A 109830-nucleotide genomic window follows, 5' to 3' on the forward strand; every position below is an offset into this window, starting at 1 on the left:
AGGCTGGCCTCCTGGGTCGTGGCCGCCACATCGTTGGGACTGGTCTTGACCGTATAGACGAAGCCGACCCGTAAGCCCTCCGTCGGCGATACCACCAGACCCAGCAAGTTGTTGCTCTCGTACCAGCGTCGCGGGCTGACCCGCTCGTCGTGGGACGGCGTATGGAAGCCATTACTGCTGCTGAATACTAGCCAGGCGTCGGTCGCACCCCCGGGCGCCTGGTGCAGGTCGAGGGCGAAACCGACCTGGGCGTGCAGCGGGATGCGGTCGAGACTGGCCGCGTCGTCATCGTAGTTGCCGCGGGAGAAGTCGCCGTTACGGACGTCGAGGCCCAGCTGCGGATGGAAGCGTCCAGAGGCCTCGCTGACGTCCACGCTGCCCAAGCTAGCATCCTCGCTCTCGATGGAGGGCACGCTGCGTGCGTCGGCGTTGGCGGCACCTGAAGACAACAGCCCGCTGGCGAAGAGGGCGGTGATCAGAAGGGAGCGCATGACGTCGTCCTCGGCAGGGTGCCCGAACCGTGCTGGTCTGGCCGACCCGAGGTTGGGACCGGTAGGCCAGGGCGCGGTTCCCGTGCGCTCAGGCCTGGGCGGCCTCACTGTCGCGCAGCATCTGCAACAGGCGAACACGCCGGCTCTCCAGTTCGTCGATCTGCCGTTCCAGCGTCCGCAGCCGCTCGCGCTGGGCTGCCGAGGTCTCCGGACAGGCCAGGGCGCCCTCGATCAGTCGCATGCAGTCGGGAAAGCCGCGGATCTCTGCCAGGCTGAAGCCGGCGCCGAGCAGCCGCTGCAACTGCCGGACCTGGGTCACGGCGCTGGCCGGAAAGTGGCGATAGCCATTGGCACCGCGGCCCGCCACCAGCAGGCCCTGGGCCTCGTAGTGGCGCAGTGAACGTACGCTGACCCCGGTGGCGGCAGCGAGCTGACCGATGCTGAGGGAAGGCGAGGCTGCAGTCATGACGACGATCCGGCGCTAGGGAGTGCCCGCCACTATCGCATGGCGCAACGCTGCTTGACCCTCACATTGGTGTCAGCCTCGACACTGGCCGTCCCTTTTTATCGGAGACCTGCCATGCGTCCGTTGCGCCTGCTCTTGCCGATCCTGCTGCTGAGTCTGACCAGTCTGGCCGCCCAGGCCCGCGAATGGCGGGTGACCGCTCCCGACGGCGTAGCGCTGGCCGTCCAGGAGCAGGGCGATCCCAAGGGTGTGCCCATCATCTTCATCCACGGCCTGCTGGGCAGCCGGTTGAATTGGCAGGCCCAGCTCGCCAGCCCCGAATTGAGCCGCTTCCGCCTGATCACCTACGACCTGCGCGGCCATGGCCAGTCCGGCAAGCCAGTCGGCGCCGCGCCCTATCGCGAAGGCCGTCGCTGGGCCGACGACCTGTCGGCAGTCATCGCCGCCACCGGTGCCCACCGGCCCGTGCTGGTGGGCTGGTCGCTGGGCGCCACGGTGATCTCCAACTACCTGGCCCGGCATGGCGATGCCGACCTCGCCGGTGTGGTCTACGTGGACGGCGTAATCGAACTGGCCTCGGCGCAGATCGTGCCGCATCCCGAGGTCTATCGGGATCTGGTCTCCCCCGACCTGCGCACCCATCTGGAAGCGATCCGCACCTTCCTCGCCCTCTGCTTCGCCACACCGCCCGCGCCGGAGCTGTTCCAGCAGCTGTACGCCACCGCTGCCATGGCTTCCTGGGACATGCAGAGTGCTGTGCAGCAACAGGATGTCGCCGCCGCCAAGGGACTGGGCCGGATGCGCGTACCGCTCTGGCTGCTCTATGGTGAACAGGACGCCCTGGTGCGACCCGAGGCCTCTATCGCCCGGGCCCAGGCGCTGAATCCGCGCCTCACGGCCACGCGCTATGCTGCTTCCGGCCATGCGCCCTTTCTGGAAGAAGCGCCACGCTTTAATCATGATCTGGCCATCTTTGTCGACCACCTGGAGCGCCCCCAGCCATGACCGCCTTCCCCGGTTTTACCCCGCTCAGCCAGGACACGGCCTCGGCCGCCTTTCGGGGCGTGATCGGCGGCCAGGGCCCGACGGTCCTGCTGCTGCACGGCTATCCCCAGACCCACCTGGCCTGGCGCTACATCGCTCCGGTGCTGGCCCAGCACTATCGGGTCGTGGTGCCCGACCTGCCGGGTTACGGCGCCAGCCGCCAGCTCGACCACCGCTCGCGCTGGACCAAGCGGCGCGTGGCGGCGGCCCTAGTGGAGCTGATGGACGCACTCGGCCTGCCGCGCTTCGCAGTGATCGGTCATGACCGGGGTGGCCGCGTCGGCTATCGCCTGGCCCTGGATCATCCCGCGCGGGTCGAACGCTATGCCTCGCTCACCGTGGTTCCCACGCCGGAAGTCTGGCAGGCCTTCGGCCGCGAGCGCAGCCTGGCGAATTTCCACTGGACCTTTCTCGCCCAGCCGGCGGACCTGCCCGAGCGACTGCTGGCGGCTGCTCCCGAGGCCTTTCTCGATCAGGCCCTGGCGCGCATGGCCGGCGGTCTGGAACAGGTCGAACCCCAGGCCCTGGCGGCCTATCGCCAAGCCTTTCGCGATCCAGAGGTGCGCCGGGCCATCTGCGAGGACTATCGCGCCGGCGCCGATGATGACCTGGCCGACGATCTCGCTGACCAGGCGCGGGGGCATCTTCTGATGTGTCCGTTGCTGGTGCTCTGGCCTGAGCAGCAAGGGGGCGAATCGCCCTTGGCCATCTGGCGCCGCTGGGCGCTCGACGTGCGTGGGTGCGCTGTGCCCGGTGGGCATCTGCAACCGGAGGAGTCACCACAGGAAGTACTGGCCGCGCTACGACCCTTTCTCGAAGGTAAGCGTTGAGCGAATGAGTCTATTCAAAGGCGGCGGTACGGAGCACAAGTAGGTGGCGCCGTCGCAAGGCCTTATCGATTTCCGAAACTGTGGCGAAATTCTGGAAATACCAAAACCGGAGTAAGCCAATGACAGCAGTCAACCAAAAGCAGCCGTTGCCGTAGGGCAGCTAGCGGCCAAAAGCGGGACTGGCCCTCAGAAGGATTATGGAGCTACCTAAGGCCAAATAGCTAATGTAATAACCTGGAGTTCAATTCGATCCTGATTCAATGGCCTATAGCTATTATCGAGTGCTATAACCTCATTCTGGTCAGGCCTCCGGTGTTTGGGGCCTTTCGTGGGCAAGTGATCTGCAGACGACTCTGCACCAAGGACGATGATGGAACCCGTAATCTATACCAGCCGCTTCAACAGCTACCTGAGAAAGCTGAACAGCATCGGTCAGAAAAAAATCGTACAGGCCGTTCGCGCTGCGATGACCGAAGCAGGTACGAACGGTACGATCGAATCCTTACCAAGGACGAAGCATGGAGAGAGCCGGCTGAAGAACGTCGAGAAATTTGATCTACCCGACGCTTACAGGCTCGTCGTTCAGTTGGTTGACGGTGTAAAAAAATCCCGTGCATTCCTTTTTGTAGGCACCCACGACGAGGCAGAGAGATGGCTCGACAGCCATCGAAACTACACTTGGGTGAAGAGCCCTAGCGACGGCACGTTGAATTTTCTCCCGATCACCTACGATGAGCAGCGCCACATCCCGGCCGACAGGCTTGATCTAGACAGCCCTGAAATCGACTTACTTTCACCTCTGCTTCGCTACGTGCCTGAGACCGATTGGTCTAGGCTGCCATGTACAGACGCTCAGAAAGAATTCGCAAAAAAAGTGACTGGCGAGCAGTACGAGCAGGACGCGGCTGGCATCTTGGAAAAGCTTGATGCCCTTGGTGACTACGAATCTGCAAGCCTGCTGTTTGACCTGTTGGTGTTGAGCCACGGCAAAGAGTGGGGAGAGGTCAACCAGCGCATGGGTATCCAGGGGCGCCCGCAGGCAATCGCCGACGAGAACCTTCTGAATGAAATGCAGTCGATCATCAATGCCGAGCATTTCGTCACGTTCGATGATGCGGGCCTTCTAGACGATTTCTTCAGTAAGAAAACCTTCTCTGAGTGGATGCTGTTCCTCCATCCCGAACAGAAGAAAATCGCTCAACGCGAGTACCGCGGCCCGGCACGCCTACGTGGCGTTTCCGGTAGCGGTAAGACCTCGGTACTGGTTCACCGCGCTCGTTTCCTGGCAAAAAAGTACAACCAGCCCGTGCTCCTGGTCACCTTAACTCAGAGCATGAGCAGCCTTCTTCAGAGGCTAGTGGAAGACCTGTGCGGGCATGAGCGTCATCTCATCTATACCAAAACGATGAACTCGCTCGCACGAGACGCAAGCAGTGATTTGCACGGTCGCGCACCATTATCACCCGAAGTGCAGCACCAGCTCCTGAGCACCTGCATCATCAATCTCAAAAACGATCCAAGCTTCGCCAAGACACCGATGGCTTCGATGTCCGATCAAGAGCTTCGTAGCTTCCTCAAGGAGGAGTTCGAGTATGTGCGAGGTCGCCTATGCCCTACCGACTTCAAGGCCTATCTGGACTCGTCCATATTCCATCGCCGTGGCCGCGCAATTCCCCTCAATAAGACCTCGCGTGAATTGATGGTACGAGCTGTTGAGGCATACGTTGCCGGTCTAGAGGGCAACGGCATTATCGACCATGAGCTAATCGTATCCCAAGCGGTTGGATCGTTGATCAATAACGAAGATCAGAAAGTCCAGTTCCGCTGCATTCTTATTGACGAGGTTCAGGATCTGACTGAACTGGACGTTGTATTGCTGAGCAAGCTGACGACACCAGATGGCGCGCGATTAGCAGACGTCGAGAACGGCTTGTTCCTAGCAGGAGACGGTGCTCAAAGCATCTATAAGCGCGGGTTTGCTCTCAAACGCGCTGGCATCGATGTCATTGGACGAAGCGTTAGCCTCAAGAAGAACTACAGAAACACCCACGAAATTCTGACCGCCGCGTTCAATTTAGTGTCGCAATTTGAGTTCTCCGACACTGATGAAGACGAAGTTCAAAAGCCTTCACTGCCCGATTTTGCTAAACGCCACGGAGAGCGTCCACTTCTGCTGCGGTGTGCCACCACCCATGATGAAGTCGAGGCCGTAGCACGTCAGGTGTATGCGCTGCTCGCCATGGGGCAAACCGCAGGGCAGATTTGCGTAATCGCCCCTCAGAAATCCCTTCGCGAGGAAGTTCGAGTTGCACTGGAGGCTAAAGGCATTTCCAACGCAGAGCTGAGGCAAGATGTTCACTACGAAAGCGACAATGTGAAGATCAGTACGATCGAATCTGCCAAAGGCCATGAATTCGCGACCGTCCTCATCATGGGGTTAGTTGAAGGTGTTTTGCCGCAGTCAAACATTCAGTCTCACGAGCTCGCTCGTGAAACCTCAAGGCTTTATGTGGCCATGACCCGTGCTCGAGAGTCGCTCTTCATGACCTATAGCCCAAACGCAAGTTATCCTGCATCTCGATTCATCCAGGCCATCGTTAAAGACTGCAACGAAGCCCGGTATCGCCAAGGTGAGATCCTCCCAGTTGAAGCCTGACCACCTGGCTTTTCGCCTCCATATTCAGGATTAGCAGTCTGAATTGAAATCGCACTGTAGGGACTGCCCGGCAGTGCGATTGTCCTCAGCTTTGTAGTGATTAACATTCCCGGACACAGAATTAGGTTTTTCTTCGGTAACCGCCGGCGGCACGAAACGGAAAGGGGACAAATTTATTTATTGGAATCACTGGCCGCTAGCTGCCCTACCGCAATGGCAGCTTTGGTTCGATAACAGCCCTTCGAGCTTTTCCCTCGCCATTAAAGGCTATCTCTAAATTGTCTACCGAAAATTCCGCAGACATTCGTAGCTATTACTAGCAGAACCTAGAGCCATTGCATTAATTGCCACCAGCAGTCGCAGCTAATTCGAAAATCCGGAGCCGCCGATTAAGGCCTTCGCTGACGAGGAGTCGCCCTTGTTTCGGAAACCAGCACCTTTCGCTGCCTGTGGCCTTGTAACGAATGCTCAGAGTACCGGCGAGAACACCCGCGCGACCCGCATGGCCACCCGCCGCCAGCGACGCAGGGCGTTGTTGTCCTCTGGGGTGAGTTCGCGCGAGCGGCTGAAGTCGTATTCCAGCATCTTGCGCACCTCCCAGGCGAACTGGACGTCCATCACCATCACCATGACCTCGAAATTGAGGCGGAATGAGCGGTTGTCCAGGTTGGCGCTGCCCACCGCGGCTACGTCCTCGTCGATCAGCACCACCTTCTGGTGCAGGAAGCCCGGGCCGTAGCGGAACACCCGGATGCCGGCGTGTACCGCCTCGAAGGCATAGAGGTAGGAGGCCGCATAGACCACCTTGTGATCGGGCCGCGAGGGCAGCAGGATGCGCACGTCGACCCCGCGCAGGGCGGCCAGGCGCAGTGCTGCCGAAACGGCTTCGTCGGGAATGAAGTAGGGCGAGGTGATCCAGACGCGATGGCGCGCCGAGTGGATGGCCTCGACGAAGAACAGCGAACAGGTCTCCTGATCGTCCGCCGGGCCGCTGGGCACCACCTGGCAGAGCACCCCACCGTCCTCGTAGCGCTCCGGCAACAGCAGGCTGGGCAATTGCCGGGTCACCCAGTACCAATCCTGAGCGAAGCACTCCTGCAGGGTGACCAGCGCCGGGCCACGCAACTCCAGGTGGGTGTCGCGCCAGGGCGCCAGCGGCGGCTTGAGTCCCATGTATTCATCGCCGACGTTGAGCCCGCCGGTGAAGCCCACCTCGCCGTCCACCACCACGATCTTGCGGTGGTTGCGGAAGTTGACCTGGAATCTGTTGATCAGCCCGCGTCTGTTGCTGAAGCCCTTCACCTCGCAGCCGGCCTCACGCAGTTTCTCTACGTAGGCGCGCGGTAGGGCGTGGCTGCCGATAGCGTCATACAGCAGGAACACCTTGACCCCGGCGCGGGCGCGGTCGAGCAGGGTGTTCTGCAAGGCCAGGCCCAGGGTGTCGTCATGGATGATGAAGAATTGCACCAGCACGACTTTCTGGGCAGCGCGGATGGCGCCGAGAATGGCGGCGAAGGTCTCCTCGCCGTTGACCAGCAGCCGCACCTGGTTGTTGGCCACGCAGGGCGTGCCGGTAAGGGCGGTCATGGCCTTGAGCTTGCGGTTGGCCGCGCTGCACTGCTGGGCGGCCATGGCCTCGGCGATCCAGGGGCGCCAGTCCAGCTCGGCGGCCTGGCGCGCCATCTCCTCGTCGGCCTGGCGCCGCGCCTTCACGTAGCTGTCGAAGCGCCGCCGGCCGAACACCAGATAGGGAATCAGGCTGAGGAAGGGCATGAACACCAGTGCCATGGCCCAGGCCATGGCACCCTGGGCGGTGCGTACCGTGACGATGGCGTGCACCGCCGCGCTGATGCCGATCAGCTCGATGAGCAGGGCGATGTAGTGGAGGTCGAGGGGTAGTTGCGGCACTCGGGTATCCTTCTCCGGGGCGGATCAGAGAGGTTGGACCGCCTTCAGTACCACGAATTTCGGCGTCGCGGCGATCTGTTCGACACGCTTGAACAGCCGCTTGAGTTTGACGTGATAACCCAGGTGGCGATTACCCACCAGCCAGAGTTCGCCTTGCTCGGTCAGCGCCGCCCGCGCCTGCTGGAACATGCGCCAGGCGAGGAAGTCACCCACCACCTGCTGCTGGTGGAAGGGCGGATTGCACAGGATCAGCTCCAGCGAGCGCGGCGGCTGGTCGGCCAGGCCGTCGGCAGCGCGGAAGGTGGCCGGCCGGTCGGGGAAGGCCGCGGCCCAGTTCTCCCGCGCCGACTGCACCGCCATGTAGGACTCGTCGACCAGGGTGAATTGCGCCTCGGGGTTGGCCAGGGCGCAGGCCAGGGCCAGCACGCCATTGCCACAGCCGAGGTCTGCTACCCGTGCGCTCCCCAGCCCCCGGGGCAGGTGCGGCAGGAAGGCGCGGGTGCCGATGTCCAGGCCTTCGCGGCAGAAGACGTTGGCGTGGTTGATCAGCGTCAGCGCCGGTGACTCCAGGCGATAACGCGAGGGGTAGGGCGAAGCCACTGCTGGACGAGTTTCGGGGGTAGCGAAGAGCAGTCGCGCCTTCTTCACCGCCAGCGACGCCTGCACCGGGCCGATATGGCGTTCCAGCAAATCCCCCGCAGCGCGCGGCAGGTGCTTGAGCATCCCGGCGGCGATCACCCGGGCACCGGGCGCCAGTTGGCCGTGCAGGCGAATCAGTTGTTCTTCCAGCAGGGCCAGGGTCTTGGGCACCCGCACCAGCACCAGGTCGAAGGGACCGCTGGTCGCTTCACTGGCCGGCACGAAGGTCACGGCGTCGGCGGCCAGGCCGTTGCGCGCCAGGTTCGCCTGCAGCGCCAGGGCCGCCAGGTGCGAGTCGCCACTGGAAGTCACCCGGGCGTGGCCGGCCAGGCTGGCCGCCAGGGCGCCGAAGGCGTCGTTGAGCACCAGCACCCGGGCGGCGGGGTCCAGACCGCTTTCGGCGACCTGCTGCAGCAGGTATTCGTCGGCGGCGTCGAAGGCCTGCAGGGGATCGTCGCGGCGGGGCGGCTGACGGTCGAGTTCGAGGGTGGCGAAGGGCGAGACGAGAGAAGGCATGGTATCTGTCGGTGTTTATCGGCGGCCCAGTGCGGGACAATGGCTCTAAGCAATCGGGAAAAAGAGGCCAGTATGACCGCCACCGAAGACAAGTTCACCCGCGAGACGATCACCGCCGTCTGGCCCTGGAGCGACAACCTCTTCAGCCTGAGGACCACCCGTGATCCGCGCTTTCGCTTCCGTGCCGGCCAGTTCGCCCGCCTGGGCGTGCGCAAGGCCGATGGCGACGTGGTCTGGCGCGCCTACTCCATGGTCTCGGCGCCCCACGATGAATTCCTCGAATTCTTCTCCATCGTGGTGCCCGGCGGCGCCTTCACCAGCGAACTGAGCCGTCTGCGCGAGGGCGACGAGCTGCTGGTGGAAAAGCAGCCCTACGGCTATCTCACCCTGGAGCGCTTCGGCGGCGGTCGCGATCTCTGGCTGCTGGCCACCGGCACGGGCCTCGCGCCCTTCCTGTCGATGCTGCAGGAGCCCGACACCTGGGAGCGCTTCGAGCGCATCATGCTGGTCTACAGCGTGCGCGAGGCCCGCGACCTGGCCTACCAGGAGGTCATCCACGGCTACGACCAGGTGGAGCACCTCGAAGGTCTCACCGACCGCCTGGTCTATGTGCCCGTGGTGACCCGCGAAGACCATCCTGGCGCCCTGCGCGGCCGCATCACCGCCCTGATCGAGAACGGCGAGCTGGAACGCGCCGCTGGCGTTGCGCTCTCGCCCGAGCATTCGCGCATCCTCATCTGCGGCAATCCGAAGATGGTCGACGACACCCGCCAGTTGCTCAAGACCCGCGATCTGCAACTGGCGCTGAGCCGCCGGCCGGGACAGGTAGCCGTGGAAAACTACTGGTAGCGGTAGGGCGCGGCGGGCGTCTTTACGATTTCTTCACAATTGGAAAAGGTTAGACCTTTAGTTTTAGGCTGGCCTTGCTCTAGGATCGGAGATTCCAAGGCTACTTTCCGAGTCCCGATGAGCAGTGACAGATCCGAGCCGCCCCCGGCCCCCTGGCCAGGTGCGGCTGACACCCCCTCCCGCTTCATGACCTCCGCGGCCGTTCGGCCTCTTCTGGCGGAGGTGTCCTGCTAATGGAATGGATCGCCGATCCCACTGCCTGGCTGGGCTTGCTCACCTTGATCGTCCTGGAAATCGTCCTGGGCATCGACAACCTGGTCTTCATCGCCATCCTCGCCGACAAGCTGCCGCCCGCGCAGCGCGACAAGGCGCGCGTCATCGGCCTGTCGCTGGCGCTGATCATGCGCCTGGGCCTCCTGGCCAGCATCTCCTGGATGGTCACCCTCACCGAACCGTTGTTCGAGGTATTCGGCAAGGCCTTCTCCGGCCGCGACCTCATCATGCTGTTCGGCGGTATCTTCCTGCTGTTCAAGGCCACCACCGAGCTGCACGAACGCATCGAGGGCCACACCCACAAGACCGGGGGCAGCCGCACCTACGCCGCCTTCTGGCCGGTGGTGGCGCAGATCGTGGTGCTCGACGCCGTGTTCTCGCTGGACGCCGTCATCACCGCGGTGGGCATGGTCGAGCACCTGAGCGTGATGATGATCGCCGTGATCATCTCCATCGGCCTGATGCTGGTGGCGAGCAAGCCGCTGACCGCCTTCGTCAACGCCCACCCCACGGTGATCATGCTGTGCCTGGGCTTCCTGATGATGATCGGCCTGAGCCTGACCGCCGAAGGCCTGGGTTTCCACATTCCCAAGGGCTATCTGTACGCCGCCATCGGCTTCTCGATCCTCATCGAGCTGGCCAACCAGGTGGTGCGCTGGAAACGCAAACGCCAGTTGCACGAGCGGCATGGCATGCGCGAGCGCACCTCCCAGGCCGTGCTGCGGCTCTTGGGCGGGCGCCTGCGTGAAGACGAGGTGGACGAGGACATCGCCGAGCTGATGGATGGCGAGAAGGGCGAAGGCCCGGTGTTCGATCGCCGGGAGCGGTTGATGATCAGCGGCGTGCTGCAACTGGGCGAGCGCCCGGTGCGTGCGGTGATGACCGCCCGTGCCGATGTCGACATCCTCGATGCCGACGCCGCCCCGGAGCGCCTGCGCGAGCAACTGCTGGCCTCGGCCCACTCGCGTCTGCCGCTGGTGGTAAACGGCAACATCGACGAACCCCTGGGCTACGTGCACAAGAAGGAGCTGTTCGCCGACATCCTGCAGGGCCAGACCCCCGACCTGCGCAATCGCGTACGTACCCCCATCCACCTGCCGGCTCAGGCCACGGTGCTCAGCGCCCTGGAACAGTTGCGTGCGGCCTCGACCCACGTGGCCTTCGTGGTCAACGAATTCGGCGGCTTCGAAGGCCTGCTGACCCTCACCGACATCCTCGAGGCCATCGCCGGCGAATTGCCGGACGCCAGCGAGGACAGCCTGCCGGAGCTGGAAAAGGTGGAGAACGGCTATCGCGCCAGCGGCGGCCTGAATCTGCATCCGCTGGCCCAGCGCACCGGCTTCCAGGTGGAGGAAAACGAGGACTATCAGACCCTGGGCGGATTGGTGGTGGACCTGCTGGGACGTCTGCCGACGGTGGGCGACCGCCTGGAATACCAGGGCTGGCAACTGACGGTCGAGTCGGTCAAGGATCGGCGGATCGGCTGGATCCGCCTGGAGCGACCCGCCTCCGAGTGAGGCGGGGTCTACTAGAACTAAGGGGTGATCGGCGGTTCCTGTTTGACTACAGGCGCCTCGGTCACCTTGCTGTTCTGCTCCTTGAGCAGGTCGCGGATTTCGGTCAGCAGTACCTGGTCCTTGGTCGGACCGGACGGTGCGGCTTCCTGATGCAGGCGCAGACGGTTGAGCACCTTGATCGCCATGAAGATGGCGAAGGCGATGATCACGAAGTCGAAGATGGTCTGCAGGAATTTGCCGTAGGACATCACCACCGCCGGCTTGTCGCCCACCGCCGCTCTCAGGGTGATCGCCAGCTGCGAGAAGTCCACGCCGCCCAGCAGCAGACCCAGCGGCGGCGTGATGATGTCGGCCACGAAGGACGACACTATCTTGCCGAAAGCGGCACCCAGGATGATACCGACCGCCAGGTCGACCACGTTGCCCCTCATGGCGAACTTCTTGAACTCGGCGAGAATACTCATGCTGCACTCCTTTGGATGATTTCGAAGAGAAGATAGCCGATTTTGACCGCTTCGCTCGGTTTTGGAGCCTCGCTAACGGTCTTTGGGTTCCCTGGTAGCGGCAAATTCCCTGGAAATCGGCAGCTGGTCGTGGCTGTCGCACTTTGGTGAAGGGCTTGGGTCCACCCTTGTACGACGAGGGCGGTGGCCTTCGCGACTTCAACATTCAGAGCCCAGGAGCCTCAGATGGTTGCCAAACACGACCTGCACAAAGACTTTCCCGAATATGCCGAGCAGCTCGATAGCCGTCCGCAGTCCGATCCGGCGTTCGCCAAGCTACTCGAGGATTACCAGGCGCTCGACCAGCAGATCCTCGACCTGGAAGCGGTGGAAGAGTCCAGCGGCGACGAAGAACTGGGTCGGCTGCGGCGCGAGCGCGTCCTGCTCAAGGACAAGATCGCCCAGCAGCTGAAATACCCCTCCTAGAGACCCAGGCCCGGCGCCTGTCGTCGGGCTTCGCTTATCGCGATTGGCAAGGGCGTTTGGCGTTGCCATGATGGCTCCTTCAGGAGAGGAGCCGATGACAGACGAAGAGGCGATGTACCTACAGTGGCACCTATGGATCACCGAAGCGGCCGTGGAAGAGCAACGCCGCCGAGTGCACCGGGAATTCGCGGAATACAGCCGCCTGCTGGCCTGCCAGCACCGCCTGGAGCAGGAGCTCTGGCAACAGTCGCTACCGAGCTGGCTGCGGAACAGCGATACCGGGGTGTCGATGCTAAAACACTGATTCTAGAAACACTGGCCAAACATTCGGCCTTGAAAAGCTCGTGCTGAACGACGAGTGACGCTTGGTGGTCAATCGGGTACCCCAAACGAGTTTCACGGGGTGAGCGAGGTTACTCCGGCCTACCTGGCCCTCCCAACGAGGATGTCCCCATGAAGCGTACCGCTTTGATCGCCCTGATGATGTTTGCCGCCGCACCCGTATTCGCCAAGGATCTCTGTAGCATCCAGCTGCAGAAGCTGGACGATGCCAGCAAGATGAAAACCAACATGATCGGCCCGGGCAGTTCCCAGGCGCAGCAGATCGCCAACTTCCGCAAGAACGCCATGGAAGCCCACAAGGCCGGTGATGAGAAGACTTGCATCGCCCAGGCCAACCAGGCACTGACCATGCTGCGTCAACCGGGCGAGGGCAACTAGTCTTCAAGCCGGCAGGCCAAAGAGGCGCGCTCCCCAGGATCGCGCCTTTTTACTGTCTATGTATCCAGTCGTGGTATGCTCAGAGCCTTTCCTTCTCGACTGGAGAATTCCGCCATGGCCAAGGCCAAGCGTCTCTACGGCTGCACCGAATGCGGTGCCACCTTTCCCAAATGGGCAGGCCAGTGCGGCGAGTGCGGCGCCTGGAACACCCTGGTGGAAACCATCGTCGAGACCTCCGCCGTGCCCTCCGGGCGGGCCGGTTGGGCCGGTCAGCAGGCGACGATCAAGACCCTGGCCGAAGTCAGTGTCGAGGAAACCCCGCGCTTCACCACCGATTCCACCGAGTTGGACCGCGTGCTCGGTGGTGGCCTGGTGGACGGCTCCGTGGTGCTGATCGGCGGTGACCCTGGCATCGGCAAGTCCACCATCCTCTTGCAGACCCTTTGCCATCTCGCCGCGCGCATGCCGGCGCTCTATGTCACCGGTGAGGAATCCCAGCAGCAGGTGGCCATGCGCGCTCGCCGCCTGGGTCTGCCGGAAGACAAGCTCAAGGTGATGACCGAGACCTGCATCGAGACCATCGTCGCCACTGCGCGCCAGGAAAAGCCGCGAGTCATGGTGATCGACTCCATCCAGACCATCTTCACCGAGCAACTGCAATCCGCCCCTGGCGGCGTGGCCCAGGTGCGCGAGAGCGCGGCCCTGCTGGTGCGCTTCGCCAAGCAGACCGGCACCGCCATCTTCCTGGTCGGCCACGTCACCAAGGAAGGCGCCCTGGCGGGACCGCGGGTGCTCGAGCACATGGTCGATACCGTGCTCTATTTCGAGGGCGAATCCGATGGCCGCCTGCGGATGCTGCGGGCGGTGAAGAACCGTTTCGGCGCGGTCAACGAACTAGGCGTGTTCGGCATGACCGACAAGGGCCTCAAGGAGGTCTCCAACCCCTCGGCGATCTTTCTCAATCGCGCCCAGGAGGCGGTGGCCGGCAGCGTGGTCATGGCCACCTGGGAGGGCTCGCGGCCCATGCTGGTCGAGGTGCAGGCGCTGGTCGACACCAGTCACCTGGCCAACCCACGGCGGGTCACCGTCGGCCTGGATCAGAATCGCCTGGCCATGCTGCTGGCAGTGCTGCATCGCCATGGCAGCATTCCCACCTACGACCAGGACGTCTTCATCAACGTGGTCGGAGGGGTGAAGGTGCTGGAAACGGCGGTCGACCTGGCGCTGATGTCCGCGGTGATCTCCAGCCTGAGGGATCGCGCCCTGCCGCACGACCTGCTGGTGTTCGGCGAGATCGGCCTGTCCGGCGAGATCCGCCCGGTACCCAGTGGCCAGGAGCGCTTGAAGGAGGCCGCCAAACACGGCTTCAAGCGGGCCATCGTGCCCAAGGGCAATGCGCCCAAGGACCCGCCGCCGGGCTTGCAGGTAGTGGCGGTGACCCGCCTGGAGCAGGCGCTGGATGCGCTGTTCGAATAGCGCTGGGCAGCATTTGTAATATTTTTTAAAACTCTCGGCGGGGCAGGGTGGTCTATCAGGCGCTTCCATGACCCTGGATACCCGCCATGTCTCGTTTGCTCGCGCTTTCCGTATTCCTTGCCGGCCTCGCTACCAGTGCCCTGGTCCAGGCCGCCGATCCCAGTGGCTCCGCCCCGGCCAGCCTGGAAGTGGATCAGCTCGAATGGCAGCGCGCCGACGAGGGCAGCGTCTTCAACTGGGACCTGGAAGGCTGGGCCTTCGGCAGGGGCGCCAACCGCCTGGATTTCCGCAGCCAGGGCGAACGCACCAACGGCCATACCGAGCAGGCCGAGGTGCAGGCGCTCTGGGGACATGAACTGACCAAGGGCTGGGGCAGCGTCGCCGGCATCCGCCAGGACTTCAAGCCCGGCTCACCGCAGACCTGGGCTGCGCTGGGCATCCAGGAGCACGACCCCGAGGATCTCGACATCGAGATCACCGCCTTCTTCGGCGAGAACAACCAGACGGCGCTGCGCCTGGAGGCCGAATACGACTGGTCCCTGACCCAGCGGCTGATCCTCCAGCCCCATACCGAACTGAACTTCTATGGCCGTAACGATGAAGCCCGCGGGCAGGGCGCGGGCTTCGCCGAGAGCGAAGCCGGGCTGCGGCTGAGATACCAGGTGACCCCCGAGATCGCGCCCTACGTCGGCGTATCCTGGAACGCGACCCACGGCAACACGGCCGCCATGGCGCGGGAAGAGGGCGAAGACACCCACGACGCCCGCCTGGTGGTGGGTCTGCATCTGGAGTTCTAGTGTCTAGGCACCCTTGGGTTTTGCTGCGCTCAACCCGACTCACGATGACCGTAGGTTGGGTTGAGACGGCTCTATCGTCGAAGCCCAACAGGCAGCGTTGAAACCTGGGCACCGTTGGGCTGCGCTAACGCTCAACCCAACCTACGGGTGCCGGCCCCGGGTGTAGGTTGGGTTGAGAAGGCTCCATCGTCGAAGCCCAACAGGCAGCGTTGAAGCCTGGGCACCGTTGGGCTTCGCTAACGCTCAACCCAACCTACGGGTGCCGGCCCCTGGTGTAGGTTGGGTTGAGACGGCTCCATCGTCGAAGCCCAACAGGCAGCGTTGACGCCTGGGCATCGTTGGGCTTCGCTTTCGCTCAACCCAACCATCCATGTTCTGCTTAGCGCGTCCCCAAAGCCGCCAATTCGCGCTCCAGCAGCGTCTCGTCGCCGAGATTCAACTCCACCAGGCGCCGCAAGTGGCTGATGGAATCCAGATCGATCTGCCGGCAGGCGAAGGCCAGTTGCACCGACGTTTCCCGGACCAGTTCCACCTCCATGGTCACCTGGGTCTCGTCGTTCAGCAGGATCTTCAGGTGATAAGCCGCGCTCGCTTGGGGTTCCCACTCCGCGGGTCGGCTCAGCAGCACGCCCTTGAGCGAGATGTCGTCCACGGATACCGCCCACTGGCGCTCACCCTGGTGCAACTGTGCAGGTGCATCGAAGCTGAAGCGGGTAAAGCGGCGACGCTCGTTGGTGTCGTTCATGCGCTGACTTCCTGAGGTTTCCTGATCACTGTAGACGACCCTGGTCGTCCCGTTATCGACTTCGGGTACGAGGGTAGCGGGCCGCGCCCGGTGGAGCCAGAGCGAGACGGCTCGTCGGTCGTCTGGATGCGAGTAGTGGCTCTATAGTCAGACGTTGCCCGAGTCCTCCGCGCGCCAGCCGTATTGGCGGGCATGGCGAACCAGATCGGCCGGCTTCTGGATATCCAGCTTGCGCCGGATGCTCAGGCGATGGGTTTCCACCGTGCGCACGCTGAGCTGCAGGCGCTGGGCCATGGCCTTGTTGTTGCAGCCCTGGGCCATCAATACCAGCACCTGGCGCTCGCGTGGCGTGAGTTCGTGTTCGCTGGCCCCCCCTTCGCCCAGGCGGGCGGCGATGGAGTCGCTGTAGAAGCGCCCGCCCACAGCCAGCGCCTCGACCGCGGCGATGATCTCTTCGGAGGGAGCATCCTTGAGCACATAGCCGGCCGCCCCGACGCGCAGCGAGGTGCTCACGTACTCGCGATTGTCGTACATGCTCAGGATCAGCACCCGGGCGCGGGGCGCCCGCTCGGCGATCTGGGCGGTCAGCTCCAGGCCGTTCATGTCCTTGAGGCCGATGTCCACCAGCAGGATGTCCGGATCCAGGCGCTCCAGCAGGTCGAGGGCCTCCTCGCCACTGCTGGCTTCGCCCACCACGGCGAAGCGCTCGATGGTGCCGAGCAAGGCCCGGACCCCGGCGCGGACCAGCGCATGGTCATCGACCAGGACGATGCGGATCGGCGTCATGTCGGACTCTCTTCGTCGGCGGGGAGGTCGGAGCGTAGCAGAACCACGTCCAGGGTCGTGCCGCCGGGCCCCGACTGGATGGCGCACCGCCCGCCGAACAATTCCACCCGCTCGCGGATGTTGCGCAGGCCGATGCCGCCACTGAGGTGGTCCACCTGGCTGGTGTCGAAGCCGCGGCCGTCATCGTGCACGGTCAGGCAGATCCAGCGGCCACGGCGTTGCAGATCGATGATGACGTGCCGGGCCGCGGCATGGCGTTCGATATTGGTCAGGGCTTCTTGCACGATGCGGAACAGGGCGACGTCCAGGTCGCCACCGGGCGGGCTGCCCTCCAGGCGCTGCCGGTAGTCCACCGTCAGCCCGCTGCGTTGACGGAATTCCTCGACCAACTGACCAAGGGCCGCGGGCAGGCCGAGGGTATCCAGCAGCGAGGGATGCAGATCGTGGGAGATACGCCGGATTTCACCGATGGCCGCCGCCAGTCGCTGGGTCCCCTCGCGCAGTGTCTCGCCGGCGCTGGCCTTGCCCGCGCCCAGTTCGCGGCTGGCCAATTCGAACTGGAACTTGATGGAGACCAGCAACTGGCTGATGCCGTCGTGCAGCTCCCGCGACAGGCGCGAGCGTTCCTCCTCCTGGGAGGTGATGAGTCTCTGGGTCAACTGCTTGAGCTTGCGGTCGGCCAGGCGATGCTCGCTGACGTTGAGCGTCAGTCCACCGGCGAACACCAGCAGCACCGCCACCAGGGCCACCCCGGCGCTGGCCAGCAGGGTGGTACGAATCCCTGCCGCCACGTCGTAGCGTACCTGGGCCAGGGCGGCGTCCACGTCGTCCAGATAGAGACCGGTACCGAGTATCCAGCCCCAACGCTGCAGCTGGGTCACATAGGCCAGCTTTTCCGCCATCTGGCCGCTGGAGGGCTTTTGCCAGCCATAGCGCTGGAAGCCATCACCCTGGCTGGCACTGCGCAGCAGCGCCTGGATTACCAGCAGGCCATTGCCGTCGGTGAGCCGCCAGAGATCCTGGCCGACCAATTCCGGCTGACGCGGGTGCATGAGGTTGCGCCCGTGCTGGTCGTAGACGAAGAAATAGCCATCGCTGCCGAAATTCAGGCTGGCCAGCAGTGCCAGTACCTTGGCCTTGGTCTCCTCATCGTTGCGCCCGCTGCCATAGAGCGGCTGGATGGCGCTGACGCCCATCTCCACGTAGTTGCGCAGTTCGGCCTTCTTGCTGCTGAGAATGCTGTGTTCGAGCAGGTGCGCCTGCTGTTCGCCGAGGCGCTGGCTCTGCTCCAGCACCACCAGGCAGACCGCCGCCACCGCCAGTAGCAGGGGCAGCAGTCCAAGGGCGACCATCTTGTATTTGAGCTGCATCGGGACTCGCCTGAGTGGCGTCTACGTAGAACTACGTAGTGGGCCTTGGGTAGTTCTGCGAATTTCGCTGTCGCGTCGAGCCGCCGATAGTAATATTGCTCCGCTGTGGGCTCTCAGAGCCTGTTCAAAGGCTGCTGCGCGTCGGCCAACCTGCGTTGAAAACGGCTTCGGAATGCTCATTTACCCTGCGTAAACTCCGCTTCCTCAGCCATTTTCGCCTTGTTTGGCTCTAGCTCGCGAGCCTTTGAACAGGCTCTTACAATAACAAGTATCGCCGTGGCCGCTCTTGCGCGCGCGGCAGGAGAATAAGAATGACCCGAATGGCCAGCCATCTAGCCTGGTTCGCCGTCGCCGTACTGGGCGCCTTCGCGCTGGGTACCGTGGCGCTGAGTCGAGGCGAAGCGATCAACGCCCTCTGGATCGTGGTCGCCGCCGTGGCGATCTACCTCGTCGCCTATCGCTACTACAGCCTGTTCATCGCCACCAAGGTGATGGGGCTCGATGCCAAGCGTGCCACGCCCGCCGTGCTCAACAACGACGGCCTGGACTACGTGCCCACCAACAAGCACATCCTCTTCGGCCACCACTTCGCCGCCATCGCCGGTGCCGGTCCGCTGGTGGGCCCGGTGCTCGCCGCCCAGATGGGCTATCTGCCCGGCACCCTCTGGCTGATCGCCGGGGTGGTCTTCGCCGGCGCGGTGCAGGACTTCATGATCCTGTTCCTCTCCACTCGCCGCAATGGTCGCTCCCTGGGCGACATGGTGCGCGAGGAGATGGGTCGCATCCCCGGCACCATCGCGCTGTTCGGCTGCTTCCTGATCATGATCATCATCCTCGCCGTGCTGGCGCTGATCGTGGTCAAGGCCCTGGCCGAGAGCCCCTGGGGCATGTTCACGGTGATCGCCACCCTGCCGATCGCCATGTTCATGGGTGTCTACATGAGATACATCCGCCCCGGCCGCATCGGCGAGATCTCGCTGATCGGCGTGGTGCTGCTGCTGGCTTCCATCTGGGCCGGTGGCGTGGTCGCCGCCGATCCGGTGTGGGGCCCGGCCTTCACCTTCACCGGCGTGCAGATCACCTGGATGCTGATCGGCTACGGCTTCGTCGCCGCCGTGCTGCCGGTCTGGCTGGTGCTGGCCCCGCGTGACTACCTGTCCACCTTCCTCAAGATCGGCACCATCATCGCCCTGGCCATCGGCATCCTGGTGACCATGCCGATGCTCAAGATGCCGGCCCTGACCCAGTTCGTCGACGGCACCGGTCCGGTGTGGAAGGGCACCCTGTTCCCCTTCCTGTTCATCACCATCGCCTGTGGCGCGGTGTCCGGCTTCCATGCGCTGATCAGCTCGGGCACCACGCCCAAACTGATCGCCAAGGAGACCCATGCCCGCTACATCGGCTATGGCGCCATGCTGATGGAATCCTTCGTCGCCATCATGGCCATGGTCGCCGCCTCGGTGATCGAGCCGGGTGTCTACTTCGCCATGAACAGCCCGGCTGCCGTGGTCGGTGCCGACGTGGTATCGGTGGCCGCCAAGATCAGCACCTGGGGCTTCGTGGTGACGCCCGAGATGCTGCAGGCCACCGCCACCGAGATCGGCGAGCACACCATCCTGGCCCGTGCCGGTGGCGCTCCGACCCTAGCGGTGGGCATCGCCCAGATCATGCACAACGTGCTGCCGGGCGAGAACACCATGGCCTTCTGGTACCACTTCGCCATCCTGTTCGAGGCGCTGTTCATTCTCACCGCGGTGGACGCCGGTACCCGTGCCGGGCGCTTCATGCTGCAGGACCTGCTGGGCAGCTTCGTGCCGGCGCTGAAGCGCACCGACTCCTGGACCGCCAACGTCATCGGCACCGCGGGTTGCGTCGCCCTCTGGGGCTGGTTGCTGTACCAGGGCGTGGTCGATCCGCTGGGTGGCATCAACACCCTCTGGCCGCTGTTCGGCATCTCCAACCAGATGCTCGCCGGTATCGCCCTGATGCTCGGCTCGGTGGTGTTGATCAAGATGAAGCGCCAGCGCTATGTCTGGGTCACCCTAGTACCGGCCGTCTGGCTGCTGATCTGCACCACCACCGCCAGCCTGATCAAGCTGTTCGATGCCAACCCGGCGGTCGGTTTCCTCGCCCTGGCCAAGAAGTACAGCACCGCCCTGGCCCAGGGCCAGGTGATCGCGCCGGCCAAGAACATGGACCAGATGCAGCACATCGTCTTCAACGCCTACACCAATGCCACCCTGTCGGTGCTGTTCCTGGTGGTGGTGATGAGTATCCTGTTCTTTTCCATCAAGGTCGGTCGCGCCGCCCTGGCCAAGCCCGAGCGTAGCGACCGCGAGACCCCCTTCCAGCCGGTGGCGGGTGTCTAAGGAGAATCCTCATGTTCAATGACCTGGGACGCATGGGCAAATATCTCGGGCAGGCCGCCAAGATGCTGGTGGGCATGCCCGATTACGACACCTACGTCGAGCACATGCGCAGCAAGCATCCGGATCAACCGGTGATGAGCTACGAGGCCTTCTTCCGTGAGCGCCAGGAAGCGCGTTACGGTGGCGGCAAATCGGGCGCCATCCGCTGCTGCTGACCCAGGATCGCTTCAAGGCCGGGCTCCATGCCCGGCCTCTTTCTGTCTGGAGTTTTCCATGAACGAACCCATTCCCGTCACGGTCCTGACCGGCTTTCTCGGCGCCGGCAAGACCACCCTGCTCAAGCACATCCTGCAGGCCGAGCACGGCCTCAAGATCGCCGTGATCGAAAACGAATTCAGCGCCCTGGACGTCGACGGCGAACTGCTCGAAGACGCTGGCGCCGTGCAGCTGATGAAGGTAGCCAACGGCTGCGTCTGCTGTACCGGCAGCAAGGACCTGGCCTATGCCCTGACCGTGCTGCTGGAACGCCTGGACAATGGTGAGCTGGATTTCGAGCGCCTGGTGGTGGAGTGCACCGGCCTGGCCGATCCCGGTCCGGTGGCCCAGACCTTCTTTACCGACGACCTCCTGCGCGAACGCTATCTGCTCGACGGGGTGCTCACCCTGGTGGACGCCGTCCACGCCAGCGAGCAACTGAGCGATCCGCTGTTGCAGGCGCAGATCGGGTTCGCCGATCGCCTGCTGCTGACCAAGCTCGACCTGGCCGAGCCGGCCGCCGTCGAGGCGCTGGAGAATCGCCTGCAACGCATCAACCGCCGCGCGCCCATCCGCCATGTCGACCATGGCCGCATCGAGCTGGCCGAGTTGCTGGATATTCGTGGCTTCAACCTGCACGACGAAGACTTGGCGCCACCGACCCTGTTTCGCCCGCTGCGGCCCGTGTCGGAAGCCATCAGCCTCACCGAACGCATCCAGTCCATCGCCATCCGCGAGTCGCGCCCCTATGACCAGGACAAGGTCGGCAAGGTCATGGAGATGCTGCTCGATACCCTCGGCTGCGACCTGCTGCGCTACAAGGGGCTGCTCAATATCGCCGGCGAGGAGCGCCGGCTGTTGTTCCAGGGCGTGCAACAGATCTACGCAGCCGACTGGGAGCGTGACTGGCTGCCGGACGAACAGCGCGAAAGCCGCGTGGTGCTGATCGGCATGGACCTGCCGGAAGAACGCATCCGCGCGGCCTTCGACCGGGCGGTGGCCAAGTAGACGTCAGGGCTCCGGCTGGCCGGTGCGACTGGCCAGTCGCTCCAGGGCGGCCTTGAGCTTGGGATCGCGGATACCCGCGGCCACCTCGCGCAGACTGTCGGCGCCCACCTGGCTCACCTGGCGCACGGGGCGCGTCCGAGTGGCGACGCCCGGGCTCGGCTGCATCTTGAATTGCACACGCATGAGGCCGGCGAATTCGGGCGCCTGTTGCAACAGGCGCAGCAGACGGCGCTGCTGATAGCGCAACCGCGTCGCCCAGTGGGCATCGTTGACCACCAACAGCAGGGTGCCGTCGCGCCAGCTGGCGACCCGGCAATGGGGGCGGGCGGCAGGCTGCAACTGCTCTTCCAGCAATTGCTGCAGGCGCCCCAGACGCTCGGCCTCGCGAAACAGCGCCTTGAGCGGTTTGGCCTGGCGGAGTAGGGCGGCGGGAGCGACAGCGGGAAGCGGACGAAAGGCCATGCGCAGGACTCGCGATGGGCGGAGGGAAGTCGTCGATGGTAACAGATCGCTCTGGCATCCTGGCGGCTGCTGTCCCATCGTTCTTTCCTCATCGGCATTTCCGAGTAGAATGCCCGATTACCATTGCGGGACACCGCGGGTTTCATCACCCGCGCAAAGGCGTCTGGCCAGGCTCTGCAGAGGCCTTGCCGCCCGTTTCGCGCCCCTCATTCCAGCGGAAGAATTCCAGTCGATATGTTTGCGCCTTTGTTGAAGAAATTCTTTGGAAGCAAGAACGAACGAGATGTCAAACGCCTAGGCAAGGTCGTCGTGGCCACCAATGCGTTGGAGTCCCAGATTGCCTCCTTGAGCGACGAGCAACTGCGCGCCAAGACCGAGGAATTCAAGCAACGCGTGGCCAAGGGCGAGTCCCTCGACGCCCTGATGCCCGAGGCCTTCGCCGTGGTCCGCGAGGCCGGCAAGCGGGTCATGGGCATGCGTCACTTCGATGTCCAGCTCATCGGTGGCGCCGCGCTGCACGAGGGCAAGATCGCCGAGATGCGTACCGGTGAGGGCAAGACCCTGGTGGGTACCCTGCCGGTCTACCTCAATGCCCTGTCCGGCAAAGGCGTGCACGTGGTCACGGTGAACGACTACCTGGCCCGCCGCGACGCCAACTGGATGCGGCCGCTGTACGAATTCCTCGGCCTGTCGGTCGGCATCATCCTGCCGTTCCAGCCGCCGGAAGAGAAACGTGCCGCCTACGCTTCGGACATCACCTACGGCACCAACAACGAGTTCGGCTTCGACTACCTGCGCGACAACATGGCCTTCAGCCTGGCCGAGAAGTACCAGCGCGAGCTGAACTTCGCGGTGGTCGACGAAGTGGACTCCATCCTCATCGACGAAGCCCGGACTCCGCTGATCATCTCCGGCCAGGCCGAAGACAGCTCCGAGCTGTACCAGAAGATCAATCAGCTGATCCCGCGCCTCAAGCAGCACATCGAGGAAGAGGAAGGCAATCCCACCCAGGTCGGCCACTACACCATCGATGAAAAGACCCGCCAGGTGGAAATCACCGAGCTGGGTCATCAGTACATCGAGGAAATGCTCACCGATACCGGCCTGCTGGCCGAGGGCGAGAGCCTCTACTCCGCGCACAACCTGGGCCTGCTGACCCACGTGTTCGCCGGTCTGCGCGCCCACACCCTGTTCCATCGCAACGTCGAGTACATCGTCCAACAGGACCAGGTGCTGCTGATCGACGAGCACACCGGCCGGACCATGCCGGGCCGGCGTCTTTCCGAGGGCCTGCACCAGGCCATCGAAGCCAAGGAAGGACTGCCGATCCAACCCGAGAGCCAGACCCTGGCCTCCACCACCTTCCAGAACTACTTCCGCCTCTACAACAAGCTCGGTGGCATGACCGGTACCGCCGACACCGAGGCCTTCGAATTCCGCCAGATCTACAACCTCGACGTGCTGGTGATCCCGACCCACCGGGCCATCGCCCGGAAGGACTTCAACGACCTGGTCTACCTGACCCAGGCCGAGAAGTACCAGGCCATCATCGAGGACGTGAAGCAGTGCCAGGCCCAGGGCCGTCCGGTGCTGGTGGGTACCGCCTCCATCGAGAGCTCCGAGTACGTCGACCAGCTGCTGACCCAGGCCGGCATCGAGCACAAGGTGCTCAACGCCAAGTACCACGAGCGCGAAGCCGAGATCATCGCCCAGGCCGGTCGTCCGGGCGCCGTGACCATCGCCACCAACATGGCCGGTCGCGGGACCGACATCCTGCTCGGCGGCAACTGGGAAGTCGAAGTCGCCGCCCTGGAGAATCCCACCGAGGAGCAGATCGCCGCGATCAAGGCTGCCTGGCAGGAACGCCACAAGCAGGTCATCGACGCCGGCGGCCTGCATGTGATCGCCTCCGAGCGCCATGAATCCCGCCGCATCGACAACCAGCTGCGCGGCCGTGCCGGTCGCCAGGGCGACCCGGGTTCCAGCCGCTTCTACCTGTCGCTGGAAGACAACCTGATGCGCATCTTCGCCTCCGACCGGGTGAAGAACTTCATGAAGGCCCTGGGCATGCAGGGTGGCGAGGCCATCGAGCACCGCATGGTCACCAACGCCATCGAGAAGGCGCAGCGCAAGGTCGAAGGCCGCAACTTCGACATCCGCAAGCAACTGCTGGAATACGACGACGTGGCCAACGAGCAGCGCAAGGTGATCTATCACATGCGCGACACCCTGTTGGCCAATGAAGACGTCGGCGACACCATCCAGGGCTTCCGCGAGGAAACCCTGACCCAGGTGATCAACGAGCACATTCCGCCGCAATCGCTGCCCGAGCAGTGGGACATCCCCGGCCTGGAAGCCGAGATCTACAGCGTCTTCGGCCTGCAACTACCCATTGGCCAGTGGCTGGACGAGGACGACAAGCTCTATGAGGACACCCTGCGGGTGAAGATCCTCCAGCAGCTCGAAGCCGCCTACATGGAGAAGGAAGATCTGGCCGGTCGCGAGGCGCTGCGCAACTTCGAGAAGCAGATGCTGCTGCGCGTGGTCGACGACCTCTGGAAGGACCACCTCACCACCATGGATCACCTGCGCCACGGTATCCATCTGCGCGGCTACGCCCAGAAGAACCCCAAGCAGGAGTACAAGCGCGAGTCCTTCACCCTGTTCCAGGAGCTGCTGGACAGCATCAAGCGCGACACCATCCGCGTGCTCTCCCATGTCCAGGTGCGTCGCGAAGACCCGGCCGAGGAAGAAGAGCGCATGCGTCGCGAAGCCGAGGCCCTGGCGCAGCGCATGCAGTTCCAGCACGCCGAGGCGCCTTCGCTGGTCGACCCCGAGGTGATCGGCGAAGAGCCGGGCGAGGACACCGTGGTGCCCCTGCAGCCCCAGCGCAACGACCAGAAGATCGGTCGCAACGAGCCGTGCCCCTGTGGTTCCGGCAAGAAGTACAAGCAGTGTCACGGTAAGCTCGACTGAGGGTTCAGGACTGCCAGCCGTCGCCTTGGGCGCCGGCGGTAGTCCGCAGCGGGTGGCAGCCCGTCGGCAGCGTCGACGCCAGGCTGTAAACTCCGCCCGCTAGGCTGTCTGCTTCAGGTTCTTCGCGTTGCCTCAGGGACGCGGGAATCTCGGTTTCCACGCCGCGACCGGTCTTTCCGCTCGCGGCGTTTCCTTTTCTTTCACTGGAGTTTTCCCATGGCTGTCGGTCTCGGTCCGCTCTCCACGCTGCACCCGGTTCCCGGTTTCGAACTCGGTATCGCCTCTGCCGGCATCAAGCGCCCCGGGCGCAAGGACGTGGTGGTGATGCGCTGTGCCGAAGGCTCCAGCGTAGCCGGTGTCTTCACCCTCAACGCCTTCTGCGCCGCACCGGTGATCATCGCCCGCCAGCGTTTCGCCGGTCCGGTGCGCTACCTGCTGACCAACACCGGCAACGCCAATGCCGGGACCGGCCAGTCAGGCCTGGCCGCCGCCGAGCGCACCACCAAGACCCTGGCCACCCTGGCCAGCGTCGGTGAGGAGGCGGTGCTGCCGTTCTCCACCGGCGTGATCGGCGAACCGCTGCCGGTGGAGAAGATCGAGGCCGCCTTGCCGGTCGCCCTGGCCGATCTGGCCGAGGATAACTGGGCCGCCGCCGCCACCGGCATCATGACCACCGACACCCTGCCCAAGGGCGCCAGCCGCCAGTTCCAGGTGGACGGCGTGACCGTCACCGTGACCGGCATCAGCAAGGGCGCCGGCATGATCAAGCCGAACATGGCCACCATGTTGGGCTACGTCGCCACCGACGCCAAGGTCTCCCGGGGCCTGCTGCAGGACCTGCTGGCCGATGCCGCCAACCGCTCCTTCAACCGCATCACCATCGATGGCGACACCTCCACCAACGACTGCTGCATGCTGGTGGCCACCGGCCGCGCGGCCATGGCGGAAATCGCCCAGCCCAGTGGCGAAGCCTTCGAGCAACTGCGCGAGGCGGTCTTCGCGGTGTTCGCCGAACTGGCCCAGGCCATCGTGCGCGACGGCGAGGGTGCCACCAAGTTCGTCACCGTGCAGGTCAACGGCGGCGCCAATGCCCAGGAGTGCCTGGACGTCGGCTACGCCGTCGCCCATTCGCCGCTGATCAAGACCGCGCTGTTCGCCTCCGATCCCAACTGGGGCCGTATCCTCGCCGCCGTCGGCCGCGCCGGGGTGCCCAACCTGGACGTCAGCCTGATCGACGTCTTCCTGGGTGGCGTGCAGATCTGCCATCGGGGTGGTCGCGCCGAGTCCTACACCGAAGAGCAGGGCGCACGGGTCATGGCCCAGGCGGAGATCGAGATTCGCATCGAGCTGGGTCGCGGTAGCCACCAAGAGACCATCTGGACCACCGACCTGTCCCACGACTATGTGAAGATCAACGCCGAGTACCGTACCTGACCGGCCGTACCTGACCGGCGCTATGGCGTGCGGCAGCCCCGCACGCCTGCTGTGGCCTTGATGGCTGCATCGTTTCGAGGAATCCCGCATGTCCCAGCTGCAACTCGTGATCGGCAACAAGAACTTCTCCTCCTGGTCGCTGCGTGCCTGGCTGGCCATGGAACTCAGCGGCGCCCCCTATGAAGAGGTGTCGATCCCGCTCTACACCCCCAACAGCCGATCCCTGCTCAAGGCCCAGTCGCCTACCGGCAAGGTGCCGGTGCTCAAGCTGGCCGAGGGGACCATCTGGGATTCGCTGGCCATCGTCGAATACCTGGCCGAAGCCTATCCCGACGCCGGCCTCTGGCCCGCCGAGACCCTGGCCCGCGCCCATGCCCGGGCGCTGTGCGCCGAGATGCACAGTGGCTTTCTCGCCCTGCGCCGCGAGCTGCCCATGGATCTGCGGCGCCGCCAGCGCCTGAAGTCGACCACGGCCGAGGCGGTGGAAGACATCCAGCGCATCCAACGGCTGTGGCGCGAGTGCCGCGAGCGTTATGGTGAGCAGGGCCCCTATCTGTTCGGCACCCCGACCATCGCCGATGCCTTCTATGCTCCGGTGGCGAGCCGCTTCCGCAGCTATGGCGTCGAGTTGTCGGCCGAGGCGGCCGCCTATGTCGAGACCATCTACGCCTGGCCGGCTTTCCAGCGCTGGCTGGCGGAGGCCGAAACGGAGGAACAGGACGCATGAGTCGTCTGCATGTCGTTGCCGCGGTGATCCGCAATCCCCAGGGACAGATCCTCATTGCCCAGCGTCCGGCGCACAAGCACCAGGGCGGGTTGTGGGAATTTCCCGGTGGCAAGGTCGAGGCCGGCGAGGCCCCGGCCGCTGCCCTGGCGCGTGAGCTGGTCGAAGAATTGGGCATCCAGGTGACGGCGGCCCGACCGCTGTTGCAGGTGCGCCATGACTATCCCGACCAGGCGGTGCTGCTGGACGTCTGGCAGGTGGACGCCTTTACCGGCGAAGCCTATGGCGCCGAAGGCCAGCCGCTGGCCTGGGTCGCCCCGCGCGAACTCGCCGGCTACGACTTCCCGGCGGCCAATAGACCCATCGTCCAGGCGGCGCGGCTGCCGGAGCGCTACCTCATCACGCCTGGTGAGTTGACCACCGCGGAATTGCTCAATGGGCTGCATCGGGCGCTGGACAGCGGCATCCGCCTGGTCCAGTTGCGCACGCCGGACAACTTCGATCCGCAGTACCGTGACCTGGCGGGTGACGTCCAGGGCCTCTGCACCGGTCGCGCCCAATTGATGCTCAAGGGGCCGCTGGAATGGCTGGGCGATTTCCCCGCCGCCGGTTGGCACCTGACCGCCGCCCAACTGCGTCTATATGCGCCCAATGGCCGGCCCTTCCCGGAGCAACGCCTGCTGGCCGCTTCCTGCCACGACGCTGAGGAACTGGCCCTGGCCCAGCAGATGGGCGTGGATTTCGTCACCCTGTCGCCGGTGATGCCCACCGCCAGCCATCCGGGCGCTCCGACCCTGGGCTGGGTCAAGGCCCAGCAATTGCTGGCCGACTGCAACCTGCCGGCCTACCTGCTGGGCGGCCTGGGCGACGAGGATCTCACCGGGGCCTGGCAGGCCGGCGCCCAGGGCGTGGCGGCGATCCGCGCGTTCTGGCCCACCTCCGCGTAGGTTGGGTTGAGCGCGAGCGAAGCCCAACGGTGCCTGGCTCGGCTGCGCTCCGTTGGGCTTTGACGATGGAGCCGTCTCAACCCAACCTACGAAAACCACATGAAAACCTACAGCCGCGGATAGTCGATATAGCCCACCGGGCCCTTGCTGTAGAAGGTATCCGGGCGCGGCTCGTTCAGCTCGGTGTCCTGCTCCAGGCGTTGCGGCAGGTCCGGGTTGGCGATGAAGGGCACGCCGAAGGCCACGGCATCGGCCTTGCCTTCCGCCAACCAGGCATTGGCCTTGGCCTTGTCGAACTTCTCGTTGGCGATGTACACGCCGCCGAAGGCCGCCTTGAGCTGCGGGCCCAGGCTGTCGCTGCCGGCCGCTTCGCGGATGCAGATGAAGGCCACCTGGCGCTTGCCCAGTTCGCGAGCGACATGGCCGAAGGTGGCGGCCGGATCGCTGTCACCCATGGTGTGCATGTCGCCACGGGTGGACAGGTGCACGCCGACGCGATCGGCGCCCCAGACCTCGATGCAGGCGTCGGTCACTTCCAGCAGCAGCCGGGCGCGATGCTCGATGGAGCCGCCGTAGGCATCGCTGCGCTGGTTGGTGTCGCTCTGCAGGAACTGGTCGAGCAGATAGCCGTTGGCCCCGTGGACCTCGACGCCGTCGAAGCCGGCGCGCTTGGCGTTCTCGGCGCCACGCCGGTAGGCGGCGACGATCCCCGAAATTTCTTCCGTCTCCAGCGCCCGCGGGGTGACATAGTCACGCTTGGGGCGCAGCAGGCTGACATGGCCCTGGGCAGGGATGGCGCTCGGCGCCACCGGCAGCTCGCCATCGAGATAGCTGGGGTCGGAGATACGACCCACGTGCCAGAGTTGCAGCACGATGCGGCCACCGGCCTTGTGCACGGCGGTGGTTACCCGCTGCCAGCCAGCCACCTGCTCGTCGGACCAGATGCCGGGGGTATCGGGATAACCCACGCCCATGGGGTCGACCGAGGTGGCCTCGGTGATGATCAGGCCGGCGGCAGCGCGTTGCACGTAGTACTCGACCATCAGGTCGCCCGGGACCCGGCCCGGTTCGGCACGACAGCGGGTGAGGGGCGCCATGATGACGCGGTTGGGCAGTTCCAGGGCGCCGATCTTGATCGGGTCGAACAGCTGAGTCATGGCTAGCTCTCTTGGTTAACTGGCGGTCGCCAGGCCGCTCTTGCGGGCCTGGCTGGCGGTCAGCAGGGTGGCGATGAGGGCCAGCAGGGCGAGCCCGCTGGCGGCGAGGGGTACCGCGGTGAGACCCAGCCCGTGGTCGATCACCAGGCCGCCGACCCAGGCGCCGAGGGCGTTGCCCACGTTGAAGGCGCCGATATTGAGGGTCGAGACCAGATTCGGCGCATCCTTGCCGAAGGTGACCACGTTGATCTGCAGGGCCGGCACGGCGGCGAAGGCGGCCGCGGCCCACAGGAAGAGGGTGATCTCGGCCGGCAGGAAGGCGTGGCCGGTCCAGCGCAGGGCGGCGGAGGTCAGCGCCAGGGCGACGAAGATGCCCACCAGGCTGGTGGCCAGCCGCCAATCGGCCAGGCGACCACCGATGAAGTTACCCAGGGTCAGCCCCAGGCCGATCAACAGCAGGGTGCCGGTCACGCCACGCGGCGAGACGCCGGTCACCTCCTGCAGCAGGGGCGCGACATAGGTGAAGAGGGCGAACATGGAGGCGGCGAAGAACACCGTCATCGACAGCGCCAGCCAGAAGCCGAGGCCGCGCAGGGCGAGCAATTCCTGGCGCAGGTCGGCGCGGGTCTGGTTGCGGTCGGCGGGCAGCACGCGCCATAGACCGAACAGGGCCACCACGCCGATGGCCGCCACGGCCCAGAAGGTCGAGCGCCAGCCAGCGGCCTGGCCCAGGGCGGTACCCAGGGGCACGCCCAGCACATTGGCCAGGGTCAGGCCGGTGAACATCAGGGCCACCGCCGAGGCGCGGCGATTCTCCGGCACCAGGCTCGCCGCCACCACGGCGCCGATGCCGAAGAAGGCGCCATGGCAGAGTGCGGTAACGACCCGCGCCAGCATCAGCATGTGGTAGCCGCTGGCCACTGCGCAGAGCAGGTTGCCGACGATGAAGATGCCCATCAAGGCGAGCAGGGCACGTTTACGTGGCCAATGGGCGGTAGCCAGCGCCATGAAGGGCGCACCGATGGCCACGCCCAGGGCATAACCGGTGACCAGCCAACCGGCGCTGGGGATGGATACACCCAGGTCCGCGGCGACGTTGGGCAGCAAGCCCATGATGACGAATTCGGTGGTGCCGATGGCGAAAGCGCTCAGCGCCAGCACGATGAGAGAAGCGGGCATGAAATTTCCTTGCACGGCTAGAGTTCACGGGCGAGACGTTGCAGGAATGCCTGGATGGCCGCCTCGTCGCGTTGGTAGAACACCCATTGACCAACCCGGCGCGTGGTGACCAACCCGGCCCGGGTCAGCACCGCCAGGTGCGCGGAGACGGTGGACTGCGAGAGCTCGGCCCGCGCCTCGATCTGGCCGGCGCAGACGCCCACGCTGGGGTCGTGATGCTGATGGGGGAAGTGCTGCCCCGGATCGCGCAGCCAGCTCAGGATCTGACAGCGCAGCGGATTGGCCAGGGCCTTGAGGATTTCGTCCATCAGAGTCGTATCGTCATATCGGAGTTTTACGAACCTTAGATCGCAAAAAATCGATGTGCAAGCTATCGATATTCGAATCTATCTATCGTTGGGTTAGAGGGTTGCTATCGCGATAAGTGTCCGGTGGCTGGTGTCTCGTTCAGTTGCGATTCAGATCCGCTGGCTAGAATCTCAACAGGCTGCGGCCCTGTCTGCCGCAATGGATCTTCAAGGAGTAAAGACATGGCGCTGTCTACCCGTATCATTCTCGCCAGCCTGGCCGTGGCTACCCTGGCCGGATGCGCATCCCCCAATCCCTACGAGAACCAGGGACAGGCCGGTGGTGGCATGTCCAACACCGCCAAGTACGGTGGCCTCGGAGCCTTGGCCGGTGCCGTCGCCGGTGCCGCCATTGACCACAACCATCGTGGCAAGGGCGCGCTGATTGGCGCCGCCGCGGTAGGTGCGGCGGCAGCGGGATATGGCTACTACGCCGACCGCCAGGAAGCCGAGTTGCGCCAGCAGATGCAGAACACCGGCGTGCAGGTACAGCGCCAGGGTGACGACATCAAGCTGATCATGCCGGGCAACATCACCTTCGCCACCGACTCGGCGAATATCGCCAGCAGCTTCTACAAGCCGCTCAACGATCTGGCCAATTCGTTCAAGCAATTCGACCAGAACAGCATCGAGATCGTCGGCTACACCGACAGTACCGGCAGCCTCGCCCACAACATGGAGCTGTCGCAGCGCCGGGCGCAGAGCGTGGCCAATTACCTGATCGCCCAGGGCGTTCCGGCGGCCCGCCTAAGCACCCGTGGGGCCGGCCCGGAAAATCCCATCGCCAGCAATGCCACCGCGGATGGCCGGGCGCAGAATCGCCGCGTCGAGGTCAATCTGCGCGCCCTGCCTGGAGCGACCGGTACCCCCGCCCAATAACGACCGTTCGTCGCTCGCCATCGGCAGTTTCCGCTGCTTCGTGAACCGCAGCGGAAACTGCTTTTTCATTTTGCGCTCTGATGCACGTCGCAAGGTGCCCTGGCTGCCAACCGGCAGGCGGCAGCTCTGTGCGTGGCTGCTAACCTAGGAAGGTTGGCGTGCTGCTTTTTATAGGGCTCACGACGGGAATGGCAGTCAGCCGCTTTCGATTGCTGCAGGGCGGCAGAGGCCGCGGGGAGAAGAGGCTTGATGGAGTGCCCGTTGCCGCAGATAGAGCAAGGCCCGGTATTGCTGGTCGTGGACGACCGCATGGAAAATCTGTTGGCCATGCAGGCGGTACTGGAGGTTGGTAACTGGCGTGTGATCACCGCCGCCTCGGGCGAGCGGGCCCTGCAATACCTGCTCGATGAAACCGTGGATCTGGTCCTGCTCGACGTGCAGATGCCGATCATGGATGGCTTCGAAGTCGCCCGCATCATGCGCAGCAATCTGCGCACCCGCTTCACACCGATCATCTTCGTTTCCGCCGAAGCCCATTCCTATGAATCCGTCCTGCGCGGCTATGCGACCGGCGCGGTGGACTACCTGCTCAAGCCCGTCGATCCCAATATCCTGAGGCACAAGGTTCGCTCGCTGCTGGATCACGAGCGTAATCGCCGTGAGCTGCTGCAGGCCACCCAGCAACTGGAGCTGGCCAAGTCCTTCAGCGACTCCCTGCTCGACAACGCCGCCGAAGGTATCCTTACGGTCAACGAACAGGGCCGGGTGACCTTCGCCAACGCCGCCATCGCACGCATGCTCAGGTGCAGCGTGAGCGATCTGGTGCATGCCAATTTCCTCGACTTCCTCGAAGGGGGCAGTGGTCTGGACGACTGGCAGACCTCGCCCTTCATGGAGCATTACGACCGCCGCGAAACCTATCGCCTGCACGACGCCCGGTTGCGCACCAGTCGCGGCGACAGCCTGCCGGTGGCGCTCTCCTGCGCGCCCTTGCCGCGCATGCAGCGCGCCATGGTCATCATCGCGCTGGACATGTCGCGCATGCGCGAGCTGCAGGACCAACTGGAATCCCAGGCCGTCACCGACGCCCTGACCGGTCTGCTCAACCGCCGCGGTTTCAACCAGACGCTGGAGGCGGCGCTGGCGCGCACCGGGCGTAACGGCAAGCGCATGGCGGTGCTCTACATCGACCTCGACGGCTTCAAGCGCATCAACGATTCCCTCGGCCATGAGGCGGGGGATCGGGTGCTGTGCATCGTCGCCGAGCAACTCAAGAGCTGCATGAGACCCTATGACATCCTGGCGCGCATGGGCGGCGACGAATTCACCGCGCTGCTCGACTCCCTGGAGCATCCCGAGGATGCCGCCCGGGTCGCCGAAAAGCTGCTGGAACTGCTGGCCACGGTGCATCGCATCGACGGTATGGAAGTCAGCCTGGGCGCCAGCATCGGCATCGCCAGCTATCCCGATTGCGGCCACACGGTGGATGGGCTGCTGAGATCCGCCGACATCGCCATGTACGAGGCCAAGCGCGGTGGTCGTCAGCAATACCGCTTCTTCTCGCCGGAGATGAATGGTCGCGCCCGTTCGCGGCTGATGCTCGAAGAAAGCGTGCGCAACGCCATCGACAACAAGGATTTCGTCCTCGCCTACCAGCCGCAGGTCTATCTGCGCGACGGCCGGCTGCGCGGCTTCGAGGCGCTGCTGCGCTGGGAGCACACGGTGGCCGGCAAGGTCTCGCCCAGTGTGTTCATCCCCCTGCTGGAAGAGACGCGGCTGATCAATCGCATCGGCGACTGGATCTTCCGCGAAGGCGCGATGAAGTTGCAGACGCTGCAGGAGATCTACGGCGACGAGTTGCTGCTGAGCATCAACCTCAGCCCGGTGCAATTCGGCATGCCGCAATTGGCGGAAAGCCTGCGCCAGATCATCGAGACCTACCATCTGCGGCCCGAGCAGATGGAAATCGAGGTCACCGAATCGGCCCTGATGCACGACATCGACTACACCCGCGCGCAGCTGTCGCAATTGCGCGCCCTGGGCGTGCGCATCGCGGTGGACGACTTCGGCACCGGCTATTCCTCGCTGGCCTATCTGCGCCACTTCGAGCTGGATACCCTCAAGATCGACCAGTTGTTCATCGCCAACATGCTGGATTCCTCCCGCGATGCGGCCATCGTCAGCACCATCCTCGAACTGGGCCGCAACCTGGATCTGGAAGTCATCGCCGAGGGGGTGGAAACCCTGGAGCAACGCGACTGGCTGATCGAGCACGGCTGCGAGATCATGCAGGGCTTCCTGGTCTCCCGGCCGCTGAGTGCCGAGGTGACCGGACGCTTCCCGCAGCAGGTGGACTGGGCCGCCCGCCGGCCCGAACCGACCCTGTAAGGGACCACTTGGCGGCAAGGGAGACCGATCCCCGTCGTTTGTCCCGCCGGCCTGGAGGCTAGGACAGGCAGGGCTCCAGACCCTTCGCCGCCGCTCGTTGCGGCCTTCTGGCGACTTGGCGTGGAAAATCACTGAACGAACCCTGGTCCGTGCCTTCTTATTGCAGTGGCCATTGGCACGGAGTAGCAAGCATGCGGGGCGCCGTCTTTCCATGGCGGGAAAACAATACCTTCGAATTGCTGGTGGACGGCGGGCGGTTCTTTCCTGCCATGCTCGACTCCATCGCGGGCGCCCAGCGCCAGGTCGATGTCGAACTCTATCTGGTGGAAGCCGGTAGCTGCTCCGAGCGCCTGCTCGTTGCCCTCACCGAGGCGGCCCGCCGGGGGGTGACCGTCCGCTGCCTGTTCGATGGCTTCGGCACCCTGCGCATGGACGCCGATCTGCGGCGACAGTTGGAGGACGCGGGTGCGGAGATCCGCATCTTCAATCCGGTGCGCTTCGGCCATGGGTTGCATAACCTGCACCGCGATCATCGCAAGATCTTCATCGTCGACGGCCATGAGGCCTTCGTCGGCGGCAGTGGCGCGACCGATGATTTCTGGAATCCAGCCGCCAGCGACTGCAATTGGCACGAGGTGATGGTGCGCATCCAGGGTCCGTTGGTGGAAGACTGGCTGGCGTTGTTCGAGCGGCAATGGGAGGCGGTACGCCGCCGCCGGGCCTGGAAGCCACGGCCCCGGCGTGGCCGGGAGCGACCACCGCCACCGCCGGTGGCCCAGGAAGGGCAGGGGCGGGTCGCCTACGCCGATGCCCGCCAGCACCGCGACATCCTGCAAGCCCTGATTCGTGCCCTGGTGGGCGGTCGCGAGCGCATCTGGTTTGCCACGCCCTATTTCCTGCCGACCTGGCGGGTCCGCTGGGCCCTGCGTCGTGCGGCCCGCCGCGGTGTGGACGTGCGCCTGCTGCTCACCGGTCGCCACACAGACAATCCGCCGGTCCGTTTCGCTGGACAGCGCTATTACCGCAGCCTGCTGCGTGCCGGGGTGCGGATCTACGAGTATCAGCCGCGTTTCATCCACGCCAAGATGGTGCTCGTGGATAACTGGGTGAGTGTCGGCTCGTGCAACTTCGATCACTGGAATCTGAGATTCAATCTGGAGGCCAATGTCGAGGCGGTGGATCGCGGCTTGAGCCAGGCCGTCGCGGCCAGTTTCGTCAAGGACTTCGCCCAGAGCCGGGAGATCACCCTCGACTTCTGGCGCAGTCGTCCCTGGTGGCTGCGCGCCCGCGAATGGCTGTGGGGCTCGCTGGATCGGCTGGTGATCGGTGTACTGGGGCGCGGTTAGCAGCTCCGGCTGTTATGTACGGGTAACATAACCGGCCCGGCGCCATGGGCCGGACCTAGCGTCCAGCGGACGAGGCCAGACGAGTAACGCCTTAGTGCAGACTTTAGATAAACACCGCTTCATCGGTCTGGAGTGGCTCAGGTTCCTGATGGGTTTCTATGTGGTGGTCTACCACACCATCCATTTCTACCCAGAGCGCAAGACCATCCCCCTGCTGGACGAGATCACCAGCATGGGCTTCTTCGCCACCAGTACCTTCTTCGTGCTCTCCGGTTTCCTGCTCGCCCATGTCTATTGCGGGCGCGGCAGCCTGCGCGAGCCGGGCCGCAGCTTTCTGATCAAGAGATTCGCCAACCTTTATCCGATCCATATCTTCGCACTGTTGCTGTCGATGGCCGTGGTGACCTGGATCGGGAGCCTGGGCATTCAGCCGGAGGCGGCCACTGCCAGCGTGCGCTTCGTGGTGTTCGATACCAACGAGGCGCTGGCGCGCACCAATCCCGAGTTGTTCCAGCATTTCATGGGCAACATGGAGCTGGCCTTCAATGCGGTACTGCAACTGTGCATGCTGCAGGCCTGGAATCCCTACTACCTGACCTTCAATGCGCCCCTGTGGTCGATTTCGGCGTTGTTCTTCTTCTATCTGACCTTTCCCAAGCTGGCGCCCCGGCTGATGACCAGCGAAAGACCCTGGCAACTGTTGCTGTTGATCTGGGTGCTCTACCTGATCCCGCCGGTGTTGGTGATCATCCACCAGAACTACGGCATGCCCTTCACTGGCCTGTTGCAGCGGGTACCGCTGCTGCGGCTGCCGGAATTCCTCGCCGGCATCCTGCTCTACGCCCTCTTCCGGCGCCAGCACGAGCGGGGTTGGACGCCGTCCGAGCGGCAGCGGGTGCTATTGGCGAGCTATCTGGTGCTGAGCTTCGCCGTGGGGACGGCGCTGTTCACCCATGGGCCCAAGTTCTGGTACTTCCTCTTCCACAACGGCCTGTTCCTGCCGTCGCAGCTGATCCTGGTGTACCTGGCGGCGCTGGCCCAGGAGCCGGCCAACGCCTTGATCCGCCACTGGTCGCCCCGGCTGGGTGGGGCGTCGCTATCGATGTTCGCCCTGCACGTCCCCCTGTCGGGCATCTACATGACGCTGGAAAAGTTGCTCGGCGGCGATCCCAAGGCCTGCTTGAGCGGCAACTGGCAGACCTGCATTGCCGCCGCCGGCGCCCAGACCAACTCCATCGAGTGGTACTGGCTGTTCCTGTTGCTGGTGGTGGTGCTCTGCGTGCTGTTCCAGGAGCGGCTGGTGGTGCCGACCCGCAAGCGTATCCTCGCCGTGCTGCTGCCGCGCCTGGCGCCGCCGCAGAAGCCCTCCCAGGCTAGCGGCGGAAGCCTGCGGCCATGACGAAGAAGCGGGCGTTCAACGCCGCCAGGGGCTCGCGTAGCTGCGCCAGTTGATCGGCTGCACCGAACACCTCGAAGCGCTCCAGGGTGGCGATGGCCTGGGCCTGTTCGAGCAGATCGCCGACGTTGTCCAGGTGCGCCAGCAGCGCCTGGGCATCGCGATAGCCCTCGCGGCAGCGCGCCGTGGTGCCGTCGTAGCAGAAGCCATAGTAGAGGCAGCCAGGCTCGTTGCGGGTCCGCTGCAGCATGGCCTCTCCCAGGCGCTTGAACGCCTCGAGCTGATCGGGCTGGACGGCGAACACGGGGGCCAGGCTGCAGACGGAATCGCTGGGATGGGTGGGCATGGAAGCCTCCGGAGTCAGGGATGGTCTGCATGCGACCCCGGGCGCCGCGTGGCGCTCCCGCCGGCTGACGGACGTCAGGCGCCGACCTGGGCGATCCAGTCGTTCAGGTTGTAGTAGTTGGTCACCCGCGCCACCTTGCCGTCGCGGATCTCGAAGAAGGCGCCCACCGGCAGCTCGTAGGTCTGGCCCTTGGCCTCGGGCAGACCCTCGTCGGTGACCAGGTATTCACCGTGGATGATGAATTCGGCGGCCGCCCGCTGGCCACTGGGCTCGGCCATCACCACCAGGTCGGTCAGGCGCTCGCGATAGCAGCGATTCATGTGGGTCATGAAGGTGGCGAAGGCGGCCTTGCCTACCTGGCGCTCCCCCTGGTTGATGTCATGGACCACATCCTCGGTGAGCAGCTCCAGGAAGATGTCCATGTCGCCGGCGTTGAAGGCGGCGTAATAGGCATCGATGAGGTCGGTCGTGGTCATGGCAGCTCCTGTCGTTGGCGAAAAGATGCGATTGCCGGCGCATGGTAGGGTGCCTGGACGATCCCGACATAGCCATTCACGTCTCCTGCTTAACCAGAAGAGTCCATGGACATCCAACTCATCCACGGCGCCGCCATCGCCGCCCAGATTCCCGAACTCGCGGAACTGCGCATCGCTGTCTTTCGCGAATACCCCTATCTCTACGACGGTACGCTGGATTACGAGGCGCGCTATCTGCAAACCTATGCCGCCGCCCCGGACAGCCTCTGCGTGCTGGTCCGCGACGGCGGACGGGTGGTGGGGGCGGCTACCGCCCTACCACTGGCGGACGAAACCGTAGAATTCCAGCAGCCCTTCCGCGCGGGCGGTTGGCCGGTGGAGCGGATCTACTATTTCGGTGAATCCCTGTTGCTGCCGGCCTACCGGGGGCAAGGGCTCGGACGGCGTTTCTTCGCCGAGCGCGAGACGCGGGCACGACAACTGGGGCGTTTCGCTTGGTGCGCCTTCTGCGCCGTGCAGCGCCCGGACGACCATCCGCGCCGTCCGCCGGGCTATCGCCCTCTGCACGGCCTCTGGCACAGCCAGGGCTTCGCCGAGCATCCGGAATTGACCACCCACTATCTGTGGCAGGATCTCGACGAGGTCGCCGAATCGCCCAAACCCATGACCTTCTGGCTCAAGGAATTGCCATGATCCGCCTGGCCGCTTGCCAATACGCCATCGAATTGCTGGAGACCTGGGACGCCTATGCCGCGCACCTGACCGAACTCTGCGAGGAGGCCGCCGCCGAGGGCAGCCAGCTCCTGCTGCTGCCCGAATACGCCGGGCTGGTGCTCAGCGGCCAACTGCCGCCCGCCGAGCGCAGCGACCTGCAGGGCTCCATCGCCGGTATCCAGCCGTTGCTGCCCGCCTGGCGCGACCTCTGCGAGGGCCTGGCGCGCCGGCTGCAGCTCTATCTGCAACCCGGTTCGCTGCCCGTGCTCGATGACGATGACCGGTACCGCAACCGGGCTTGGCTATTCGGTCCTGAAGGCTGCCTGGGTTATCAGGACAAGCTGATGATGACCCGCTTCGAGCGGGAGGAATGGAATATCGTGGGCGGCCGCGAAGGCTTGCGCGTCTTCGATACGACCTTGGGGCGCCTCGGCATCCTGATCTGCTACGACAGTGAATTCCCCTTGCTGGCCCGCCATCTGGCCGAGGCCGGTGCTGACCTGATCCTGGTGCCGAGCTGTACCGATACCGTCGCCGGCTTCCACCGGGTGCGGGTGGGGGCCCAGGCGCGGGCGCTGGAAAACCAGCTCGCGGTGCTGCAGGCGCCGACGGTGGGATTGGCACCCTGGTCGCCCGCGCTGGACGAGAACGTCGGCCGGGCCGGGCTCTTCGTCCCGCCGGATCGGGGCATGCCGGCGGACGGGGTGATCGCCCAGAGCGACGCCCTCTGTCCTGAATTCAGCCAGTGGCTCCATGCCGAGGTCGATCTGGACGAGGTGCGGCGGGTGCGGACCCATGGCCAGGTGTTCATCCGCCGTGACTGGCCGGAGCAGTGGCAGGTACTAGAGGCCGGTCACTGAATGAAAAAAGCCCAGCACTGAGGCTGGGCTTTTTTTGGCAATGGCCGGTTAGACCTCTACCGCCAGGCTGTCGGCGATCTTCTTCTGCCAGATTTGCGGGCCGGTGATGTGCACCGACTCGCCGCGGGTGTCCACCGCCACGGTCACCGGCATGTCCTTCACCTCGAACTCGTAGATGGCTTCCATCCCCAGTTCCGGGAAGGCCAGGACCTTGGCGCCCTTGATGGCCTGGGCCACCAGGTAGGCGGCGCCGCCTACGGCCATCAGGTAGACGGCCTTGTGGTCCTTGATCGCCTCGATGGCGATGGGGCCACGCTCGGACTTGCCGATCATGCCCAAGAGACCGGTCTGGTCGAGGATCTGGCGGGTGAACTTGTCCATGCGGGTCGCTGTGGTCGGGCCAGCCGGGCCCACCACCTCGTCGCCCACCGGATCGACCGGGCCGACGTAGTAGATGAAGCGGCCCTTGAGGTCCACCGGCAACGGCTCGCCCTTGTTGAGCATGTCGACCATGCGCTTGTGGGCGGCGTCACGACCGGTGAGCATCTTGCCATTGAGCAGCACGGTCTCGCCCGGCTGCCAGCTCTGCACCTCTTCCGGGGTCAGGGTGTCGAGGTCGACGCGGCGGGCGCTCGGGCCGGCTTCCCAGACGATTTCCGGATAGGCGTCCAGCGGCGGGGCTTCCAGGGCGGCGGGGCCGGAGCCGTCCAGCACGAAGTGGGCGTGGCGGGTGGCAGCGCAGTTGGGGATCATGCACACCGGCAGGGAGGCGGCGTGGGTCGGGTAGTCCTTGATCTTGACGTCCAGCACCGTGGTCAGGCCGCCCAGGCCCTGGGCACCGATACCCAGCTGGTTGACCTTGTCGAAGATCTCCAGGCGCAGCTCTTCCAGACGATTCTGCGGACCGCGGGCCTTCAGCTCATGGATGTCGATCTCGTCCATCAGCGATTCCTTGGCGAGTACCGCGGCCTTCTCGGCGGTACCGCCGATGCCGATGCCCAGCATGCCCGGCGGGCACCAGCCGGCGCCCATGGTCGGCACGGTCTTGAGTACCCAGTCGACGATGGAGTCGGACGGGTTGAGCATGGCCATCTTCGACTTGTTCTCGGAGCCGCCGCCCTTGGCCGCGACATCGATCTCCACGGTGTTGCCCGGGACGATCTGGTAGTGGATCACCGCCGGGGTGTTGTCCTTGGTGTTCTTGCGCGCCCCGGCCGGGTCGGCCAGGATGGAGGCGCGCAGGACGTTTTCCGGCAGGTTGTAGGCGCGGCGTACGCCTTCGTTGATCATCTCGTCCAGGCTCAGGGTGGCGCCGTCCCAGCGTACGTCCATGCCGACCTTGGCAAAGACGGTGACGATGCCAGTGTCCTGGCAGATCGGCCGGTGGCCAGTGGCGCACATCCGCGAGTTGATTAGGATCTGGGCGATGGAGTCGCGCGCGGCGGCGGATTCCTCGCGCAGATAGGCCTCGTGCATGGCCTGGATGAAGTCGACGGGGTGGTAATAGGAAATGAACTGCAGGGCGTCGGCGACGCTCTGGATCAGGTCATCCTGCTTGATCACGGTCATGTACGCGCTCCTCTTGGCGGTTTCTTGCGCCTCGCCCACGGGCGGTGGCGAGACGGGCGCGCAATTCGGGTCGCACGGACCGGGCAACGGAAGCGCCCGATCGGAGGGGTGGCCTGGACACACTGAGAAGGCCCACCCGGCCGGGGCGGCCGACCCGAGAGCGGCGCGGCAGTATAGCCTTTCAGGGGCCAGACGGCACGCCGTGCGGGACGGCTGTGGGCGATCAGCGCCTAGCGGCGTTCCAGGGCCGCCGGGTTGACCAGATCGGTCGGGCGCTCGCCGGTGAGCGCCGCGATCAGGTTATCCACTGCCCGTTCCGCCATGGCATGGCGCGTCTCGTGGGTGGCCGAGCCGATGTGGGGCAGGGTGACCACGTTGGGCAGCTCGAACAGCGGCGAGGCCTCCAGCGGTTCCTGGGTATAGACGTCGAGGCCCGCACCGCGGATCTGGCCGCTGCGCAGCGCCTCGATCAGCGCCGGCTCGTCGACCACCGCGCCGCGCGCCAGGTTGATCAGGATGGCGCTGGACTTCATCAGTCCCAGTTCGCGGGTGCCAATGAGCTTCTCCGTGGCGGCCGAGAGAGGCACCACCAGGCAGACGAAGTCGGCTTCCTGGAGCAATTCGTCCAGCTCGCGGCGTTGGGCACCCATCTGCTCTTCCAGTTCGGGCTTGGGGCTATTGGCGGAGTAGAGGATCGGCATGTCGAAGCCGAAGTGGCCGCGCTTGGCGATGGCGGCGCCGATACGACCGGCACCGACGATGCCCAGGGTACGGCCATGGATATCCGTACCATAGTGCTCTTCGCCGATGCCCTTGCGCCAGAGACCGGCCTTGACGAAGGCATCCAGCTCCGGCACCCGCCGCGCAGTGCTCATCAACAGGGTGAAGCCGAGATCGGCAGTGGTTTCGGTGAGGACATCCGGGGTATTGGTGAGCAGGATGCCGCGCCCGGTCAGGTAGTCCAGGTCGTAACTGTCGTAGCCGACCGAGACGCTGGCGATGGCTTCCAGGGTGGTAGCCATCTCCAGCTCCTTCTCGCCCAGTTTGCGACTGGCGCCGATCAGGCCCTGGGCCTTGGCAGCGGAGGCGGCGAAGAGATCGATGTTGGCACTGAAGGGAATCACCTCGACGGTGAAGTGTTCGCGCAGACGTTCCACCAGGCTTTCGGGCAGGCGGTTGTAGACCACTACGTGCTTCTTGCTCATCGACACCTCGGATTGCGAAAAAAGTTAAGCCAGGCCCGCCGCCGCGAAGCGCGGACGCTCGCCATGCTGGTCGAGCAACACTTCGAGCCCCTCGCGTGTGGGTTCCTGGTTGAATTCCAGACCCAGGGCCTCGCGGTGAATCCCAGTCGCGGCCAGCCAAAGACAATCGATCTGCGCCGCCACCGCACCGGGCACGTCGGTCACCAGGGAGTCACCGACGAACAGCAGTCGGCTGGCGCCCCGTTCGCCCAGTTCCCGTGCCGCGCAGCGATAGGCATAGGGATCGGGTTTGCCATACCAGGTGACCGCGCCGCCCAGTTCGGCGAAGCGATCCGCCAACTTGCCGGCTGCATAGCAGGGTAGACCCCCGGACACCACGTTGCGATCCGGATTGGCGCACAGAAAGGGCTTGTCGAGGGCGCCGGCCAGCGGTGCGAAGCGGGCTTCCAATTCGTCTTCCGGGAAGCTGCCGACCCCCAGGATGATGGCCGCCAGGTCGATGTCGTCGACGAAGCGTTCGCGGATAACCGCGGGCCAGCCGACCTGGCCGGTACCGGGGCCGGACAGATAGATACCGCCCTGGCTGAATGTAGGGTCCTTGAGAAAGGCATCGATGGCCAACTGACCGGAGGTCGTCACGCCAGCGAAGAGGTGGCGTGGTACGCCCAGCTTGACCAGTTCCTCGGCCATGCCCTCGGCATCGCGTGAGGCGTTGCTGAGGAACCACACCGGCTTGCCCTCGGCCGCCCGCCGCTCCAGCCAGGCGCGGGCGCCGGGAAAGGTCTCGTAGCCGTCGATCAGCACGCCCCAGAGGTCGAGGATGAAGCCGTCATAGGTGGCCAGAGCGTCGTCCAGTTGATCGAGGCGGAGCAGGGTAGGAACAGTCATGCAGCGGAATCCGATGGTGAAGAAGGGAAACAGCAAGCCTAACCGGTTTTGCCGAGCGGCTGCCGAAAACGCAGACACCGGCCTAAGCCGGTGTCTGTTTTGTCGCGCTAAGCGAGACTCAGCGGGTGGACGCCTTGCCCGCCTTGGCGACTTCCAGGGCCTGGGTGTCGACGCGGCCGTAGATGTCTTCGAAGCGGACGATGTCGTCCTCGCCCAGGTAGCCACCGGACTGCACCTCGATCAGCTCCAGCGGTACCTTGCCGGGGTTGGCCAGGCGATGCACGGAGGTCATCGGCAGGTAGGTGGACTGGTTCTCGGTCAGCAGGAACACCTTGTCGTCGCAGGTGACCTCGGCGGTACCGGAGACCACGATCCAGTGCTCGGCACGGTGGTGGTGCATCTGCAGCGACAGCTGGGCACCCGGCTTGACGGTGATGCGCTTGACCTGGAAGCGCTGACCCATGTCGATGGAGTCGTAGGAACCCCAGGGGCGGAAGACTTCCTGGTGGGCCTTGACCTCGTTGCGGTTCTGCTTCTCGAGGGCATTGACCAGCTTCTTGACGTCCTGGACCTTGTCCTTGTGGGCGATCATGACGGCGTCCTTGGTTTCCACCACGACCACGTCATCCAGGCCGACCAGGGTCACCAGCTTGCCATTGCCGTGGACCAGGCAGTTGCGGCTGTCATGCAGGACGACGTCGCCCTTGAGCACGTTGCCGTTGCTGTCCTTGGCATGGACGTCCCACAGGGCGGACCAGGAACCGACATCGTTCCAGCCGGCGCTCATGGGCACCACGCAGGCGCGGGTGGTCTTTTCCATGACCGCGTAGTCGATGGAGTTGTCCGGGCAGACGGCGAAGGTGGCGGCATCGATGCTGATGTTGATGCCGTCGATGCTGCTGCGCTCAAGGGCCAGCAGGCAGGTGTCGTAGATGTCGGTATCGTGCTTCTTCAGCTCTTCCAGGAAACGGCTGGCGCGGAACAGGAAGATGCCGCTGTTCCAGCAGTAGTCACCGGAAGCCACGTATTCGGTGGCGGTAACGGCATCGGGCTTCTCGACGAAGCGCTCGACGCGTGCCACGCCCTCGGGCAGACCGTCGGAGGAGCCGGTCTTGATGTAGCCGTAGCCGGTCTCGGGCGCGGTGGCCGGAATACCGAACAGCACCATTTCGCCGCGCTCGGCGGCGGCGGCGGCCTGCTGCAGGGCAGCCTTGAACTGGGCTTCGTCTTCGATCACGTGATCGGCGGGCAGCACCAGCATCAGGTCATCCTTGCCGTCGGCGACCAGTTGCATGGCGGCGATGGCGACGGCCGGCGCGGTGTTGCGGCCGAAGGGCTCCATGATCAGCGCCTGGGGTTTGCACTCCACGGCCTTGAGCTGCTCTTCCACCAGGTAACGGTGCTCGGCGTTGCAGACGATGATCGGGCAATCGATGCTGCCCTCGCAGCCCAGGCGATTGATGGTCTCCTGGAACATGGTCTGTTCGCTGGTCAGGGCCAGGAACTGCTTGGGGTAGAGCTTGCGCGAGAGGGGCCAGAGTCGCGAGCCGCTACCACCGGACAGGATGACGGGAATCATGGGCGTTACTCCTTCAGCGTCTGCTGATTTGTGGCCGCTGTCCCTAGGGTCGGGACGAAGCGTCCGTGCTTCGAAAGGTCAACCGTCCGGAAACCGTGACGGTACAACTTGAACAATGCGGACTGATTGCCAGTGGCCATTACAGCCTCCAGCAAGGACCAGACAAAGACAGAATCAAATAGAAGTGGTTCTCAGCGAAGTTTCCTTTTTCCGGAATAACGACGATTTTGAGAGATCCGACAAGTTTCTTGCCAGGAAAGCCGTCGCCGCGCTGCAACCTTTTTATTGGAGGGAGATGACAGTCTTTCATGGAAGTAGCCCAGGGGTTGTGATCGCCTAGCCACTTCGGACGTACAGGACATAAGGCCTTCTGCCATCCGTCGATTTGCCAATTTAGTCATGAGGGGCGTCGCGGAGGAAGACCAGCTTATCGGCCGTCGAGCGATCATCTGCATAGGCATAGCCTTGGTCGGCAAAGTCCCGCAGGTCGTCCACCTGGGTGATGCGCTGCTTGATCACGTGCCGGGCCATCAGGCCGCGCGCCTTCTTGGCGTAGAAGCTGATGATCTTGTACTCGCCGTTCTTGAGATCGCGGAATTCCACGTCGACCACCCGGGCCTGCAGGTGGGAGCGGCGCACGGCAGTGAAGTATTCGTTCGAGGCCAGGTTGAGCAGGACGTCATCGCCCTGGGCCGCCAGGTCCGCATTGAGCCAGTCGCTGATGCGTTCGCCCCAGAAGGCATAGAGGTCCTTGCCGCGCGGATTGGCGAACTTGGTGCCCATCTCCAGGCGATAGGGTTGCATCAGGTCCAGCGGGCGCAATAGCCCATAGAGTCCCGACAGCATGCGCAGGTGGCGCTGGGCGAAGTCGAAATCGTCAGCCTGGAAATCGTCCGCGGCGAGTCCGGTGTAGACGTCGCCCTTGAAGGCCAGGATGGCCTGCTTGGCATTGGCCGGGGTGAAATCTGGCGTCCAGCTGCCGAAGCGGGCGACGTTGAGCGCGGCGATCTTGTCGGAGACGCCCATCAGCTTGGCGACATCCGCTGGTGTTAGGTGCTTGAGCCCGTCGATCAGCTCGCGGGAGTGATCCAGGTATTGCGGCAGTGTGTGGCGGGTGGTGCTGGGTGGCGTGTCGTAGTCCAGCGTCTTGGCGGGCGAAATCACCATCAGCATCGGGTTGGCTCCTCTTGGCGAGGCGCCATTCTAGAGGCCTGCGCTGCGCTACTCCAGTGCTCGTTGCGCATGGGGTCGATAGGTATTGACCGCGCCACCAGGGCGACGTTGCCCGGGCAACCGACGATCGATACCGGTCTTGGAAAAAAACTCGGCGGCGCTAAAAAAAGCTTTTGTGCCCAAGGCCTTTTGCGTTATTACCGAACTGTCCGTCGCATCTCTCGGGTCCCGTGCCCTCATGTTGGCCGGTCCGTGAACCCGTTGCTGGAGCGACGGCACCTTTCGCTGCGGAGCGTCGTCCTGGCGCTCCGTCGACTGGCTTGCGAGTCAAGCGTTTCTGACGAGGTGAACGAGTATGGATGATCACGGACGCTCCCGCCCCACCCAGCCCACTCTCTATGTGCTCGACACCAACGTACTGATCCACGACCCCAACGCGCTGCTCAATTTCGAGGAGCATCACGTCGCCATTCCCATGACGGTCCTGGAGGAACTCGACAAGCTCAAGACGGGCAAGCACAACGTCGCCGCCGAGTGTCGGCAGGCGATCCGACTGATCGACAGTGTCCTGGCCGAGTCCTCCCCCGAGGACGTCGAGCGGGGCGTACCCATTCCCCGCGGCAAGGGCGAGGCCAAGGGGCGCCTGTCCATCCTCATGGGCCGTCGTGCCGGGCCCATGGCCTGCCTGCCCGACGACATCAACGACAACCGCATCATCAACCAGCTCGTCGAATTGCGGAATCTGCATCCCCAGGAGCGGGTGGTGCTGGTCACCAAGGACATCAACATGCGCCTCAAGGCGCGTGGTTGCGGCATCGCCGCGGAGGACTACCAGACCGATCAGTTGCTCGATGACGTCTCCCTGCTGTCCCAGGGCTATCACAACCTGCCGGGGTCCTTCTGGGACAATGTGAGCAAGGTGGAAAGTCGTCAGGAGCTGGGCCGGGTCTGGCATCGGGTACAGCTATCGGCCGAGTTGCCGCCTTTCAACGTCAACGACTTCGTGCTCGACGAGCAGGGCTTCGTCGGTTGGGTCAAGGCGGTGCGCGATGGCGAGGTGATCCTGCTCGACATGCACCAGGAACCCTTGATGCACCAGGAAGCCTGGGGTCTCAAGCCGCGTGACATCTATCAGGCGCTGGCGCTGTTCGCCCTGCTGGAGCCGGACATCCACCTGGTCAATCTCACCGGCGCCGCCGGTTCGGGCAAGACCATCCTGGCGTTGGCGGCGGCCATCGAGCAGACCATGGTCACCAAGAGATACCGCCGGATCATCGCCACCCGCAGCGTCCAGGGGCTGGACGAGGACATCGGCTTCCTGCCCGGCACCGAGGCCGAGAAGATGGAGCCCTGGCTGGGCGCCATCACCGACAACCTCGAAGCCCTGCACATGGATGACCACAACCCCCACGGCAGCGTGGACTACATCCTGAGCAAGGTGCCGCTGCAGTTCAAATCCCTCAACTACATCCGCGGTCGTAGTTTCCAGCAGAGTCTGATCCTCATCGACGAATGCCAGAACCTCACCCCGCACCAGATGAAGACCATCATCACTCGCGCCGGCAGCGGCTCCAAGGTGATCTGCCTGGGTAATCTGGCGCAGATCGATACCCCCTACCTCTCGGCCACCAGCTCGGGCCTCACTTACCTTTCCGAACGCTTCAAGGGCTTCAACCACGGGGTGCACATCACCCTGCAGGGCGTACCCCGTTCCGTCCTCGCCGAATACGCCGAGGCTCATCTGTAATATCCCTCGGTCCCCGCCCAGCCTCGGGCGGGGATCAAATCCCCTGCGGCGGGTCTACAATGGCAGGTCCTTTCCAGGAGTCATGCCGTGCTGACCCATCTCGATTCCCAAGGCCGTGCCAACATGGTCGATGTCACCGACAAGCAAGTGACCTTCCGTGAAGCCACGGCCGAAGCCCGGGTGCGCCTGCGTCCGGAAACCCTCGCGCTGATCCAGAGCGGTGGCCATCCCAAGGGCGATGTCTTCGCCGTGGCACGCATCGCCGGCATCCAGGCGGCGAAGAAGACCGCCGATCTCATCCCGCTGTGCCATCCGCTGATGCTGACCAGCGTCAAGGTCAACCTGACCGCCGAGGCGCCCGACGCGGTGCGCATCACCACCACCTGCAAACTGTCCGGCCAGACCGGAGTGGAGATGGAGGCCCTGACCGCCGCCAGCGTGGCGGCACTCACGCTCTATGACATGTGCAAGGCGGTCGACCGCGGCATGACCATCGAAGCCGTACGCCTACTGGAAAAGAGCGGCGGCAAGAGCGGTCATTTCCGCGCCGAGGAGCAGCCGGCATGATCCGCGTGCAATTCTTCGCCCGCTATCGCGAGGTGCTGGGCCGCGCCGAAGAAGCTCTGCCTTGGGCGCCGGATCTCGCCACCGTCGGCGACCTGCGCGAACACCTGGTCCAACGCGGCGGTCTTTGGAGCGAAATCCTGGGTGAGCGCGGCCTGATGTGTGCACGCAACGAAGAGCTCTGCGGCCTCGCCGAGCCCTTGCGTGATGGCGACGAGGTCGCTTTCTTTCCCACCGTGACCGGAGGTTGACCATGGCCATCCGTGTTCAGGCGGCAGCCTTCGATCCCGGCCAGGAACTCAATGCCCTGCATGCCGCCAATACCGGCATCGGAGCGGTAGTGGGGTTCGTGGGCTACGTACGCGACTTCAACGACGGGCGCGATGTCGGTGGCCTGTTCCTCGAGCACTTTCCCGGCATGACCGAGAAGGCCCTGGCGCGTATCGCCGAGGAAGCCCGTCAGCGCTGGCCGCTGCTGGGCGTCGACATCCTGCATCGCATCGGTCGCCTGGAGCCGGGCGAGCCCATCGTCTTCGTCGGCACCGCCAGCGCCCATCGCCAGGCCGCCTTCGACGCCTGCAACTTCGTGATGGATTATCTCAAGACCCGTGCCCCCTTCTGGAAGAAGGAAGACACGTCCGAAGGCCCGCGCTGGGTGGAGGGACGGGCCAGCGACCAGGATGCCGCTGGGCGTTGGGCGAAGGGGTGATAGGAAAAGACGCGAGGCGAGGATTATCCTCCAGCCTGGAAACTAATCGCGGCCATGGGCCGCTCCTACAGCGCCTGATGCAACTGTAGGAGCGGCCCATGGCCGCGAAAGGTTCAGCCAGCGGAGCAATAGCTTCGACAGACCTCCAGGGTAGAGGCCGAACGAATATGCCTCAACGCTGCCGAGGCACCGGCTTGAGCAGCTCGGCCGGGGGCATCTCGCAGGCGATCTTGCGGCCCAGCAGGGTTTCGATGGGCGGCAGGGCGAAGGCGTCGTCTTCACCGGCGAAGCTGATAGACGTACCACTGGCCCCGGCGCGGCCGGTACGGCCGATGCGGTGCACGTAGTCGTCCGGGTCTTCCGGCAGGGTGAAGTTGATCACGTGGCTGATGCCGTCGACGTGGATGCCGCGACCGGCCACATCGGTGGCCACCAGCACGCGGATCTTGCCGGCGCGGAAGCCTTCCAAGGTTTTGATGCGCTTGTGCTGGGGCACGTCGCCGGACATCTGGGCGGCGCTGATGCCGTCCTTGGTCAGGCGTTCCTCGATGCGGCGCACCTCGTCGCGACGGTTGGCGAACACCATCACCCGCTCCCAGTTGTTCTGGGCGACCAGGTTGTAGAGCAGCCGGTACTTGTCGCTGGAGGAGACGGCGTAGACGTGCTGCTCGACGGTGTCGCTGGCAACGTTCTCCGGCTCGATCTCGACGATGGCCGGGTTGGTGGTCCATTGCCGCGCCAGGTTCATCACATCCTCGGTGAAGGTGGCGGAGAACAGCAAGGTCTGGCGTTCGCTCTTGGGCGGGGTCTGGCGGATGATCTGCCGTACCTGGGGGATGAAGCCCATGTCCAGCATGCGGTCGGCTTCGTCCAGCACCATGACCTCGACCATGTCCAGGTGGACCTCGCCACGCTGGTTGAAGTCCAGCAGACGACCGGGAGTGGCCACCAGGATGTCGCAGTAGCGGGCTTCGAGCTGCTTGAGCTGCTTGTCGAAGTCCATGCCGCCGACGAAGCTCATGACGTTCAGCCCGGTGTACTTGGCCAGGTCCAGGGCGTCGTTGGCGATCTGCACCACCAGCTCGCGGGTCGGCGCGATGATCAGCGCCCGCGGCTCGCCCATGTAGCGCTCTTTGGGCGGCGGGGTGGTGAGCAACTGGGTGATGGTGGAAATCAGGAAGGCCGCGGTCTTGCCGGTGCCGGTCTGGGCGCGGCCTATGGCATCCTGGCCCTTGAGGGTGAAACCCAGCACCTGCGCCTGGATCGGCGTGCAATAGGGGAAGCCGAGATCATGGATGCCGTGCATCAGGCGCGGATCCAGGTTGAAGTCGTGGAAGCGTGTCTTGCCTTCCTGGGGCTCGACCACGAAGTCTTCCAGCTTCCAGGTATCGACCGGCTTGGGTTTGCGCGGACTGCGCTCACGGCGCGGCTTGGCAGGCTTGTCCGCCTGGGCACGCGGCTCCTGGGTACGGGCTTCGTTCGGCTGTCTGGGCTTGCGGGGCGACCGCTCTACCTGAGGCTCGGGCGTGGCGACGGCGGTAGGCGAGGGGGCTTCGGAGGGAGCGCTGGGGATAACCTGGGGCGCAGAGGGGACGGTCGGCTGAGCGACGTCCTGGTCTTTGCCCAGAAATTTTTTGAGTGCCTTGAGCACGGAGGGTCTCGATCATGGAAAGCGGAATGAGACCGCAGTGTAAAGCAACCGACGTGCCCGGCAACAACTACCTGCCGAACATAGGCGAGATCGGCTCAGCCGCTGATCCGATTTCGCCCGGCGCCCTTGGCCTCGTACAGGGACTTGTCCGCCCGTCCGACCAACTCGTCCAGGCTATCGGCCTTGCGCATCTGTGCCAGCCCGATGGAGACGGTCACGCCCGGCAGCTTGCCGCAGGGTGAATAGAAGTCCTTGATGTCTGCCAAGCTCTGGCGCAGACGCTCCGCGATGGCTATGGCTTCGTCACGGTCGATTTCCGGCAGCAGGATGACGAATTCTTCGCCGCCATAGCGGGCCATGCTGTCCTTGGGACGCAACTGGTCCCTCAGGGTGTTGGCGACCAGGCAAAGGGCATAGTCGCCCGCCAGGTGGCCATGGGTGTCGTTGTAGCGCTTGAAGTGATCGACATCGAGCATCAGCAGGCTCAGGGGCTGCCGATTGAAGGCGCAACGGGTGCTCTCGCGTTCGAACAGTTGCTCGAGACGGCGACGATTGAACAGTCCGGTCAGGGTATCGACGTTGGCATTGCGTTCGGTGTCGACGATCAGTTGGTTACCCCGCCGCATCCGCTCGCACAGGATGCCGAGCAGGTTGTGCATGGCCTTGGCCGAGCGCTCGATCAAATCGAGGACCAGGTCGCGATGCAGGCAGAGGACCTGGGTATCGGCCTCGGCGATGACGTGGGCGCTGGGTCTTTCGCTGTCGAGAAAGCTGATTTCGCCGGAACATTCCCCCGCACCCAATAGATAGATGGGCGGATTTTCCGGAGAGCCCAGATGGACGCGCAGGCGCCCCTCCAGAATCAGGTACATGTACTGATTGATCTGCGCGGGCGAGAGCAGGCACTCGCCGGCCACCAGATTACGGGTGGTCGAGCGGGCGATCAGGGCCTCCAGTAGATGGATTTCCACGCCCTCGAACAGGCGCAGATCTCTCAGGGAGGCAACTGGTACTTCGGCCAACCATAGCGACAATGGGGCAGCCATCAAGAGATCACCCCACGGGCTGAAAGGAAAACTCGGGCCATAGCTGCTCCATGCACATCACGACCTTCAGGCACCCACACTGGACCGGTCGAGGCTCGCAAAGTTCTTGGGTTTTTCCCTTCCATGGGCTCCGTTAGTGGCCAGATGTCGCAAAGTGTCGACCGGTTTCCAAAATCCCTCGATCGCACGGGACTGCCGTTCGTGGCTAGTCGAAACGGTCTTGCAGCCAGGCCTGGATATGCTGGATTTCCAGCGGAATGACCTCATGACGCATGGGATAGTCGTGCCAGACGGCTTCCACGCCGGTGGCGACCAGCATGTCGTAGGCGGCACGCCCAAGGGCCGGTGGTACGACATCGTCTTGACTGCCGTGCAGGCACAGGGCCGGGGTAGCACCGCCCCGGTTGCTGTGGTCGTCGGCGAAGCTGGGCGCATAGGTCGACAGCGCCATTACGCCACCGAGCGTCGCGCAGGGGGTGTTGTAGGCGGTATGCAGCACCACGGCGCCACCTTGGGAAAAGCCCGCCAGCACGATACGTTCGGCGGCAATGCCCAGGGCCTGCTGGTCAGCGATCAGCGCATGCACCGTAGCGGCCGATTCCTCAAGCTGGGCCCGATCGATGGCGCGGGCCGGATTCATCGCCAGGATGTCGTACCAGGACGGCATGGCCCAGCCGCCATTGATGGTGACCGGACGGGTAGGGGCCTGGGGCAAGACGAAGCGGGTGCGTTTCAGCGTCCGTTGCAGCAGTTCGGCGACGGGCTCGAAGTCGTGGCGCGAGGCGCCCAGTCCATGCAGCCAGATGACGCAGCTATCGGCGGTACCGCTGGTAGATTCCAGCACAAGGGGCGTGTTTTCCATGGCGTTGCTCCAATTTGGTGCTTTGTGAAATGGGCGTGGTAACAGATGGTGCGCGTATGGCGTGTCGCATTTTCGTAACTTTTTCGAGCGATTTTTTGCTGAGAGTGCACAACCGGCTCGGTTTGCAGGGAGAGCGCCCTTGTCGCCTTCAGTGGTCCGCAAATTGCCTGAACTAGCTTGCGACCAGGTAGTGCACTAACAGGTAACACTGACTCACTGCTCCGTCACGCCCTCTGGCCAGCGCCCATCCAACCTTGGATGCGGGGTATCCAGGATCGGCGGGCAGGTCGCACGGCAATCAGGCGAGAGACATCGTGCTGCCGTGGGCTGGAACGTAATTCATAAATAATTTGGAGCTTATCGATGAAGATGGTGAAGTCTACCCTGGCAATTCTGACCACCGCCGCTGCTCTGGGCCTGTCCGGCATGGCTCACGCGGGCGCTACTCTGGATGCGGTGAAGAAGAAAGGTTTCGTGCAATGCGGCGTCAGCGATGGTCTGCCGGGCTTCTCCTTCACCGACTCCAAGGGTGAATACAAGGGTATCGACGTCGACGTCTGCCGCGCCGTCGCTGCAGCGGTGTTCGGCGACGCCAGCAAGGTTCGCTTCACGCCCCTGACCGCCAAGGAGCGCTTCACCGCGCTGCAATCCGGCGAAATCGATGTGCTGTCGCGCAACACCACCTGGACCAGCTCCCGTGATGGCGGCATGGGCCTGATGTTCACCGGCGTCACCTACTACGACGGCCAAGGCTTCCTGGTGAACAAGAAGCTGGGCGTGACCAGTGCCAAGCAACTGGACGGCGCCACCGTGTGCATCCAGGCCGGTACCACTACCGAGCTCAACCTGGCCGACTACTTCCGTTCCAACGGCATGAAGTTCACCCCCATCACCTACAGCACCTCCGACGAGAGCGCCAAGTCCATGGAAGCCGGCCGTTGCGACGTGCTGACCTCCGACCAGTCGCAGCTCTATGCTCAGCGCATCAAGCTGGCCAAGCCCGACGACTACGTGGTACTGCCCGAAGTCATTTCCAAGGAACCCCTGGCTCCGGCCGTGCGCCGCGGCGACGACGACTGGTTCACCATCGTCAAGTGGTCCCTGTTCGCCATGGTCAGCGCCGAAGAGCTGGGCCTGACGTCGGCCAACGTCGAAGCCCAGGCCAAGGACTCCAAGAACCCTGACGTCCGTCGTCTGCTGGGTACCGATGGCGAGTTCGGCAAGGACCTGAAGCTGCCGAACGAGTGGGCGCTCAACATCGTCAAGCAGGTCGGCAACTACGGCGAAGTCTTCGAACGTAACGTCGGCATGGGCTCCGATCTGAAGATCAAGCGTGGTCTGAACGCCCTGTGGAACGCAGGCGGCCTGCAGTACTCCCCGCCGGTCCGTTGATTTCGGCGCTGTCGTCGCCGACACCTTTCGGATGTGTAGATTCTCGCCCTGCAGCGCTCGCCGCGCTGCGGGGCGAGGGTTTAATGAGGCTTAGAGATGCAAAACGTTAGTAAAACCTCGCCACCGGTCCGCGGTTCGCTGCTCACCGACCCGCAGGCGCGCTCCTGGCTGTTCCAGATCGTCGCCGTGGTCGCCGTGGTGGCCTTCGGCTGGTTCCTGTTCAACAACACCCAGACCAACCTGGCCCACCGGGGGATCACCTCTGGCTTCGGCTTCCTCAACAATTCCGCGGGCTTTGGCATCCCCCAGCACCTGATCCCCTATACCGAGGGTGACACCTACGGTCGGGTATTCCTGGTCGGCCTGCTCAATACCCTGCTGGTCTCGGTGATCGGTATCGTCCTGGCGACCATCATCGGCTTCGCGGTGGGCGTGGCACGGCTGTCGAACAACTGGCTGCTGCGCAAGGTCGCCACGGTCTACATCGAGATCTTCCGCAACATTCCACCCCTGCTGTTGATCTTCTTCGTCTACTTCGCCGTGCTGGCGCCCCTGCCGGGACCGCGCCAGAGCCTGAGCCTGGGCGAAGCCTTCTTCGTCAACAATCGCGGCCTGTACATGCCAGCGCCCATTGCCGACGTCGGCTTCGTGCCGGGGCTGATCGCCTTGCTGATCGCCATCGTCGCCAGCGTTATCGTGGTGCGCTGGGCTCGCAAGCGGCGGCACGCCACCGGTGAACGCTTCCCGGTGCTGTGGACGGTACTGGCGCTGCTGATCGCTCTGCCGCTGCTGGCCGCTCTGGCATTCGGCAAGCCGCTGCACTGGGAGTTGCCGGAACTGCAGGGCTTCAACCTGCGCGGTGGCTGGGTGATCATCCCGGAACTGGTATCCCTCGCCGTGGCCCTGTCGGTCTACACCGCGGCCTTCATCGGCGAAACGGTGCGCGGCGGTATCCAGGCGGTCAGCCATGGCCAGACCGAGGCGGCCAGTTCCCTGGGTCTGCGCCCAGGCCTGACCCTGCGGCTGGTGATCATTCCCCAGGCCATGCGGGTGATCATTCCGCCGCTGACCAACCAGTACCTGAACCTGATGAAGAACTCCTCGCTCGGCGCTGCGGTGGGTTATCCGGAGATGGTGGCGCTGTTCGCCGGTACCACCTTGAACCAGACCGGCCAGGCCATCGAGACCATGGCCATCACCATGAGCGTCTACCTGGCCATCAGCATCAGCATCAGCCTGTTGATGAACTGGTACAACAAGCGCATCGCGCTGATCGAGCGTTAAGGAGCGCGTATGAGTAACCAGACCCATACCTTCAAACCGGACCTGCCGCCGCCGCCTTCCAGCGTCGGCGTCTGGGCCTGGATCCGCGGCAACCTGTTTTCCAGCGTCGGCAATACCATTCTGACGCTGGTCGGCCTCTACATCGTCTGGCTGATCGTACCGCCGGTGGTGAACTGGGCTTTCCTGCATGCCACCTGGAGTGGCACGACCCGGGCCGACTGCGCGCCGGGCGGTGCCTGCTGGGTGTTCATCAAGGAACGCTTCGGCCAGTTCATGTATGGCTTCTATCCGGATGACCAGCGCTGGCGGGTCGATCTGACCGTGGTGCTGGCCGTGGTGGGCGCCATTCCGCTGTTCCTCGACAGCTTCAAGCACAAGGCCCGCTACGGGCTCACCCTGCTGGTGGTCTATCCGCTGGTGGCCTTCTGGCTGCTGTACGGCGGCCTGGGCCTGCGGGTGGTGCCCACCAGCGAGTGGGGTGGCCTGATGCTGACGGTGGTCATCGCCGCGGTCGGTATCGTCGGCGCCTTGCCGCTGGGCATCCTGCTGGCCCTGGGGCGGCGCTCCAAGCTGCCGGCGATCAAGGTCATCTGCGTGACCATGATCGAATTCTGGCGCGGCATCCCGCTGATCACGGTGCTGTTCCTGTCCTCGGTGATGCTGCCGCTGTTCCTGCCCGATGGCATGAACCTCGACAAGCTGCTGCGCGCCATCGTCATGGTCATCATCTTCGAAGCGGCCTACATCGCCGAGGTGGTCCGTGGCGGTATGCAGGCCATTCCCAAGGGCCAGTACGAAGCCGCCGCCGCCATGGGGCTGGGCTACTGGCGCACCATGGGCCTGGTGATCCTGCCCCAGGCGCTGAAGCTGGTCATCCCCGGCATCGTCAACACCTTCATCGCGCTGTTCAAGGATTCGAGCCTGGTGATCATCATCGGCCTGTTCGACCTGCTCAACAGCATCAAGCGCGCCACGTCCGACCCGGCCTGGCTGGGTATGTCCACGGAAGGCTACGTGTTCGCCGCGCTGGTCTACTGGATTTTCTGTTTCGCCATGTCCAGCTACTCCGCCCGTCTGGAGCGCAAGCTGAACACCGGCCACAAGCGTTAGGAGTCATCAGATGAACGTAAGCAACAAGCAGCCGGTCGACAGCAGCAAGGTCATGATCCAGCTCAAGGACGTGAACAAGTGGTACGGCCAGTTCCACGTGCTCAAGGACATCAACCTGACCGTGACCCAGGGCGAGCGCATCGTGCTGTGCGGGCCGTCCGGCTCGGGCAAGTCCACCACCATCCGCTGCATCAACCGCCTGGAAGAACACCAGAAGGGGCAGATCATCGTCGACGGCACCGAGCTGACCAACGATCTCAAGCAGATCGAGACCATTCGCAGCGAAGTCGGCATGGTGTTCCAGCACTTCAACCTCTTCCCGCACCTCACCGTGCTGCAGAACTGCACCCTGGCACCCATGTGGGTACGCAAGATGCCGAAGAAGCAGGCCGAAGAGATCGCCATGCACTATCTGCAGCGGGTGCGCATTCCCGAGCAGGCCAACAAGTTTCCGGGGCAACTCTCCGGCGGCCAGCAGCAGCGCGTGGCCATCGCCCGGGCGCTGTGCATGCAGCCGCGCATCATGCTGTTCGATGAGCCGACCTCGGCGCTCGACCCGGAAATGGTGAAGGAGGTGCTGGATACCATGATCGGCCTGGCCCAGGACGGCATGACCATGCTCTGCGTGACCCACGAGATGGGCTTCGCCCGCACCGTGGCCAACCGGGTGATCTTCATGGACAAGGGCGAGATCGTCGAACAGGCCGCCCCGGACCAGTTCTTCGACAATCCGCAGAACGAGCGGACGCGGCTATTCCTCGGCCAGATCCTGCACTAAGCGCAGCCGGGGCGGAGACCTGTCCGCCCCGGTCGACCTGCGAACCCAATCACGGGCGTTCGGCGGGAAGGCGGGCAAAGGACGTCGAGGCGCGGTATCCTCGATATTTGGCGCCCGGTTTGCCGGGGTCGGCGGCTAAGGCTCGCCTTGCCGCTCACAGGTTTCGCTGTCGATTTCGCCTCTCGTATTCAGAACACGAGGTGCAACGAATAGTCGAAGCCGTCATCATAGAGAGACGCCCGTGAACTCCATTTCCCATCCGCTCATGCTGACAAAAGCCAAGGCCTGGGGCGCCCATGCGGTGACCTCCAGCGGTGTGATCCTCGCGCTCCTGGCGCTGCTCGCCCTGGTCGACGGCCAGCCCAAGGGCTGTCTGATGTGGCTCGGCATCGCCCTGCTCGTCGATGGCCTCGACGGCACCCTGGCGCGCAAGTTCGAGGTCAAGCGGGTACTGCCGCACTTCGACGGCTCCGCGCTGGACCTGGTGGTCGACTACCTGACCTACGTGTTCATCCCGGCGATCTTCATCTATCGCTTCGTGCCCTTGCCGCCGCATTTCGAGCTGGTGGCGGTGGGCATCATCCTATTGTCGTCACTGTTCTGTTTCTGCAACGTGAACATGAAGAGCGCCGACAACTACTTCGTCGGCTTCCCCGCCGCCTGGAACGTGGTAGCCCTGTACTTCTACGTGCTGGATCTGGCGCCCTGGTTCAGCATGGCCGTGGTTCTGGTGCTGGCGGCCCTGACCCTGACCCGGGTCAAGTTCCTGCATCCGTTCCGCGTGCGTCAGCTGATGGCGGTGAACATCACCGTCACCTCCATCTGGCTGCTCAGCAGCGCCCTGATGGTGTTCATGCATCCCGACAAGCCGCTGTGGTTGATGGTGCTCTGGTTCGCCAGCGGCATCTACTTCGTCGGCGTGTGCGTCTGGCGCACCGCCCGGGAGTGGTTCGCCTGACGGTGAGCGACAGTCTTCCGCCGCCCCCGCGCGCCTGGTACGTCTACCTGGTGCGCGCCGAGAACCAGGCGCTCTATTGCGGGATCAGCGATGATCCCGCACGACGTTTCGCTCAGCACCGCAGTGGTCGCGGCGCCCGCTTCTTCGCTTCCAGCCCGGCCCAGGCGCTGGTCTATGTGGAGGCCTGTGCTGACAAGTCAGCCGCTCTGCGACGGGAAATCCAGATCAAGAAACTACCCAAACGAGCCAAGGAAGCGCTGGTGCTGGCCAGCTCCTGCCCGCTGTCCGCGGCTGCCTCAGGAGTGCTGTCATGTCCGAGTTGATTCTGCACCACTATTGGCAATCGCCCTTCGCCGAGAAGGCGCGCCTGTTGTTGGGCTTCAAGGGGCTTGCCTGGCGTTCGGTAATCATCCCGCGCATGTTGCCCAAGCCTGAGCTGACCGCCCTTACCGGTGGCTATCGCAAGACGCCGGTACTGCAGGTGGGTGCCGACGTCTATTGCGACACCGCTCTGATCGCCCGCCGTTTGGATGCGGAAAAAGCGGTGCCGGCGCTGTTTCCGCAAGGGCAGGAAGCGGTCGTTGCCGCCTTCGCCGGTTGGGCCGATTCGGTGGTGTTCCAGCACGCGGTGGCGCTGATTTTCCAGCCGGAGATCATGGGGCCGCGCCTGGCGACGCTGCCGCCGGAGCAAGCCCAGGCTTTCATGGATGATCGCAAGGCGCTGTTCAGTGGCGGTAGCCTGAGCCGACTAACACCCGAACAGGCTCGCCAGCAGCTGCCGACCCTGCTGACGCGCTTGGAGACCCAACTGCAGCGTAGCGGAGGCGATTATCTGTTTGGCGCGCCGTCGGTAGCCGATATCGCCCTGGCGCATAACTTCTGGTTCCTCAAGAGCACGCCGCAACTGGCACCGCTGATCGACGAGCGACCGGAAATCGCCGCCTGGTATGCCCGGGTACTGGGCTTCGGCCATGGCACCTACGAAGAATTGAGTGCGGAGCAGGCGCTGGAGATCGCCCGGGAGGCCGAACCGGTAGCCTTGCCGCGCGAGCGTGCCTTACCTGTCGAGGGCATTGCCTGGGGCGCTCCGGTGACCGTGGCCGCAACCGACTATGGCGTCGACCCGGTTGCGGGCGAGCTGGTCTATGCCGACAGCGAATCCCTGGTGGTGAAGCGCAGCGACGAGCGACTGGGAGCGATCCAGGTGCATTTCCCGCGGCTGAATTTCCGCGTCAGTGCCGCAAGCTAGCTCCAGTGGTAGAGCAACGGCGCCCCAGGGCGCCGTTTTGCATTCTGGAGCAAGGCGGGCCGATCAGTCGGGACGGCGCATGCGAAACAGCGCGGACTCGGTGATCTCGAAGTAGTCGGCCGGTCCGCCACCGCGGACGATGGGGCGGGCGGCGGCGGTCTGGTAGATGCCGTCCTTGAGCAGACGCTTGTCGATATGGGCGGCCACCACCTCGCCCAGCACCAGCCATTGGTCCAGTTCGTCACCCGCGGCGGTCTTGAGGCGTACGACTTGGCTCAGCTTGCATTCGAAGGCCACCTGGGCGCGGGCGACCCTCGGCACCTTGACGATGCGGGAGGCGGCTGGTTCCAGACCGGCCAGGGCGAATTCGTCCACTTCCGGCGCCACCATGGCGCTGCTGGCGTTCATTTCCTCGGCCAGTTCGCGGGTGGCCAGGTTCCAGACGAATTCGCCGGTACGCTCGATGTTGGCCACGCTGTCCTTGTAGCCCTGGCTGGAAAAGCCGATCAGTGGCGGCTTGTAGTTGAAGGCATTGAAAAAGCTGTAGGGCGCCAGGTTGAGGATGCCGGCTTCGCTGTGGGAGGAGATCCAGCCGATGGGGCGCGGCGCGACGATGGCGTTGAAGGGATCGTGGGGCAGGCCGTGGCCCTGGCTGGGTTCGTAGTAGTGGTAGTCGATGGTCATCGCAATTCCTTCAGGAGGTGAGTTCCAGGATCTCGGCCTGGACCTGGCCGGCGTCGAGGGTCAGGCGGCCGACGCTGATCGGCAGGCGAAAGCGCCGCGGACCGGCGCTGCCGGGATTGACGAAGAGTACGCCATCGCGCTCTTCGATCAGCGGCTTGTGTGAATGCCCGCTGATCACCACGCGTACCGGGGCGTCCACGGCTGCCAGGTCCAGCTCCGGCAGGATGTGCAGCATATGGATGCCGACCTCGGCCAGGGTCAGGGTGACACGCTCGGGAATGTCGTCGGCCCAGGGCAGGTCGTCGTTGTTGCCGCGCACCACGGCCAGCGGTGCTAGCTCACGCAGGGCAGCGAGGATCTCGGGTTTGCCGATGTCGCCGGCATGCAGGATGAAATCACTGCCGGCCAGGGCGGCCACGGCCTCGGGTCTGAGCAGGCCATGGGTATCGGCGATCAGGCCGACGCGGTAGGGATGGGCCATGGCAACTCCTCAGTTGGCCTGGACGATGTCCAGCGCCTCGTCGCGCCCCAGGGGCTGGCGCAGGCGTTGGGCCAGGATGGCAGTGGCGCGCTCGCGTTGGCAGGCTACCACGCCCACCACCTGATCCTGCGCCAATAGCAGGGCGACGAAGGTCTGGTCGCCCAGGCTGCCGTCGAGGTGCATGGCGTCCCAGTGGCGCGGATGCCCCAGGTATTCGTATCTCTTGCCGTGGTGCAGCGTCCAGAAGAAGGGTACGTCGGCATAGGCTTCCGCGTAGCCAAATAGGTTACGGGCAGCCAGGCGACCGTGTTGCTGGGCCAGACGCCAGTGCTCGATCCGGGTCGGCTGGCCAGCGAAGGGAAAGGTAGCGAGATCGCCCACGGCATAGAGGCCCTCGGCGGCCCGGAGTTGGGCATCCACCGGGACGCTGCCGTCCTCGGCCAGCGGCAGATTGGCCAGGAAGCCGGTCTCCGGGGCGATACCGGTGCCGATCAGGACCAGGTCGGCGGGTAATAGTGTGCCGTCCTTGAGTCTGACCCCGCGGACATGATCTTCACCTTCGAACGCTATTACCTCGTTGGGCGCGTGGAATGTCACGCCATTGGCCTCATGCAGGGTCTTGAAGTGCTGCCCCAGGGTCTCGCCCATCTGCTTGACGAAGGGCAGGGAGGTAGGGGAGACCACCTCCACCGCCAGCCCCTGTTTACGCAACGCCGACGCGGCTTCCAGGCCGATGAAGCTGGCGCCGACGATCACCGCCCGGCCTGCGTCGGGCAGGTCCGCAAGAATGGCGGCGGCATCGGCGCGGGTCCGCAGCAGGTGCACGCCCTTGAGCTCGGCGCCAGGCACGGCGAGGGGCTTGGGCTCACCGCCGGTGGCCAGTACGCAGCCGTCGTAGTTCAGGATTTGGCCATTGGCCAATTCCAGCTGCTGCCTGTCGGCATCCAGCCGAACCACCTCGGCGTGCAGGCGCTCGATGCGCTGTTGGCGGAAGAAGTCCGCGTCACGCAGTGCCGGTGCTTCCTCGGGGGCCTTGTCGCCCTGGAGGACGAATTTGGAGAGGGCGGTGCGATCATAGGGTTCGCCTGGTTCGCGACCGATCAGCAGGATGCGCCCGCCGAACCCGAATTCGCGCAAAGCGGCCGCCGCTGCCGTACCCGCGGCACCCGCACCTAGGAGGACGAACAGGCGCTCGTCGCGCTGGGTGTCAGGAGTTTGCCCCGGCAGAGGTGCGGTGCCGACCAGCACCTCACCGTCGCGAACCTCGACGGGATAGCGCTGTAGGGCGTCCAGCGCCGGAGGTTCGCAGAGGCTGCCGTCCGCCACGGCAAAGCTCGCCTTGTGCCAGGGGCAGACCAGCCGGCCCTGGCAGACGGCGCCATCCTTCAGCGGGGCGCCGGCATGGGGGCACTTGGCCTGGAAGGCACGCACCTCATCGCCGACGCGCAGTAGCAGGATTTCGGTATCTCCGATCTCGACGGCGGTACCGCGGTCTTCACGCAGGTCGGCGAGGCGCGCGATCGGGTGCAGGGTGGTCATGGTGGTCTCCCGGCGCTCTCTGGGGCGCTCTCTCAGGCTTAGGAGATTCGAGAGAGCGCAGCGGCGCCGGGTTCCGCTCAGGTGGCGGGCGGCAGGGGATGGCGGTGCGGGATGTCCGGGGCGTCCAGCGGATCGGCATGGACCAGTACCTCGGCGCGGGGATACTCGGCGCGGATGGCGGCTTCGGCTCTGTCGCACAGGACATGGGCGCGGGACAGGCTGATCTCGCCCGGCAACTCAAGGTGCAGTTGCACGAACCAGTGGTTGCCGGAGATACGGGTGCGCAGGTCGTGGGCGCCTTCGACGCCGGGGACCTGGCAGGCCAGCTGCAGCATGTGCTCGCTGATGTCGGTGGGCAATTCCTGGTCCATCAGCACGCCGAAGGAATCGCGGGCGATGCCGTAGGCGCTCCAGAGGATGTACAGGGCGATGGCCAGGCCGAACAGCGGGTCCAGCCAGTACCAGCCGAAGCCGGTCAGTGCCAGGGCGATGAGGATGCCCAGGTTGAGCAGCAGGTCGGAGCGGTAGTGCAGGGCATCGGCGCGGACCACGGTGGAGTCGGTCTGGCGGATGACGTGCTGCTGGTAGGCCACCAGCAGGCCGGTCAGGACCAGCGAGAAGAGGGTAACGGCGATGCCCAGGGCCTGGGCACCTAGGGGCTCGGGCTGTTGCAGGCGACCGACCGCCTGCCAGGCGATGAGCACGGCGCTCACGCCAATGAACACCGCCTGGGCGATGCCGGCGAGGGACTCGGCCTTGCCGTGGCCGTAGCGATGGTCATCGTCCGCCGGCTTGAGGGCATAGCGCACCGCCAGCAGGTTGAACACCGAGGCGAGCCCATCCAGCAGCGAATCGGTCAGGCCGGCGAGCAGGCTGACCGAGCCACTGAACCACCAGGCCACGGCCTTGGCCAGGATCAGCGTCGTCGCCACCACCACCGACGCGGTGGTGGCACGACGCAGAAGCCGTTCGGTGCGGTGCGGGTCGCTCATCAGCCGCGCGGCGCGAGGCCCAGGCTGGCGAGTTGCTCGCTGCTGCCGCTGCGTTGCAGCAGGCGCGGATCGTCCAGCGGCAGGGTGCGGCCGGTGGCCTGCTGGATGATGGCCTTCAGGCGCATGCGGTCGACGCTGCCGTCGGGATTCACCGCCTTGTTCAGCTCGGCCGGATCGACTTCGGCGCGCTTGTTGTCGGGCAGGTAGATGGCGCCGCTGGCGAAGTCCACGCCAAAGGCGATCAGGCCCGGAATGATGTAGAACAGCAGGCCGATGGCATCCAAGGCGACGATGCCCGGATCGATACGACCGCTGCCGGTGATCTGGCCACGCCGGTCGGGATAGAACAGGGTGCCGCAGGCGGTCAGCTGGGTGAACAGGGCGGCGGCGAGGACGCCACACACCGCACGGGTACGCATCGACATAGACAACCTCCTGTTGGATGAGGCCGCCACTATAGCGGCCGGAATCATGGCGGGCGAGACGCTTTATACTGCCCGCCCCGTTGAGACCACCGGCCGCACCAAATGACGCCCTTGCCCATCGATGTTGTCCTGCCCGATCTGCGCCAGGCCCTCGCCACCCGCGATGACTGCGTGCTGGAGGCGCCGCCCGGCGCGGGCAAGACCACCCGGGTGCCGCTGGCGCTGCTCGGCGAACCCTGGCTGGCCGGCCAGCGCATCTTGCTGCTCGAGCCCCGGCGGCTGGCGGCCCGCGCCGCCGCCGAGCGCCTGGCCGCGGAGCTGGGCGAAAGCGTCGGCGAGACCGTGGGCTATCGCATCCGGCTGGAAAGTAGGGTAGGGCCCCGAACCCGCATCGAGGTGGTCACCGAGGGCATCCTGACCCGGCGCTTGCAGGACGATCCGGCGCTGGACGGCGTCGGCCTGGTGATCTTTGACGAATTCCACGAGCGCAGCCTGGATGCCGACCTGGCCCTGGCGCTGACCCTGAGCGGTCGCGAACTGCTGCGCGACACGCCGCTCAAGGTGCTGGTGATGTCCGCCACCCTAGAGGGCGAACGCCTGGCGGCCTTGCTCGGCGGCGCCCCAGTGGTGCGCAGCGAGGGACGGATGTTTCCGGTCACCACCCGCTGGGGCCGGCCGCTTGGCCAGGACGAACGCTTGGAAGCGCGGGTGGCCGCCACGGTGCTCCAGGCGCTGGACGAAGAGACCGGCAGCCTGCTGGTGTTCCTGCCCGGCCAGGCGGAGATCCGCCGTACCGCTGAGCGCCTGGCCGACCAGCTCCCCGCCGGGGTGCTGCTCTGCCCACTGCATGGCGAGCTGGAACTGGCCGCCCAACGCGCCGCCATCGAGCCGGCACCGGCCGGCAGTCGCAAGGTGGTGCTGGCCACCAACATCGCTGAGACCAGCCTGACCATCGAAGGCGTACGGGTGGTGGTGGACGCGGGGCTGGTACGGGTGCCGGCCTTCGATCCCGGCAGCGGCATGACCCGGCTGACCACCCGACGCATCTCCCGCGCCTCTGCTACCCAGCGCCAGGGTCGTGCCGGGCGGCTGGAGCCGGGCGTCTGCTATCGACTCTGGTCGGAAGAGCTGCACCAGCAATTGCCGGCCTACGACAGCGCCGAGATCCTCCAGGCCGATCTGGCCGGGCTGGCGCTGCAACTGGCGCGCTGGGGCATGACCGCCGCGGAACTGGCCTGGCTCGATCCGCCGCCCGCGGCCGCCCTGGCCCAGGCGCGGGACCTGTTGGTCCGCCTGGGCGCCCTGGACGAGCACGGCACGCTCACCGCCCACGGCCAGGCTATGAGTGGCCTGCCGGCGCATCCACGCTTGGCGCACCTGCTTCTGCGTGGGCAGAGTTGGGGCCTGGCCGAGCGCGCCGGCGAGATCGCGGCGCTGCTGGGCGAACGCGACCTGGCGCCGGGGCAGGGTGCCGATCTGCACACCCGTTTGCTGCTCCTGGCCGGCGAAGGGCGCGGTCCGCGCGGTGGTGTGGCGCGCATCCGCCAACTGGTCCGCCAGTACCGCGGCCTGTTGAGAGGCAAGGCCACGGAGCCGGTGGCCGATCCCGAGCACCCGCGCTGGACCGGGGCGCTGCTGGCCTGTGCCTATCCGGATCGCATCGCTCAGCAGCGCAAGGCCGTTGGCCAGGACTATCGCCTGGCCAACGGGCGGGCCGCCAGTTTCGCCGAGCCGGATGCGCTGATGAAGTCCCCTTGGCTGGTGGTGGCCGACCTGGGCAGTCGCCAGGGGCAGCGCGAAGAGCGCATCTATCTGGCCGCCGAACTGGAGCCGGCACTGTTCGACGGTCCGCTGGCCGAGCAGGTCGCCAGTCACGACGAACTGGACTGGGACGAGCGCGAAGGCGTGCTGCGTGCCGAGCGCCAGCGGCGGGTCGGCCAACTGGTGCTGAGTCGCGAGCCGCTGAAGCAACTGGACGCCGCCGCCCGCAGCCGCGCCTTGCTCGGCCTGGTGCGGCGCAAGGGCCTGGAGCTGCTGCCCTGGACCCCCGAGTTGCGCCAGTGGCAGGCGCGGGTCGGTTTGCTGCGCGAACTGGACCTGCTGCAGGGCGGGGCGAGCGATTGGCCGGACGTCAGCGATGCCGCCCTGCTCGACAGCCTGGAAGACTGGCTGCTGCCTTACCTGGATCGCGTCACGCGCCTGGCCCATTTCGCCAACCTGGACCTGGCCGTCATGCTCCAGGGGTTGCTGCCCTGGCCGCTGCCGCGCCAGCTGGACGAACTAGCGCCACGCAGCCTGGCGGTGCCCTCGGGTTCCAGCATCCGCCTGGACTACAGCGAGCAGCCCCCGGTGCTGGCGGTGCGGTTGCAGGAACTGTTCGGTCTGGCCGACACCCCACGTATCGCCGGTGGCCGCCTGGCGGTCAAGCTGCACCTGCTCTCGCCGGCGCGGCGTCCGGTGCAGGTCACCCAGGACCTGGCCAGCTTCTGGGCGAATACCTACGTCGAGGTGAAGAAGGACCTCAAGGGCCGCTATCCCAAGCACTACTGGCCGGACGACCCCTTGATCGCCGAACCGACCGCGCGGGCCAAGCCGCGTGGTCAGTGAGCCAGTGCCAAACAAGCGCAGCGCTAGTCAGTCTTCCAGGCCTTCTGCAGGTTGGACCAGAAGGCGCCGTTGTCCTTGAAGGGCACGCTCGCCTTGCCGAAGTCGTAGCTGTTCAGGGTGTTCTTGGCGGGGACCGGCATCCGGCTCCAACTGATCAGCGGCTGGCTGCGCCCGGTGTCGTTGGTCCAGTCGAGGGAATGGTCGGCGAAGCCATCGTAGGTCGCGTGGTAGGTGACCTTGGGATGCACCCCGTTGGCCAAGTAGCCGTCCCGGCCACGCCACAATGGCGGGTTGTAGTTGACCCGATATTTGCCATGGGTCGAATAGTCGATCTTCAGGATGGGCGAGCCGACCTTGCACTGACTGGTCCAGACCACGATGTTTTCCCAGTCATGGCGATGACCGCCGGCGGCGCCCAGATAGTTCGGCGGTTGATCCTTGGGAAAGTAATAGGAATACATGATCGCGCAGTGATCATAGTATTCGGCCATGCGCGAATAGACCTGGCCATTGGTGCCGCGACAATGACCATCCGGGGCGCCCGAGGGATGCAATCCACCGCTGACGTTGCCGGCCGAATCCACGGCCGGATAGTTATTGCAGGAGTCCGGGCCGTCGGAAATCATCGGCTGGTAATAGAACTCCACATCGGTGGCGTTGGCGGGGATAGGCTGCACCTGGTCATGGGCGATGACCGCCGCGAAGGCCGGGGTCGCCATGGACAAGGCGGAGGCGGCCATGCATAGCGAGATCTTACGGCTCATAAAGATCCTCTCCATGAAATAGTAAAATTTATGTTCGTTTGAATCCTCGTCGAGATGAAACCGGGTAAGGCCCGGTTCGGCCCTAACTCTAGGCGCGGTTCTTGTTGGTTATATTTAATAAGGATGATGTTTGGGTGGCAGGTGTGGCCTGGACAGTATCTCCATCGCAGCGTTTGGCCCCGGCGGGGCTCGCCTGGGCGAAGCCGCGCGACGCCTCACCTAGGGACGCGAGCCGAGTCGAGGGCTTTCGGGGCCCGGCATCGATGTTGAGAGGATTAGGCAAGACCCCCAGACGATCCGGCAGCGGGGACAAGGCGCACCCGCGTTAGCCTGGCCGCTCCCTTGCAATGACAGGAGCAGGTCATGAACGATCACCAGACCCTTTTCATCACTGGCGTGAGCAGCGGCTTCGGCCAGGCCTTGGCGCGCGAAGCCCTGGCGGCTGGTCATCGCGTCATCGGCACGGTGCGCCGGGAAGCCGATCGGCAGGCGTTCGCCGCCTTGTCGCCCAATGCCCATGGCGTCCTGCTGGATGTCACGGACTCCGCTCGCCTGGCGACGGTGGTGGCCGAGGTGCAGGCCGAACATGGCCCGGTGGATGTGCTGGTGAACAACGCCGGCTACGGCCATGAGGGCATTCTCGAAGAGTCGCCGCTGGAGGAGCTGCGCCAGCAATTCGAGGTCAACGTCTTCGCGGCGGTGGCCATGATCAAGGCCTTTTTGCCGGCGTTCCGCCAGCGCCGCCGTGGTCATATCATCAATATCACTTCCATGGGCGGCACCATCACCCTGCCGGGCATCTCCTACTATTGCGGCAGCAAGTTCGCCCTCGAAGGCATCTCCGCGGCGCTGGGCCAGGAACTGGAACCTTTCGGGGTGCAGGTCACCGCCGTGGCGCCGGGTTCCTTCCGCACCGACTGGGCAGGCCGTTCGATGCGCCGCACCCCGCGCAGCATTCCCGACTACGATGAGAGCTTCGCGCCGATCCGCGCGGCGCGCGAGGCCAAGAGTGGCAAGCAGCTGGGCGATCCACGCAAGGCGGCCCAGGCACTGTTGCAACTCATCGCCATGCCGGCACCGCCCCGGCAGCTGTTGCTGGGTAGCGATGCCTTGCAACTGGTACGCGAGCGACTGGCCGCGGCCACGCGGGAGATCGAGCGCTGGGAGACCCTGACGCGTTCCACCGATGGCTGAAGAGGAGCCCCTATGAGCCCGAGCGATCCCCTGACCCGGCGTCACGTGGCGTTGTTGCGGGCGTTGGCGCCGCAGGAAGGCTACAATCTCAGTGCCCTGGAAGACGTGCGCTTTTTGCGCTCGGATCGGCCGCTCCGCGGGGTTCCGGTGCTCTACGATCCCGGCATCGTCATCGTTTGCCAGGGCGGCAAGCGCGGCTATTTCGGGGAGCGTATCTATCGCTACGACGCCCAGCACTACCTGGTGGTCTCGGTGCCCGTGCCCTTCACCATGGAGACCGATGCCAGTCCGGAGGAGCCGCTCTTGGCCATCTACCTGCGGCTGGATTTTCGCTTGCTCGGCGAGCTGGTCCTGCAACTCGATAGCGAACTGGGGCCGGCGGTCGAGCCGCCCCGCGGACTCTATGCCTCGCCGCTCGACGAGCCGCTACGGGTCTCGACGCTGCGCTTCCTGGAGGTGCTGAGCGCACCCACGGACGCCCGGCTACTGGGGCCGGCGCTGCTACGCGAGCTCTATTATCGAATCCTCACGGGGGCCCAGGGTGGTTCCTTGCGCGCCGCCCTGGATCGCCAGGGACATTTCGGCCGCATCGCCCGGTCCTTGCGCACCCTGCATGCCCGCTATGCCGAGCGCCTGGACGTGGCGGCGTTGGCGCAGGAGGCGCGCATGAGTCAGCCCAGCTTTCACCGGCATTTCCGCGAGGTGACGGGCACCACGCCGATGCAGTACCTGAAGTCGACCCGCCTGCACCAGGCGCGGCTGCTGATGCTGCGCGACGCCTTGCCGGTGGCGAATGCGGCCTTCGCGGTGGGCTACGAAAGCGCTTCGCAATTCAGCCGCGAATTCAAGCGGCTGTTCGGTCGCACACCCCTGGCGGAGATCGACTGGATGAAGGCCACCTATGCGCTGCCGGCACCGCCTGCCTCGGCGTTCTACATCTCCTCGCATTGACGCTGTCCGTCTGAAAGGCCGAGTGCGCCAGCCCCATCCGGAACCAAGCGGCGTCAGCCCCGGGTCTGAATTCAGACTGGGCAAGCCTGCCCCCACCGGAGCGACCACCATGGCCGACAAGACCCTGCACGACCTTTCCAAAGCGATGCGCGACCTGGATTTCTGCATGCTGACCACCGGCAGCGGGCGCTTGACCAGCCGCCCGATGAGCAACAACGGCGACGTCGAATACGACGGCGATTCCTGGTTCTATGCCTACGAGGATTCGGCCAAGATCCGTGACATCGAGCAGGACCCTGCGGTGGGTCTGACCTTCACCGAGGGCAAGAGCCTGCTCGGCAAGCCGGGCCTCTTCGTCGCCATCGAGGGGCGCGCCGAGTTGATCCGCGATAAGGCGCAATTCGAGGCGCACTGGACCAAGAGCCTGCAGCTCTGGTTTCCCCAGGGCACCGATACGCCCGGCATGATCCTCATCAAGGTGCGGGCCGAGCGTATCCGTTACTGGGATGGGGAGGAGCAGGGCGAGCTGCTTCCTTAGAAGCAGGTCGAGAAGGTCTCCACCACCCGCAGCTCTTCATTCACCAGGCAGCCCTGGCGCCACTTGTCGAAGGTGAGACAGGGATGCGAGGTGCCCAGGGCGACGATATCGCCGATGGCCAGCTCGGTGCCCGGCGCCACGACCATGAAGGCGTGCTGGTCCATGATGGCGGTGACGGTGCAGCCGCTCATGTCGATGGCTCCGTTGCCCGCCTGGCCTGGCTGATAGCGGCGCAGCGGCAGCGGCAGGCCGGCATCATGGGCGATGTCGCGCTTGCCCAGGGCGAGGATGGCGAAACCGGGTTCGGGCATGGATTGCACATGAGCCCAGACTTCCAGCGCCGGTTGCAGGCCCTCGTTCAGACCGGTGCGGGCCAGCACGCCACGCTGGGCATCGCGATAGATCCCGTGGTCATGGACCACATAGCTGCCGGGCCGCATGACGGCGAGAAAGCGCTTGCGCACGTCCAACTGGTCGAAGGCGGCGGCGATCAGGTCGTACCAGGCCGAACCCGAGGCGGTGACGATGGGGCGCTCCAGAGCGAAGGCGCCCTGGCCGCGCAGTTCTTCGGCCAGGCGTACCAGGGAATCGGCGAAGGCACGAATATCCGTCGCGGCTTCGGCGCCATGGATGACTCCCTCATAGCCCTCGATACCGGTCAGGCGCAGGGCGGGCTGGGCGGCGATGGCCTTGGCCAGTTCCCGTACCTCGGATTCGCTGCGGCAACCGCAACGACCACCGGGCACGCCGTATTCGATCATCACCTGCAGCGCCAGGCCGCGTTCGCCGAAGAAGGCGCCCAGGGCGGTGACCTGGGCAGGGTGGTCCACCAGGCAATGGAAGTCGAAATCCGGGTCGGCCCTGAGCAACTCGGCGATCAGCGCCATGTTCGGTGCGCCCACCAGCTGGTTGGCCATCAGCACCCGGCGCACGCCCTGGGCCTGGGCGGCGCGGGTCTGCACCGCGGTGGCCAGGGTCATGCCCCAGGCACCCGCGGCCAGCTGGCGCTGGAACAGCGCCGGGGCCATGCTGGTCTTGCCATGGGGCGCGAGTTCGGCGCCGCGGTCGCTGGCGAAGGCCTGCATCCAGGCGATGTTGTGGTCGAGCGCAGCCTGGTGGATGACCAGGGCGGGCAGGGGCACGTCGCTGAGCAGGCTGGCGCCAGGCGTAGTGGCGCCTTTCTCGGGAGCTTTGAGGATGGTCATGGATTCTCCTGGCCGCCCAGGCGCTGGGACAGGCGGCGGGCGCTGTCGACCAGCACCTGGCGGTACTCGGCATGGTGGGCCTGGGCGTCGGCGCGGGGCGCCACGATGCACAGGGTGGCGATGCTCAGGCCGCTGGCGTCCTGCACCGGGGCGGCGAAGCAGTGGGTGTAGGTGTCGGCGATGCTGTCGAAGGAAAAGAAGCCTTCGGCGCAGGCGCTGCGGATCTCGGCGATAAAGGTCGCCGGGGGCAGGCGGCTGCCGTCGGGCAGGATGAAGTCGTCCGGATCGATCAGGGCGAGGATCTCGGCATCGCTCAGATGACCGAGCAGCAGTCGCCCGGACGCGGTCCAGGGAATGGGCGCGTCTTCGCCGACATTGGACGAGATGCGAAAGGCGCGGGCGCCTTCCTTCATCAGCGAGACGGTGTACTTGCGACCATTGAGCTGGCACAGCTGGGCGGTCTCGCGGGTCTGGGCGACGATGTCGTCCAGCAGCAGCCCGGCCTCGCGGGCCAGATCGAAGTGGCGCAGGTGCGCCTGGCCGAGAAAGTACAGCTCGCGGCCCAGGTAGACCTGGCCGTCGCGGCCCACGGCATCGAGCATGTGCCGCTCCAGCAGCAGGCCGACCAGGTCGTAGACGGTGGACTTGGGAATGCCCAGGCCCGCGGCGATCTCGTTGGGGCGCAGCGGCCGACCCACCCGCTTGAGGTGATCGAGGATGTCGAAGGCGCGGTCCAGGCCGCGGGCTCGTTGGCGGGTAGGTTCGGTCATCTGGGCGGTTTGTCTCAGGCCTTGGGTTTGTAGGCGATGCAGTCGATCTCGACCTTGCAGTCCACCATCATGGAGGATTGCACGCAGGCGCGCGCTGGGGCATTGCCGGCGAAGTACTCGGCGAACACCTTGTTGAAGCTCCAGAAATCACGCGGATCGTCCAGCCAGACGCCGGCACGCACCACATGCTCCAGACCGTAGCCGGCTTCGTGCAGGATGGCGATCAGATTCTGCATGGTCTTGTGGGTCTGGGCGACGATGCCGCCGTCGATGATCTCGCCATTCTCCATGGCCACCTGGCCGGAGACGTGCAGCCAGCCATCGGCTTCCACCGCTCGGGCGAAGGGCAGGATTTGGCCGCCTGCGCCGCGTTCGCCGGCGCCGTATCGGGTGATGCTCATAAGGGTGCTCCTGTAGCGGGGGAAGGATTCAGAAGGAGGTCCGGCCGAGAAATTCGGCGAGACGGGTGGAACGGGGGCGCTCGAAGAGTTCGCGGGGCGGGCCCTGCTCCTCGATGCGGCCCTGGCTCATGAAGACGATGCGATCGGACACCTCGTAGGCGAATCTCATCTCGTGGGTCACCAGCAGCATGGTCATGCCGTCCTGGGCCAGGTCCTTGATCACCGCCAGCACCTCGCCGACCAGCTCCGGGTCCAGCGCCGAGGTGGGTTCGTCGAACAGCATCAGGCTGGGATTCATGGCGATGGCGCGGGCGATGGCCACCCGCTGCTGCTGACCGCCGGAGAGTTGGCCGGGATGATGGTCGCGTCTTTCGATCAGGCCGACCCGGCGCAGCCACTGTTCACCCAGGGCGATGGCTTCGTCCTTGCCCATCTTCTTGACCTTGCGCAGGCCGAGGGTGACGTTTTCCAGGGCGGTGAGGTGGGGAAACAGATTGAACTGCTGGAAGGCCATGCCGGTGAGCGAGCGCTGGCGGGCGATCTCGCGCTCCGGTAGGCGCTGGCGGCGACCGCCTTCCTCGCGGTAGCCGATGGCCTCGCCGGCCAGCTGGATGCTGCCGCCCTGGAAGTCTTCCAGCAGGTTGACGCAGCGCAGCAGGGTGGTCTTGCCCGAGCCGCTGGAGCCGATCAGGGTGACCACGTCACCGCGGTCCAGGGACAGGTCGATGCCCTTGAGCACCTCGGTGGCGCCGAAACTCTTGTGCAGGCCGTTGATGCTCAACAGCGGGGCGTTGGCGTCGGTCATGGCAGGGTCACCCGTTTTTCCAGATAGCGGCCGAGCCGCTCGATGGCGAAGTTGATGAGAAAGAACAGCAGCCCGGCGAACAGATAGAACTGCAGGGTCATGAAGGTGCGGGCGATGACCTGCTGGCTGCTCAGCAGCAACTCGGCCACGCCGATCACCGAGAGCAGGGTGGAGGCCTTGACGATCTCGGTGGAGGCATTGACCCAGGTCGGCAGGATCTGGCGCAGCGCCTGGGGCAGCAGCACCTCCTTGAGACTCTGGGCGAAGGTCAGGCCGATGGCCTTGGCCGCCTCGTGCTGGCCGCGGGGGATGGCCTGCAGGGCGCCGCGGACGATCTCCGCCACGTGGGAGCCGCAGAACAGCAGCAGCGCCGCGGTGCCGGCCTGGAAGGGCGTGGGCCGCAGACCCAGCGCCGGCGCCATGTAGTAGCAGGCCAGCACCAGCACGAACACCGGGGTGCCGCGGATCAGGTCGGCATAGAGGCGAAAGGGCAGGCGCAGCGGCCAGCGGCCATAGGTCAGCGCCAGGCCGCCGAGGGTGCCGAGCAGGGTGCCGCCGAGCACCGCCAGTACCGAGCAGGCCAGGGTGGTGGCGAACCCGGCGGCCAGGGTCTGGCGTGCGTTCCACAATTCCAGGAACCAGGAGGGGGCTTCGTACACGATCGGGCTCCTAGCGGGTCAGGCTCAGGCGTCGCTCCAGCTGGCGCAGCAGCAGGGCGATGACGTAGCAGGTGAGGATGTAGAGGGCGCTGGTCACCAGCCAGGTCTCGATGACCCGGTAGCTTTCCAGGTTGATCTTGCGCGCCTGGTAGGTCAGCTCCGGCACGGCGATGGCCGCCGCCAGGGAGGTGTCCTTGAACAGCGAGATGAAGCTGTTGGAAAGCGACGGCAGCACGTTGCGCAGCATCACCGGAATGATGACGTAGGCCTTGATCTGCCACTCGCGCAGGCCGATTGCCAGGCCCGCCTCGCGCTGGCCCTTGGGAATGGCCATGAGCCCGCCGCGAAACACCTCGGCCAGGTAGGCCCCGGCATAGAGCGCCAGGGTGATGAGAAAGGAGCTGAGCTTGTCCAGGCGGATGCCGACGCTGGGCAGGGCGAAGTACAGCAGCAGGATCAGCACCAGGATCGGGGTGTTGCGCACCAGGGTGACATAGCCCCCCGCCAGCCAGCGCAGCGCCCGCACTGGCGAGAGCAGGGCGAAGGCGGTGGCCAGGCCGATCAGGCAGCCGATGGCGATGCCCACCAGCGCCAGCTGCAAGCCGAGGGCGAGCCCGGCCAGCAAATGGTCCAGGTTCTGCCACACGGGGGCGAAGTTGAGGGTGTAGTTCATGCTCGACGTCTACCTAGAGGGCGCGGACGAGCCGCGCCGGGGCCAGGATCACTTGAACTCGACGGGGAAGCCGATCGCCGGGGAGGGCAGCTCGACGCCGAACCACTTCTTGAAGGACGCCTGATAGGTGGGGAATTCCACACCGGTCATGGCCTCGTGCAGGGCGGTATTGACGAAGTTCAGCCAGTCCTGGTCGCCGCGCTTGACCGCGCAGGCGTAGGTCTGGGGGCTCCAGGCATAGTCGGGCGAGCGGTAGCGGCCGGGATTCTGGGTCATCAGGTACTTGACCGAGGACTGGTCGGTGGCCACGGCGTCGGCGCGGCCGGTGCCCAGGGCTTGGTAGAGCAGGTCGACGCTGTCGTACTGGTCGACCTTGGCCTGGGGCAGCGCCTGGTGCACCAGTTCCTCGGCATAGACATTCTGCAGCACGGCCACGGTCAGGTCGCCCTTGGCCGCCTTGAGATCCTCGAGCTGCTGGTAGCGGCTGTTGGCCGGCAACAGCAGGGCCACGCCTTCGCGGTAGTAGGGCAGGGTGAAGGCCACCTGCTGGGCGCGGCTGGCGGTCACGGTGATGAACTGGCAGCTGATGTCGACCTTGTCGGTGAGCAGGTTGGGGATGCGCGCATCCGAGCCCTGGACGACGAACTCGACCTTTTCCGGATCGTTGAACAGACCCTTGGCGATGACCTTGGAGATATCAATATCGAAGCCCTGCAACTTGCCGTCGGCGCCCTGGAAGTGCCAGGGGGCGTTGGTGCTGCCGGTGCCCACCACCAGATGGCCGCGCTTGAGCACGTCGTCCAGCTTGGCGGCCTGGGCGCCAGCCATCGCCACCAGACCAGCCAGTAGCGCCAGTGCCTTCCACCCCTTCGTCTTGCTCATCATCTCGTTGCTCCTTTTTCCGTTATAGCGGAATTATGTTCGTAACAACGGAATAGGTTGCAGTGACTGTGCCATCTCTTCGCATGGCGTTGCAAATCAAGGGCTTGGCTTGGGCGTGCAGGCGCAGGGGCGGCCATCGCTCAGGGGGATGGCACCGAGAGGTGGCGGAAGGTAACGAAGGTGCACCAGGCCGAGGCGTTACCGGGGCGCGAGTTCAGGCGGCGGGAAAAGGCTAAGGTCGCGGCCGAGCATCCGTGGGAGGTGCCCAACTGTGGATAGGAAGGGAGTCTTCGGGTAGGCCGTCCAGAATCAGGGTGCCGCGAGTAGACAGGCCATGCAGGGGAGCACCTTCGGGGCGTGGAGCGAGCAACTGATCCAAACGCTCAACTTCTTCTATTACGTTTCGGCCACCTCCGGCCTGGCGCTGGATTCCGACTACGCCAGCCTGTTTCTCATCGACATCACCTCCGTGCGCCTGCCACGGGAGCTGAACTTCATCGGTCAGTTGCGCGGGCTGGCGTTCGGGCTGAATGCGACCGATAGCCTGGACCCAGCCAGCCAGCCAGCCAGCCAGCCAGCCGGCCTGAACCTGACGCGCAGCGTCGTGCGCGAGGAGTGCCAGGCCGCCGAGGAGCTGGAGAAGGGGCTCGGACTGCTGGCGCGACAGGCCGAGACCGATCAGGTGGCCATCGCCATCACCGAGATGACCGCCAGCGTGGCGGACGTCGCCAGCAACACCGAGGACATCAACCGCAACACCACGGGCATCCGCTCCAGTACCGTGCAGGTGCTGAGTAGGATCGAGTCCGACGCCAGCACTGCCGAGCGCCTGGCCGGCCTGTCGCAGAATCTGCGTAGCGTGGTCTCACGCTTCCGCCTCAGCGCCTGATCGCGCCGCTCATCGGCCGGTCCCGAGCGGCGCTTTACAGGCTTGGCTTCTGTGCATAACTGTATATATAGACAGTTATTTGCAGGAGCACCTTGTCATGCCCGTTACCGTCCTGGGTCCGCTGGCGTCCTCGGCGACCCAGTTGCCGCTCTATGAGTTTCGTCTGCCGTGCGGCTTCCCTTCGCCGGCCCAGGATCATCTGGAACGCCAGGTCTCGCTGGACGAATTGGTCGACCTGCGCGCGCCCCACACCTATGTCATCCAGGTCAGCGGCGACAGCATGACCGGTGTGGGCATCTTTCCCGGTGACCTGGTCATCGTCGACCGGGCGCGTCCGGCGCGGGTAGGGGACATCGTGGTAGCGGTGCGCGACCGCGAGCCCACCCTCAAGCGCCTGGGTCGGCGCGGCGCGCATTTCGTCTTGCTGGCGGAGAATCCGGCCTATGCGCCCCTGATCATCGGCGAGCGCGACGACTTCGAGGTCTGGGGCGTGGCGACCCATGGCCTGCGGCGCTTCGGCCATGGCTGAGTCGATGCTGGCGCTGATCGACTGCAACGCCTTCTATTGCAGCTGCGAACGGGTCTTCCGCCCCGATCTCGCCGAACGGGCGGTGGTGGTGCTCTCCAACAACGACGGTTGCGTGATCGCCCGTTCGCCCGAGGCCAAGTGCCTGGGCATCGCCATGGCCGCGCCCTGGTTCCAGGTGCGGGAATTGGCGCAACAGGGCCAGGTGACGGCCTTCAGCTCCAACTATGCCCTCTATGGCGACCTCAGCGACCGGGTGATGCGCACCCTGGCCACCCTGGTGCCACGGCTGGAGCGCTACAGCATCGACGAGGTGTTCGCCGATCTGAGCGGCTTGCGCGAACCGCTGGACGCCCTCGCTCATCGTTTGCAGGCGCGGGTGCAGAAGTGGACGGGCATCCCGGTCAGCGTCGGCATCGCCGGGACCAAGACCCTGGCCAAGCTGGCCAATGCCGCGGCCAAGCGCTGGCCCGAGCGGACCGGCGGGGTGCTCGATCTGCGCGAGCCGGCGGTGCGGGACTGGGTGCTCAAGCATTCGCCCATCGAAGACGTCTGGGGGGTTGGCCGGCGCCTGGCGGCGCGACTGCGGGTGGATGGCGTGACCACGGCCTGGGAGCTGGCGCAGCAGGATGCCTGGTCGCTCCGCCAGCGCTACAGCGTGGTGCTGGAAAAGACCGCCCGGGAGCTGCGCGGCCTGGCTTGCCTGAGTCTGGAAGAGACGGAAGCGCCGCGCCAGACGATCTGCAGCAGCCGCATGTTCGGCCGGCGGCAATACCAGTTCGGTGCCCTGGCCGAGGCGGTGGCCAGCTACACCGCCCGCGCCGCGGAAAAGCTGCGCGCCCAGGGGTCGCTGTGCCGGGCGCTGAGGGTCAGCATCCAGACCGGCATGCACGGCGCCGACGAGGGGCGTTACGCCAACGCCGCCTTGCTCAATCTGCCCGCGCCCAGCGATGACACCCGGGTGCTCAACGATTACGCCCAGTCCGGCTTGCGCGAGATCTTTCGCGATGGCTTCGGCTATGCCAAGGCGGAAGTCCTGCTGCTCGATCTCTGCCCGCGCCAGGCGCTGGCGGCGGATCTCTTCACCGCCATCCCGGACCCCGCCGCGACCCGGCTGATGGCGACCCTGGACGCCATCAACGGCAAGTTCGGCCGCGAGACCCTGAGACCCGCGCGCATCCCTCGCGACCCCGCCTGGCAGATGCGCCGCGATCTGCTCAGCCCGCGCTATACCACCCGGCTGGACGAACTCTGGACGGTGCGGTGAGCCTTATCTGTCGGGTGGTCAGGCCGCCCGCCGCCGCTGCCAGGCATAGCCCACGCCCAGCAGCAGGAACCACAGCGGACTGGCCAGTAGCGCCTGGCGGGTGTCCTCCTGCAGGGTCAGCAGCACCAGCACCGCGGCAAAGAAGGCCAGCACGGCGTAGCACACCCAGCGCCCACCGGGCAGGCGGAAGGTCGAGGCGGCATGGCGCTCCGGACGGTTACGGCGGTAGGCCAGCCAAGCCAGCAGGATCAGTGACCAGACGAACATGAACAGCACCGCTGCCAGGGTGGTGACCAGGGTGAAGGCGGTGACCAGGTTGGGGATCAGATAGATCAGCAGCGTACCCAGCAGCAGGCACAGGCAGGACAGCAGCAGTCCGCGCGCCGGCACCGCTGCCCGCGACAGGCGGGTGAGGCCGCGCGGCGCATGGCCTTCGCGGGCCAGGCCATAAAGCATCCGGCTGGTCGAGAAGATGCCGCTGTTGGCCGAGGAGGTGGCCGAGGTCAGCACCACGAAATTGATCAGGCTGGCCGCCATGGGTACGCCGGCCAGCACGAAGAGTTCGACGAAGGGACTCTTGTCCGGCACCACCTGGCGCCAAGGCGTGACCGCCATGATCACCACCAGCGCCAGTACGTAGAACACCAGGATGCGCAGCGGAATGGAGTTGATGGCACGCGGCAGGTTGCGCTGTGGATCGGCGGTTTCGGCGGCGGTGGTACCGACCAGCTCGATACCGACGAAGGCGAACACCGCGATCTGGAAGCCGGCGAAGAAACCGCCCAGGCCCATGGGAAAGAAGCCGCCGTCGTTCCACAGATTGGCCAGGCTCGCGACGTTGCCGGAGGGCGATTGGAAACCCCAGAGCATCAGGCCGAAGCCGGTGACGATCAGGGCGCAGATGGCGACGATCTTGATCAGCGCGAACCAGAATTCCAGTTCGCCGAACAGGCGTACCGTCACCAGGTTGAGCCCCAGCAGGAGCAGCACGCAGAGCAGCGCCGGTATCCAGGGCGCCAGGCCCGGCAGCCAGAACTGGGCATAGGCGGCGATGGCGATGACATCGGCGATGGCGGTGACGATCCAGCAGAACCAGTAGGTCCAGCCGCAGAAGAAACCGGCCCAGGGTCCGAGCAGGTCGCTGCAGAAATCGATGAAGGACTTGTATTCCAGATTCGACAGCAGCAGCTCGCCCAGGGCGCGCATGACGAAGAACAGCGCGCTGCCGATGATCAGGTAGACCAGCAGGATCGAGGGCCCGGCCAGGGCGATGGTCTTGCCCGAGCCCATGAACAGACCGGTGCCGATGGCGCCGCCGATGGCGATCAGTTGCAGGTGACGGTTGGACAGGCTGCGTTGCAGCCCCTCGGGCGGAGTGGGTGACGCGGACATGACGAGCGGATACCTGGCAGAAACAGCGGGCGCCCACGGTAAGAGATGTACGCTCGGGGTGCCAGCCGTTTTGCCCGGACAGCATGCCGCAGGCCCGGCCGCCCCTCGTGAGCGAGTCGGCACCGTCGGTCGCGTGCAGGTCTGGTGGGTGGCCCCGTGCCTGTCTATCATGGGTGTCCGGTCCATTGCTGAGGATCCGGGCAGCCATGCGGTCCAGCAGCGCCTCTGCCAGTGAGTCCTCCCTTGTCCTACTTCGAAACCTTCGCCTGGGAAATCACCCCGCTGGGCGCTCGCGACACCTGGTCTGCGGCGCTGGCAACCACCTACGAGTTGCTGATGGCGTCGCCCTTCGCCATGTGCGCCACCTGGGGGCCCGAGCAAACGCTGATCTACAACGCCGCCTATGCACCCTTTCTCGGCGCACGGCATCCCCAGGCGCTGGGCCAGCCGATCCACGAAGTCTGGGCCGAACTGTGGGACGAGATCGCCCCCCTCATCGAGCGGGCCCGCGCCGGCGAAGCGCTGCAGTTCGTCGACAAGCACTTCGTCATGACCCGCCATGGCTATGCGGAAGACACCTACTGGAGCTTTTCCTACAGCCCCCTGCGTGACGGCACTAACGCCGTCGGCATGCTCAACATCTCCACCGAGACCACCGCCAGTGTCCTCGCCCATCGCCAGCGCGACGTGGCGGAGGCCGCCTTGCGGCGGCACAACCTCAGCCTCGAACAGGAACTTTCCGCACGCATCGACGAACGCGACAGCGCCCGCGCCGCCGAGAGCAGCGTGCTAGCGGCTGCCGAGCGGGTGCAACTGGCCCTGGCCGCGGGTGCCATCATCGGCACCTGGTACTGGGATTTGCCCACCGACAGATTCACCGTCGACGACGCCTTCGCCGTCAATTTCGGCCTCGATCCGGCGCTCGGGCGCGATGGCCTGAGCCTGGCGCAGGTGGTGGCCACCGTCCATCCGGACGACCAGACGGGGCTGGCCGCCGCCATCGCCGAGGTGATCGGCCGCGGCGGGCGCTATGCCCACCAGTACCGCGTGCGCCGTCGCGACGGCCGCTACTACTGGCTGGAAGCCAACGGCCACGTCGAGCTGGCGCCGGATGGCACCCCGTTGCGCTTTCCCGGCGTGCTGCTGGACGTGGATGCCCGGCGTGCCCTGACCGACGAGCGCGACCGCGCCCTGGCCGATCTGCGCGAACTCACCGCGACCCTGGAACAGCGCGTGGTGGAGCGCACCGAGGAACTCCGGCGTTCGGAAGAGGCGTTGCGCCAGGCGCAGAAAATGGAGGCCGTGGGCCAGCTCACCGGTGGCCTGGCCCACGATTTCAACAACCTGCTGGCGGGGATCGCCGGCAGTCTCGACCTCATGAGCCTGCGCATCGGCCAGGGGCGTTTCACCGAACTGGAGAAATACCTGCTGGCCGCCCAGGGCAGTGCCAAGCGGGCGGCGGCCCTGACCCATCGGCTGCTGGCCTTCGCCCGCCGCCAGACCCTGGCGCCGGAGCCTACCGACGTCAACCAACTGGTGGGCGGCATGCTCGATCTGGTGCAGCGCACCGCGGGGCCGGCCATCCAGGTGCAGTTCATCAGCCTGCCGGATAACCAGCCGCTGCTGGTGGACCAGTCCCAGCTGGAGAATGCGCTGCTCAATCTGTGCATCAACGCGCGTGATGCCATGCCCACGGGCGGTCGCATCCTGATCGAGGCCAGCTATCACCAGGTGGATACCCAGAACGTACCCAGGTACGAATTGGCGCCGGGCCGCTACCTGCACCTGAAGGTGACCGACACCGGCAGTGGCATGACCCCGGAGGTGGCTGCCAAGGCCTGCGAGCCCTTCTTCACCACCAAGCCGATGGGGCAGGGCACGGGGCTGGGACTGTCGATGATCTACGGCTTCGCCCGCCAGTCTGGCGGCCAGCTGCGGTTGCGCTCGGTCCCCGGCGAAGGCACCACGGTCTGCCTCTACCTGCCGATCCGCCTGGCGGAAGGGTTGCAGCCGGTGCCCGTGCCGGGGGGCGTCATCGGCGCCCTGGAGGGCACTAACGCCACCATCCTCGTGGTCGACGACGAACCCACGGTACGCATGCTGGTGACCGACCTGCTGCGCGAACTGGGCTACGTCATCATCGAGGCCGCCGACGGCGCCGCTGGCCTGGAAGTGCTGCAGTCCGATGCCCGCATCGACCTGCTGGTCACCGACGTCGGCCTACCCGGCGGCATGAACGGCCGCCAACTCGCCGATGCCGCCCGCGTCCACCGCCCGGCGCTCAAGGTGCTCTTCATTACCGGCTTCGCCGAAACCTCGCTGCTCAGCGACGACCACCTGGAGACCGGCATGGCCGTGCTGACCAAGCCCTTCGCGGTGGAGGCGCTGGCAACGCGGGTGAAGGGGTTGGTGGAGGGGTAGGACGAGTCTGGCCGCGGATCGGCACGCTAGCCACAGGCAGTCGACCGTGAGGCCAGCCCCGCGCCGCCAGGTGATTCGGCGGCTGCACCGAGCATCACTCGCCGATCTGCTCAACGAAGCGGCGCAGAATGCCGGTTGCCTCAGGCGTGGGGCCAAGCTCCAGACAGAGGCGCTCCAAGTCAAAGCCTTCTTCGATGAACAGCGTTCGCCGCCGCAGCAGGCAGGCTTTCATCAGGGCGGGAGTGAACTCGGGGTGAAATTGCACGGACAGGGCCGTGGGACTGTAGCGGATTATCTGGTGGGGATCGTGGTCGGTACCACCGAGTACCGTCGCGCCGGCGGGAGGAAGCAGCACGCTCTGCTCATGCGTCAGATAGGCGGGGAAACGGGACGCCGCTCGTGCAAGCAGCGGATCCTCGGCAGCATCAGCATTCAAGCAAACCAGACGCTGCCCGATTTCGCGGCCATCCGGATGGTAGTCCACCACGCCACCCAGGGCATCCGCCATCAATTGATGGCCGTAGCAGATACCCAGCAGAGGTAGTTCCAGCGCCATCGCCAGCCTGATCCAGGCGCCGATCCGTTCGCTCCAGGGCTCACGCTCGGTCACCATGCTCCAGGAGCCCGTGATCACCGCAGCTGCTATAGACGAAGGTAACGGCGGCGGCTGCTCCTCGACGTTGTAGACCGCGACCGGTCGCTGCAACTCGCCCAGGGCGGCCAGGATCCAGTCGGACTGCTCCTGATGGACCTGCCGGATATCGGCAGGTGGTTTACCCATCTGGAAGATGGCAAGAGGTTTGGGTGGCATGAGGCTCAGAACCCTGGATTCAACTGCTGAAAGCGACGGTCAGCTTGGCACGCTCGTCCACCGCCAGTGAAAAGACATCAGGCCGAGCATAATGCCCCACCACATCGAAGTCATAACGCGCACGAATCAACTCGCTGGTATCGATTTGCGCCACCAGCAGGCCTTCCTGATCCCTTAGCGGACCGGCCAGCACCTCGCCCAGTGGGCCCACGATGAGGCTGTTGCCGCGAATCAGCGGGCGGTCTGCCTCCCAATGGGGCACCTCGATACCCAGGGCCTGGGGCGAGGGCTGGACCTGACAGGCGCTCACCAGAAACATCCGACCTTCATGGGCGATATGGCGCATGGACGCCTGCCAGACATCGCGCTCATCGACCGTGGGCGCACACCACACCTCGACGCCCTTGGCATACATGGCCGTGCGCAACAGCGGCATGTGATTTTCCCAGCAGATTGCCGCGCCCAGCTTGCCGACCGGAGAGTCGACCACTGGCAGGGTCGAGCCGTCACCCTGCCCCCAGATCAGGCGTTCGCTACCGGTAGGCATCAGTTTGCGATGCTTGGCCGTCAGGCCTGCGTCGGGAGAAAAGAACAGGGCAGTGCAGAAAAGACTGCTGCCCGCGCGTTCTATTACACCTATCACCAGATGAGCGCCGGTGCGTTGAGCGAGTTCGGCGAGGGCGTCGGTTTCCGGACCGGGCACGTCGATGGCGTTGGCATGATAGCGCTCATAGGTCTCACGCCCTTCGGGGAGGCGATAACCCAGGTAGGTCCCGAAGTTCTCGCCTTTTGGATAGCCTCCCAGAATCGCCTCGGGCATCACCACCAACTGGGCGTTCGCCGCCTTGATCTCCGCTTCGTAGGCCAGAATCGCGGCGAGAGTCTGGGCTTTGCCTTCGGGGCGGGAACCGATTTGTAGGGCTGCGACGATGGACAGGGTCATGGAAGGTATCTCTTCGGCAAGGACTTGTGAGGCCGATGCTCGCAGCGCTAGTGTTATCAATCAAATAGCCTGGATTCCATCTGATATGAGCAGGATTGATGTCGTAGAGCTGGATCTCAATCTGTTCAAGGTATTCGAGGCGCTGTATGAGGAGGGCGGTGCAGGACGGGCTGCCCTTCGGCTAGGGGTCACCCAGTCGGCAATCAGCGCCTCTCTGGCACGCCTGCGCAGAGTCTATGGGGATCACCTGTTCGAGCGAACCGGGCGTGGACTACGACCAACTGCCAAGAGTCAGGAGCTGCGACCGGTGATCGCCGCTGCCCTCGAAAAATGTCGCCAGAGCCTGCAGCTGATCAGTGATCAGCATGCCACCTTCAGTGGGCGAACTCTGACCCTCGGTTTGTCGGACGACTATGAGATCGCTCTGGGCCGATCGCTCATCGACATCGCCAGGACGCAGGCACCCGGCCTGCGGCTCATCTTCAAACAGACGAACAGCCTGCTCTCCGGTGACGCCCTGCTGGGCCGACAGATCGACGTGGCTCTGACCGCCGGAACCGGTACCTCCAGAATTTTGGGCAGGAAGGTGTTGGCGTCAGGCGGCTACTCCTGTTTGACGGCGCGGATGGACGCTGGCCAGACCCTACCCCTGACCTTGGAGGATTACCTGCAGCGCCGGCATCTGCTGGTCTCCTCCAGCGGTTTTGTCGGTGTCGTCGACGAGGCTCTGGCTGAGCTGGGCGCATCGCGCGTGGTAGAAGCCGCCACCACACATTTTGCGGCCTTGCCTCATCTATTGTCGGGCAGCGACTGCATCGCGACGCTACCGACCCACGCCGCTCTGGCACTGGCCCGCGTTGCCCCGGTCCACTGCCAGCCTTGTCCCCTGGTGCTGCCTCGCTACTCCGTCGAGCTCGGCTGGCGTATGGACGGCGCCCGAGATCCGGTCATCCAGAGGATGCTCGCCTTGATCGAACAGGTCGTGGCGAAGGGCCAAGAGTCGGGACTGGTATCGTACGGAACCTGAACGGCCTGAGAGGGTGTTGACAGAAGGGCTGGCAGTCAACGCTGAGGCCATCTCGCAAGAGAGACGGCAAGGTGGCGGTCTGAAGCGCCGCCTTGGTCTTTCGGCCGCTGCGATGGGGGCGCATGAGAGCTGGATTGCGCAGGACGAGCAAGAATTCGCCCCAGGCACTATCGTCACCTACGCGAGCCCAACATCAATCAGGCGATTTACGGCCTACCTGATTGGCTCGCGGCCATGCAGTCTGTAGTGGTCAAGTTTTGGCTGATCGCCTGCGGACCCGTGAAACTCAATTCGTGATCGAACCCTACGTACGCTTTAAGGGGCAGGTCGGCGAGCAGGCCACCATGTTCCTCTTCGACCCGTGCGGCAACGCACTGGAGTTTAAGGCGTTCAAGGACATGAGTCTGCTGTTCGCCAAGTGAAACTTAACGCTTATTTTCCTGATAGGTCAGTTGAAGGCTGAATCGGATATGCTGCTGAGTGGACGTATTGCAATGGGCTTACCAGCAGCCAGTTTACAGCGCTGGTTTGCGGAGCAATGTTTGCTGACTTGAACTGGGCTTGATCCTTCTCGCGCTCACTGTAGCGCTGTGTTGAAACCCTCAGTTAAACACTGCCACTCACCTGTGGCGCTCTGCGCCATGCAGGCTTTCCTTCTCTCCCGCCCGCCCTCTACTCGCCTGTTTTACCTCGCGCTCTAGCCCATTGCTGTTCCGCTGCTATGTGGCTGTCACACCATGGCGGCTCGTGCCTCCGCAGTCCTGCCAAGGGACACATCTCGGTCTTTACAACTAAGTCCCTCCATCACCAATTGGCTTGGGCGAATGCCGTGTGATTGGCTGCTAAACCATGAGTCGAGGGGCGTGGCAGGTCAATTAATATGAAAAAAAGAGATGTAAAGGTATAAATAAATATCGCTAAAACTCCATTTTTATTGCCATTACCATCGGCTCAAACAAGAGTGACTGGATGGGCAAGTTCAAGTACCACCCTAATCCCGAGCGGTCGTTGGTATCGTGAGTCTTAGCGGCATCATGGTTCACAGCGTCCTCGGAAAATCTTGTGATTTCTCTGCCAAAAATGGCTTTGTTACTGAAGCTGCCCCTACAACAGCACACAAGAGAAAGAGCATGACTCATCAATCGAGCATTGCTAGTCGCCATACCGAGGCCAGTATCGCCAATCGGCTGGATCGGCTTCCCGTAGGTCGTTTTCATTACCGGCTTATCTTCATGATCGGTGCCGGTCTGTTTCTGGATTCGTTCGAACTCGCCCTGGCAGGCAGTGTTCTAGGCGCGCTGCTGGCGGAGCAGTGGAGCACGTCGCAGCTCAATGCATGGTTCATCTCGGCTACTTTCATGGGATTCATCGTCGGAGCATGGGCTTCAGGTGTGCTTGGTGATCGAATTGGCCGTCGATACTGCTATCAGATCAACCTGGCCATCTTTGGTCTGGCCTCCATCGCTGCAGTTTTCGCCCCCAACATGTATGTGCTGATTGCCCTGCGCTTCATCATGGGGATCGGTCTGGGTGGTGAGTTGGTGCTGGGCTTTGCCACGTTGAGCGAATTCGTGCCGCCTCACAAACGAGGCCGTTTGGTCGCCTTCCTCTCGTTCATCGCCCAGTCGGCGCTGTTCGTTGCTGGTGTATGCGCCCTGTGGGTGATTCCGAACCTGGGTTGGCGTTGGATGTTTGGCATTGCCGGTGTGGCTGCCATCATCATTTGGGCGATGCGTAAGAGCATGCCAGAGTCGCCTCGCTGGCTGGCGTCCAAAGGTCGCTACGAGGAGGCAGATGCCATCGTTTCGGCTGCAGAAAAGGCAATGAATGTCGAACCCCCGGTCGAGCAAGTACAGCCGCAGAAAACCGAGACGCCGCCATTGCAGGCCACCATTGGTGATCTATTCCAGAAAGGCCAGCGTTCCAAGATGGTTGTCGGCATCGCCATCATGATCACCATTCAGGTCTGTCTGTACGGCCTGGTCAGTTGGTTGCCCTCGTTCTTTGTTCAGCAGGGGCTGGGAATCGTGAAGTCGCTGCAGTGGAACATGATCATGAGCTTCGGTGGCCCGGTTGGTGGTTTGATCGCGCTAGCACTGGTCGACCGTGTAGGGCGCAAACCCTTGCTAGTCTGCGCAGCGTTGTGTGCGGCCTTGCTCGCCGGTATCTACGTCACCCTAGCCGAGGAGACTGCGCTGATCGCGGTTGGCTTCTTGCTGATCAGTTCGATCTACACCATTGTCGTGGTTGGTCAGGCTATCTATGTCTCTGAGCTGTTCCCGACCCGGTTGCGCATGCGTGGCACCGGTACCTGCAGCGCCATCGCACGTCTGTTCGCAACCATGATTCCCTTTGCCATTCCGGCGCTGTTCGCGTTGGGCGGGATCAAGCTGGTCATCGGCATCGTCGGTGTAGTGCTGCTGGTGTTCTCCCTGATCATTCTGTTCCTCGGTCAAGAAACCCGAAAGCAGTCGCTCGAAACCATCAGCAACTAAATCTCCATAAGAACGAGCGCAAGCCAATGGCTTGCGCCTTGGACAGGCTCGGCCTGGACAAAACCTATTGACTCTCTGCCTAGATCAATAAAAGACGTTCGGGGATCGCATCTATGCACAAGTTCAACTCATACAGAGCGGTTGCAACGCTCTCCGCATTGACCGCTGCGGCACTGGGCACGCCTTCCTGGGCCTTTGCTGATTTCCTCGCTGACAGCAAGGCCAGTCTCGAAGCTCGCAATCTGTATTTCAACCGCGACTTTCGCCAGCCGGGCGGCAGCTCCGCCAGTGGGCAAAGCAAGGCCGAAGAATGGGGCCAGGGGTTCATCCTGCGCAGCGAGTCCGGCTATACCGAAGGCTCCATCGGTGTCGGCGTCGATGCCATCGGCATGTTTGGCATGAAACTGGACTCCAGCCATGACCGTGCAGGAACTGCGCTGTTTCCCACTGGCAGCGATGGCAACTCTCAGGACAATTATTCCAAGCTGGGCGTAACGGCCAAGGCCAAGGCGTCCAACACAACGCTGAAAGTCGGCGCGCTGATCTTCCGCAATCAGATGCTGTTGTCGCCTGACGGTCGCTTGCTGCCGCAGATGTTTCGCGGTGCGATGATCGAGTCCAATGAAATTCAGGGTTTGAGTCTGCAGGCGGCACGAATCAAGGACGCCATGCCGGCGCAGTCCGGGCATTGGGACAAGATGAGCGCCAACCGAATTGGCGGTCAGGGCGATGCCTACAGCTTTTATGGCGGCGACTACGCGCTCGACAAACAGAGCACTCTCGGCTTGCACTATGGTGAGCTTGAGGATGTATTTCAGCAGGTCGTAGTCAATGCCAGCAGAACCTTTATGCTGGGCGACGCCAGCTCGTTGAAGGCCGATGTGCGTTATGCGCAGAGTCAGGAAGACGGCAACTTCCGTGATATCGACAACAAGGCATTCGGGGCGATGCTGACTTATCGTCTGGGCGCGCAGGCATTTGGGTTGGGCTACCAGAAGATGCGTGGCGACGATCCTTATCCATACGTGGCCAATAGCGATCCTTATCTGGTCAACTTCATTCAGATCAGTGACTTCGCCAACGTCAATGAGCGCTCCTGGCAGGCCCGTTATGATCTGGACTTCGCCACTCTTGGCGTTCCAGGGCTGAGTTTCATGACCCGCTACGTGAGCGGTGATCAGGTACAGCTGGCCGCTGGCGGTACAGGCAAGGAGTGGGAGCGTAACACCGACATCACCTACGCCTTCCAGAGTGGCCCACTGAAGAACCTTTCGCTGCGCTGGAGGAATGCCACCGTGCGTTCGTCTTTCGGCAACGATCTGGATGAGAATCGCCTGATCGTTCAGTACATGATTCCGCTGCTCTGACAGTACCGGCTCCAGGCCTAACGCAGGGCTGGAGCTTCGGCGGCTTGCGGGCGGCGCTTAGAACAGCCCTGCTGTTCATCGAACCATACCGCCTGGCAGCATCCATTCAAGGTAACAAGGTGTTCGACCAGGCTCTTTCTGGCGGGCAACGAGAAGAAACATGAATACTCCGCAGTTTCATCGCATGGGCACTCGGGCGATTCTCGTCGAGTCACAACAGCCGCAGGCCGACGTACGAACCCAGCAGGTCTATTGGGCCTTCGATCAGCTAGCTGCAGGTCTGTTTGGCCTGGTCGAATCGGTACCCGGCATGAACAACCTGCTGTTGATCTTTGAGGCCATGGAATACCGTGAAAACGCATTGGCAGATTTGCACCACTATTGGGGCCTGAGCATTGAGCAGAGCAGCGCCCGCGATGCTCGGCAGGTCACTGTCGGCGTCCTATATGGCGGCGCGCACGGGAAGGATCTGCCGACCCTCGCCGAACGCGCGCAGTTGTCAGTCGATGAGTTTGTTATGCGTCACGCCGCTGCCGAGTACACGGTGTTCTGCCTGGGGGCTCACCCAGGCTTTGCATATTTGGGCGGCTTGCATGAATCCCTGTATGCGCCTCGACAGAGCGCTCCACGGCCTCAAGTCTCGGCTGGCAGCGTCGCAATCGGTGGCAGTCAGACTGGGGTCATTGCTGCCAACATGCCCAGCGGCTGGAACCTGATCGGCGCAACGGACACGGTATTTTTCGACCACCGCAACGAACCGCCTGCGTTGCTTGCACCAGGTGACAGGGTTTGCTTCGAAGTACGAGGGATCGAAGCATGATCGAAATCATCAAATGCATGCCGGGCTGTACCGTGCAGGATGCCGGACGTTTTGGCTACCGCCGTCTCGGGGTTGGCAGTGCAGGGGCGATGGATGGGCTGGCACTGGCCGCCGGCAATATTCTGTTGGGTAACGACGCGCACGCTGCCGCGCTTGAGATCATCTTCTTCCCCCTGGAAATCCGCTTTCAGGAGGATTGCACATTTTCCGTTACCGGTGCCGGTCAGGCTGTGCTCGATGGCCAGGCGCTTCCAAGCTGGTGGAAAGGCACAGCCAGAGGTGGGCAGCTCCTGCGCCTGGAAAGCGCCGGCGGTGGTGGCATCGGCTACCTGTGTCTGGCAGGTGGTATAGCGGTCGAGAGCGTACTCAAATCTGCCAGTACCGACCTCAAGGGGGTGTTCGGTGGTCTGCAAGGACGCATGCTGAAAGTGGGCGATGTACTCGCCGTGCATCCTCGGACTGTTTCTGTCTATGCCGGCGATTTTGGTGCTGTGCCCTACGAGAGTGGGCAAGGTGCCTTGCGGGTGTTGCCTGGTTTCGAGTTCGCCGCGTTGCCTGAGGCGATGCAGGAACAGATGTTCAGCAGCAACTGGCAGATATCGCGACAAAGCAACCGCATAGGCTTTCAACTGGAAGGGCCACGAATGAAATTCGACGTGCCGGTCGAGCTGCTTTCCTACGGGGTTCTGCCGGGGCTCATCCAGCTTCCACCCAGCGGTCAGCCGGTAGTCATGCTTGCCGATGCCCAGACCTGTGGTGGCTATCCACGACTTGGCACGCTGATCGACAGCGATCTGCGGTGGCTCGCGCAGTCGGCGCCGGGCTCAAGTATCCAGTTACGAATATGCACCCTGGAAGAGGCCGCTGAAGCCGAGGCCAGTGAGCGCCAATACTTGGCCCGCCTGAGCCGCATGCGTGAGGTCGTCTGCCCATGAACTTCAGTGAAATACGCGAGATCTGCCAGTGCTTTGCCAAGAGTCAACTGAGTGAGATCGAGTACCGCGATAGCCATTCGAGCCTGCGCCTGCTACAGGACGCAGCGGCCAAGCCGGTAGCGAGCTCACCGGTTTCCGTGACGCCAGTTATGGCTTTGCCGACAGTGTCGACGGCGATGCTGATCAAGAGTCCGCAAGTGGGCCATTTCCTGGTCGCTCACCCGAGCAAGGCTACGGCCTGTGCCGGGGCTGGCAGCTTGGTGCGTAAGGGCGACATCGTTGCCTTTCTTCAAGTTGGGCCGCTACTTTTTCCGGTCAGATCGGATGTCGACGGCACCATCGATAGCATTCTCGTAGAGCCCCAGACGCTCGTTGAATACGCGACGCCTCTGTTTAGCCTTTCACCAGTTCGGAGTCTTTAAATGAAAACCATCGATCTTAACTCCGACATGGGCGAAAGCTTCGGCCCATACACCATGGGTGACGACGCTGCTCTGCTGGAGATCGTAACCTCGGCCAACGTCGCCTGCGGTTTTCATGCCGGTGATCCCCTGGTTATGCGCGACACCGTCACCAAGGCAATCAGCGAGCAGGTGGATATCGGCGCGCATCCGGGTTTCATGGACTTATGGGGGTTCGGGCGTCGGCAGATTCCTGGCCAGCGCCCCGAGGACGTCGAGCAGATCATCGCCTACCAGATCGGCGCGCTACAGGCCGTGGCCAGGATGCACGGCGCACGGGTCACCCACTTCAAGGCCCATGGTGCATTGGGCAACATGGCGGCGGTCGATGAGGATCTTTCCATGGCCATCGTCAATGCCGTAAAGGGCGTCGCGCCCGAACTGATCTTCGTGATTCCCCCCTACAGTCTGACCGAGCGAGTCGCTGAGCGGGCAGGACTCAAGGTAGCCAGGGAGATCTTCGCCGACCGCGCTTACGATGACAGCGGCTACCTTCTTTCCCGAAAGCTGCCTGGTGCGGTGATCCATGATCCAGATATCGCAGCGCAGCGGGTTGTGGATATGGTTGAGAGCAACACTATCACCACGGTCAGCGGCAAGAAGCTACCTGTGCTAATCGACAGCATCTGCGTGCATGGCGATTCTGCCGAGTCGGTTGCGATGGCTGCTAGGGTCAAGGCTGAGCTGCAAAGCAACGGCTGGCAGTTAGAGCCCCTGAGCCGCCGTCAGGCATTCGCCTAAGGGCGCCATAAGGCCCGTTAATCAGTGGCGGTTTAGTTGCTGGTCGTACTGCATGTCTTTCTCGCCAAGCCCGGTCTTTCCGGGCTTTTTCGTTATTGATCGCTTCTACGCCAGTAGTGCGAGCGGGCCATTCGTCCCTATTAGGTGGCTTGCCGCAAGGCGCTGATGAGGCACTGGATAGACAATTGAAGCATCGCTAAAAGTGTTCTTTTAACTTAATTAAATATCGCTAAAAAAGATTTATATCTCTTCCTATGATTGCGGCAAGTCCCACAATAAAACTGACCCCATAGGTATCCAAATGAGCTTGCCAGGCCAACGTATTTTCCCCGCAGCGCAACCGGCATCAAACGACGTGATCCAGGCACTGCAGAGCGTCGTGACTCCCCACCTTAGCGACAACATGGCTCGCCACATCGGCATCAAGGGCCTGAAGCGCTACAACACCACCGGAAAGCTGGTCGGTACGGCACTGACAGTTAAGACTCGTCCAGGTGACAACCTGTTCATCTATAAGGCGCTGCCCCTGATTCAGCCTGGCCATGTGCTGGTGATCGACGCTCAGGGCGACACCAACAACGCAGTGATTGGCGAGCTGATCAAGCTGTATGCGCAAAGTCGTGGCTGTGTAGGTTTCATCGTCGACGGTGCTATTCGTGACGTTGCCAGTTTTACGGATGTGCCTTGCTACGCGCGTGATGTGATCCATTGCGGCCCTTACAAATCGGGCCCTGGCGAAATCAACGTGCCGGTCAGCATTGGCGGTCAGATCATTGAGCCTGGTGACATCATCGTTGCCGATGAAGACGGCGTGGTGAGTTTTCCCCAGGCTCATGCCGAGGAGTTGTTGCGCCTTGCTACACGCCATGCCGCCATCGAAGAGGACGTCAAGGCGGAAATCGCCAGTGGCGCCAAATCTCAAAGCTGGCTCGACAAGTATCTCTAACGCCCCGATAGCTGACTTTCAGCGGACAGGAAATCTCATGCTTCTCTCGCATCGCCTGAATCAGATCAAACCTTCGCCAAGCATTGCCGCCAATGCCTTGGTGACCGAGCTGCGCAAACAGGGCCGGGATATCGTCAACTTCACCATCGGCGAACCCGACCTAGATACTCCAGCGCATATCGTCGAGGCGGCGATCGTTGCCCTGCGTGCCGGTGATACTCATTACACTGCCGCTGCTGGGACGCTGGAAGTGCGTCAGGCCGTTGCCGAGAAGCTTCAGCGTGACAATCACCTCGATTACGGCCTTGATGAAATCGTGGTAGGTGTTGGTGGCAAGCACATCATCTATCATGCGTTCGCCGCCACGCTCAATGCCGGTGACGAAGTCATCGTGCACGCCCCGTACTGGGTGTCCTACCCAGACATCGCCGTGCTCAACGAAGGCGTGCCAGTACTCATCGAGGGTAATGAAGCCAACGGCTTCAAACTGAGTCCAGAAGATCTGGCCAAGGCGATTACCGATCGCACCAAGTGGGTAGTGCTCAATTCGCCGAATAACCCCAGTGGCGCGGTCTACAGTGAGGAAGAACTGCTCGGTTTGGCCGAGGTTCTGCGCCAGAACCCTCACGTGCTGGTTCTCTCTGACGAGATCTACGAGCACTTCGTTTTCGGTAAGAAGCGCCACCTGTCGCTGCTCAACGTTGCCCCTGATCTCAGGGCTCAGACTCTGGTGCTCAATGGTGCGTCCAAAGGCTATGCGATGACCGGTTGGCGCATTGGCTTCGCGGCTGGCCCCAAGACGCTGATCGCGGGTATCACCAAGCTGCTGTCGCAGACGACCACCTGCCCGGCCTCGGTAAGCCAAGCCGCTGCAGTCGCGGCTTTCGCGGGCGATCAGATGCCCGTAATGAAGATGCGCGACATCTATGATACGCGCCGCCAAGTGATGCTCGGCTGGTTGAGTGAGATTACTGAACTGACCTGCGTTGCGCCGGATGGCGCGTTCTATGTTTTCCCCAACGTCTCGGGGCTGCTTGGCAAGCGCACTCCGGATGGCCAGAAGATCGCTTCGGACAATGATGTGGTGACGTACCTGCTCAATGAGGGCGGTGTCGCTACCGTCAGTGGCAGTGCCTACGGCATGTCGCCGTACATTCGCCTGTCGTTCGCCACTAGTTCGGACACGATCAACGAGGGTATGCGCCGTCTCAAGCAGGCCATTGAGCAGTTGCGCTGATCAAACCAGTGTAATGCTCCCCTGATTGCTATGAGCTGCCGGGCTAATTGGCCCGCAGCTCACGCAATGTCTTTCGCAACCTCCTTTCTCTACCGGCCTCAGGCCGGTTTTTTATGCGCCGAAACCACGCCAACCTGCAGGCAGGCATCTCAAAGGCTTGTCGGCCTTGTGTGAGAGGATTAGCGTGCTTGGAATCTTCGCTTTTCTTCATTTAAGGCTGTGCAAATGATCACTTTCAAGCAACTCGAAGCGCTCCATTGGATCGTCGAGCTGGGCAGCTTCGAGGCTGCCTCGATCAAACTGAACATGTCGCAATCGGCGATTTCTAAGCGTGTTCATGAAATGGAAGAAGCCTTTGACATCCAGATCTTCGACCGTACCAAGCGTAGTGCCCGTCTGACCGAGAAGGGCGCGGAGCTCCTAGAGTATTCGGCTGACCTGTTGCGCCAACGAGATTTCCTCCTTGAGCGGATCAGCTCTCAACATGTGCTGGTGCGCCGCTTTCGTCTGGGGGTGACTGAGTTGACGGCGCTTACATGGCTACCGGCACTAGCCGAGAGCATCCGTGAGGCGTATCCGCGTCTGGTTCTGGAGCCGTCGGTGGAGTTGAGTACCGAGCTGTTCAAGAAGCTGGAGGCGGATCAGCTTGATCTGATTATCGTGCCTGACATCTTCGAAGATGCGCGCTTCGTTTCCACTCCGTTGAAAAGTGTAGAGAACGCCTGGATGTGCGCCCCCCATCTGCATCAGGGCGACACCGTGGTGCCACTTGCCGACCTTTCTGAGTTCACTGTGCTCACTCAAGGGGGCAGCTCGGGAACTGGTCTGATCTATGAACGCTGGTTTGCTCAGCACAGCGTCTCGATCACGCGCACGTTGATCAGTAATTCGCTGGTTGCCCAGCTTGGCTTCACCCTGTCAGGGTTAGGCGTGAGTTACCTGCCTAAGGCCTGTATGGCTCCCTTGTTAAATCAGAATCAACTTAGGGTCATCGAAACTAGGCCGCGACTTCCTCATGTTCGTTACGCGGCGGTGTATCGCAACGACCGCGTTCTTGGTTTAACGATCGAGATCGCCAAGCTGGCCACTGAGTGCTGCGATTTCAATCGCATGCTGTTGCAAGGTTGATCGGGGAGCCGCGATGTAGGCAGCCTGAATTGGTGCCTTAACTCATGAATAAAACTATTGATTTAGATGCTAAAAATATCGCTAAAAATACTGTTCAGGGCTTCTAGAATGGCTCCACTACCACGCCTCGCAAAGGCGTCAGCCATCTAATCAATGCACAAGAGGCCCGTGCGGTGGATATTCGCAAAGTCAAAAAACTGATCGAGCTGCTGGAAGAGTCGAGCATCGACGAATTGGAAATCCGTGAAGGTGAAGAGTCCGTGCGTCTGCGTCGCAGAGGCGTAAAACTGCAGCCGCTACCGGCCCCTATCGATCACTCTCTACCTGCTACCGCCCGCGACATCGTCGCCGCGTCGCTGCCAGTGGAGGCGCCAGTCAATGCGCCAGTTGGCAACCTGGTACTTTCACCAATGGTCGGCACCTTCTACCGTTCCTCATCGCCTTCTGCAGCGTCGTTCGTCGCAGAGGGGCAAAGCGTCAAGAAAGGCGACATCCTTTGCATCGTTGAAGCGATGAAGATGATGAACCACATTGAGGCCGAAGCCAGTGGAGTGATCAGCAAGGTACTGGTCGCCGACGGCGAGCCCGTCGAGCACGGTCAGCCGTTGTTTGCACTGGCTTGAGTAGGGAGTCGCCGACATGTTGAAAAAAGTCCTTATCGCCAACCGTGGCGAAATCGCCCTGCGCATCCTGCGGGCCTGTAAAGAGCTGGGCATCAAGACCGTCGCCGTGCACTCCACTGCCGACCGTGAACTGATGCACCTGGCCCTAGCCGACGAATCCGTGTGCATCGGCCCGGCGCCGGGCAACCTGTCGTACCTGAACATCCCGGCGATCATCAGTGCCGCGGAAGTCACCGGTGCCACCGCCATCCACCCTGGCTACGGCTTCCTCGCGGAAAACGCCGACTTCGCCGAGCAGGTGGAAAACTCCGGGTTCGCCTTTATCGGCCCGAAAGCCGACACCATCCGCCTGATGGGCGACAAGGTGTCGGCCAAGGACGCCATGATCAAGGCCGGCGTACCGGTGGTTCCAGGCTCCGAAGGCCCGCTGCCGGGAGATGAAGCACAAGCCCTGCGCATCGCCCGTGCAGTTGGCTACCCGGTGATCATCAAGGCCGCTGGCGGCGGCGGTGGTCGCGGCATGCGCGTGGTGTGGAAGGAAGAAGACCTGATCAAGTCGGCCAAGCTGACCCGCACCGAAGCCGGTGCCGCGTTCGGCAACCCGATGGTCTATCTGGAGAAATTCCTCGGCAACCCGCGTCACGTGGAAGTCCAGGTACTGTCCGACGGCCAGGGCAACGCCATCCACCTGTACGACCGCGACTGCTCGCTGCAGCGCCGTCACCAGAAGGTGCTGGAAGAAGCCCCGGCTCCGCTGATCGACGAGAAGGCCCGCGCCGAAGTGCTGCAGCGCTGCGTCGATGCCTGCATCGAGATCGGCTACCGTGGCGCCGGCACTTTCGAGTTCCTCTATGAAGACGGTCGTTTCTACTTCATCGAGATGAACACCCGCGTGCAGGTCGAGCACCCGGTCACCGAAATGGTCACCGGCGTGGACATCGTCAAGGAGATGCTGAGCATCGCCGCTGGCAACAAGCTGTCGTACAAGCAGTCCGACATCAAGCTCATGGGCCATGCCCTGGAGTGCCGCATCAACGCCGAAGACCCGGATAACTTCATGCCGTGCCCCGGCAAGGTGAAGCACTTCCACGCCCCGGGCGGCTTCGGTGTGCGGGTCGACTCGCACCTGTACAGCGGCTACTCGGTACCGCCGAACTATGACTCGCTGATCGGCAAGCTGATCACCTACGGCGTGACCCGCGATGAGGCCATGGCCCGGATGTGCAACGCCCTGGACGAGATCGTCGTCGACGGCATCAAGACCAACGTGCCGCTGCACCGCGATCTGGTGCGTGACAAGGGCTTCTGCGCGGGCGGCATCAATATCCATTACCTGGAAAAGAAACTGGGTATTGATAAGCACTGAATCGCCTGGAAGTGCGAAAGTAGCGCTGAAAGGTTTTTCTGATCGCCAAGTTGCATGTAACTAATTGCGTTTGTGTGTGCACTGGCTTGAACACGACGCTCTCGAAGCAGGCATATCGTGCTTCCTCAAGCACGATTGCCACCTCCATACCAGCGCTGACCAGCGACAGAATGGCGTGGGTCTGACCCAAGAATTGAACGTAGCGTGGTTTCAATCCAGTGATACAGGGAGGTAAATAGCAGCCACTCGGGGATACCGAGGCGTGGGAGGCTGCTAGATACCAAGGTTGTGTGCGTTTAGCGCACGCTGGCCCGTACCTTTACTCGGAAGCTGTTTTCATAGCCATCTTGTGCGTGAACCTTCTCTGCGAGAGTTGGTAGCGAGCTACGAGCGATGACGATGATGCCGTCCCGGTCTCCAATGATGGCATCGCCTGGGTAGCAGACTACGTTGCCACAAGCGACAGGAATTCCGACCTGGCCAGGGCCCCACTTCGATGGGCCAGCAGGGTTCACTGCACGGGCATAAACCGGAAGCCCCATGATGTTCAGCTCTTCAACATCACGAACTGCACCGTCAATGACCACTGCTGCAACCTGCTTGGCTTGTAGAGCGTCTGGCGGAGAGGTGCAGAGCCGAGGGGGCGAGTTAACCACCGGTTGATTTATGGAAAAGTCCTGCCGGACGGATCGAGAAGCGTGTGGAAAGCACGAACCAACCGACGCCGGAGCCGCGCTATCGCTTGGGTTCAATACCTGTGATTTCGATCCCAGTGGTGGTTGAGCCGTTCAGTCCACGCCCCTGTCCATGACCCTCTGATGTCGAAATACGGCTTGCACGCTGGTGAGATCTGGGGCGATTCATACTCTGCAGTCGGGACAACCTGATGAGCCTAAATGACTTATCGATTGCCCACGGAAGGAAAGACTGCATTGCCGAGTGCCCTACGAGCCCAACGGTTGGTGCACCAAAAATCTGGAGCTTTGCGGACTGGCATTAAAGGTTATGAAGTAGGGATGGCAGGTCTTGAAGCGAGGGAGATAAATCTTCTGGAGAGCCCGGATTTACTGGGCTTAAGTGGCGCGGGTAGAGGGAATCGAACCCTCAACTAAAGCTTGGGAAGCTTTCGTTTTACCATTAAGCTATACCCGCAATTCCGGTCTCAGCGGTGCATTAAACGAGGTTGTCCAATAAGAACCCTCGTCATGAGCTTGGGAAACTCTGCCGCCTGCTATCTCAATCCATCTCTCCAGATTCCAGCCTGGCTCCAAACCCTTGTAGAATGCGGTGTTCATGCAAGGTTGCGGGTCCGGGGTCGTCTCAGCGGGTCTCACCTTGTTTCAGGCCAACTGTCACCGGGAACTGTCACCAGATGCTCACCGAACGGCAGATCCGCGCGCTCAAGCCGCGGGAGAAGGACTATGTCACCTCCGATGGACGCGGCGCGCGGGGGGAGGGGGTGTTGGTGCTCAAGGTGCGGCCCAGTGGCACCAAGGAGTTCTATTTCCAGCGCCATGTGGCTGGGGCGAAGAAGCTGACCAAACTGGGCAACTGGCCGGCGTTGTCCCTGACCCAGGCGCGGGACAGGTGCCGGGCCGAGGCCGAGGTGGTGGTGAGCGCCGGCACCTTCCAGGAATTGCTGTCGGCCTATGTGGCCAAGCTGGAGGGGGAGGGCGCGGCTTCGGCGGCTAACGTGGCCTGGTCGTTTCGCCATTATGTCAGCGAGCCCTTTCCGGAGTTGGTGCGGCGGCCGGCGGCGTTGGTGGGGCCGGCGCAGATCCGCGACATCCTCAGCCGCATGATCGACCAGGGCGTGACCACCTATTGCAACCGGCTGAGATCCCAGTTGCATGCGGCCTTCCAGGTGGGCCTGGAGCAGGAGTACAACCCGCGCAGCTATCTGCAGGTGAAGGTGCGCTTCGGCCTGCAGAGCAATCCGGTGGCGAGCATTCCGGTGCAGGAGGATTGGGAGCAGCCGGGCGACCGGGCCCTGTCGAAGGCGGAGTTGCGCACCCTGTGGCAGCTGTTGCCGGAGCAACTGTCCCTGACCACCGCCGAGCTGATCCGCTTTCTGATCGCCGCCGGCGGGCAGCGGCCGGAGCAGTTACTGGCGTCGGAGCGGGCGCTGTACCAAGACGACCACCTGGTGATCCGCAGCACCAAGGGCCGGGTGCAGGGCGAGCGGCAATTGCATGTGGTGCCCTTCAATGCGCCGATGCGCCAGGTGTTGCAGACCATGGCGGAGATCGATGCCAACGGCGCCTATCCGTTCCAGGGCCGCGTGCCGGGGCAGCCGCTGAATGTGCAGTCGTTGTCGCGGGCGGTGACCAACCTCTATCGCCGCCATGCCGCGGAGTTCACCGCGCCCTTCACCCTGCGCGACCTGCGGCGGACCTGCAAGACGCTGATGGCCAGCGCGGGCCTCAGCAAGGAATTGCGCGATCGCATCCAGGGCCATGCCTTCAACGATGTCTCTTCCAAGCACTATGACCGCTACGATTATTTCGCCGAGAAGCGCGCCGGCCTGGAGACCTGGGCGGACTGGCTAGAGAAACACATCATCCACTGAACGCGCGCTTCAGGCCGCACCGTCGGCGCTCCAGCGCATGGGGTCGACCTGCCAGGCGGCGATCGCCGATTCGCGCCAGCCGACGCGGCCGGCGCTGAGGTTCACCGGGCTGGGGAACTGCTTGGCCTTGATCGCCCGCCAAAGGGTGGCGCGCGACAGGGAGGTGACCCGCAGCACCTCGTCCTCGCGCAGGAATCTATCCAGTTGGGCCATGGTGCTCTATCTCCTCGGGTGGCCGGTACGGCCGGCGGCGGTCGGGGTACGCGACGGCTGCCGCGGGGTGCGTGGGATGGCGTGCTTCATGCCGGACTCCGGCTGGCCGGGCGGCCATGCTCGGCGGGGCTGTAGTGGGGATTGGCGAACACCCAGCAGCGCACCTTGTCCGGGCGGTCTTCCAGCGGATTGCGCTGCCGCTGCAGGGCGCGGATGCGGCTGGTGACCACCTTGTTGTCGATGAATCTGAACTGGCGGCTGTCCTTGAGCAGTTCGCGCAGGGTGCCGAGGTCGGCCAGGCGCTGGCGGTGCTCGGCGGCGCGCTCGACGAATTCGTTGAGGTTGATGGCGATCTCCCAGCCGTGGAGGCTGTGGTTGACCACCGGATCGCCGCTGAGCGACTGCAGGTAGTCGTAGACCTGCCAGAACTCGACGACCGCCGGGTGATCGGCGCTGATGGCGGCCTGGCGCTCCAGGGCGATGCGCACCAGGGCGCGCTGGGTCTCGGCCAGCATGCCCGGCGGCAGCTCCACCACCAGGCCCAGGCCGTCGAGCAGGGCCAGCAGCATGGCGTGGTTCTTGACGATACGTTCGATGCGCAGATGGCCGACCAGCTCGTTCTGGCAGCTGCGGCAGCGGTGGTCGTTGGCCGCGAGCGGGGCGCCGCAGCAGAAGCAGTTGTCGCCCAGGCGGCGCAGCTTGGTCTCGTAGCGGGGAAAGGCCTCGTGGAACAGTGCCAGGACCTCGGCTTCCCGGCGGGTGGCCAGCAGCAGGAAGTGGCTGAGGGCGGCGCCATCCATGCGGCTCAGGCTGTCGGCGGCGGCGCGGCTGGCGTCGGTCAGTACCGGGCGGGTGAAGTGCAGCTTGACGATCCGCGTGAGGATGGCCTCGGAGGCGCTCACCGGGGCGTTCTGGCTGATGGCGATGGTGCCGCGGAAGGGCGGTTCGTAGGTCTCGTTGCCGGCGGTCTTCATGCCGCGGGTACGCAGGGTGCCGCCGCCGAAGAAGTCCTTCAGCTCGTCCCAGTCGAAGCTCTTGGCATGGGCCTTCTCCGGGTCGTTGCGGTCGCCCTCGATGAGCACGATGGGCATGCCGGCGACCTGGCCCATGGCCCGGCTACGGCCGGCGGTGGAGGACTTGGACGGATCGAAGCCCTCGTAGCCGGCACGGCCGAACAGTTTCCAGAGGAAGGTCAGCAGGGTGGTCTTGCCGGCGCCGGCCTCGCCGGTGGCTTCCAGGAAGGGGAAGGACTGGTAGCGGGCGCGCAGCTGCTCGGCGAACAGCGAGCCGAACCAGAAGGTGAGGGCGGTCAGGCCATTGCTGCCGAAGCAGGTCCACAGCAGCGGCAGCCAGTCGTGGCGGTAGTCGCCGGCGGCCGGATTGGGCTTGAGGCCGATGGTCTTCTGCAGGGTCTTGAGGCGCAGCCGGCCGAAGTCAAAGTAGTCCTCGTCGTTGACCCGGTGCAGCTGGCCATCGCGCACCGCCAGGTCGCCGAAGACGTAGCAGCCGTGCTCGCGGCTGTAGCCGACGTAGTCGATGGTCTCCACGGTCTTCAGGCCGAACAGCTGGTCCTTCATGATCTTGTCCAGCTGGGTACCGCTGCCGGTGAAGACGGCGCCGGCGGCCATGCCCAGCAGGCGCTTCTTGAATTCGCTGGCGGCGGCGACCTGGGCGCCGGTGAAGGTGTTCTTCACCGCCGGGCCGTCGTGGGGGAAGTCGACGCGGAAGTAGTACCAGGATTCGTCGGTGATCTCGTTGCGCTGGAAGTAGAGGGCCTGGGGCGCGCAGTTGGCGATCTCCACCACGTTGCCGGCCAGGCGCATGGCCTTGTCGCGCTGCTGCTGGCTGGTCAGCTGGCGATCCTCGTCGCGCTCGGACTCCTCGATGTGGGTGAGGGCCTTGTTGTACTTGTCCAGGTCGAGCTTGAACCAGTAGAGGCGATTGTCGAAGGTGAAGTGGAATTCGTGGCGCTCGCGCCATTCGTAGAGCAGCACGGCCTTTTCGCTGGCGGTCTCGGCCAGCAGCAGGGCGCCGTGATGGCGGGCTTCGGCCAGGTCGCGTTCACGCTGTTCGGCCCGCGTTGCCACCTCGGGCTCGAAGGCCCAGCGCTGGTGCAGGTCGTTCCAGTCGACCTTGCGCCCCGGCTGGGGGATCTGCGCGGCGGTGCAGGGGTAGCCCAGCGCCCGGGCCTGGCGTACCCAGCGACGGGTATAGCGCTGGGCACCGGGTTCGTTGTCCAGCGCCCAGACCAGCCGAGGCAGGCGACCGCCGCGTAGCCGCGCCAGCTCCTGCAGCGATTCTTCCGGATAGGCGTTGCTGCTCATGGCCGAGACCGCGGCGAGGTCGTGGTGGCGCAGGGCGATGGCGTCGAAGATGCCCTCGACGATCCACAATTCCTCGACCTGTAAGAGGTCCAGGTCCGGTGGACACCACCAGACGCCCTTGTAGCTGGCGCCGGGCTGGAAGCGGGCCTTCTGCTTGCCGAAGCGCGCCGGCCGGTCGATCAGCCGTTCCCAGTAGCCGCCCTTGGCCAACGGGAAGCGCACCGTGGCCGAGCCGATGCCCTGGGCGCGGTCCCAGTAGGTTTCCTGGCTGTACCAGCCCTTGATCAGGCCCAGGTCGAAGCCGCGGGCGAATTGCAGGTAGCCGTCGGCGCTGGCGGCTGGGGCCGCCGCGCTCGGCTTGAAACGCTCCGACCAGTCGTCGAAGAGGTCGGCGAACAGCTCCTTGACGTGCCAGCTCTGACCGCACTTGGCCTCGCGGCCGCATTTCACCACCCAGGGGGCGTCGTAGTCGGTGAACAGTTCGCGCTGGTGGCAGGCCGGGCATTCGCCCTTGCGCAGGTAGTGGGTACCGGGGCTGAGCTTGAGGCCGAGTTCGCGTTCGAGGCGCGGCAGCAGGTCGGCGCGCAGTTGCGGATCCATGGGGTAGCGGGTCAAGGGTTCACCTGTGCATCCGCGGTGAGCTCCCGTACCAGGCGCAGGGCACCCTGGGGCTGACGCTCGGCGTCGTGGGCGAGGATCTGGAAGCTGCGGGCGATTTCGCGCAACTGGGCGCAGCTGTAGGCCTGCTGCACCTGCAAGAGCGGCAGGTTGAAGACGATCCGCGGTGGCTGCTGGGGCTCGCGGGACAGGGTGACATCGAGGCACAGCTTCACGGGCGCTGCTCCAGAGTGCGTAATTCGGCGCGCAGGGCGCGGGCGGTATCGGCCACGGCGGCCAGCGCCGGGTGGTCCTGGTGGATGCGCCAGCGGCGCAGGGGACCTGCCGGGACCGTGCGATAGCGGTCGTCCCACCAGTGCTCCTGCAGACCGGCGCGATACTGGGCGGCCAGCCAGCGCAGATAGGCGCGGGCTTGCGCGGGGGTGAGCTGGAGCGGGATGCAGAGCTCGGCAGGCATGGTCTTTCCCCTCTTCAGGGCGCAACTCGCCCCTACCCACGCAAGGCGGGCATGGCGCGGCGTCAAGGTGGGTGGTTTAGCGGCGGGAAGGGCGCGCGGGCGCTTCGATCAGGGCGGCAGAGATGTCCGCCACCGGGATGCGATAGCGCTGGCCGTACGGGTCGACCAGTACCAGGTGGTCGGCGCTGCTGGCGGCCAGGTCGAGCCAGGGGCCCTGCGCTTGGGTGTCGCGCCGGCGACGGAAGCCGGCCGGGACCAGGTCGTGGTGGGTCATGGCGTGGGCTCCTCGAGCGGGTCCAGCAGGTCCTTCTGGTTGCTGGTCATGCGGCTGGCCTGGGTGGCGGCGCGCTTGATCTTCGAGGGCGCCAGCGGCAACACCAGGCGCGGTGTTGCCAGTCCCGAGGGGCTGAGCTGGTAGTCGATGGTCTGGGTACCGCCGAAGGTGGCACCACAGGCCAGGTTCTTGCACTGGTACCAGAGCGAGCGGAAGCAGGGGGTCTCGCCCTTGCTGCAACGGATCACCAAGGGACCGTTGCAGGCGGGGCAGACCAGGCGGAATTCACTCATGATGGGCGGGCCTCCGGAAGGCAGGGCTGACGGGGTGGTTCAGGGCGACGCTCACGTTTGGGGAGCACCGGTGGCCGTGGCTGGCGCCGGCTTGATGCCAAGCAGCACGGCGCTGCGGTGGGCCTCGCCGCGCAGGCATTTCTTCTGGCCGTTGAGCACCGCATAGACGGTGCTGGGGTTGAGTTGATGGCGCAGAGCGAACTCCTTTACGGAAATACCCTGGAGTTCCAGGCGCGTTCGGGCCTCTTTGCAGGCTTGCTCGGTGGCATAGGTGTCGGCCATAGTTAACATTCGTGTGATTTGAAGTGATTGAGGTGAACGATATTCAACAAATGTTGAATAGTCAATCGCCGAGGGAGACTTTTGTTGAAAATTGGCGACCGGTTGCGTTTGGAGCGTCTGCGGCTGGGCATGAACCAGGCCGATTTCGCGGCCCTGGCGGGAGTGACCAAGACCAGCCAGTTCAATTACGAGAAGGGCGACCGCAGCCCCGATGCCAACTACCTGGCGGCGCTGCGTCCGCACGGCGTGGACATTCACTTCGTGGTGACCGGCGAGGCACTGCCGGTCACCGAGTCGGCACTGTCCAGCCTGGAGGCGGAGCTGCTCGGCTATTTCCGCGGGATGTCGGACGCCAGCCGGGATGCGGTGCGGCGCATGGCCTTCGCCATGGCGGTGGCCGACGGCGCCCTGGATGCGGGGCAGTGAGCTACAGGGCCTAGATCGGGGGTTCCGCACGCCTGGCAAGCTTTTGCGCAACTACGACGAGAAGCACTTGGCGATCCGTATCACAAAAATGTACTGTATTGGCATACAGTATTTTTGGAGGCGGTGACCGATGGATCAGGCGCGTTTGACACCCCTATGGCACGAGCGACAACCGGTGCTGCTCCCCACTCGTTTCGAGTTAGAGCTGGTACAGGCCTTTCGTCAGCTGTCCTGCAGCGATCAAATGACCCTCTGTCGCCTGGCGCACAGCCTGCTGCAGGTACAGGGACCGTTGCCGCCCCGGGCCGACCAGCCGGCCGTCGCCCCACGCTTTTTGCCCCGCCCGCACTGAGTCCGCCCCGGACTCGCCAGGCCATCCCTAAGGGGGATCGGCCTCTAGCCAACGGCTCCAGTGGGTCCGAATCCCGCTGCCACGCCTGACCTCAGGTCGACTTCTTGGCTGACCCCTGGCGCTCCTCAATCTTCTTGGCTTCGCGCTCCACGGCCTTGAGCGCCGCTTCCTTGCTGGAATAGAGAAAGCGCAGATGGTAGGGATTGCCCTGGTCGCCCCGGGTGAGGCTGACCTGCTTGCCGGTCGCGGGGTCCCGGTAATAGGCCAGCACACCGCTGTATTTGGGCGGTACCTCGGTGACCAGGTCCGCGACCAGATCCCCCGGCTGCATGGCCTGCAAGCCGCTGAGCTCGGTGACGAAGCCGCCATCTACGTTGAGGGTGTGCTTAATATCGCCGCCGTACCAGATGATGTCGTCGATCTCCGGCTTGATGCCCGTCAGGGTGTAGCTGAGTTCCGGGATGAGGTCGGCGCAGCCGAGGGCCAGATGGTAGGAGAGGGTGGCGGCGCCGCGCTGCAGGCTCTGCCATTCCGTCTCGGCCGCCTGGTGCGCCTGGGTCTTGTTGGCGTAGGTGTGGCGCAGGTCGCGCGGGTTCTTGCCATCGCCGACCACCTCTTCCAGGCGCTTGCCCTGGTCCACGTCGTAGTAATAGGCGCGTACACCATCGTTGGGAACGGTGAGCAGGTACTGGTGCTGATCGCCGTCCTGGCGGCTGAGGATGATATGGGGCAGGTCCTTGCCGCTGGCCGTCTTGCCCTGGCCCTTGAGCATGAACAGCAGGCGCCCGGCCTTGACCGTGGCGACGGCATCATATTCTTCACCGAGGCGGGTCAGCAGGTTGGCGTCGGATTCCCGCGCCTGGTCCAGCTGGAGAATCGGTTTCGCCTCCAGGTTGGCGTCCACGGCGGCGGTAAGGCCCTGGCGAGCGGCCAGGATGCGTAGCACCTCGCCCAGGGTGGTGTTGCTGTAGCTCTGGTCGCGCTGGGTCTTGAAACTCTTGCTCAGGTCGGCGCTGCGGGCGCGCAGCTTGAGCAGATCCGGCGCGCCGTTGTGGTTGATCTCGGCGATCAGATAGGTGCCCTTGTCGACCAGGCCGGTGTTGCTCCAGCCCAGTTCCAGCCGCAGGGTTCCCCCGAGCGGCGGCAGGGGTAGGCGGCCATCGTGGTCGGACAGGGTCAGGGTCAACTCGTCCACCTCCAGGCCGCGCTTGTCGGTCAGCTCCAGGCTGACCAGGCGCGGCGCCAGGCGATCGCTGATGTCCTTGCCATCGAGCCGCAGGCGATAGATCGGTTGGGGATAGTCACCGTGGTTGGGCCCGCGCAGGGAGGTGCGGCGCAGTTGGCCGGTGGTAGGGTCCAGGACTTCGCTGATCATAGGAGCTTCCGCAGCAGGCCATTGGTGGCGGCCAGCGCGGTCCCGAGGAATTCGGCGGCCTGGTTGTCATCGATGCGCTTGAGGGTGAGGGTGAAGCCAATGCGCCGCGGGGTGCCGTCGGAGAAGAAGATCGTCTTGGTCTCGTTGAGGCTTTCGATCACCCAGAGACCGTAGATGCGGCCGGAGCCCTCGATCAACGGCCAGGCGCTGCCGGTACTGGCCATGAGGCGCAGCACATCGAGGCTGGTGGGCGAGCCGGCCAGCTCGGGGGCGAGCCAGCCGGGCAGGGTGATGGAGTCTTCGCCCTTGCCGACGAACTGGCGGGCCGGCTGGGCGCCGACGCGCTTGGTCACGGCGTGGCTGTAGGCTGTACTACGGTTGAGCTCGCTGTAGGCCAGGGTGTGCAGGCTGAAAACGAAGGTGCCGAGGGCCATCATCATGGTGGTCAATTCCAATCTCGGAGGCTGCTGCGGTTACGCGCGGCCTGGTCGGCCTTCTCGCGGGCGATCTCGTTGCGCACCAGGGTGGCGATCTCCTGGGGATTCGCGTTGGCCGGGGCGTTTATGGTGATGTTGAAGAGATCGTTGCCGGCCGGTGCCGTGGCAGCGGGGCTGGTCAGGGGTGGACTGCTGTCGATGGTCAGGGGCGCGCCGATCCCGGGTAGCGGGGCGGTGGCCGTGGTCGTGGTCAGGATGTTGCTGCCGGCGAGACGTTGCGCGCTGGCCAGTTGTGGCAGGGTCGTGTCGACGCCGCTGACCAGTTTCGCCGGGGCAAGACTGGTCAGCGGTGGTCGCTCGCTGATGGGCAGCGGTGCGGCGATCCCGGGCAACGAGGCCGCGGCCGTACCCATGGCCACCGCCGCGGTGAAGCCCTTGCCAGTCTTGAGCTTTGTCAAAAGAGTATTGTTATCCGCCCCGCCACTGGCCCGATCGGCGAGTAGGCTAATAGGGGAGGTTTTGGTGTCCGCTTGTGGACCTACGGCGTTCTTGAGCTTCTCCCAGCCACTAGAGGCGGATTTCTTCAGTTCGCCCCAGATCCCGACGACTTTGTCCCAGTTGGTATAGACCAGGGCGCCGACTCCGGCCACAGCAGCGGCCCCGGCTACCACCGGACCCAGTGGCAGTGCGAGGAGAAAACGCAGCCCAGTGGCTACAATCGATAGGGCGCCGCTACCTATGCTACCCAGAGCTTCCAGGCTGCCAGTAAGCAGGGGAAGCGCTCGAACGCCCAGATTGCTCAGTCCTTGCAAGCCCGTGCTGACCACGCCGAGCGCGCCGCTGCCCAGGCTGCTCAAGGCGCCGAGCGTCCCGGATAGGGCCGCACCGGCCATGCCGAGCACGCCCCTGACCATCAGGAAGGGCGTAATGATACCGACCAGGCCCGTGGCCAGCGCTCCAAAGGTAGCGGACAACAGGCTCGCGCCCGTTGCGAGAGTGATCAGGAAGCCGCCTGCAGTGGGGTTGTCCTGTAGCCACCCGTTAACCTTCTCCAGGACCTGGGCGACGATTTCCAGTGCCTTGACGTAAGTGGGCAGGATGGTATCGCCCATTTGCCGGTACAGATCGGCCTTGCGTGCTTGCAGGTTGAGCTCTGCCCCTTCGGGGGATTGCTGTGCCTGGGTAAATAGGCCATCGATACCCGCGGTTCCCCGCGTCTTGGCAGCGCTCTTGTCGAGTTGATCGTGCTGTTGGTAGAGCTGGGTGAACAGTTCGGCACCGGCCTGATCGGGCAGTATGCTGCGGATGGCGTCGAGGGTCTGGCGATCACCGGTGATGCCCTTGGCCTTGAGCGCGGGCAGCAAGACCTGTTGCAGCCAGGCGGCCTGGTCCTGGGCGAACAGGTCGCTGCCTTTGAGCGCGCCAGCGTCTAGGGTGGCGTGGGTGCCATTGGTCTTGACCCGACCCGGATCGACCAGGCCCAGGCTCTGCAGCTTGCTCGCCGCCGCCGCGGTGGTAGTGCCTTGGTAAAGGTTGCGATAGCTGGCCGATAGGCCATCGCCCACCTTTTCGCCACCCAGTTGTTGCACCAGCGGCTCAAGGCGGTTGAAGAAGGCGTCGGCGTTCAGGCCGCGTGCGGCTTGCCCGCCTTTATCCAGCACCTTGAGCCATTCCGGCGCGGCGACCCGACCCTGGGTGTTGGCCAGAATCTTCTGTATGGCGTCAGCCTGCTCATTGAAGCCGGCCTCGTCCTTCAGGCCACCGCGGGCGGCGATGACCGGCAGCATGGCGGTGAATTGGGCGGATTTCGCTGCCCCTTCGTCCTTGCCATAAAGAGCCTGGTTGGCGACCTGGAGTTTGGCCATGGTGGGCGCTGCCAGTTTGGCTTGGCTGATGTCGCCGAAGGCGGCCAGGGCTTGACGCACGGCGCGCAGGTTATCAGTGGTGCTGGCGCCATAGACCTGCATAGTCTTGGCTTGCGCGACGGTCTCATTGGGAACTTGGTCGCCGAGGTTGAGGACCGCGATGCGGTTGGCTTCCTGGTTGAAGCGTTTGGCTTCTTCCAAAGCGGGAGTCAGCAGGCCGAGACTCTGCTCAAGGGTATTGGAGCCCATCTCGCGCAAGGCGGACAGTCGCTCCACGCGTTTGTCGAAATCCTCGCGGCGTTTCTCAGCGGCTGTCTGAGTAGTCGCCTGGGAAGTTCCCAGGCGCTGTTCGATGCGCTTGATGGAGGCCAGGATCTCTCTCAAGTCGGATGGCATGTTGCGGAGCTGAAGGTCATTCGCCATCGGGAGCGGCTCTCATACGGGCGCGTTCGCGCCAGTCCATCAATTCGGCCAGGCCCATGGCATCGAGCTGGTCCAGTGGCCAGTGGAAGGTGATGGCGAGATCCGCCATCGCATCCTCTACGTGGCGGGGAAGAGCGCCGCCTTGTCGGACTTCTTCAGCAAAAAACCGACGATCTTCCCGCCCAGGTCGACCAGGTCGGCCGGGTCCAGGGCGCGCACCTCGGCTTCGCTCAGGCTGGGCTGGCTGATGCGCGGGACGATGCGGACGATGGCGTCGACGTTGAGGTTGAGCAGTTCGGAGAGCGACACGCCGCGCAGTTCGCCGGCAGTGGGCTTGCGCAGGGTGAGCTCTTCGATACGGGTCTCGCCGCGCTGTACGGGCTGGTCGAGGACCACGATGTTGTCTTGGGTGGTAGCGGTCATGGGGGAATTCCTTGCAGGCTGGATCGGGCCCGCCGCAGCGGGCCCGGGAAGGGTCAGATGCCGAGGGCGGCGCGTTGCTGGGCCAGACGATCCTTGCCGTCGACCTTCTCGACGAAGGCCAGCAGATCGATCTCGATGACGGTGACGCCATCCACCGTCAGCTTGTAGTAGCTGCAGGTGGTGGTGATCTTGTGCTCGGTGGTGCCGCCGGCACTGGCTTCGCCCATCTCGATGGATTCGTGGCGACCACGCACGACGATCTCCACGGCGGTGACGTCGCCGCTGTCGTCCCGCTGGTAGGCACCGGCGAAGCGCAGCGGTACGGCGTCGGCACCGACCGCGCCGAATTGCTTGAGCGCCGTCAGGTCCAGACCGCCGAGGGTCCATGCCAGCTGGATACCCTCTTCGCTGAGGCCCATGTCGGCCTTGACCGGGCCGCTCATGCCGGCGCCGCGGAAGGCTTCCATCTTGCGTGCCAGCTTGGGCAGGGTGCAGGACTTGGCAACGCCCAGGTAGCTGTTGCCGTCGTTGAACAGGTTGAGGTTCTTGAGGGTGCGGGGCAGGGCCATGGGATGCTCTCCAGAGGCACGCCCAGGGGGCGCGCCGGATCAGGTTCAGGCGTTGACGCGGGCGGCGAAGTCGACCAGGAAGCGGTCGGTGATGCGCTGGCGCAGGGTGAGGTCTTCCAGCGGCGGCACTGGGGTGTAGTCGTAGTCGAGGAACAGCTTGCCGGCCTTGAGCGACTCCTTCTCGTTGCCGTCGGCGTCGTACCAGCACTCGCCGCCCAGCAGGTAGCCCTGGCGGGTCAGCTCGCGGAACTTGGCGTTGATGCCTTCGACGATGTCGCGCACCAGGCTCGGGTGCATGGGCCGGTCGTTGGCCCAGAAATGCGCCTCGGCCATGGTGTCGGCCAGCACCTGGGCGGTACGGGTGTAGTTCTCGAAGGCGAACAGCGGATCGGCGCTGGTGGTGCGCGAGCCCCAGAAGCGGTAGCCGTCGTGGTTGATCAGGGTGGTGACCTGCTTGCCGTTCAGGTAGTCGCTGTCGGTGGCGGTGTTCTGCAGATCCCAGAACACGTCCTTGCTGATGCCGGTGACGCCGTCGACGGCCACGTTGGACAGGGTCTTGTGCCAGCCGACGCTCTGGTCCAGTTGGGCGCGCAGGCCCAGGGCACGGGCGGTGGCGTTGGCGGTGACGGTGGTGTTGGTGGTGGTGGACCAGGCCAGGAAGTCGGGCCAGTGCAGCATCAGCTCGCGGGCACCGAACTTGCCGCGGTAGGTGACCGCGTCTTCCTTGGTGGCGCAGCCGTTGCAGCTGGCGTAGACGAAGCCGCGCAGCTGCTTGGCGATGGCGACCAGGGCAGTGGTCACTTCCAGGGTGTCCAGGCCGGGCACGCCGAGGATGCGCGGGGTGACACCGAGCTGGGCCTTGGCGGCCAGCAGGGCCTTCATGCCAGTGTACTTGCCGTTGGCCGCACCGCCGATGATGTTGCTGG

At 64.2% G+C, this 109830-nt stretch carries 108 protein-coding genes, 1 tRNA gene and 5 pseudogenes (2 of these 114 cut by a window edge); 60 read left to right on the forward strand and 54 right to left on the reverse strand.

The genetic code is table 11. The annotated features are described in order from the left end of the window. Positions 1 to 491: the 5' portion of a hypothetical protein gene (locus CCZ28_RS20255; RefSeq protein ID WP_240795185.1), read on the reverse strand. 391 nt of this gene lie to the left of the window's left edge; the window shows 491 of its 882 coding nt (coding positions 1-491); the start codon lies at positions 489 to 491; its stop codon lies beyond the left edge, outside the window. An 88-nt stretch (positions 492 to 579) separates the two neighbouring features. Beyond that, positions 580 to 957: a MerR family transcriptional regulator gene (locus CCZ28_RS20260; protein WP_140220590.1), complete on the reverse strand. Its 378-nt coding sequence runs from the start codon at positions 955 to 957 to the stop codon at positions 580 to 582. A gap of 114 nt (positions 958 to 1071) precedes the next feature. Between CCZ28_RS20260 and CCZ28_RS20265 the strand changes: the two genes are divergently transcribed. The 3 genes from CCZ28_RS20265 (at position 1072) to CCZ28_RS20275 (ending at position 5487) form a co-directional block, all read left to right on the forward strand. After that, positions 1072 to 1962, forward strand: a complete 891-nt coding sequence (locus tag CCZ28_RS20265; protein ID WP_140220591.1) for an alpha/beta fold hydrolase — start codon at positions 1072 to 1074, stop codon at positions 1960 to 1962. Then, positions 1959 to 2831 carry an alpha/beta fold hydrolase gene (locus CCZ28_RS20270; protein WP_140220592.1) on the forward strand — a complete coding sequence of 291 codons (873 nt, stop codon included), beginning with the start codon at positions 1959 to 1961 and terminating at the stop codon, positions 2829 to 2831. The genes CCZ28_RS20265 and CCZ28_RS20270 overlap by 4 nt, the downstream gene beginning before the upstream one ends. A gap of 370 nt (positions 2832 to 3201) precedes the next feature. Continuing rightward, a complete protein-coding gene (locus CCZ28_RS20275) occupies positions 3202 to 5487 on the forward strand; it encodes a 3'-5' exonuclease (protein WP_140220593.1) in 2286 nt (761 codons plus the stop codon). Between the two features lie 468 nt (positions 5488 to 5955). Here the strand turns inward: CCZ28_RS20275 and cls are convergent, their stop codons facing one another. Together cls and CCZ28_RS20285 are read right to left on the reverse strand one after the other, a co-directional pair. After that, on the reverse strand, positions 5956 to 7395 hold the full coding sequence (cls, locus tag CCZ28_RS20280; protein ID WP_140220594.1) for a cardiolipin synthase: 1440 nt from the start codon (positions 7393 to 7395) through the stop codon (positions 5956 to 5958). A 24-nt stretch (positions 7396 to 7419) separates the two neighbouring features. Beyond that, a complete protein-coding gene (locus CCZ28_RS20285) occupies positions 7420 to 8550 on the reverse strand; it encodes a methyltransferase (protein ID WP_140220595.1) in 1131 nt (376 codons plus the stop codon). Positions 8551 to 8622: 72 nt separating this feature from the next. Here CCZ28_RS20285 and CCZ28_RS20290 point away from each other — a divergent pair, with 72 nt between their 5' ends. Both CCZ28_RS20290 and CCZ28_RS20295 read left to right on the forward strand, forming a co-directional pair. Then, on the forward strand, positions 8623 to 9399 hold the full coding sequence (locus CCZ28_RS20290; protein ID WP_140220596.1) for a ferredoxin--NADP reductase: 777 nt from the start codon (positions 8623 to 8625) through the stop codon (positions 9397 to 9399). Positions 9400 to 9632: 233 nt separating this feature from the next. Next, a complete protein-coding gene (locus CCZ28_RS20295) occupies positions 9633 to 11189 on the forward strand; it encodes a TerC family protein (protein ID WP_058768143.1) in 1557 nt (518 codons plus the stop codon). Positions 11190 to 11206: 17 nt separating this feature from the next. Here the strand turns inward: CCZ28_RS20295 and mscL are convergent, their stop codons facing one another. Continuing rightward, positions 11207 to 11653, reverse strand: a complete 447-nt coding sequence (mscL, locus tag CCZ28_RS20300) for a large-conductance mechanosensitive channel protein MscL (protein WP_140220597.1) — start codon at positions 11651 to 11653, stop codon at positions 11207 to 11209. 225 nt (positions 11654 to 11878) lie between these two features. On the opposite strand from mscL, the gene CCZ28_RS20305 reads away from it, so the two are divergent. The 5 genes from CCZ28_RS20305 to CCZ28_RS20325 all read left to right on the forward strand — a co-directional run bounded on the left by CCZ28_RS20305 (position 11879) and on the right by CCZ28_RS20325 (position 15111). Continuing rightward, on the forward strand, positions 11879 to 12118 hold the full coding sequence (locus CCZ28_RS20305; RefSeq protein ID WP_140220598.1) for a YdcH family protein: 240 nt from the start codon (positions 11879 to 11881) through the stop codon (positions 12116 to 12118). Positions 12119 to 12212: 94 nt separating this feature from the next. Then, positions 12213 to 12422, forward strand: coding sequence for a hypothetical protein (locus CCZ28_RS20310; RefSeq protein WP_140220599.1), 210 nt, complete (start codon positions 12213 to 12215; stop codon positions 12420 to 12422). Between the two features lie 149 nt (positions 12423 to 12571). Beyond that, on the forward strand, positions 12572 to 12838 hold the full coding sequence (locus CCZ28_RS20315; RefSeq protein ID WP_140220600.1) for a hypothetical protein: 267 nt from the start codon (positions 12572 to 12574) through the stop codon (positions 12836 to 12838). A gap of 114 nt (positions 12839 to 12952) precedes the next feature. Then, positions 12953 to 14314, forward strand: a complete 1362-nt coding sequence (radA, locus tag CCZ28_RS20320) for a DNA repair protein RadA (RefSeq protein WP_140220601.1) — start codon at positions 12953 to 12955, stop codon at positions 14312 to 14314. Positions 14315 to 14400: 86 nt separating this feature from the next. After that, positions 14401 to 15111, forward strand: coding sequence for a copper resistance protein B (locus CCZ28_RS20325; RefSeq protein ID WP_140220602.1), 711 nt, complete (start codon positions 14401 to 14403; stop codon positions 15109 to 15111). A gap of 379 nt (positions 15112 to 15490) precedes the next feature. Here CCZ28_RS20325 and CCZ28_RS20330 read toward each other — a convergent pair whose 3' ends face one another. The 3 genes from CCZ28_RS20330 to CCZ28_RS20340 all read right to left on the reverse strand — a co-directional run bounded on the left by CCZ28_RS20330 (position 15491) and on the right by CCZ28_RS20340 (position 18012). Next, entirely contained in the window at positions 15491 to 15856 is a 366-nt protein-coding gene (locus tag CCZ28_RS20330) for a PilZ domain-containing protein (RefSeq protein WP_140220603.1), read from the reverse strand. A 147-nt stretch (positions 15857 to 16003) separates the two neighbouring features. Continuing rightward, the gene (locus tag CCZ28_RS20335; RefSeq protein ID WP_140220604.1) at positions 16004 to 16642 is read right to left on the reverse strand and encodes a response regulator; all 639 of its coding nucleotides are present in this window, start codon (positions 16640 to 16642) and stop codon (positions 16004 to 16006) included. After that, entirely contained in the window at positions 16639 to 18012 is a 1374-nt protein-coding gene (locus tag CCZ28_RS20340) for a cache domain-containing protein (protein WP_140220605.1), read from the reverse strand. Before CCZ28_RS20340 ends, CCZ28_RS20335 begins: the two co-directional genes overlap by 4 nt. Positions 18013 to 18323: 311 nt before the next feature. On the opposite strand from CCZ28_RS20340, the gene CCZ28_RS20345 reads away from it, so the two are divergent. The 3 genes from CCZ28_RS20345 to yjiA are packed head-to-tail and all read left to right on the forward strand — an operon-like array spanning position 18324 to position 21644. Further along, complete coding sequence (locus CCZ28_RS20345; RefSeq protein WP_140220606.1) at positions 18324 to 20381, forward strand: carbon starvation CstA family protein; 2058 nt, start codon at positions 18324 to 18326, stop codon at positions 20379 to 20381. An 11-nt stretch (positions 20382 to 20392) separates the two neighbouring features. Continuing rightward, positions 20393 to 20596 (forward strand): YbdD/YjiX family protein, encoded by a 204-nt coding sequence (locus CCZ28_RS20350; protein WP_058760219.1) that lies wholly within the window; start codon positions 20393 to 20395, stop codon positions 20594 to 20596. 58 nt (positions 20597 to 20654) lie between these two features. Then, the gene (gene yjiA, locus CCZ28_RS20355) at positions 20655 to 21644 is read left to right on the forward strand and encodes a GTPase (RefSeq protein ID WP_140220607.1); all 990 of its coding nucleotides are present in this window, start codon (positions 20655 to 20657) and stop codon (positions 21642 to 21644) included. A gap of 3 nt (positions 21645 to 21647) precedes the next feature. On the opposite strand, the gene CCZ28_RS20360 is transcribed toward yjiA, so the two are convergent. After that, positions 21648 to 22106 carry a DciA family protein gene (locus CCZ28_RS20360; RefSeq protein ID WP_140220608.1) on the reverse strand — a complete coding sequence of 153 codons (459 nt, stop codon included), beginning with the start codon at positions 22104 to 22106 and terminating at the stop codon, positions 21648 to 21650. Between the two features lie 234 nt (positions 22107 to 22340). Between CCZ28_RS20360 and secA the strand changes: the two genes are divergently transcribed. From secA to CCZ28_RS20380, 4 genes are all read left to right on the forward strand, one after another. Further along, complete coding sequence (gene secA, locus CCZ28_RS20365; RefSeq protein ID WP_058778800.1) at positions 22341 to 25082, forward strand: preprotein translocase subunit SecA; 2742 nt, start codon at positions 22341 to 22343, stop codon at positions 25080 to 25082. Between the two features lie 216 nt (positions 25083 to 25298). Continuing rightward, positions 25299 to 26516: a bifunctional glutamate N-acetyltransferase/amino-acid acetyltransferase ArgJ gene (argJ, locus tag CCZ28_RS20370; protein WP_140220609.1), complete on the forward strand. Its 1218-nt coding sequence runs from the start codon at positions 25299 to 25301 to the stop codon at positions 26514 to 26516. 88 nt (positions 26517 to 26604) lie between these two features. Beyond that, positions 26605 to 27243, forward strand: coding sequence for a glutathione S-transferase family protein (locus CCZ28_RS20375; protein WP_140220610.1), 639 nt, complete (start codon positions 26605 to 26607; stop codon positions 27241 to 27243). After that, the gene (locus CCZ28_RS20380) at positions 27240 to 28187 is read left to right on the forward strand and encodes a Nudix family hydrolase (protein ID WP_140220611.1); all 948 of its coding nucleotides are present in this window, start codon (positions 27240 to 27242) and stop codon (positions 28185 to 28187) included. Before CCZ28_RS20375 ends, CCZ28_RS20380 begins: the two co-directional genes overlap by 4 nt. Before the next feature lie 107 nt (positions 28188 to 28294). On the opposite strand, the gene CCZ28_RS20385 is transcribed toward CCZ28_RS20380, so the two are convergent. Genes CCZ28_RS20385 through CCZ28_RS20395 form a run of 3 tightly spaced genes read right to left on the reverse strand, consistent with a single transcriptional unit; the run spans position 28295 to position 30831 of the window. Continuing rightward, positions 28295 to 29344: an alkene reductase gene (locus CCZ28_RS20385; protein WP_140220612.1), complete on the reverse strand. Its 1050-nt coding sequence runs from the start codon at positions 29342 to 29344 to the stop codon at positions 28295 to 28297. A gap of 15 nt (positions 29345 to 29359) precedes the next feature. Further along, positions 29360 to 30523: an MFS transporter gene (locus tag CCZ28_RS20390; protein WP_140220613.1), complete on the reverse strand. Its 1164-nt coding sequence runs from the start codon at positions 30521 to 30523 to the stop codon at positions 29360 to 29362. A 17-nt stretch (positions 30524 to 30540) separates the two neighbouring features. After that, positions 30541 to 30831, reverse strand: a complete 291-nt coding sequence (locus tag CCZ28_RS20395; RefSeq protein ID WP_140220614.1) for an ArsR/SmtB family transcription factor — start codon at positions 30829 to 30831, stop codon at positions 30541 to 30543. Between the two features lie 199 nt (positions 30832 to 31030). On the opposite strand from CCZ28_RS20395, the pseudogene CCZ28_RS20400 reads away from it, so the two are divergent. The 4 genes and pseudogenes from CCZ28_RS20400 (at position 31031) to CCZ28_RS20415 (ending at position 36882) form a co-directional block, all read left to right on the forward strand. Next, a pseudogene (locus CCZ28_RS20400) lies at positions 31031 to 31749 on the forward strand (OmpA family protein). Positions 31750 to 31998: 249 nt separating this feature from the next. Continuing rightward, positions 31999 to 34137, forward strand: a complete 2139-nt coding sequence (locus CCZ28_RS20405; RefSeq protein WP_193756358.1) for a putative bifunctional diguanylate cyclase/phosphodiesterase — start codon at positions 31999 to 32001, stop codon at positions 34135 to 34137. Positions 34138 to 34328: 191 nt separating this feature from the next. Beyond that, positions 34329 to 35483, forward strand: coding sequence for a phospholipase D-like domain-containing protein (locus CCZ28_RS20410; RefSeq protein ID WP_140220616.1), 1155 nt, complete (start codon positions 34329 to 34331; stop codon positions 35481 to 35483). A 94-nt stretch (positions 35484 to 35577) separates the two neighbouring features. Continuing rightward, positions 35578 to 36882: an acyltransferase family protein gene (locus tag CCZ28_RS20415; RefSeq protein WP_140220617.1), complete on the forward strand. Its 1305-nt coding sequence runs from the start codon at positions 35578 to 35580 to the stop codon at positions 36880 to 36882. Here the strand turns inward: CCZ28_RS20415 and CCZ28_RS20420 are convergent. Together CCZ28_RS20420 and CCZ28_RS20425 are read right to left on the reverse strand one after the other, a co-directional pair. After that, positions 36857 to 37225 (reverse strand): putative quinol monooxygenase, encoded by a 369-nt coding sequence (locus tag CCZ28_RS20420; protein WP_140220618.1) that lies wholly within the window; start codon positions 37223 to 37225, stop codon positions 36857 to 36859. The genes CCZ28_RS20415 and CCZ28_RS20420 overlap by 26 nt on opposite strands. Positions 37226 to 37299: 74 nt before the next feature. Continuing rightward, the gene (locus CCZ28_RS20425) at positions 37300 to 37701 is read right to left on the reverse strand and encodes a ketosteroid isomerase-related protein (protein ID WP_140220619.1); all 402 of its coding nucleotides are present in this window, start codon (positions 37699 to 37701) and stop codon (positions 37300 to 37302) included. 105 nt (positions 37702 to 37806) lie between these two features. Between CCZ28_RS20425 and CCZ28_RS20430 the strand changes: the two genes are divergently transcribed. Both CCZ28_RS20430 and CCZ28_RS20435 read left to right on the forward strand, forming a co-directional pair. Next, positions 37807 to 38394 (forward strand): GNAT family N-acetyltransferase, encoded by a 588-nt coding sequence (locus CCZ28_RS20430; protein ID WP_140220620.1) that lies wholly within the window; start codon positions 37807 to 37809, stop codon positions 38392 to 38394. Beyond that, positions 38391 to 39275 carry a carbon-nitrogen hydrolase family protein gene (locus tag CCZ28_RS20435; RefSeq protein WP_140220621.1) on the forward strand — a complete coding sequence of 295 codons (885 nt, stop codon included), beginning with the start codon at positions 38391 to 38393 and terminating at the stop codon, positions 39273 to 39275. Before CCZ28_RS20430 ends, CCZ28_RS20435 begins: the two co-directional genes overlap by 4 nt. 48 nt (positions 39276 to 39323) lie before the next feature. Here the strand turns inward: CCZ28_RS20435 and CCZ28_RS20440 are convergent, their stop codons facing one another. The 5 genes from CCZ28_RS20440 to yaaA form a co-directional block, all read right to left on the reverse strand. Continuing rightward, positions 39324 to 40844 carry a fumarate hydratase gene (locus tag CCZ28_RS20440; RefSeq protein WP_140220622.1) on the reverse strand — a complete coding sequence of 507 codons (1521 nt, stop codon included), beginning with the start codon at positions 40842 to 40844 and terminating at the stop codon, positions 39324 to 39326. 230 nt (positions 40845 to 41074) lie between these two features. Beyond that, entirely contained in the window at positions 41075 to 42049 is a 975-nt protein-coding gene (locus tag CCZ28_RS20445; RefSeq protein WP_140220623.1) for a 2-hydroxyacid dehydrogenase, read from the reverse strand. Positions 42050 to 42073: 24 nt separating this feature from the next. Then, positions 42074 to 42937, reverse strand: coding sequence for a TIGR01459 family HAD-type hydrolase (locus CCZ28_RS20450; protein ID WP_140220624.1), 864 nt, complete (start codon positions 42935 to 42937; stop codon positions 42074 to 42076). Positions 42938 to 43055: 118 nt separating this feature from the next. Then, positions 43056 to 44516 carry a mannose-1-phosphate guanylyltransferase/mannose-6-phosphate isomerase gene (locus tag CCZ28_RS20455; protein ID WP_140220625.1) on the reverse strand — a complete coding sequence of 487 codons (1461 nt, stop codon included), beginning with the start codon at positions 44514 to 44516 and terminating at the stop codon, positions 43056 to 43058. 393 nt (positions 44517 to 44909) lie between these two features. After that, complete coding sequence (gene yaaA / locus CCZ28_RS20460; protein ID WP_140220626.1) at positions 44910 to 45689, reverse strand: peroxide stress protein YaaA; 780 nt, start codon at positions 45687 to 45689, stop codon at positions 44910 to 44912. A 355-nt stretch (positions 45690 to 46044) separates the two neighbouring features. Here yaaA and CCZ28_RS20465 point away from each other — a divergent pair, with 355 nt between their 5' ends. The 4 genes from CCZ28_RS20465 to moaE all read left to right on the forward strand — a co-directional run bounded on the left by CCZ28_RS20465 (position 46045) and on the right by moaE (position 48709). Beyond that, positions 46045 to 47436, forward strand: a complete 1392-nt coding sequence (locus CCZ28_RS20465) for a PhoH family protein (protein WP_058760242.1) — start codon at positions 46045 to 46047, stop codon at positions 47434 to 47436. A gap of 87 nt (positions 47437 to 47523) precedes the next feature. Next, positions 47524 to 48003 carry a cyclic pyranopterin monophosphate synthase MoaC gene (gene moaC / locus CCZ28_RS20470; protein ID WP_140220627.1) on the forward strand — a complete coding sequence of 160 codons (480 nt, stop codon included), beginning with the start codon at positions 47524 to 47526 and terminating at the stop codon, positions 48001 to 48003. Then, the gene (locus tag CCZ28_RS20475) at positions 48000 to 48251 is read left to right on the forward strand and encodes a MoaD/ThiS family protein (protein ID WP_140220628.1); all 252 of its coding nucleotides are present in this window, start codon (positions 48000 to 48002) and stop codon (positions 48249 to 48251) included. The genes moaC and CCZ28_RS20475 overlap by 4 nt, the downstream gene beginning before the upstream one ends. A 2-nt stretch (positions 48252 to 48253) precedes the next feature. Next, the gene (moaE, locus tag CCZ28_RS20480; protein ID WP_140220629.1) at positions 48254 to 48709 is read left to right on the forward strand and encodes a molybdopterin synthase catalytic subunit MoaE; all 456 of its coding nucleotides are present in this window, start codon (positions 48254 to 48256) and stop codon (positions 48707 to 48709) included. Positions 48710 to 48881: 172 nt separating this feature from the next. On the opposite strand, the gene rhlB is transcribed toward moaE, so the two are convergent. The 3 genes from rhlB to CCZ28_RS20495 all read right to left on the reverse strand — a co-directional run bounded on the left by rhlB (position 48882) and on the right by CCZ28_RS20495 (position 52268). After that, positions 48882 to 50360 carry an ATP-dependent RNA helicase RhlB gene (gene rhlB / locus CCZ28_RS20485; RefSeq protein WP_140220630.1) on the reverse strand — a complete coding sequence of 493 codons (1479 nt, stop codon included), beginning with the start codon at positions 50358 to 50360 and terminating at the stop codon, positions 48882 to 48884. 95 nt (positions 50361 to 50455) lie between these two features. Further along, the gene (locus tag CCZ28_RS20490; protein WP_140220631.1) at positions 50456 to 51406 is read right to left on the reverse strand and encodes a GGDEF domain-containing protein; all 951 of its coding nucleotides are present in this window, start codon (positions 51404 to 51406) and stop codon (positions 50456 to 50458) included. 205 nt (positions 51407 to 51611) lie between these two features. Further along, a complete protein-coding gene (locus CCZ28_RS20495; protein ID WP_205894605.1) occupies positions 51612 to 52268 on the reverse strand; it encodes an alpha/beta hydrolase in 657 nt (218 codons plus the stop codon). 363 nt (positions 52269 to 52631) lie between these two features. Between CCZ28_RS20495 and CCZ28_RS20500 the strand changes: the two genes are divergently transcribed. The 7 genes from CCZ28_RS20500 (at position 52632) to CCZ28_RS20530 (ending at position 59039) form a co-directional block, all read left to right on the forward strand. Continuing rightward, positions 52632 to 53660 (forward strand): amino acid ABC transporter substrate-binding protein, encoded by a 1029-nt coding sequence (locus tag CCZ28_RS20500; protein ID WP_140220632.1) that lies wholly within the window; start codon positions 52632 to 52634, stop codon positions 53658 to 53660. A 96-nt stretch (positions 53661 to 53756) separates the two neighbouring features. Beyond that, positions 53757 to 54944 carry an amino acid ABC transporter permease gene (locus CCZ28_RS20505; RefSeq protein ID WP_140220633.1) on the forward strand — a complete coding sequence of 396 codons (1188 nt, stop codon included), beginning with the start codon at positions 53757 to 53759 and terminating at the stop codon, positions 54942 to 54944. Positions 54945 to 54953: 9 nt separating this feature from the next. Continuing rightward, the gene (locus tag CCZ28_RS20510; RefSeq protein WP_140220634.1) at positions 54954 to 56054 is read left to right on the forward strand and encodes an amino acid ABC transporter permease; all 1101 of its coding nucleotides are present in this window, start codon (positions 54954 to 54956) and stop codon (positions 56052 to 56054) included. 10 nt (positions 56055 to 56064) lie between these two features. Further along, entirely contained in the window at positions 56065 to 56832 is a 768-nt protein-coding gene (locus CCZ28_RS20515) for an amino acid ABC transporter ATP-binding protein (protein WP_058763313.1), read from the forward strand. Positions 56833 to 57097: 265 nt separating this feature from the next. Next, positions 57098 to 57790, forward strand: coding sequence for a phosphatidylcholine synthase (gene pcsA, locus CCZ28_RS20520; RefSeq protein ID WP_140221404.1), 693 nt, complete (start codon positions 57098 to 57100; stop codon positions 57788 to 57790). Beyond that, a complete protein-coding gene (locus tag CCZ28_RS20525; protein ID WP_437179237.1) occupies positions 57787 to 58113 on the forward strand; it encodes a GIY-YIG nuclease family protein in 327 nt (108 codons plus the stop codon). The genes pcsA and CCZ28_RS20525 overlap by 4 nt, the downstream gene beginning before the upstream one ends. Further along, positions 58101 to 59039: a glutathione S-transferase family protein gene (locus tag CCZ28_RS20530; protein WP_140220635.1), complete on the forward strand. Its 939-nt coding sequence runs from the start codon at positions 58101 to 58103 to the stop codon at positions 59037 to 59039. Before CCZ28_RS20525 ends, CCZ28_RS20530 begins: the two co-directional genes overlap by 13 nt. Positions 59040 to 59102: 63 nt before the next feature. Here the strand turns inward: CCZ28_RS20530 and CCZ28_RS20535 are convergent, their stop codons facing one another. The 5 genes from CCZ28_RS20535 to CCZ28_RS20555 all read right to left on the reverse strand — a co-directional run bounded on the left by CCZ28_RS20535 (position 59103) and on the right by CCZ28_RS20555 (position 63160). Continuing rightward, positions 59103 to 59723, reverse strand: a complete 621-nt coding sequence (locus CCZ28_RS20535; RefSeq protein WP_058768183.1) for a flavin reductase family protein — start codon at positions 59721 to 59723, stop codon at positions 59103 to 59105. A 10-nt stretch (positions 59724 to 59733) separates the two neighbouring features. Further along, positions 59734 to 60204 carry a metallophosphoesterase family protein gene (locus tag CCZ28_RS20540; RefSeq protein WP_140220636.1) on the reverse strand — a complete coding sequence of 157 codons (471 nt, stop codon included), beginning with the start codon at positions 60202 to 60204 and terminating at the stop codon, positions 59734 to 59736. A gap of 9 nt (positions 60205 to 60213) precedes the next feature. Then, on the reverse strand, positions 60214 to 61743 hold the full coding sequence (locus CCZ28_RS20545; RefSeq protein WP_140220637.1) for an apoptosis inducing factor family protein: 1530 nt from the start codon (positions 61741 to 61743) through the stop codon (positions 60214 to 60216). A gap of 77 nt (positions 61744 to 61820) precedes the next feature. Beyond that, positions 61821 to 62735 (reverse strand): cation diffusion facilitator family transporter, encoded by a 915-nt coding sequence (locus tag CCZ28_RS20550; RefSeq protein ID WP_140220638.1) that lies wholly within the window; start codon positions 62733 to 62735, stop codon positions 61821 to 61823. Next, a complete protein-coding gene (locus tag CCZ28_RS20555; RefSeq protein WP_058768187.1) occupies positions 62735 to 63160 on the reverse strand; it encodes a hypothetical protein in 426 nt (141 codons plus the stop codon). Before CCZ28_RS20555 ends, CCZ28_RS20550 begins: the two co-directional genes overlap by 1 nt. A gap of 102 nt (positions 63161 to 63262) precedes the next feature. Here CCZ28_RS20555 and hrpB point away from each other — a divergent pair, with 102 nt between their 5' ends. Next, positions 63263 to 65767 carry an ATP-dependent helicase HrpB gene (gene hrpB, locus CCZ28_RS20560; protein WP_140220639.1) on the forward strand — a complete coding sequence of 835 codons (2505 nt, stop codon included), beginning with the start codon at positions 63263 to 63265 and terminating at the stop codon, positions 65765 to 65767. Between the two features lie 23 nt (positions 65768 to 65790). Here the strand turns inward: hrpB and CCZ28_RS20565 are convergent, their stop codons facing one another. Further along, a complete protein-coding gene (locus CCZ28_RS20565) occupies positions 65791 to 66531 on the reverse strand; it encodes an NPP1 family protein (RefSeq protein ID WP_167509265.1) in 741 nt (246 codons plus the stop codon). A gap of 363 nt (positions 66532 to 66894) precedes the next feature. On the opposite strand from CCZ28_RS20565, the gene CCZ28_RS20570 reads away from it, so the two are divergent. From CCZ28_RS20570 to CCZ28_RS20580, 3 genes are all read left to right on the forward strand, one after another. Beyond that, positions 66895 to 67725 (forward strand): oxidoreductase, encoded by an 831-nt coding sequence (locus CCZ28_RS20570; protein ID WP_140220641.1) that lies wholly within the window; start codon positions 66895 to 66897, stop codon positions 67723 to 67725. A gap of 12 nt (positions 67726 to 67737) precedes the next feature. After that, a complete protein-coding gene (locus CCZ28_RS20575; RefSeq protein ID WP_140220642.1) occupies positions 67738 to 68676 on the forward strand; it encodes an AraC family transcriptional regulator in 939 nt (312 codons plus the stop codon). A 109-nt stretch (positions 68677 to 68785) separates the two neighbouring features. Further along, positions 68786 to 69214 (forward strand): pyridoxamine 5'-phosphate oxidase family protein, encoded by a 429-nt coding sequence (locus CCZ28_RS20580; protein WP_140220643.1) that lies wholly within the window; start codon positions 68786 to 68788, stop codon positions 69212 to 69214. Here the strand turns inward: CCZ28_RS20580 and CCZ28_RS20585 are convergent. From CCZ28_RS20585 to CCZ28_RS20615, 7 genes are read right to left on the reverse strand one after another with little or no spacing between them, the layout of a single operon-like run. After that, positions 69211 to 70419 carry an amino acid deaminase gene (locus CCZ28_RS20585; protein ID WP_140220644.1) on the reverse strand — a complete coding sequence of 403 codons (1209 nt, stop codon included), beginning with the start codon at positions 70417 to 70419 and terminating at the stop codon, positions 69211 to 69213. The two genes, CCZ28_RS20580 and CCZ28_RS20585, sit on opposite strands and share 4 nt — an antisense overlap. After that, on the reverse strand, positions 70416 to 71189 hold the full coding sequence (locus CCZ28_RS20590; protein ID WP_044342118.1) for an IclR family transcriptional regulator: 774 nt from the start codon (positions 71187 to 71189) through the stop codon (positions 70416 to 70418). The genes CCZ28_RS20585 and CCZ28_RS20590 overlap by 4 nt, the downstream gene beginning before the upstream one ends. 14 nt (positions 71190 to 71203) lie before the next feature. Beyond that, positions 71204 to 71590 carry a RidA family protein gene (locus tag CCZ28_RS20595; protein WP_140220645.1) on the reverse strand — a complete coding sequence of 129 codons (387 nt, stop codon included), beginning with the start codon at positions 71588 to 71590 and terminating at the stop codon, positions 71204 to 71206. A gap of 28 nt (positions 71591 to 71618) precedes the next feature. Further along, positions 71619 to 72395, reverse strand: a complete 777-nt coding sequence (locus CCZ28_RS20600) for an amino acid ABC transporter ATP-binding protein (RefSeq protein ID WP_007161901.1) — start codon at positions 72393 to 72395, stop codon at positions 71619 to 71621. Continuing rightward, entirely contained in the window at positions 72392 to 73054 is a 663-nt protein-coding gene (locus tag CCZ28_RS20605) for an amino acid ABC transporter permease (protein ID WP_140220646.1), read from the reverse strand. Before CCZ28_RS20605 ends, CCZ28_RS20600 begins: the two co-directional genes overlap by 4 nt. Before the next feature lie 10 nt (positions 73055 to 73064). Continuing rightward, positions 73065 to 73727, reverse strand: coding sequence for an amino acid ABC transporter permease (locus CCZ28_RS20610; RefSeq protein ID WP_027598510.1), 663 nt, complete (start codon positions 73725 to 73727; stop codon positions 73065 to 73067). A 48-nt stretch (positions 73728 to 73775) separates the two neighbouring features. Then, positions 73776 to 74555, reverse strand: coding sequence for a transporter substrate-binding domain-containing protein (locus tag CCZ28_RS20615; RefSeq protein ID WP_240795311.1), 780 nt, complete (start codon positions 74553 to 74555; stop codon positions 73776 to 73778). 388 nt (positions 74556 to 74943) lie between these two features. On the opposite strand from CCZ28_RS20615, the gene CCZ28_RS20620 reads away from it, so the two are divergent. From CCZ28_RS20620 to CCZ28_RS20630, 3 genes are all read left to right on the forward strand, one after another. After that, positions 74944 to 75498 carry a methyl-accepting chemotaxis protein gene (locus CCZ28_RS20620; RefSeq protein ID WP_140220648.1) on the forward strand — a complete coding sequence of 185 codons (555 nt, stop codon included), beginning with the start codon at positions 74944 to 74946 and terminating at the stop codon, positions 75496 to 75498. Positions 75499 to 75595: 97 nt separating this feature from the next. Then, entirely contained in the window at positions 75596 to 76027 is a 432-nt protein-coding gene (locus CCZ28_RS20625; protein ID WP_140220649.1) for a LexA family protein, read from the forward strand. After that, a complete protein-coding gene (locus CCZ28_RS20630; RefSeq protein WP_140220650.1) occupies positions 76020 to 77291 on the forward strand; it encodes a Y-family DNA polymerase in 1272 nt (423 codons plus the stop codon). Before CCZ28_RS20625 ends, CCZ28_RS20630 begins: the two co-directional genes overlap by 8 nt. Positions 77292 to 77309: 18 nt before the next feature. On the opposite strand, the gene cycA is transcribed toward CCZ28_RS20630, so the two are convergent. Continuing rightward, the gene (gene cycA, locus CCZ28_RS20635; RefSeq protein WP_140220651.1) at positions 77310 to 78683 is read right to left on the reverse strand and encodes a D-serine/D-alanine/glycine transporter; all 1374 of its coding nucleotides are present in this window, start codon (positions 78681 to 78683) and stop codon (positions 77310 to 77312) included. A gap of 354 nt (positions 78684 to 79037) precedes the next feature. Here cycA and CCZ28_RS24775 point away from each other — a divergent pair. Continuing rightward, positions 79038 to 79334, forward strand: a pseudogene (locus CCZ28_RS24775) (PAS domain-containing protein); the annotation flags it as partial. A 72-nt stretch (positions 79335 to 79406) separates the two neighbouring features. Continuing rightward, positions 79407 to 81104: pseudogene (locus CCZ28_RS20640) on the forward strand (ATP-binding protein); the annotation flags it as partial. Positions 81105 to 81198: 94 nt separating this feature from the next. On the opposite strand, the gene CCZ28_RS20645 reads toward CCZ28_RS20640, so the two are convergent. Beyond that, a complete protein-coding gene (locus tag CCZ28_RS20645) occupies positions 81199 to 81915 on the reverse strand; it encodes a glutamine amidotransferase (RefSeq protein ID WP_140220653.1) in 717 nt (238 codons plus the stop codon). A gap of 19 nt (positions 81916 to 81934) precedes the next feature. Continuing rightward, positions 81935 to 82858 (reverse strand): carbon-nitrogen hydrolase family protein, encoded by a 924-nt coding sequence (locus CCZ28_RS20650; RefSeq protein ID WP_140220654.1) that lies wholly within the window; start codon positions 82856 to 82858, stop codon positions 81935 to 81937. A gap of 85 nt (positions 82859 to 82943) precedes the next feature. Here CCZ28_RS20650 and CCZ28_RS20655 point away from each other — a divergent pair, with 85 nt between their 5' ends. The 14 genes and pseudogenes from CCZ28_RS20655 (at position 82944) to accC (ending at position 96004) form a co-directional block, all read left to right on the forward strand. After that, positions 82944 to 83885, forward strand: coding sequence for a LysR family transcriptional regulator (locus tag CCZ28_RS20655; protein WP_140220655.1), 942 nt, complete (start codon positions 82944 to 82946; stop codon positions 83883 to 83885). Positions 83886 to 84024: 139 nt separating this feature from the next. Continuing rightward, positions 84025 to 84137: pseudogene (locus tag CCZ28_RS24780) on the forward strand (phage portal protein); the annotation flags it as partial. Positions 84138 to 84142: 5 nt separating this feature from the next. After that, positions 84143 to 84307 (forward strand): annotated as a pseudogene (locus CCZ28_RS20665) (glyoxalase superfamily); the annotation flags it as partial. Positions 84308 to 85015: 708 nt separating this feature from the next. Next, positions 85016 to 86380 (forward strand): MFS transporter, encoded by a 1365-nt coding sequence (locus tag CCZ28_RS20670; protein WP_167509266.1) that lies wholly within the window; start codon positions 85016 to 85018, stop codon positions 86378 to 86380. Between the two features lie 113 nt (positions 86381 to 86493). Next, positions 86494 to 87747 (forward strand): OprD family porin, encoded by a 1254-nt coding sequence (locus CCZ28_RS20675; protein WP_140220658.1) that lies wholly within the window; start codon positions 86494 to 86496, stop codon positions 87745 to 87747. Positions 87748 to 87907: 160 nt separating this feature from the next. After that, on the forward strand, positions 87908 to 88567 hold the full coding sequence (gene pxpB / locus CCZ28_RS20680) for a 5-oxoprolinase subunit PxpB (protein WP_140220659.1): 660 nt from the start codon (positions 87908 to 87910) through the stop codon (positions 88565 to 88567). Next, complete coding sequence (locus CCZ28_RS20685; RefSeq protein ID WP_140220660.1) at positions 88564 to 89502, forward strand: biotin-dependent carboxyltransferase family protein; 939 nt, start codon at positions 88564 to 88566, stop codon at positions 89500 to 89502. The genes pxpB and CCZ28_RS20685 overlap by 4 nt, the downstream gene beginning before the upstream one ends. Then, on the forward strand, positions 89499 to 89924 hold the full coding sequence (locus CCZ28_RS20690) for an acetyl-CoA carboxylase biotin carboxyl carrier protein (protein ID WP_140220661.1): 426 nt from the start codon (positions 89499 to 89501) through the stop codon (positions 89922 to 89924). Before CCZ28_RS20685 ends, CCZ28_RS20690 begins: the two co-directional genes overlap by 4 nt. Further along, the gene (locus CCZ28_RS20695; protein ID WP_140220662.1) at positions 89925 to 90704 is read left to right on the forward strand and encodes a LamB/YcsF family protein; all 780 of its coding nucleotides are present in this window, start codon (positions 89925 to 89927) and stop codon (positions 90702 to 90704) included. A gap of 301 nt (positions 90705 to 91005) precedes the next feature. Further along, complete coding sequence (locus CCZ28_RS20700) at positions 91006 to 91650, forward strand: RraA family protein (protein ID WP_140220663.1); 645 nt, start codon at positions 91006 to 91008, stop codon at positions 91648 to 91650. A gap of 37 nt (positions 91651 to 91687) precedes the next feature. Continuing rightward, positions 91688 to 92887 (forward strand): pyridoxal phosphate-dependent aminotransferase, encoded by a 1200-nt coding sequence (locus tag CCZ28_RS20705; RefSeq protein WP_140220664.1) that lies wholly within the window; start codon positions 91688 to 91690, stop codon positions 92885 to 92887. 225 nt (positions 92888 to 93112) lie between these two features. After that, positions 93113 to 94015, forward strand: coding sequence for a LysR family transcriptional regulator (locus CCZ28_RS20710; RefSeq protein ID WP_140220665.1), 903 nt, complete (start codon positions 93113 to 93115; stop codon positions 94013 to 94015). Positions 94016 to 94188: 173 nt separating this feature from the next. After that, positions 94189 to 94638 carry an acetyl-CoA carboxylase biotin carboxyl carrier protein gene (gene accB / locus CCZ28_RS20715; RefSeq protein WP_140220666.1) on the forward strand — a complete coding sequence of 150 codons (450 nt, stop codon included), beginning with the start codon at positions 94189 to 94191 and terminating at the stop codon, positions 94636 to 94638. Positions 94639 to 94654: 16 nt separating this feature from the next. Continuing rightward, entirely contained in the window at positions 94655 to 96004 is a 1350-nt protein-coding gene (accC, locus tag CCZ28_RS20720; RefSeq protein WP_140220667.1) for an acetyl-CoA carboxylase biotin carboxylase subunit, read from the forward strand. Positions 96005 to 96300: 296 nt separating this feature from the next. On the opposite strand, the gene CCZ28_RS20725 is transcribed toward accC, so the two are convergent. Together CCZ28_RS20725 and CCZ28_RS20730 are read right to left on the reverse strand one after the other, a co-directional pair. Further along, positions 96301 to 96660, reverse strand: a complete 360-nt coding sequence (locus tag CCZ28_RS20725) for a hypothetical protein (protein ID WP_346764009.1) — start codon at positions 96658 to 96660, stop codon at positions 96301 to 96303. Positions 96661 to 97082: 422 nt separating this feature from the next. Next, positions 97083 to 97156, reverse strand: a tRNA-Gly gene (locus tag CCZ28_RS20730). Between the two features lie 220 nt (positions 97157 to 97376). Here CCZ28_RS20730 and CCZ28_RS20735 point away from each other — a divergent pair. Beyond that, entirely contained in the window at positions 97377 to 98573 is a 1197-nt protein-coding gene (locus tag CCZ28_RS20735) for a tyrosine-type recombinase/integrase (RefSeq protein ID WP_140220668.1), read from the forward strand. 9 nt (positions 98574 to 98582) lie between these two features. Here the strand turns inward: CCZ28_RS20735 and CCZ28_RS20740 are convergent, their stop codons facing one another. The 7 genes from CCZ28_RS20740 to CCZ28_RS20770 all read right to left on the reverse strand — a co-directional run bounded on the left by CCZ28_RS20740 (position 98583) and on the right by CCZ28_RS20770 (position 103034). After that, a complete protein-coding gene (locus CCZ28_RS20740; protein WP_058763383.1) occupies positions 98583 to 98786 on the reverse strand; it encodes a helix-turn-helix transcriptional regulator in 204 nt (67 codons plus the stop codon). An 86-nt stretch (positions 98787 to 98872) separates the two neighbouring features. Next, positions 98873 to 101710, reverse strand: coding sequence for a toprim domain-containing protein (locus CCZ28_RS20745; RefSeq protein ID WP_140221405.1), 2838 nt, complete (start codon positions 101708 to 101710; stop codon positions 98873 to 98875). Between the two features lie 11 nt (positions 101711 to 101721). After that, a complete protein-coding gene (locus CCZ28_RS20750) occupies positions 101722 to 101943 on the reverse strand; it encodes a hypothetical protein (RefSeq protein ID WP_058773308.1) in 222 nt (73 codons plus the stop codon). Next, positions 101940 to 102185, reverse strand: coding sequence for a hypothetical protein (locus CCZ28_RS20755; protein ID WP_058763386.1), 246 nt, complete (start codon positions 102183 to 102185; stop codon positions 101940 to 101942). Before CCZ28_RS20755 ends, CCZ28_RS20750 begins: the two co-directional genes overlap by 4 nt. A 76-nt stretch (positions 102186 to 102261) precedes the next feature. Next, on the reverse strand, positions 102262 to 102459 hold the full coding sequence (locus CCZ28_RS20760; protein WP_140220669.1) for a hypothetical protein: 198 nt from the start codon (positions 102457 to 102459) through the stop codon (positions 102262 to 102264). After that, positions 102456 to 102752, reverse strand: a complete 297-nt coding sequence (locus CCZ28_RS20765) for an ogr/Delta-like zinc finger family protein (protein WP_140220670.1) — start codon at positions 102750 to 102752, stop codon at positions 102456 to 102458. Before CCZ28_RS20765 ends, CCZ28_RS20760 begins: the two co-directional genes overlap by 4 nt. 51 nt (positions 102753 to 102803) lie before the next feature. Then, the gene (locus CCZ28_RS20770) at positions 102804 to 103034 is read right to left on the reverse strand and encodes a DNA-binding protein (RefSeq protein WP_140220671.1); all 231 of its coding nucleotides are present in this window, start codon (positions 103032 to 103034) and stop codon (positions 102804 to 102806) included. A gap of 84 nt (positions 103035 to 103118) precedes the next feature. On the opposite strand from CCZ28_RS20770, the gene CCZ28_RS20775 reads away from it, so the two are divergent. Both CCZ28_RS20775 and CCZ28_RS20780 read left to right on the forward strand, forming a co-directional pair. After that, positions 103119 to 103460: a helix-turn-helix domain-containing protein gene (locus CCZ28_RS20775; protein WP_058768220.1), complete on the forward strand. Its 342-nt coding sequence runs from the start codon at positions 103119 to 103121 to the stop codon at positions 103458 to 103460. 130 nt (positions 103461 to 103590) lie between these two features. Beyond that, positions 103591 to 103812, forward strand: coding sequence for a hypothetical protein (locus CCZ28_RS20780; protein WP_140220672.1), 222 nt, complete (start codon positions 103591 to 103593; stop codon positions 103810 to 103812). 91 nt (positions 103813 to 103903) lie between these two features. Here CCZ28_RS20780 and CCZ28_RS20785 read toward each other — a convergent pair whose 3' ends face one another. The 7 genes in view from CCZ28_RS20785 to CCZ28_RS20815 are tightly spaced (at most 53 nt apart) and all read right to left on the reverse strand, a layout consistent with a single transcriptional unit that may run on beyond the window. Beyond that, positions 103904 to 105187, reverse strand: coding sequence for a contractile injection system protein, VgrG/Pvc8 family (locus CCZ28_RS20785; protein ID WP_140220673.1), 1284 nt, complete (start codon positions 105185 to 105187; stop codon positions 103904 to 103906). Continuing rightward, positions 105184 to 105627 (reverse strand): phage tail protein, encoded by a 444-nt coding sequence (locus tag CCZ28_RS20790; RefSeq protein WP_140220674.1) that lies wholly within the window; start codon positions 105625 to 105627, stop codon positions 105184 to 105186. Before CCZ28_RS20790 ends, CCZ28_RS20785 begins: the two co-directional genes overlap by 4 nt. 5 nt (positions 105628 to 105632) lie before the next feature. Beyond that, the gene (locus tag CCZ28_RS20795) at positions 105633 to 107912 is read right to left on the reverse strand and encodes a hypothetical protein (protein ID WP_140220675.1); all 2280 of its coding nucleotides are present in this window, start codon (positions 107910 to 107912) and stop codon (positions 105633 to 105635) included. Beyond that, entirely contained in the window at positions 107902 to 108021 is a 120-nt protein-coding gene (locus tag CCZ28_RS20800) for a GpE family phage tail protein (RefSeq protein WP_081320027.1), read from the reverse strand. The genes CCZ28_RS20795 and CCZ28_RS20800 overlap by 11 nt, the downstream gene beginning before the upstream one ends. Positions 108022 to 108029: 8 nt before the next feature. Further along, positions 108030 to 108335: a phage tail assembly protein gene (locus tag CCZ28_RS20805; RefSeq protein ID WP_140220676.1), complete on the reverse strand. Its 306-nt coding sequence runs from the start codon at positions 108333 to 108335 to the stop codon at positions 108030 to 108032. Positions 108336 to 108388: 53 nt separating this feature from the next. Then, the gene (locus CCZ28_RS20810) at positions 108389 to 108904 is read right to left on the reverse strand and encodes a phage major tail tube protein (RefSeq protein WP_140220677.1); all 516 of its coding nucleotides are present in this window, start codon (positions 108902 to 108904) and stop codon (positions 108389 to 108391) included. A gap of 45 nt (positions 108905 to 108949) precedes the next feature. Continuing rightward, a protein-coding gene (locus CCZ28_RS20815) for a phage tail sheath protein (protein ID WP_058768226.1) crosses the window boundary here: on the reverse strand, positions 108950 to 109830 show its 3' portion. 286 nt of this gene lie beyond the right edge of the window; the window shows 881 of its 1167 coding nt (coding positions 287-1167); the start codon falls outside the window, past its right edge — the gene reads right to left on this strand; its stop codon occupies positions 108950 to 108952.

Origin of the sequence: Pseudomonas oryzihabitans (assembly GCF_006384975.1) — a bacterium.
GTDB classification, from domain to species: domain Bacteria; phylum Pseudomonadota; class Gammaproteobacteria; order Pseudomonadales; family Pseudomonadaceae; genus Chryseomonas; species Chryseomonas psychrotolerans_B.

Excerpts from the sequence above, each read along its gene's own strand:
- CCZ28_RS20260 (WP_140220590.1), bottom strand. The coding sequence starts at position 957 with ATGACTGCAGCCTCGCCTTCCCTCAGCATCGGTCAGCTCGCTGCCGCC.
- CCZ28_RS20265 (WP_140220591.1), top strand. The coding sequence starts at position 1,072 with ATGCGTCCGTTGCGCCTGCTCTTGCCGATCCTGCTGCTGAGTCTGACC.
- CCZ28_RS20270 (WP_140220592.1), top strand. The coding sequence starts at position 1,959 with ATGACCGCCTTCCCCGGTTTTACCCCGCTCAGCCAGGACACGGCCTCG.
- CCZ28_RS20275 (WP_140220593.1), top strand. The coding sequence starts at position 3,202 with ATGGAACCCGTAATCTATACCAGCCGCTTCAACAGCTACCTGAGAAAG.
- CCZ28_RS20285 (WP_140220595.1), bottom strand. The coding sequence starts at position 8,550 with ATGCCTTCTCTCGTCTCGCCCTTCGCCACCCTCGAACTCGACCGTCAG.
- CCZ28_RS20290 (WP_140220596.1), top strand. The coding sequence starts at position 8,623 with ATGACCGCCACCGAAGACAAGTTCACCCGCGAGACGATCACCGCCGTC.
- CCZ28_RS20295 (WP_058768143.1), top strand. The coding sequence starts at position 9,633 with ATGGAATGGATCGCCGATCCCACTGCCTGGCTGGGCTTGCTCACCTTG.
- mscL (WP_140220597.1), bottom strand. The coding sequence starts at position 11,653 with ATGAGTATTCTCGCCGAGTTCAAGAAGTTCGCCATGAGGGGCAACGTG.
- CCZ28_RS20305 (WP_140220598.1), top strand. The coding sequence starts at position 11,879 with ATGGTTGCCAAACACGACCTGCACAAAGACTTTCCCGAATATGCCGAG.
- CCZ28_RS20310 (WP_140220599.1), top strand. The coding sequence starts at position 12,213 with ATGACAGACGAAGAGGCGATGTACCTACAGTGGCACCTATGGATCACC.
- CCZ28_RS20315 (WP_140220600.1), top strand. The coding sequence starts at position 12,572 with ATGAAGCGTACCGCTTTGATCGCCCTGATGATGTTTGCCGCCGCACCC.
- radA (WP_140220601.1), top strand. The coding sequence starts at position 12,953 with ATGGCCAAGGCCAAGCGTCTCTACGGCTGCACCGAATGCGGTGCCACC.
- CCZ28_RS20325 (WP_140220602.1), top strand. The coding sequence starts at position 14,401 with ATGTCTCGTTTGCTCGCGCTTTCCGTATTCCTTGCCGGCCTCGCTACC.
- CCZ28_RS20330 (WP_140220603.1), bottom strand. The coding sequence starts at position 15,856 with ATGAACGACACCAACGAGCGTCGCCGCTTTACCCGCTTCAGCTTCGAT.
- CCZ28_RS20335 (WP_140220604.1), bottom strand. The coding sequence starts at position 16,642 with ATGACGCCGATCCGCATCGTCCTGGTCGATGACCATGCGCTGGTCCGC.
- CCZ28_RS20340 (WP_140220605.1), bottom strand. The coding sequence starts at position 18,012 with ATGCAGCTCAAATACAAGATGGTCGCCCTTGGACTGCTGCCCCTGCTA.
- CCZ28_RS20345 (WP_140220606.1), top strand. The coding sequence starts at position 18,324 with ATGACCCGAATGGCCAGCCATCTAGCCTGGTTCGCCGTCGCCGTACTG.
- CCZ28_RS20350 (WP_058760219.1), top strand. The coding sequence starts at position 20,393 with ATGTTCAATGACCTGGGACGCATGGGCAAATATCTCGGGCAGGCCGCC.
- yjiA (WP_140220607.1), top strand. The coding sequence starts at position 20,655 with ATGAACGAACCCATTCCCGTCACGGTCCTGACCGGCTTTCTCGGCGCC.
- CCZ28_RS20360 (WP_140220608.1), bottom strand. The coding sequence starts at position 22,106 with ATGGCCTTTCGTCCGCTTCCCGCTGTCGCTCCCGCCGCCCTACTCCGC.
- secA (WP_058778800.1), top strand. The coding sequence starts at position 22,341 with ATGTTTGCGCCTTTGTTGAAGAAATTCTTTGGAAGCAAGAACGAACGA.
- argJ (WP_140220609.1), top strand. The coding sequence starts at position 25,299 with ATGGCTGTCGGTCTCGGTCCGCTCTCCACGCTGCACCCGGTTCCCGGT.
- CCZ28_RS20375 (WP_140220610.1), top strand. The coding sequence starts at position 26,605 with ATGTCCCAGCTGCAACTCGTGATCGGCAACAAGAACTTCTCCTCCTGG.
- CCZ28_RS20380 (WP_140220611.1), top strand. The coding sequence starts at position 27,240 with ATGAGTCGTCTGCATGTCGTTGCCGCGGTGATCCGCAATCCCCAGGGA.
- CCZ28_RS20385 (WP_140220612.1), bottom strand. The coding sequence starts at position 29,344 with ATGACTCAGCTGTTCGACCCGATCAAGATCGGCGCCCTGGAACTGCCC.
- CCZ28_RS20390 (WP_140220613.1), bottom strand. The coding sequence starts at position 30,523 with ATGCCCGCTTCTCTCATCGTGCTGGCGCTGAGCGCTTTCGCCATCGGC.
- CCZ28_RS20395 (WP_140220614.1), bottom strand. The coding sequence starts at position 30,831 with ATGGACGAAATCCTCAAGGCCCTGGCCAATCCGCTGCGCTGTCAGATC.
- CCZ28_RS20405 (WP_193756358.1), top strand. The coding sequence starts at position 31,999 with ATGGAGTGCCCGTTGCCGCAGATAGAGCAAGGCCCGGTATTGCTGGTC.
- CCZ28_RS20410 (WP_140220616.1), top strand. The coding sequence starts at position 34,329 with ATGCGGGGCGCCGTCTTTCCATGGCGGGAAAACAATACCTTCGAATTG.
- CCZ28_RS20420 (WP_140220618.1), bottom strand. The coding sequence starts at position 37,225 with ATGCCCACCCATCCCAGCGATTCCGTCTGCAGCCTGGCCCCCGTGTTC.
- CCZ28_RS20425 (WP_140220619.1), bottom strand. The coding sequence starts at position 37,701 with ATGACCACGACCGACCTCATCGATGCCTATTACGCCGCCTTCAACGCC.
- CCZ28_RS20430 (WP_140220620.1), top strand. The coding sequence starts at position 37,807 with ATGGACATCCAACTCATCCACGGCGCCGCCATCGCCGCCCAGATTCCC.
- CCZ28_RS20435 (WP_140220621.1), top strand. The coding sequence starts at position 38,391 with ATGATCCGCCTGGCCGCTTGCCAATACGCCATCGAATTGCTGGAGACC.
- CCZ28_RS20440 (WP_140220622.1), bottom strand. The coding sequence starts at position 40,844 with ATGACCGTGATCAAGCAGGATGACCTGATCCAGAGCGTCGCCGACGCC.
- CCZ28_RS20445 (WP_140220623.1), bottom strand. The coding sequence starts at position 42,049 with ATGAGCAAGAAGCACGTAGTGGTCTACAACCGCCTGCCCGAAAGCCTG.
- CCZ28_RS20450 (WP_140220624.1), bottom strand. The coding sequence starts at position 42,937 with ATGACTGTTCCTACCCTGCTCCGCCTCGATCAACTGGACGACGCTCTG.
- CCZ28_RS20455 (WP_140220625.1), bottom strand. The coding sequence starts at position 44,516 with ATGATTCCCGTCATCCTGTCCGGTGGTAGCGGCTCGCGACTCTGGCCC.
- yaaA (WP_140220626.1), bottom strand. The coding sequence starts at position 45,689 with ATGCTGATGGTGATTTCGCCCGCCAAGACGCTGGACTACGACACGCCA.
- CCZ28_RS20465 (WP_058760242.1), top strand. The coding sequence starts at position 46,045 with ATGGATGATCACGGACGCTCCCGCCCCACCCAGCCCACTCTCTATGTG.
- CCZ28_RS20475 (WP_140220628.1), top strand. The coding sequence starts at position 48,000 with ATGATCCGCGTGCAATTCTTCGCCCGCTATCGCGAGGTGCTGGGCCGC.
- moaE (WP_140220629.1), top strand. The coding sequence starts at position 48,254 with ATGGCCATCCGTGTTCAGGCGGCAGCCTTCGATCCCGGCCAGGAACTC.
- CCZ28_RS20490 (WP_140220631.1), bottom strand. The coding sequence starts at position 51,406 with ATGGCTGCCCCATTGTCGCTATGGTTGGCCGAAGTACCAGTTGCCTCC.
- CCZ28_RS20495 (WP_205894605.1), bottom strand. The coding sequence starts at position 52,268 with ATGGAAAACACGCCCCTTGTGCTGGAATCTACCAGCGGTACCGCCGAT.
- CCZ28_RS20500 (WP_140220632.1), top strand. The coding sequence starts at position 52,632 with ATGAAGATGGTGAAGTCTACCCTGGCAATTCTGACCACCGCCGCTGCT.
- CCZ28_RS20505 (WP_140220633.1), top strand. The coding sequence starts at position 53,757 with ATGCAAAACGTTAGTAAAACCTCGCCACCGGTCCGCGGTTCGCTGCTC.
- CCZ28_RS20510 (WP_140220634.1), top strand. The coding sequence starts at position 54,954 with ATGAGTAACCAGACCCATACCTTCAAACCGGACCTGCCGCCGCCGCCT.
- CCZ28_RS20515 (WP_058763313.1), top strand. The coding sequence starts at position 56,065 with ATGAACGTAAGCAACAAGCAGCCGGTCGACAGCAGCAAGGTCATGATC.
- pcsA (WP_140221404.1), top strand. The coding sequence starts at position 57,098 with ATGCTGACAAAAGCCAAGGCCTGGGGCGCCCATGCGGTGACCTCCAGC.
- CCZ28_RS20530 (WP_140220635.1), top strand. The coding sequence starts at position 58,101 with ATGTCCGAGTTGATTCTGCACCACTATTGGCAATCGCCCTTCGCCGAG.
- CCZ28_RS20535 (WP_058768183.1), bottom strand. The coding sequence starts at position 59,723 with ATGACCATCGACTACCACTACTACGAACCCAGCCAGGGCCACGGCCTG.
- CCZ28_RS20540 (WP_140220636.1), bottom strand. The coding sequence starts at position 60,204 with ATGGCCCATCCCTACCGCGTCGGCCTGATCGCCGATACCCATGGCCTG.
- CCZ28_RS20545 (WP_140220637.1), bottom strand. The coding sequence starts at position 61,743 with ATGACCACCCTGCACCCGATCGCGCGCCTCGCCGACCTGCGTGAAGAC.
- CCZ28_RS20550 (WP_140220638.1), bottom strand. The coding sequence starts at position 62,735 with ATGAGCGACCCGCACCGCACCGAACGGCTTCTGCGTCGTGCCACCACC.
- CCZ28_RS20555 (WP_058768187.1), bottom strand. The coding sequence starts at position 63,160 with ATGTCGATGCGTACCCGTGCGGTGTGTGGCGTCCTCGCCGCCGCCCTG.
- hrpB (WP_140220639.1), top strand. The coding sequence starts at position 63,263 with ATGACGCCCTTGCCCATCGATGTTGTCCTGCCCGATCTGCGCCAGGCC.
- CCZ28_RS20565 (WP_167509265.1), bottom strand. The coding sequence starts at position 66,531 with ATGAGCCGTAAGATCTCGCTATGCATGGCCGCCTCCGCCTTGTCCATG.
- CCZ28_RS20570 (WP_140220641.1), top strand. The coding sequence starts at position 66,895 with ATGAACGATCACCAGACCCTTTTCATCACTGGCGTGAGCAGCGGCTTC.
- CCZ28_RS20575 (WP_140220642.1), top strand. The coding sequence starts at position 67,738 with ATGAGCCCGAGCGATCCCCTGACCCGGCGTCACGTGGCGTTGTTGCGG.
- CCZ28_RS20580 (WP_140220643.1), top strand. The coding sequence starts at position 68,786 with ATGGCCGACAAGACCCTGCACGACCTTTCCAAAGCGATGCGCGACCTG.
- CCZ28_RS20585 (WP_140220644.1), bottom strand. The coding sequence starts at position 70,419 with ATGACCATCCTCAAAGCTCCCGAGAAAGGCGCCACTACGCCTGGCGCC.
- CCZ28_RS20590 (WP_044342118.1), bottom strand. The coding sequence starts at position 71,189 with ATGACCGAACCTACCCGCCAACGAGCCCGCGGCCTGGACCGCGCCTTC.
- CCZ28_RS20595 (WP_140220645.1), bottom strand. The coding sequence starts at position 71,590 with ATGAGCATCACCCGATACGGCGCCGGCGAACGCGGCGCAGGCGGCCAA.
- CCZ28_RS20600 (WP_007161901.1), bottom strand. The coding sequence starts at position 72,395 with ATGACCGACGCCAACGCCCCGCTGTTGAGCATCAACGGCCTGCACAAG.
- CCZ28_RS20610 (WP_027598510.1), bottom strand. The coding sequence starts at position 73,727 with ATGAACTACACCCTCAACTTCGCCCCCGTGTGGCAGAACCTGGACCAT.
- CCZ28_RS20615 (WP_240795311.1), bottom strand. The coding sequence starts at position 74,555 with ATGGCTGGCGCCCAGGCCGCCAAGCTGGACGACGTGCTCAAGCGCGGC.
- CCZ28_RS20620 (WP_140220648.1), top strand. The coding sequence starts at position 74,944 with ATGCAGGGGAGCACCTTCGGGGCGTGGAGCGAGCAACTGATCCAAACG.
- CCZ28_RS20625 (WP_140220649.1), top strand. The coding sequence starts at position 75,596 with ATGCCCGTTACCGTCCTGGGTCCGCTGGCGTCCTCGGCGACCCAGTTG.
- CCZ28_RS20630 (WP_140220650.1), top strand. The coding sequence starts at position 76,020 with ATGGCTGAGTCGATGCTGGCGCTGATCGACTGCAACGCCTTCTATTGC.
- cycA (WP_140220651.1), bottom strand. The coding sequence starts at position 78,683 with ATGTCCGCGTCACCCACTCCGCCCGAGGGGCTGCAACGCAGCCTGTCC.
- CCZ28_RS20645 (WP_140220653.1), bottom strand. The coding sequence starts at position 81,915 with ATGCCACCCAAACCTCTTGCCATCTTCCAGATGGGTAAACCACCTGCC.
- CCZ28_RS20650 (WP_140220654.1), bottom strand. The coding sequence starts at position 82,858 with ATGACCCTGTCCATCGTCGCAGCCCTACAAATCGGTTCCCGCCCCGAA.
- CCZ28_RS20655 (WP_140220655.1), top strand. The coding sequence starts at position 82,944 with ATGAGCAGGATTGATGTCGTAGAGCTGGATCTCAATCTGTTCAAGGTA.
- CCZ28_RS20670 (WP_167509266.1), top strand. The coding sequence starts at position 85,016 with ATGACTCATCAATCGAGCATTGCTAGTCGCCATACCGAGGCCAGTATC.
- CCZ28_RS20675 (WP_140220658.1), top strand. The coding sequence starts at position 86,494 with ATGCACAAGTTCAACTCATACAGAGCGGTTGCAACGCTCTCCGCATTG.
- pxpB (WP_140220659.1), top strand. The coding sequence starts at position 87,908 with ATGAATACTCCGCAGTTTCATCGCATGGGCACTCGGGCGATTCTCGTC.
- CCZ28_RS20685 (WP_140220660.1), top strand. The coding sequence starts at position 88,564 with ATGATCGAAATCATCAAATGCATGCCGGGCTGTACCGTGCAGGATGCC.
- CCZ28_RS20690 (WP_140220661.1), top strand. The coding sequence starts at position 89,499 with ATGAACTTCAGTGAAATACGCGAGATCTGCCAGTGCTTTGCCAAGAGT.
- CCZ28_RS20695 (WP_140220662.1), top strand. The coding sequence starts at position 89,925 with ATGAAAACCATCGATCTTAACTCCGACATGGGCGAAAGCTTCGGCCCA.
- CCZ28_RS20700 (WP_140220663.1), top strand. The coding sequence starts at position 91,006 with ATGAGCTTGCCAGGCCAACGTATTTTCCCCGCAGCGCAACCGGCATCA.
- CCZ28_RS20705 (WP_140220664.1), top strand. The coding sequence starts at position 91,688 with ATGCTTCTCTCGCATCGCCTGAATCAGATCAAACCTTCGCCAAGCATT.
- CCZ28_RS20710 (WP_140220665.1), top strand. The coding sequence starts at position 93,113 with ATGATCACTTTCAAGCAACTCGAAGCGCTCCATTGGATCGTCGAGCTG.
- accC (WP_140220667.1), top strand. The coding sequence starts at position 94,655 with ATGTTGAAAAAAGTCCTTATCGCCAACCGTGGCGAAATCGCCCTGCGC.
- CCZ28_RS20735 (WP_140220668.1), top strand. The coding sequence starts at position 97,377 with ATGCTCACCGAACGGCAGATCCGCGCGCTCAAGCCGCGGGAGAAGGAC.
- CCZ28_RS20740 (WP_058763383.1), bottom strand. The coding sequence starts at position 98,786 with ATGGCCCAACTGGATAGATTCCTGCGCGAGGACGAGGTGCTGCGGGTC.
- CCZ28_RS20745 (WP_140221405.1), bottom strand. The coding sequence starts at position 101,710 with ATGGATCCGCAACTGCGCGCCGACCTGCTGCCGCGCCTCGAACGCGAA.
- CCZ28_RS20755 (WP_058763386.1), bottom strand. The coding sequence starts at position 102,185 with ATGCCTGCCGAGCTCTGCATCCCGCTCCAGCTCACCCCCGCGCAAGCC.
- CCZ28_RS20760 (WP_140220669.1), bottom strand. The coding sequence starts at position 102,459 with ATGACCCACCACGACCTGGTCCCGGCCGGCTTCCGTCGCCGGCGCGAC.
- CCZ28_RS20765 (WP_140220670.1), bottom strand. The coding sequence starts at position 102,752 with ATGAGTGAATTCCGCCTGGTCTGCCCCGCCTGCAACGGTCCCTTGGTG.
- CCZ28_RS20770 (WP_140220671.1), bottom strand. The coding sequence starts at position 103,034 with ATGGCCGACACCTATGCCACCGAGCAAGCCTGCAAAGAGGCCCGAACG.
- CCZ28_RS20780 (WP_140220672.1), top strand. The coding sequence starts at position 103,591 with ATGGATCAGGCGCGTTTGACACCCCTATGGCACGAGCGACAACCGGTG.
- CCZ28_RS20785 (WP_140220673.1), bottom strand. The coding sequence starts at position 105,187 with ATGATCAGCGAAGTCCTGGACCCTACCACCGGCCAACTGCGCCGCACC.
- CCZ28_RS20790 (WP_140220674.1), bottom strand. The coding sequence starts at position 105,627 with ATGATGATGGCCCTCGGCACCTTCGTTTTCAGCCTGCACACCCTGGCC.
- CCZ28_RS20795 (WP_140220675.1), bottom strand. The coding sequence starts at position 107,912 with ATGGCGAATGACCTTCAGCTCCGCAACATGCCATCCGACTTGAGAGAG.
- CCZ28_RS20800 (WP_081320027.1), bottom strand. The coding sequence starts at position 108,021 with ATGGCGGATCTCGCCATCACCTTCCACTGGCCACTGGACCAGCTCGAT.
- CCZ28_RS20805 (WP_140220676.1), bottom strand. The coding sequence starts at position 108,335 with ATGACCGCTACCACCCAAGACAACATCGTGGTCCTCGACCAGCCCGTA.
- CCZ28_RS20810 (WP_140220677.1), bottom strand. The coding sequence starts at position 108,904 with ATGGCCCTGCCCCGCACCCTCAAGAACCTCAACCTGTTCAACGACGGC.